Source organism: Curtobacterium sp. Csp1 (genome assembly GCF_013347185.1).
Genome location: NZ_CP054594.1, coordinates 2571304 through 2686646, shown reverse-complemented (window position 1 = coordinate 2686646; position 115343 = coordinate 2571304). Strand labels below are relative to the sequence as shown.

Sequence of the window (115343 nt, the reverse complement as noted above, 5' to 3'; positions counted from 1 at the left end):
TCGGTGTCGATGCCCTCGACGCCGGAGCCGTGCGACTCGCGGCGCTCCCACGGCAGGTCGTTGTGGCCGTCGATGACGGGGAAGGCGAGGGCGTCGAGGGTCATGCCGTCGACGCTACCGCCCGGTCAGTAGGCTCGCGGTGTGCAGCCCGTGACGCTCCGCACCGACCGCCTGGTGCTCTCCGTGCCGACGACCGCGGACGCCGAGGACGTGGTCGCGTACGCGAACGACCCGGACGTCATCGCCTCCACCCCGGTGCCCGTGCCGTACGGCCACGCCGAGGCCCGGCACTTCCTCGACGAGGTCGTCGCCGCCGGGTGGCGGGACGACGTCCGGTACGAGTTCGGCATCCGTCGTGCCGAGGACCTCCGCCTGCTCGGCACGGTCGGGCTGTTCGGCCTCGCCGACGGTGCGGCCGAGATCGGCTACGCGGTGCACCCCGACGGTCGCGGCCACGGCTTCGTCACCGAGGCCGCCGACCGCGTGCTCCGCTGGGCGTTCGCGGATGCGCCGGCGGGTCTCGGGCTCGTCCGGGTGCAGTGGCGCGCGCTCGCCGGGAACGCCGCCTCGGCCGCGGTCGCGCAGCGGCTCGGCCTGACGTACGAGGGCCGCCGCCGGTCCGGCTCGCTGCACCGCGGGCAGCGGCACGACGAGCTCACCGCCGCGGTGCTGCGCTGGGACGACCGCGCAGCCGCCACCGGATGGCCGGACCGGTGACGGTCACGTTCCGCCTGGTCACCGACCTCGCGACGTCGCCGGAGCGCGCCTTCGCGCTGTCGCTCGACGTCGGTGCGCACGAACGGTCGATGGCCGCGTCCGGCGAGCGGGCGGTCGCCGGCACGACGTCCGGCACGATCGGGCTCGGCGAGACCGTCACGTGGCGGGCACGGCACTTCGGGATCGTCTGGCGGATGACGAGTCGGGTCACCGCCCTGGAGGCTCCTGGTCGGTTCGTCGACGAACAGGTGCGTGGGCCGTTCGCCCGCTTCCGGCACGAGCACCGGTTCACGGCGTCGGCCGGCGGAACGCGGATGGTCGACGAGGTCACCCTGACGGCGCCCTTCGGTCCGCTCGGGCGGCTGGCGGAACGGCTCGTGCTCGGCCGGTACCTGCGCCGGCTGATCGCGGACCGGAACGCGTCGCTCCGGTCCGAGCTCGAGCGCGGCGGTCAGGACCCGGCGAGCTCCCCCAGCGTGTCGTAGGCCGCGGCCACGGCGTCGACCCGGGCACGCCCGGCTGGCCCGGCCGCCTCGTACACGTCGTTCGCGATCGCCGCGACGACCGCGAACATCGCCGCCATGGAGTCGAACGCCGACGGGGAGTCCACCGGGCACAGCACCGCGGTCGACGCCGGCGCGGCGATCACGGCCGCGGTCGGGTCGCCGAGCACGACGACGTCCGCCCCGGTCGCGACGCAGTGCCGGACGAGCCCCTCGGCCCCCGCGGCGTGCCGGCGGACCGTGACGAGCACCACGAGGTCGCGGCGGTCGAGGTCGGCGACCTCCTCCCCGAGCCGCTGCCCGGGCGCCGGACCGAGCCGGACGTCCGGTCGGACCTGCGCGAGCTGCGACCGGAGCTGCATGGCGACGGGGTGCGCCGCCCGCTCCCCGAACACGAGCACGCGGTGCGCGCGGACGATCCGGCGGGCGAGCCGCACCCGGTCGGCCCGGGCGAGGGAGGCGAAGGCGGCGTCGAGGTTCCGCGCCTCGACCGCGCGCTGGTCGACGTGCGCAGCGTCCTCGGCGGCCCACGGCAGACCGTTGCCCCGGGCCGACATGAGCTCCTGCCGCACCTGCGCCGCGTCCTGGAACCCGAGCGACCGCACCAGGCGGGACACGGTGGCCTTCGAGGTGCCGGACTCGGCGGCGAGCTCGGCCGAGGTCCCGACGAGCAGCAGCTCCGGGTCGTGCCGGACCATCGCGGCGACGCGGCGCTCGGCGGGCGACAGGCGGTCCCAGACGGCGTCGACGCGAGCGCGGACGTCGGTCACGGTGGCGCTCACGACCGCGCCGCCAGGTCGTCGGCGACGCGTTCGACCGCGACGGCGAGGGCGTCGAGTCCGAGGGCGACGTCGTCCTCGGACACGAACTCGTCCGGGTGGTGGCTGATGCCGTCCGGGTTGCGGAGGAACAGCATCGCGACGTCGGTCACGAGCCCGAGCGACATCGCGTCGTGGCCGGCGCGGGAGAACAGCTCCGTGGGGTCGGTCTCCCCCGTGGCGACGATCCCAGCCCGCACGGCGGCCGTCAGCCGGGGCGCGCAGAACACCGCCGGCGCCCGGTGCACCTCGGTCGGCGTGACGGTGACCCCGCGTCGGGCGGCGATCTCGTCGAAGGCCGCGAGGATCGTCTCCCAGACCCGGTCCCGGCCCTCGTCGAACTCACCGCGCAGGTCGACGCTGAAGCGCGCGAGCCCGGGGACGACGTTGACGGCCCCGGGTTCGACCGTCATGGTGCCGACCGTCCCGACGTGCTGCTCGGCCCGGCAGATCCGCTCGACCGCGAGCGCGGCCTCGGCGGCGGCGAGCAGGGCGTCGTGCCGCCGCTCGTAGGGGGTGCCGCCGGCGTGCCGGGCCTCGCCCACGGCCTCGACGGCGAACCGCCGGGCGCTGGCGATGCTCGTCACGACGCCGAGCGCCTGGCCGGCCCGCTCGAGCCACGGCCCCTGCTCGATGTGCGCCTCGAGGTACCCGACGAGCCGCTCGGGGCGCACGGCGGCCTCACCGACCCGCTCGGGGTCGAGCCCGAAGGCGGTGAACGCGTCGCGGAGCGTCACGCCGTCGCCGTCCTCGAGGTCCCACCAGCCCTCGTCCCAGACCCCCGCGACCGCCGAGGACCCGAGCAGGGCCTTGCCGAACCGGGTGCCCTCCTCGTCGGAGAACGCGACGACCTCGAGTGCGACGGGCAGCGGACCGGCGGCCGTCACGCGCGCCACGGTCCGGATCGCCATGAGCACCCCGACGACCCCGTCGTACCGGCCGGCGTCCACCACGGTGTCGAGGTGCGATCCGAGCAGCAGCACCGGGGCGTCCGGGGTGGCACCGGCGACCCGCCCGTGCAGGTTCCCGGCGGCGTCCTGCCACGTCTCGAGCCCGGCGTCGCGCATCCACCCGTCGACGACGGCGTTCGCGCGGGCGTGCTCCGGCGACAGGTACACGCGGGTGATCCGACCGTCGTCCTGCGACACGGCGGCGAGCTCGTCGCACCAGCGCACGACGGTCGCGGCGTCGGCGAGCGCCCGCCCGCTCGCGGTCGGCACGGTCTGGGCCGCCGCGGTCACGCCGACACCTCGACGAGCGACGGCGTCCCGACGGTCGACGACGCTCCCGCGTACACGTCGAGCGCCGCGTCGACCCCGCCGCCCTGCGGCACCGCGTGCCCGGCCCGGCGCAGCGCGTGCTCGAGCGCGGCGAGCGTCGTGACGACGGCGTCCTTGCGGGCGTTGTAGCCCATCGTCCCGAGGCGCCAGACGCGACCGTGCAGCGGGCCGAACGAGGTCCCGATCTCGATGCCGTGGTCCTCGAGCATCGCCGCACGCACGGCGTCCCCGACGACGTCGTCCGGGATCTCCACGGCGACGACGTTGTGCATCTTGTGCGCGAGGTCGCCGAACAGCCGCAGCCCGAGTGCCTGCACGCCCTCGGTCATCGCGCGGCCGGCGGTGGCGTGCCGGGCGACCACGGCGTCGCGGCCCTCGTCGAGCAGGATCCGGGCGCACTCGTGTGCCGCGTAGAGCATCGACGCGGCCTCGGTGTGGTGGTTCAGCCGGCGGGGACCCCAGTAGTCGAGGATCATCGCGAGGTCGAGGTAGTTCGACCGGATCGGCTGCTCCGCCACGACGTCGTCGGCCTCGCGGATGCCGGCCTCGACGCTCCGGCGACCGTCGAGCACCTCGACCGCGCGCGGCGAGACCGTGAGGGGCGCGCTGCCGGACGGGCCGCCGAGGCACTTCTGCAGGCCGGCGGTCGCGGCGTCGATCCCCCACGCGTCGACCTCGAGCGGGTTGCCGCCGATCGTCGCGGTCGCGTCGGTGTAGAGCAACGCCCCGTACCGGTCGCACACCGCGCCGAGCTCGTCGAGGGGCTGGTTCATCGTGGTCGACGTGTCGCCCTGCACGACTGCGACGAGCTTCGGCCGCACGCGCCGCACGGCCTCCTCGACCACCGACACCGGGAACACCTGGCCCCACGCGGTCTCGACGGTGTGCACCTCGGCGCCGGCGCGGGTCGCGATCTCGACGAGCAGGTGCCCGAAGCGTCCGAACACCGGTACGAGCACGCGGTCGCCGGGTGCCAGGAGCGACACGAGGGCCGCCTCGATGCCGGCGCGGGAGGTCCCGTCGACGAGCACGGTCCCCGCGTTCCCGGTGCCGAACACCCGCCGGTACAGCTCCTGCGTCTCGGACATCGTCCGCGTCATCCACGGGTCGTACTGCCCGACGAGCGGGGTCGACAGCGCGCGGAGCACCCGCGGGTCGGCGTCGATGGGCCCCGGCCCCATGAGGAGTCGGGCGGGCGGGTTCACCGGGTGCGTCATGACAGGTCCGTTCGTGCGTCGGTCGTTCCGGTGAGCAGGATACCGGAACGTTCGTTTCGAGCGTGTTGCGGAGCAACGCGTGCCGGTCGGTCGAGCAGCCGGCCCTGGACGGCCGTCACCCCGCCGTCGGCGGTGGCGACCAGCTCGCCGCGCAACCAGGTCTCGGTGACCCGACCCCGAGCCTCCAGGCCGGCGAACGCGGAGACCCGGTTGCGGTGCGCGAGCCCGGCCACGTCGACCACCGACACCGCGTCCGGGTCGAACACGGCGAGGTGCGCGACCGCACCCGGCGCGATCCGCCCGCGGTCGTCGAGCCCGACCAGGTCGGCCGGTCCCGTCGTGAACCACGGCAGCACCGTCTCGAGCGCGATGCCCCGCCGGACCGCCTCGGTCCAGACCGCTCGGAACCCCACCTGCAGCCCGGCGATCCCGCCCCAGGCGAGCCCCCAGTCGTCGGTCTTCAGGTCCGCGGTGGACGGCGAGTGGTCCGACACGACGCAGTCGATGGTTCCGTCGAGGAGCCCCGCCCACAGCGCGTCGCGGTTCGCGTCGTCGCGGATCGGCGGGCAGCACTTGTACTCGGTGGCGCCGTACGGGATCGACCCCGCTTCGAACGACAGGTAGTGCGGGCACGTCTCGACGGTGATCCGCACGCCGTCGTCCTTCGCGGCCCGGATCATCGGCAGCGCCCCGGCGTCGGACAGGTGCAGCACGTGGACGCGGGCACCGGTCGCCCGCGCCCCGGCGACGACCTGTCCGATCGCGGACCGCTCGGCGACCGGCGGTCGGGTCGCCAGGAAGTCCTCGTACCGACCGCCGAGCGCGTCGTGCGCGACGAGGTGCGCGGGGTCCTCGGCGTGCACGATCAGGAGCGCGTCGATCGCGGCGACCTCGGCGATCGCGGCCTGCAGCTGCCCGGGGTCGAGGTGCGGGAACTCGTCGACACCCGAGGGCGCCGTGAAGCACTTGAACCCGAAGACCCCTGCGTCGTGCAGGTCCGCGAGCGCCCCGGCGTTCACCGGGACCGCACCGCCCCAGAACCCGACGTCGACCGCGACGCGGCCGTCCGCGCTCGCCCGCTTGACCGCGAGCGCCTCGGTGTCCACGGTCGCAGGGATCGAGTTGAGCGGCATGTCGACGATGGTCGTCACACCGCCGAGCGCGGCGGCGCGGGTGGCGGACGCGAAGCCCTCCCACTCGGTCCGGCCGGGCTCGTTCACGTGCACGTGCGTGTCGACGAGACCGGGCAGGAGCACCTGGCCCGCCGGGACCGTCCGGTCCACGGAGGCGGGCACGTCCGCGTCGACCGGCAGCACCTCGGTGACCAGGCCGTCGCGGACGACGACCGCGGCGGGACACCACGCCCCGTCGACCCACGTCCGGTGGGCGCGCAACACCAGGTCGGCCGGGAGGCGCGTCACGCCGCCGCCCCGATCGTCGCGTCCGCCGGCTGGTCACGTCGGAACCCGGCGAGGAGTCCCGTCACCGCCTTGGGAGGCGGCGGGGCGTACTCGCCGCGCTTGCCGGTACCGAGGCCGAGCCGGACGAGCGACTCGGCGAGGACCGTGGCCGCGGCGACGCCGTCGACCACGGGCACGCCGACGGCCCGCGAGACCTCGGCGCAGAGCTCGGCCATCCCGGCGCAGCCGAGCACGACCGCGTCCGCGCCGCCCGCGACGACCGCCCGGCACTCCTCGACGATCAGCTCCCGTGCGCCGGAGGCGGGGTCGTCGAGCGCGAGGACGGCTACCTCGCACGCCCGCACGTCGGTGACGAGGGACGCGAAGCCGTACCGCTCGGCGAGCTCGTGCGCCCGACCGGTCGTCCGCGCCAGGGTCGTCACGACGCCGAACCGCCGACCGAGCATCGCCGCGGCGTGGAACCCGGCCTCGGCGATGCCGATCACCGGACCCGTGGCGATCTCCCGCGCGGCGTCGAGTCCCGGGTCGCCGAAGCACGCCACGACGTACGCGTCGACGCCCTCCTGCTCGCCGAGCGCGACCTGCTCGAGGAGCCCGGGGACCGCCAGGGCCTCCTCGTAGTGGCTCTCGATCGACGCCGGGCCCATGGTGGGCGTGACGGCCTCGACGAGGGTCCCGGGGCCGGCGATCGCGGCGGCTGCGCGGCCGATCGTCTCGGTCATGGCGACGGTGGTGTTCGGGTTGACGACGCGGATGCGCATCGGGGTCCTTCCGGTGGTGCTGGGGCGGGTCGTGCTCGTCGTGCTCGTCGGGCTCGGGCCGGTGCGGTCAGTCGCGGCCGGGGGCGGCGCCGTGGTCGACCGTGGGGTCGTCGGCGGACAGCGCGGGCATCCGAGGCGACCGGTGCTCGAGGGCGGCGAAGAGCACGAGGCCGAGGCCGCAGCCGATGAACCAGCTGTAGTTCGACAGCCACGGCAGGACGCCGGTGGCGGGCGGCAGCACCGCGCTGGCGACCGACACGGCACCGGCGACGACGAGCGTCCAGATCGCGTTCGGGTTCCAGCCGTTCCGGTACCAGTACCGCGCGGTCGGCTCCTTCGAGTACATGTCGTCGACCGCGACGCGCTGCTTCGCGACGAGGTAGTACCCGGCGATGAGGATGCCGAACAGCGGGCCGATGAGCGCACCGAGGATGCCGAGCGTGTACAGGATCGCCTGGTCGTTGCCGTACCAGTTCCACGGGGTCAGCAGGACCGAGCCGACGGCGGCGATCATGCCGCCTGCGCGCCAGCTGATCTTCCGCGGGGCGACGTTCGAGAAGTCGAACGCGGGGCTGATGAAGTTCGCGACGATGTTGATGCCGACCGTCGCGGTGACGAAGGTCAGTCCGCCGAGCAGCACCGCGAACGGCGCGTCGATCGCCTGCACGGTCTCGATCGGGTCGGTGATGAGCTTGCCGAACACCGGGACCGTGGCGCTCGCGCACAGCACGGTGAGGATCGAGAAGAACAGGAAGTTGACCGGCAGGCCCCAGAGGTTCCCGCGCTTGACGGCCCGGAAGCTGCGGCCGTAGCGCGAGAAGTCACCGAAGTTGAGCATCGGGCCCGAGAAGTAGCTGACGACGATCGCGATCGCCGAGAGCATCACCGGGATCGACGCGCCGAAGGACATCGGTGCGCCGGTGTGCAGCGTCAGCGAGATGTTGCCGATGCCGGCCTTCGCGACGAGGTACACGGCGAGGGCGATCATCACGACGTACACCGCGGGGCCGGCCCAGTCGATGAAGCGCCGGATCGCCTCCATGCCCATCGAGAACAGCGCCGCCTGGGCGACCCAGAGGATCGCGTACGAGATCCAGCCGAGCGCGGACAGGCCGAGGAACGAGTGGTCCAGGAGCGCAGCCGACCCGGGGACGAACTTCAGGAACACGATGTTGAGGGACTGCGCGGCGAGGAACGTCTGCACGCCGTACCAGGCCATCGCGATGAGCCCGCGGATGATCGCCGGGACGTTCGCGCCGACGACGCCGAACACCGCGCGGTTGATCACCGGGTACGGGACCCCGGTCCGCTGCGACGGCTTCGCGACGAGGTTCGCGAACACCTGCACGATCAGGATGCCGACGACCAGGGCGACGAGGACCTGCCAGCTCGCGATGCCCAGGGCGAAGAGCGACCCGGCGGTGACGTAGCCGCCGACCGAGTGCACGTCGGACATCCAGAACGCGAAGATGTTGTAGCTCGTCCAGCGCTGCTCGCGGAGCGGGGCGAGGTCCTCGTTGGTGAGCGCCGGGTCGTACCCGGGCTTGACGACACCGGCTCCCGCGCGGGCGGTCGACGGCGGGGTGGGGGCGTGGGGCGCGGCGACCGGGGTCGCGATCTCTGTGACCAAGGCGTCCTCCGTGGGAGTGGGAACGGGGGTGGGTCCCCGTGTTCCCCGACGCTAGGGAGCCTCTTCGCGCCGCCCGTTTCCCTCGTGTAACGGTCGTGTGACGCGACGACCGTCCTGGAACGCCTGTTCCGAGCGCTGGCAGCGGCCGATGAGGCCGGTGCAGCCGGTGCGGCCGGTCCTGCTGCTAGAACGCGTGCGTGCCGAGGAGCGCACCGGCCGCGTAGGTCGCGGCGAGGGCGAGCGCGCCACCCACCACGACCCGGACCGTCGCACGCCCGCGGCGGGCACCGCCCAGGACCGCACCGGTCGTGCCGGTCGCCGCGAGGGCCACGAGCACAGCGACGACGGTGACGACGATGCGGGAGGACTCCGGCGCCAGCAGCATCGCCAGGAAGGGCAGCAGCGCACCCGTCGTGAAGGTCGCCGCGGAGACCCACGCCGCGCGCCAGGGGCTGACGACCTCGTCCTCGGCGTCCCGGAGCGCGGCCGCAGCCCGACGACGACGGACCTCGGGGCGGACGAGCTGCCGGGCGACGGCCTCGGCGACGTCGTCGTCCACGCCGAGCGAGCGGTAGTGCGCAGCGAGGGTCGGCGCGTCCTCGGCGTCGGCCTCGAGCTGGGCCTGCTGCGCCGCCTGCCCGGTGCGCTGCGCGTCGCGGGCACCGCTCACCGAGATGTACTCGCCGAGGGCCATCGAGATCGCCCCGCCGACCAGGGCTGCGGTGCCGGCGGCGACGACGGGACCGGTGCCGGCTCCCGCACCCGCCACCCCGACGAGCACGGCGGCGACGGACACGATGCCGTCGTTCGCGCCGAGCAGGCCCGCTCGGAGCCAGTTGAGCCGGGCGGCGCTGGTGGCGTCGTCGTGCTCGGAGACGGGCAGGGCGAGGTCCGATGCGGTCGACATGTCGGCCATCGAACCACGGTCGCGGCCGGTCCGCCAGCAAGGGAAGGCTGCCCTGACCGGGGCTTTCCTGGTGAGGTGAGCCTCACCTGACCTGGGCGGATACCGCGCTCCAGACCCGGGTCGGACGGCCGCTCAGAGCGTGCGGGAAGGCCTCCCCGAGCGGCGCGAACCCGGCACTGCGGTACAGCGCGAGGGCCGCGGTGTTGTCGTCGAGGGCGTGCAGCTCCGTGCGGTGGTGCCCGGCGTGGGCGGCCGCGGACACGGCGGCCGCGAGCAGGCGTCGGCCGAGCCCGTGCCCCTGCGCCGCGGGGTGCACGGCGAGCAGGCTGAGGTACGCGGCGTCGCTCGGGGTGCCGCCGCTACCGGGAGCGGTGACCAGGGCGAAGCCGACGGGGGTCCCGCCGTCGTCGGCCACCACCAGGGCGACCCGTTCCGCGGCGAACTTCTCGCGCGCACGTGCACGGACGGCGTCCGATGCCGGCACGCCGTCACGATCCGCCACGGCGGCGACCCAGAGCGCGACGCAGGCCGCCGCGGTCGACTCGTCCTCCGCGGTGCGCACGACGAAGGACGACCCGATCACCCGACCACTGTACGGCTGCCGCGCGGGACCGCCGGTCAGACGGCCGACCGGGCGCCGATCCGGTAGCCGGCGCCCCGGTGTTCCTCGGGCAGCCGGTCGCCGCGGCCGTGCAGCTTGTGGCGGAGCGACCCCTCGACGTAGGCCTCGGGGTAGGCACCGCGGGCGCGGAGCTCGGGGATGACGAACTCGATGACGTCCTCCCAGGTCCCCGGCGTGACGGCGTACGCCAGGTTGAACCCGTCGACGTCGGTCTCCCGCTGGATCTCGACGAGCCGGTCCGCGATGGTCGCTCCGCTGCCGACCTCGACCGGGCCGAGTCCGCCGATCGCGGTCTGGCGGGCGATGTCCCGGACGGTCCAGTTCGCGCCGTCCTCGCCCGTCGCCGCGGACAGGTTCGCGGCCGCCGACTGGATCGCGTTCGACTCGATGTTGCCGAGCGGCTCGTCGAGGTCGTACTGCGACAGGTCGACGCCCATCCACCCGGAGTTGAGCACGAGCGCGCCCTCCTCGGACGCGTAGGACAGGTAGTCGCGGTGCTTCGCCTGCGCGGCCTCGTCGGTCGCGTCGGTGATGACCGTCAGCAGCGTGTAGATCTTCGCGGCGTACCGGTCCCGCCCAGCGGCCTCGAGCGCGTCGCGGATCTTCCGGACGGTGGCGGCGAGCTGCGGGAGCGTTGGCGCACCGACGAACACGGCCTCGGCGTTCTCCGCCGCGAAGCGCACGCCCCGCGGGGACGCCCCGGCCTGGTACACGACGGGGCTCCGCTGCACCGAGGGCTCGGACAGGTGGATGCCCGGGACGTCGAAGTGCTGCCCGTGGTGCTCGATGGGGTGGACCTTCGCCGGGTCGGTGAACACCCCGGTCGTGCGGTCCTCGACGACGGCGTCGTCCTCCCACGAGCCCTCCCAGAGCTTGTAGAGGACCTCGAGGTACTCGTCGGCGACGTCGTAACGGTCGTCGTGCGACAGCTGGTCCGTCTGGCCCATGTTCCGCGCGGCGCTCGGCAGGTAGCCCGTCACGACGTTCCAGCCGATGCGGCCCTTCGTCAGGTGGTCGAGCGTCGAGATGCGGCGGGCGAACGGGTACGGGTGCTCGTACGCGGTACCGGCGGTGATGCCGAAGCCGAGGTGCTCGGTGACGGCGGCCATCGCGGACACGAGCAGGATCGGGTCGTTGACCGGGACCTGCGAGCCGGTGCGGAGCGCGGCCTCGTTCGAGTCGCCGTACACGTCGTAGGTGCCGAGCACGTCCGCGATGAAGATGCCGTCGAACGTCCCGCGCTCGAGCGTCTTCGCGAGCTCGGTCCAGTACGACAGGTCGTTGTAGTGCCGCGAGCGGTCGCGCGGGTGCCGCCACAGCCCGGAGGACTGGTGCGCGACGCAGTTCATGTCGAACGCGTTGAAGCGGATCTGCCGGGGCGCGGTGTCACGGGGCTCGGTGTCGTTCGTCGAGGTCACGTCGCGAAGCTACGTCGCACAGCGCCGTCCGTCACGGACGGTGACGTTGCGTGACGCTGCCGGCGGCTGCGGGCCCGACGCTCAGGCGGCGGACGCCTCGCGCACGGCGGCCTCGGCGGCGACCCACGCGAGCATGCCGCACTTCACACGCATCACGAACTTCGAGACGCCGTGGAACGCCACGAGGTCCTCGAGCACGTCCTCGTCGGGCTCCCCCGCCCCGCGCGAGCGCATCATCGTCCGGAACGCCTCGGTGAGCTCGAGCAGCTCGGGGACGGTCCGCCCGGGGGCCATGTCGGCGAGGACGGAGGCGGACGCCATCGAGATCGAGCACCCGTCGCCCTGCCACCCGATCGCCGCGATACGATCCGTGCCGGGCTCGAGGCGGACGCTGACGGTGATCTCGTCGCCGCAGGTCGGGTTCCGCTCGAAGTGCGACGCATCGGCGTCGTCGAGCACGAGGTCGCCGTGCCGGGCCTTGGCGTGGTCGAGGATGACCTGCTGGTAGAGCGAGTCGAGGCCGTTCACGAGGATGCTCCGAAGTAGTCGCGGACCTCCGCGACGGCCGCGAGGAACCGGTCGACGTCCTCGTCGGTCGTGTACACGTACGTGCTGGCGCGGCTCGTGGCGGTCAGGCCGAGCCGGCGGTGCAGCGGCTGGGCGCAGTGGTGGCCGGAGCGGACCGCGATCCCCTGCGCGTCGAGGTACTGGGAGACGTCGTGGGCGTGCACCCCGTCGACGTCGAACGCCACGAGCCCGGAGCGCGGGACCCCAATGGGCGGTCCGACGACGCGGATGCCCGGGACCGCGGCGAGGCCCTCGAGCATGCGCTGCGCGAGCGTCTCCTCGTGGTCGCGCACCCGGTCCGTGCCGATCCGCTCGAGGTACCGGACGGCCTCGGCGAGCGCGACGGCCTGGGACACCGGCTGCGTCCCCGCCTCGAACCGCTCGGGCGCGGGCATGAAGTCCGACGACTCCATCGTGACGGTGGTGATCATCGAACCGCCGGTGCGGAACGGCGGCAGGGCGTCGAGGAGCTCCTGGCGGCCCCAGAGCACGCCGATGCCGTTCGGTCCGAGCATCTTGTGCCCGGAGAACGCCGCGAAGTCGACGTCGAGCGCCCCGAGGTCGAGGGGCCGGTGCGGCGCGGACTGGCAGGCGTCCAGGACGACGAGGGCGCCGTGCTCGTGCGCGGCGGCCACGACCTCTGCCACCGGCGCGATCATGCCCGTGACGTTCGAGACGTGGGCGAACGCGACGACCCGGGTGCGCGGACCGATCAGCGCGACCATGTCCGCCGCGGTCCAGGTGCCGTCGTCGGCGACCGGGACCCAGCGGAGCGTGGCGCCGGTCAGGGCTGCGAGCTCCTGCCACGGCACGAGGTTCGCGTGGTGCTCGGCCTCGGTCACGAGGACCTCGTCGCCCGGGCCGATGCGGAAGCGGTCTGCGGCGGCTCCCCCGCGACCGCGGCTCGCGTTGGCGATGCCGTAGGCGACGAGGTTGAGCGCGTCGGTGGCGTTCGCCGTCCAGACGACCTCCGACGGCGACGCCGCGCCGACGAAGCGCGCGACGGTCGCACGGGCGTCCTCGTACGCATCGGTCGCGAGCGCCGCGAGCGTGTGCGCGCCGCGGTGCACCGCCGCGTTGTCGGTCTCGAGGAACCGGCGCTCGGCGTCGAGGACCTGCACGGGTCGCTCGGCCGTCGCCCCGGAGTCCAGGTAGGCGAGCGGGTGGCCGTTGACCTGTTGCTGGAGGATCGGGAAGTCCCGCTTGATCGCGGCGACCTCGGCGTCGGTCAGCGGCTGGTTCGGGGCGGGGACGGTCACCCCACAATCGTGGTCCGTCTCCGCCCCCGCGTCCAATCGCTACGAGCGGAAGTGCCGGTCCTACTGGTTGCCGATGTGCTTGTCGGCCTGGTCCCGCGCGCCGTCGATCTTGTCGTCGTACTTGCCGCCCGTTGCCTTCTTCACCGCGTCCGCGACGCCGTCGAGGATCTTGTCGCTGACGTCCTCGGCCTTCTCGCTCTTCAGTGCGTCCTGCACCTTGCCGTCCTGCAGGAACTGCTGTGCCTTCTTCGTGATGTCGTCGAACCCGGCCATGGCGGTCTCCTCGTGGTCGTGCGGGACCCCTCGCCCCGCGGTGCCGCCGATGCTAATCCGGGCAGCGGTCGGTGTCCGGGCCGGACGGAACAGGCGTCCGCAGCCCCGGTCGGGTCGTGCGGGTTCAGGCCATCTGGGCGCTGCGGCGGCGTGCGAGCAGGTACCCGACGGCGACGGAGCCGGTGATCGCGAGGAGCGACGGCACGAGGATGTCCGTGCCCTGCTGGGTGAACTCGACGACGAGCACGAGCGCGGTGAACGGCGCCCGCATCGTCGTGGCGAGGAAGGCCGCCGCACCGACGAAGGCGAAGGCCGCCAGGCTCGGGCCGTCGGCGGGCCAGAGCAGGATCCACGCCCCGCCGAGCGCGCCGCCCACCGCCGAGCCGATCGCGATCGAGGGCGTCAGGGTGCCGCCGACCGCGCCGGCGCCGATCGTCGCCGAGGTGGTGATGGTGCGCAGGACCCCGAGGAGCAGCAGGAACAGGATGGGCGACAGTCCCACGAAGTCCGGGGACGACGAGGTCGCGTTCATCGCCACGAGCCCGAGCGCCCGGCCGTTGCCGAGGATCTCGGGGAACGGCACCGCGATCAGGCCGACCATCGCGAACACGACCGGCAGCACGACGAGCAGGTGCCAGCCCTTCGGCGCGGTGGCCTGCAGCCGGTTCGTCAGCTTCACGAACCCGACGCCGGCGAACCCGAGGAGCGGACCCACCACGACCGCCCACACCAGGAGCGACGGCGTGAGGTGCATCGACGGCACGTGGTAGAGCACCTCGTCCGGGATCACGAGCCGTGCGGTGACCGCGGCGATGGCACTCGTCGCGAACGCCGGCAGCGCCGTCGCGAACGTGAGCTCCCCGAGCAGGACCTCGACCGCGAACAGCGCCCCGCCGAGCGGCACGTCGTAGACCGCGGCGAGACCGGCGGCCGCGCCGCAGGCGACGAGGATCTTCGTCTCGCGCGCGGTCAGGCCGGCCTTCGCGGTGACGAGCTGCGCGAGCCACGCCCCGATCTCGCGGGGCGCGACCTCCTTCCCGATGGACGCGCCGAGCCCGACCGCGAGGATCTGCACGCCGGCGTTCGCGACGGTCGACAGGGCGGGCATCCGCTTGCCGCCGACGGCCGCCGGCACCGACACGACGGGCTTCGCCCACCGTCGGAGCGCCCACCACGCGACGCCGGTCAGCACACCGGCCGCGGCGAGCGCGGCGAACCGGTTCCAGCCGGAGGGCGCGTCGGCCGCCTCGAGGTGCCCGCCGAAGGGGTACCCGAAGGCGACGAACTGGATGAGCTGGAGCGCGAGCCACACGCTGATGCCCGCGACGCCGCCGGCGACGCCGACGAGCGCGGTGATCACCGCGAGCTTGACGGCCCAGCGTGCACTCCCGGCGACCGGCGTGGACGTTCGTGTCGCGTTCCCGGTCTGCGGCATGTCCGGAAGCCTAGCGGCCGCCGGAGCGGTCCACTGCCGGCCTGGAGGCGCGTGGCGGGGCCCGCCACGATCCTCCAGGCCGTCCCGTGTCGGGCCGGCGCGTCCCGGGTCAGACGGCCGTCACGCGGAACGGGACCACGCAGTCCGCGGGGAGCAGCGGGACCTCGAGGCCGACGGTGCCGAGGACGCGGCCGGGGAACCGGCGCTCCCCCGCCCACCACGACGGCGGGTTCAGCAGGTGGTCGGGGCCGCGGAACACCGGGTCGACGCGGTAGGTGACGCCGGGGTCGAGGTCGCGGAAGCGCATCGGTCCGGTGCCCGACACCTCGGAGCGGCCCGTGCTGACGAGGAAGAACAGTGCGTCCCGACGGTCCGGCGCGACGACCCCGTGCACGAGGCGCGTGGGGTCGACCTCGTCGTTCCGGACGAGGTCCCCGCCGTGCAGCAGGCCGCGCCACTCCTGGTGGAGCGCGATCCAGTCGGCGAGCGTCGACTCCTCCGTCGGGGTGGCCTGGGTGAGGTCCCACTCGATCCCGAAGTGCCCGATCAGGGCCGTGCCCGCGCGGAACGACACGTCGTGGTGCCGTCCGGTGCTGTGGCTCGTGCCGCTCGCGACGTGCGCGCCGAGGAGCTCCGGCGGCAGCAGCTGCTGCGTCCACCGGTGCATCTGCTGGCGCTCGAGCGGGTCGATGTCGTCGGACACCCAGACGCGGTCGGTGTGCTCGAGGACGCCGAGGTCGACGCGTGCCCCGCCGGAGGCGCAGGCCTCGATCTCGAGCGCGGGGAAGCGCTCCTTGAGCGTCGCCATGAGCCGGTAGGCGGCCAGGGTCTGCTCGTGCACGGCGGCCCCGCCCCCGCGGTGCCCGGCCTCGACCAGGTCACGGTTGTGGTCCCACTTGACGTAGTCGATGCCGTACTCGCCGATGATCGCGGTCATCCGGTCGAGGACGTGTGCGAAGGCCTCGGGGATCGCGAGGTTGAGGACCTGCTGGTCGCGGGAGCGCACCGGCAGCCGCCCGTCCGCCTGCATGATCCACTCCGGGTGCGCCCGGGCGAGGTCGCTGTCCTCGTTCACCATCTCGGGCTCGAACCACAGGCCGAACTGCATGCCGAGGGCACGGACGCGGTCGACGATCGGGCCGAGGCCGTCCGGCCAGACGCCCTCGTCGACGTACCAGTCGCCGAGTCCGGCGTGGTCGTCGCGGCGGTGACGGAACCAGCCGTCGTCGAGCACGTACCGCTCGACGCCAAGGCGCGCGGCCCGCTCGGCGAGCTCGGTCAGCTTGGCGAGGTCGTGGTCGAAGTAGACCGCCTCCCACACGTTGATCGTGACCGGGCGCGGCGACGTCGGGTGCTGCGGTCGGCTGCGGAGCCAGCGGTGGAAGCGGCGCGCCTGGTCGTCGAGGCCGTCTCCGTACGCGGCGTAGACCCACGGCCCCTCGTACGTCTCCCCGGTGCCGAGACGGACCTCGCCCGGCAGCAGGAGCTCCGAGCCACCGGCCACCTGGCGTCCGGTCGACAGGCGCTCGGCGTAGTGCCGGTGGTTGCCGCTCCAGGCCGTGTGCACACCCCAGACCTCACCGGACGCGAACCCGAACCCGGGGACGCCGACGCTCAGCACGGTCGCGGCGTCCGGACCGGTGCGCCCCTTGCGACTGTCGCGCTCGTGCGTGCCGACGACGAGCTCCCGGCGCTGCGGGGTGCGCTCCTTGCCCCAACGGCCGGCGAGGTCGAGGACCTCGCGGGCGCGGGACGGGACGGGGAAGGCGACGGTCAGGTCGTCGACGGTGTAGGTCCCCGCGGCGGTGTTCGTGACGGCGGCCCGGGCGCGGACGAGTCCGGACGCGAGCAGCTCGACGGTGACGCGGACGGCGAGCCCGGCGGTGCGGTCCTCGGCGTCGGCCGTGACGGTGCCGCCCGTGCCCGTGTGCGTGCCCGCGCTCGTGCCCGTGCCCGCGTCGTCGCGTCCGTCGTCCCCGTGCAGCCGGACGTCCAGGGCGGTCACGGTGAACGCGGGCGACCAGTCCCGGCCGTCACGGTGTCCGGCGAGCCCGGGGCGTCCGCTCCACCCGCGGTGAGGTTCGGGCAGGACCGCGAGCCGGACCGGCACGTCGGGCTCGTTCTGCGCCACCGGCGGCACCGAGGCGGCGGCCAGGGCGACGAGGGCGTCCTCGTCGAGGGCGCCGAGCCCGGCCCCCCAGTGCACGATCGCCGGCAGCGCGGCATCGCGGCAGTCGAGCACGAGGGACACGCCCCCTGCGGTCAGGTGGACGATCCCCGGCGTCGGGGAGCTGGTGGTCGTGGTCGCTGCGGTCTGGGTCGGCATCGTTGCTCCGGTCGGCGTCGTCGGCAGGACGAGCCTCCCCGCCTGGGAGCGCTCCCGCAACTCGACGCGCGCGCTCGGGTCAGAACCAGCGCTTCACCTTGAACACGACGTACAGGACGGCCGCGAACAGCACCATCGCGACGAGCGACAGCGGGTAGCCCCACGTCCACGACAGCTCGGGCATGTGCGTGAAGTTCATGCCGTAGATCGCGGCGATGAGCGTCGGGGCGAACAGGATCGCCGCCCAGCCGGAGATGCGCTTCGTGTCGTCGTTCTGCTTCTGCGCCGCCAGGGTCGAGTCGACCGTCAGGGCGTTCTGCAGCAGGGAGCGGAACGTGTCCAGGCGCTCGACGGTCCGGATCGCGTGGTCGAGCACGTCCCGGAAGCGCCGCTGCATCTCGACCGGCAGGTGGTACTTGTCGGCGCCGCGGTGCAGGTTCTCGATCATGCCGATGAGCGGACGGGCGGCCCGCTGGAAGTCGACGACCTCGCCGAACAGTTCGTAGATGCGCTTCGAGACCCCGGGGACGCCGGAGAACAGCTGGTCCTCGATCTGGTTGATGTCCTCCTCGAGGCCGTCGATCACGGGCGCGTACCCGTCCACGATCGAGTCCATCAGCGCCCAGAGCTGCGCCTGCGGCCCCACCGTGACCAGACCGGGCTTGCCGCTCATCCGCTGCAGCGCGCGCGGGACGGCCTGGGGACCGCGGGGGTCGGCCGGCACGACCGCGAGGAAGAACGACTCCCCCACGAAGGCGTGCACCTCGCCGAACTCCACTTCCTCTCGGCCGTCGTGGTACACGGCGGGCTTCAGCACGGCGAAGAGCGTCGATCCGTACCGCTCGAGCTTCGGGCGCTGGTGCCCCTCGGCGGCGTCCTCCACCGCGAGCTCGTGCAGCCCCAGGGCCACCGCGACGTCCCCGAGCTCCTCGGCGTCCGGGCGGTGCAGCACGATGCACGCGCTCGCACCCTGGTCGCCGATCATCCGGAAGGTCGTCTCGAGCGAGGGGCACACGATCGGGGCGATCCGGTCGACGTAGACGGTGTTGAGCTCGACGGTCACGAGGCAACCGTACGCACCACGCACGGCCGACGTGCCGGACGCGGGGCGTGCCTCCCGGCCGTGGCCCGTCCCCCGCCCGCTGGACGCGCGCTGCGCGCGGGGGGCGACCACGCGCCTACCGTGCAGGTCATCAGCATGCTGACGAAGGGAGTGGTCATGGGCAAGGCCTGGAGGATCGTGGTCGCGGTGAGCGCGGTCGTCGCGGTGGTCGGCGCGTTCGTCGGGTCCGGAGCGGTGGTGGGCACCCCGATCCAGGACGCGGCCGGCGGGGCGCTGTCGGCGTCCTCGACCGCCATCGCGCCGGACGGACCGGCGTTCTCGATCTGGAGCGTCATCTACGTCGGGCTGCTCGCGTACGCGGTGCGGCAGTGCTTCCGGACCGCCGACGACGCGCGGCACGCACGGCTCGCGCTGCCCGCGACGCTGTCCCTGCTGCTGAACGCCGCGTGGATCCTGTCCGTGCAGTTCGGGGCGCTGTGGCTGAGCGAGCCGGTCATCGTCGCGCTGCTCGTGGTGCTCGTGTGGACGTTCGCGGTGCTGCGGCGGACCGCGGCGTCGGGCGTCGTCGAGCAGGTGCTGACCGACGGGACGTTCGGGCTGTACCTCGGGTGGGTCTGCGTCGCGACGGCGGCCAACACCGCGGCGGTGCTCGCGGCGGCCGGGTTCGAGGGCTTCGGTCTCGGCCAGGACGTCTGGGGCGTGGTCGTGGCGCTCGTCGCCGGGCTCGTCGGGGTGCTCCTGGCGGTGTGGGGCGGCGGACGACTGGCCCCGACGGTGTCGCTCGCGTGGGGCCTGGCCTGGGTCGCGGTCGGGCGGCTCGACGGGCCGCTCGTGTCCGTGCCGACGGCCGTGGCCGCGGTGGTGTCGATCGCGGCGGTCGTGCTCGTCACCCTCGTGGTGCGCACCCGCGTCGGGTGGGTCGGGGCGCGCCGCGGCGCGGGCGCCGCGCGGGTGGCGTAGGCCGCGCCGGGGCGGCGTAGGCCGCGCCCCGCCGGACACCTTTCGCGCTCAGCGACAGTTCACGGGCTCGTGAGCCCGTGAACTGTCGCTGAGCGCGTGAACCGGCACCGGCCACCGCGCGCGGCGCGACCGCGCCGCGCGCGCAGCGCGGCGCGGCGCGCTACCGCGCGGCCGCCAGCCCGTGCGCGGCGGCCACCGCCTCGTTCACGACGCGGCCCGCGTGCACGTTCAGCCCCTTCGCGAGCGCCGGGTCCGCCTCGGTCGCCCGCTCCCAGCCCTGGTCGGCGACGGCGAGGGCGTACGGCAGCGTCGCGTTCGTCAGCGAGATCGTGCTCGTGCGCGGCACCGCCCCGGGCATGTTCGCCACGCAGTAGTACACGGCGTCGTGCACCCGGAAGGTCGGGTCGTCGTGGGTGGTCGGCCGCGAACCCTCGAAGCACCCGCCCTGGTCGATGGCGATGTCGACGAGCACCGAACCCTCGCGCATGCCGGCGACCATCGCGTCGGTCACGAGCTTCGGCGCCGAGGCCCCGGGGATGAGCACCGACCCGATCACCAGGTCCGCGTCCCGCAGCGCCTCGGCGATCGCGTGCGACGAGGACCGCAGCGTCGTGATGCGGCCGTCGAACCGGGCGTCGAGCGCACGGAGCCGCGGCAGGCTGATGTCGAACACGGTGACCTCGGCGCCCAGGCCGAGCGCCATCGTCGCCGCGTGCTCTCCCGCGACGCCACCGCCGATCACGACGACCCGGCCCTTCGGCGTCCCGGGGACTCCGCCGAGCAGCAGGCCGCGGCCGCCCGCGGTGCGCATGAGCTGCGCCGCGCCGACCTGCACCGACAGTCGTCCGGCGATCTCGGACATCGGCGAGAGCAGCGGCAGCGACCGGTCCGGCAGCTGCACGGTCTCGTAGGCGATCGCGGTCGCGCCGGACTCGACGAGCGCCGAGGTGAGGGGGCGGTCGGCGGCCAGGTGCAGGTACGTGAAGAGCACCTGTCCAGGGCGGATCGATGCGTACTCCGACGCCACGGGCTCCTTCACCTTGAGCACGAGCTCGGCCCGGGCCCAGACCTCGGCCGCGGTGTGGACGACCGTGGCCCCGGCGTCGCGGTACTCGTCGTCGCCGAAGGACGACCCGGTGCCGGCGCCGGACTGCACGAGGACCTCGTGGCCGTGCAGCGTCAGCTCACCGACCCCCGCCGGCGTCGCCGCGACGCGGTACTCGTTGTTCTTGACCTCTGTGGGGACGCCGATCAGCATCACGGACTCCTTCGTGGGCGGTGCAGGTACGACCACGATGCGCTCTGGTTCGTTTCAAACTCGTTTCCGCCGAACATCTGCGCGATGAGCGGTCGTTCGGTACGACGAGATTCGACGAACCGGTCAGATCGCCTTGCCCGGATTGAGGATCCCGAGCGGATCGAACACCGCCTTCACGCCCCGCTGCAGATCGAGGACGTCGTCACCGAGCTCGTCACCGAGCCACCGCCGCTTGAGCACCCCGACACCGTGCTCGCCCGTCAGCGTGCCCCCGAGGTCGATCGCGGCGCGGAACAACTCGTCGGCCGCGGCCCAGACGTGCGCGGGCACCTCGTCCCCCGCGAAGACGAAGTTCGGGTGCAGGTTGCCGTCTCCCGCGTGCGCCACCGTCGGGATCGCCACGCCGTGCCGGCGCCCGATCGCCTCGACCCGCTCGAACATCTCCGCGAGCCGGCTCCGCGGCACCGCGACGTCCTCGATCAGCACCCGGCCGCCCGCCTCCATGGCCGGGTGGAAGGACCGTCGGACGGTCAGCAGGCGCTCGCGTTCCACGGCGGACGTCGCGTGGTGCACGGTGCCGCCCTCGGCCTGGAGGCGCGGTGCGGCTCCCAGCGCGGCCTGCGCTGCGTCCGGCCCGTCGAACTCGACGAGCAGGAACGCCCCGTCCGCCGAGCTGCTCCCGAGCGTCTCGGTCAGCACCTGCGGTCCGAGGTGTGCGGCGATGCCCGCGAGGGCGGCCGCGTCGAGCAGCTCCACCGTCGACGGCCGGCTCGCGCCGGTGACGACGGCCGCGGCACCGCGGGCCGCGTCGGCGACGGTCGGGAACACCGCCCCGAGCGTCGCGGGCGCTCCGGCCGGCAGCGGCACGAGCCGGACGGTCGCTCCGACGACCACCCCGAGGGTGCCCTCCGAGCCGACGAACAGCGCCGTCAGGTCGAGGCCGGTGACGCCCTTCACCGTGCGGCGTCCGGTGGAGACGAGCCGGCCGTCCGCCAGGACCACGTCGAGTCCGAGCACAGCCTCGCGCGTCACGCCGTACTTGACGCAGCGCAGGCCGCCGGCGTTCGTCGCGATGTTGCCGCCGACGGTCGAGATCGCCGCGCTGGCCGGGTCCGGGGCGAAGCGCAGCCCGTGCTCGGCGACCGCGGCGTCGAGGGCGCCGTTCAGGACGCCCGGCTCGACGACGGCGTACTCGTCGGCGACCGAGACCTCGAGGATGCGGTCCATCCGGGCGACGCTGAGCACGACGGAGCCCTCGGTGCCGTTCGCCCCGCCGGCCAGCCCGGTGCCGGCGCCCCGCGGCACGACCGGCACCCGCGCCGCGGAGCAGGTCCGGAGCACGGCCTGGACGTCGGCGACCGACCGGGCCTCGACCACGGCGACCGGCCCGCCGGGTGCGCTCCAGCCGGACTTGTCGGTCCGTGCGGCGTCGAGCACTGCCGGGTCGGTGCGGACGACGGCGCCGTCCGGGTCCGCGAGGGCGGAGCGGAGGGCGGTGACGACGGTGTCCATGCGCGCCACGCTACCGAGCCGCACGCCGTCGACCGAGCACGTGCCCGGGATCAGCGGGTGCGGAGCGACTCGCTCGGGAGCTCGCCGAACCGGGCCCGGTAGGTCGCCGAGAACCGTCCGAGGTGCCCGAAGCCCCACGCGCGGGCGATCTCCGCCACGTTCGTGGCGTCCCGGTCCGCGCGGAGCAGGTCCACCCGGGCACCGTCGAGCCGGACGCTCCGGAGCAGGTCGCCCGGCGTCTGGTCCAGGTGGCGCCGGAGCGACTGCTGCAGGCCACGGGGGCTGAGCCCGGCGGCCTCGGCGATCTCGGTCGTCCCGATGGGTTCGCGGGCGTGGGCGTGCACGTACTCGAGCGCGCGTCGCAGCCGGTCGTGCTCGGGCCCCGAGCCGGTGACGGACGAGCGCCAGCGATCCCGTCGCGGGAACGCCTGCACGGCGGCGGCGACGAACGACTCGGCGATCGACCGCTGCACGATCGGCGTCAGGTCGTGCTCGACGTCGAGCCAGGTGCCGGAGTGCGCGCGGACGACGGACTGCCAGGCGCGCAGTCCCTCGGCCGTCGGACGACGCATCGGCTCGAACGCGAAGTCGTCCTCGCCGACCACCGACCGCACGAAGTCGCGGTCGAGGTGCACGAGGTTCAGCCCGATGTCCCGGTGGTGCAGCGCGTACGCCTCGGCGAAGGGCAGCACGACGGGGACGCCGGGCTCGAGCGCGTGCTCGCGTCCCTGGAACGTGATCGTGCTCGTGCCCGAGCGCATCCACGCGACGAGGAACTCGTCGTCGACCAGGCTCTCGGTCTGCAGGTCGACCAGCAGCCGCGAGGACCGGAGCGACATCCGCGCGTCACCGACGCCCGCGAAGTCCCAGTGCTGCTGCGTGTGCGTCCGGCGGACGCGAGGCGCCCGGAAGTCGTAGTCGCCCGTGAAGAAGGCGAGGGCTTCGTCGATGTCGGTCCCGGCGAGGCGGCGGAAGTAGCGGGCGCCACGGCGCCGACCGTCGTCCTGGCGGCTGGCATCGGTGGCGTCCGGCGACGTCGGGACACCCGGAACGGGCGCCGTCGGCGGCTGGGTCGCACGAGTGAACACCATGCACCGGAGCCTAGGGCGGACCACCGACATCGAGTCGGTCAGGAACTGACCTAGGGCTGCAGGATCGCCTGCCCGACGCTCTCGTCCAGGATCAGGTCGGTCACGAGTCCCGCGGCGAGGGCGCCCTTGAGCGACGCCGCCTTCCCCCGGCCCGCGACGACGCACACCCGGCGGGGCGCCCGCTTGATCGTGTCGAGGTCGGGTCCGCCGGCGCGCGCGTTCACGCCGATGTCCTTCCACGACCCGTCCGCCCGGTAGAAGACCGTCGAGACGTCGCCGACGACCTCGGCCTGCGCGAGCTCGTCGCGGTCGGCCGGGTCGAGGTACCCGCCGGAGTACACGTGCGAGGGCACCGGGGCCTGCGGCGCGCCGACACCGAACACGACGAGGTCCATCCGCTCGTGCAGGTCGAGCACGCGGCGGATGGAGCGCTCGCGGAAGAGCATCTCCTTCGTCGCCGGATCGTCGAAGAACGCCGGGACGGGGAACTGCTGCACGAACGCGCCGTACGCCTCGCCGAACCGCCGCAGGATCTCGGACGCGTAGACGATGCCGGTCGTCCGGGTGTTCGCCGCACCGTTGATCTGCACGACGGTCGAGCCGTGGGTCGTCTTCGGCACGAGGTACCGGCTCACCGCACTCACGGTCGAGCCCCACGAGATGCCGACCACCATGTTCGACTCGACGTACTGCGTCAGGATGCGCGCGGCGGACAGGGCGACACGCTCGAGCCGGTCGACGTCGCTCGTGTGGTCCGGCACCGGCACGACGTGGGCGTGCACGCCGAACCGCGCCCGGATGTTCCGGCTGAGCGCTGCCGCCTGGTCGAGCGGCGAGCGGATCTGGATGTCCACGAGCCCGGTGTCCCTGGCGTACTTCAGCAACCGCGAGACCGACGACCGCGAGGTGCCGAGCTCGTCCGCGATGGCGTCCATCGTCAGGTCCTGCAGGTAGTACAGGTGTGCGGCGCGCAGCGCCTGCTGGGTCCGCATCGGCTGCGCAGCATCGCTCATGGGAACCGAGCATGCACGGACGTGCACGGCCTCTGCAACCCCTGTCGCGCCTCCCGTCCGCTCCCCGGCCCCGTGCCGGGCCGCAGCGACAGGTGTGCTGCACGTTCGTGCACGTAGGTTGCCCGACCTCCCACCGAGGCGCACGATCGGAGTCGACCCCACGGAACCGACCCAAGGAAGCGACGCACCATGTCGAAGAAGACGCAGCCCCGGAACACGGTGACCGCGCTCACCGAGCGCCCCAACGCCCAGGTCCTCATCGTCGGTGGCGGCATCAACGGCATCGCCACCTTCCGCGACCTCGCCCTGCAGGGCGTCGACGTCGTGCTCGTCGAGCGCGGCGACTACGCCGGCGGCGCCTCGGCCGCGTCCAGCCACATGATCCACGGCGGCATCCGCTACCTGGAGAACGGCGAGTTCCGCCTGGTGCGCGAGAGCGTGCAGGAGCGCAACGGCCTGATCCGCATCGCGCCGCACTACGTGAAGCCGCTGCAGACGACGATGCCGATCTTCTCGACGTTCTCCGGCATCATGAACGCCCCGCTGCGCATGCTCACGCACAAGCAGCGCTCGACCAAGGAGCGCGGCGCCGCGCTCATCAAGATCGGCATGACGATCTACGACTCCTTCTCGCGCGACGGCGGCTCGGTGCCGAAGCACCGCTTCCTCACGAAGAAGGCCGCGCTGGCCGACATGCCCGCGCTCAACAAGGACCTGAAGTACACGGGCACCTACTACGACGCGTCCGTGCACGAGCCGGAGCGCCTGGCGCTCGACGTGCTCAAGGACGGCCTCGCCGCGGCGAAGGGCTCCGGCAGCGCCGCGACCGCCCGCTCCGTCAACTACGTCGAGGCAGCCGGCACCCGCGACGGCGGTGTCGTGCTCCGCGACCGCGAGACCGGCGAGGAGTTCGTCTTCTCGGCCGAGGTCGTCGTGAACGCCTCCGGCCCCTGGACCGACCTGACGAACCAGGCGTTCGGCGGCGAGACGAAGTTCATGGGCGGCACGAAGGGCTCGCACATCGTCGTCGACAACCCCGAGCTCCTCGAGGCGACGAAGGGCCGCGAGCTGTTCTTCGAGAACAACGACGGCCGCATCGTCCTCATCTACCCGCTGAAGGGCCGGGTGCTCATCGGCACGACGGACATCGACGCCGACCCGTCGCAGCCGGCGGTGTGCACCGAGGAGGAGGTCGACTACTTCTTCGGGCTCGTCAAGCACGTCTTCCCGCAGATCGCGCTCGACCGCGACCACATCGTGTACCGCTACTCCGGCATCCGCCCGCTCCCCCGCCACGAGGACACCGCACCCGGCTTCGTGTCCCGCGACTACCGGATCGTCGACACCCCGATCGCCGGCCTGCCCGGCACGACCGTGCTCTCGCTCGTCGGCGGCAAGTGGACCACGTTCCGCGCCCTCGCCGCGCACCTGTCCTCGGACGTCACGACGAAGCTCGGTGTGGACCGGAAGGTCGACACGACGGGCATGCCGATCGGCGGCGGCAAGGACTTCCCGACGACCGACGCCCAGCGCGCGCTGTGGATCAAGTCGCACCGGGACGGTCTCGACGAGCAGCTCGTCGACGGCCTGCTCGAGCGCTACGGCACCCGTGCGGCCGAGGTCGTGGACGTCCTGACCGACGGCCCGGTCGAGCCGCTCGAGTCCGACCCGTCGCTCACCCGCGCCGAGGTCGCGTACTTCGCCGAGCACGAGCAGGCGGTCCACCTGGTCGACGTGGTGCTCCGCCGCACGAACCTGGCGTTCGTCGGCGGCGTCACGATCGACCTGCTCGACGAGCTGGCCGACGTCCTCGCCGGGGTGCTCGACTGGACGACCGAGGAGCGCGCGGACGAGGTCCAGCGCACGCTCGACGTCCTGCGCGAGTCGCACGGCGTGATCGTGCCGCTGCACACCTCGGCGGCGCAGCCCGCGTAGTCGGTCGCGACCACCTCACGGACGGGAGGCACGGTGCCAGCTGGCACCGTGCCTCCCGTCCGTCGTGTGGTCACGTCTGCTGCAGCGCGACGCCGCGCCCGGCGCCGAGACGCCGCCTCGCCCGCGAGACGCCGCCGGATCCGGCGGCGTCTCGCAGCGACGAATGCGTCTCGCCGAGCTAGAACCGCTCGCCGGTCGGGTCCTGCGCCGTGCGGTCGACGAGCTCGTCGCCACCGACCGGCTCACCCTCCCAGTCGACGAGGCGCCACCCGTCGGCGGTCGAGCCCTCGAGCTCGACGATGCCGGTGTTCTCGAGGTTGCGCTTCGTCCCGAACTCGTCCGGGGTGTTCTGCGCGACGGCGCTCGCCCACGTCCGGATCGCCGCGCCGTGGCTGACGACCGCGGCGACCGCGACGCCGGTGGCCTCGACCTGCCGGATCGCGCCCTCGTAGCGGGCGAAGAACTCCTCGCCGCTCTCGCCGCCCGGCATCCGGCTGGCCCGGTCCCCCGCCGACCAGCCGTGCACGGTCGAGATGTACAGCTGCACCGAGACCCGGTCGCGCTTGCCCTGGGTGTCGCCGGCCTCGATCTCGCGCAGCCCGGGGAGCACGACGGGTTCGGTCCCGAGCGCGGCGGCGAGGGGCGCAGCCGTCTGCTGGGTGCGGACCAGGGTCGAGACGAAGAGCCGCTCGATCCCGCGGTCGGCGAGGGCGTCCGGCAGCGCCGCGGCCTGCTGCTGCCCGAGGTCCGTCAGCCCCGGACCGGGGACCGCGGCGTCGAGCACGCCGTCCACGTTCGCAGGGGTCTGGCCGTGCCGGATGAGCAGGAGTCGCATGCGCCCCACCCTACGGACGGCCGGTGACCTATCCCTGGCGGGCCTTCCACCGCGGGTCCCGCTTGTTGATGACGTACACGCGGCCGCGGCGTCGCACGATCTGCGAGCCGGGGATCTTCTTGAGCGCCTTGAGCGAGTTGCGGACCTTCACGGGTCTCCTTCCTGCACCGACTCCTTGTTGAGAACGGTTGTCATGTAGGCTACCCGACATGCGCCCTGCAGCAACCACCCTCGTCACCGCCCTGCACGATGCCGACGCAGTCCGCGTCGCGCGCCGGATCGGCAGCGGCCACCGGATGCACGTCCAGGGCGATGCCCTCGCGGCGGCCAGGGGCATCGCCGCGCGACGCGACCAGCTCGACCGCGTGTGCGGACCGGACGCCGACCACGACCTCGTCGTCACGCTCGCGCCGGAGGTGGACGTCCGCGCGGTCGGGATGCTCCTCGCGAACGCCGCCCGTTCGGAGACCGGCGACGACCGGGTCCTGCGCCACGTGGTCGCCGTGCTCCGGGCGGACGACGTCGCCCACCTGCTCTGGTCGGACGTGGACGACGCCTTCGCGGCCGCTGAGCGCGTGGTGGCCCTCGTCGAGTACGCGACCGTGGTCGCGCTCGACCGACTCGAGCCACTCTCCGGCCGTCGTCGTCGGGCGCTCGTGGCGTTGCTCCACCGCATGGCTCCGCAGGCGGCGATCGTCGCGGCACCCGCCGTCAGGGGGCCGCTCGACCTGCCGGCGTCGAACGGCGGCGCCGCCCGCCTGCTGGCCTCCGGCGCCGGCTGGATGCGCGCACTGTCGAGCGACGCCGGCCGGACCGACACCGGGCGAGGGCCGCAGGACGACCTGGTGACGATGCGGTACCGCGAGCCGCTGCCGTTCCACCCCGGGCGACTCGCCGACGTCATCGCGAACGACCTCGCCGCGGGCGCGAACGGGCGGGTCCTGCGCTCGAAGGGGTTCTTCCGACTGGCCTCACGGCCGGACCACGTCGGCTCGTGGTCGAGCTTCGGTGCGATGCTCGCGCTGGACCCGACCGCGAACCCGTCGTGGGACGAGGACGCGCCGGTCGGTCAGGCGATCTGGTTCGTCGGCGAGCGCCTCGACGTGCACGTTGTCGAACGCGCGCTGGACGGCGCACTCCTCACGTCGGAGGAGCTGCTCGCCGGGCCGGACGTCTGGCGTCGGTGGCCGGACCCGTTCCCGGTGTGGCCGGCGCTCGACCCCTCACACGGACACCGGCACGACTGACCGGTGTGCGACGTCGCACGCGTCGATCGACGCGTGCGTCGTCGCAGACCGCGCGCCGTGCTCCGGACGACCGGCGCCCCGGGACGACCGGCGCTGCACGCCCTCAGCGCCGGGCGGTCTCCGCGATCCCGTCGTGCGCCGCGAAGGGCAGGTCGCCCAGGTCGAGGTTCGGGTTCGTGTCCTGCGTGAGCACGAGCTCGCGCGCCTCGGCCTCGGACTCCACCGCGGGCATCGACCCCGGGAGCGGCCGCTGCGAGGACTCGCGCATGCAGAACACACCGATCGCCCCGACGATGCTCATCGCCACGAGGAAGTACGCCGGCGCGAGCTGGTCCCCCGTCGCGGTCAGGAGCGCCTGCACGATGAGCGGCGTCGTTCCACCGAACACCGCGATGGCGATGTTGTAGGCGAAGCCCATGCCCCCGTACCGGGTCGACGTCGGGAAGAGCGCCGGCAACGAGGCCGCCTGGTTCGACACCCACAGCGCGGTCATCAGCGCCAGCAGCCCGAGTCCGGCGAGGGTCGACCACTGCGCTCCGTGCCCGATGAGCAGGAAGGCCGGGACGGCGAGCACGACCGTGGTGCCGGCACCGATCCACATCACCGTGCGACGACCGATCCGGTCGGAGACGCGACCGGCGACCGGCAGCATCACCGCGAGCAGCACGAGCACGGGGATGGTGAGGAGCGTCCCGTCGATCGCCGAGTACCCCAGCGAGTCGGTCAGGTACGTCGGCATGTACGAGGTCAGCGCGTAGCCGACCGTGTTCGAGGCGCCGACGAGCATGATCGCGATGACGATCGGGCGCCAGTGGTCCCGCACCATGACGAGCACGTTGGCGGGCCGACCGCCCTCGGCGGCCTCGCGGTCCGAGGCGGCGGCCTCCTGCGCCGCCTGGGTCGCCTGGAAGACCGGCGACTCCTCGATGCGCAGGCGGAACCAGATCGCGACGACGCCGATCACGCCGGCGAGCAGGAACGGGAGGCGCCAGCCCCACGCGGTCATCGTCTCGTCGCCGAGCGACACCTGCAGCACGGTCACCACGGTGGCGCCGAGCGCGAAGCCCATGTAGCTGCCGAAGTCGAGGATGCTCGCGAAGAAGCCGCGCCGACGGTCGGGGGCGTACTCGGTCACGAACGTGGTCGCGCCGGCGTACTCGCCACCGGTCGAGAAGCCCTGCGCGAGCTTCAGCACGACGAGCACGACCGGAGCGACCGCGCCGATGGTCGACCATGCCGGCAGCACTCCGATCAGGAACGTCGACGACGCCATCAGGATCAGCGTCGTGGCGAGCACCTTCTGCCGTCCCAGCCGGTCCCCCAGCCGACCGAACACGATGCCGCCCAGGGGTCGCGCGACGTAGGTCGCCGCGAACACCCCGAGGCTGAACAGGATCTGCACCGACGGCTCGGCCGTGGGCAGGAACACCTTGCCCATCGTGACCGCCAGGTAGCCGTACACCCCGACGTCGTACCACTCCATCGTGTTGCCGACGACCATCCCGCTGACGGCCCGGCGCATCATGCTCTTGTCGACCACCGTGACGTCGCTGACCCGCAGACGTCGGGGCGGTCGGGTGGTGGTACTGCTGGGGTCGGAACCCATACGCGATCTCCTCGTGGTGGGGACGGGCCGATCGGTACCGGCCCGGAACAGCCAGCAACGGTACCGAGCGACCGACATGTCACTGGCCGGGGATTCACAGGTACCGGCGTGTCACCCGGACGGGGGTCACGCCCGATCCGTACGACGGTGCCGATCGGCCCGAAGGTCACGACGCGGTAACGTCTGCCCCGTGGCGATCGAACCGGACACGAAGAACTGGACCTGGGTGATCGGGACCGCGTGCCCCGACTGCGGCTTCGACGGGGCGACCCTGGCGTTCCGCGACGTCCCGTCGGTCATCGCCGAGAACGCTGCCGCGTGGCCGGAGCAGCTGGCCCGTCCGGACGTCCGGCAGCGCCCCGACGACCGCAGGTGGTCGCCACTGGAGTACGGCGCGCACGTCCGCGACGTCCACCGGAAGATGACGGAACGGCTCCGGCTCGTGCTCGCCGAGGACGACCCGACCTTCCCGAACTGGGACCAGGACGCCACCGCCGCCCAGGACCGCTACGGCGAGCAGGATCCGGCGGTCGTCGCCCGGGAGCTCACCGATGCGGCCCGTGACGCGGCGGCCGCGTTCGCCGCCGTCCCCGACGGCGCCGTCGGACGGACGGGGCGGCGCTCGGACGGCAGCGCCTTCACGGTCACGACCCTCGCGACCTACTACGCGCACGACCCGGTGCACCACCTGTGGGACGTGCGTCGGACCGCCCACCGCACGGGGTGACGGACGGGAGGCGCGGTGCCGGCCCGCACAGCGCCTCCCGTCCGCCCCTGGTCGCCTCGCGACTCAGGCGAGTGCGTCGAGCAGGGCGCGCGCGGTCACGGCGTCGGTCACCAGCTCGTTGATCATGCCGGCACGGACGGCGCCGATGATGCTCGGCACCTTCGCCGACCCGACGGCGACGCCGACCGCGTGCGGGACGCCCGCGAGCACCTCGCGCGACGTCCGGACCATGCGCTCGCTGCCGGGGAACTCGATCGGCGACCCGTCGGCGGCGAAGAAGTTGAGACAGACGTCACCGGCGGCCTGGTCGAACACGGCGTCCTCGACCGGGATCCCCCGCGCCAGCGCATCGCGTGTGGGGGTCGGTGCGCCGACGCCCAGGATCGCACCCTTCGCCCGCCCCCACAGGCCGACGACGTGCTGGAAGGCGGGGTCCTCGTCGAGCGATGCCCGCATGGCGGCCGACGGCAGGGCCTGCGCGAACAGGAACGCCGGGATCGCGCCGGAGTGCTCGGCGGCCGTCCGGGTGATCTCGTTCGTCTGGAACCACGGCATCGGGTCCGCCTGCCCGCCGACGGTGGGGACGAGCTGCACGCCCGCGAGCTGCGGCATCCCGGTCTGCGCGACGTCGTAGACCGTCCGACCGGACGACACCAGGACCGCGTCGCCCGGGGTGAGCCCCATCCCCTCGACAGCGGTCGCGATCGGGGCGGCCAGGTCGGCGCCGAGCGTCGCCTGGTGCGTCACGGCCGCCAGGTGCACGGCGCGCAGCCCGAGCACGACCTGCAGCCGTTCGGCGAGCGCGACGGTCTCGTCCTGGAAGGGGTCCACGACGTCGATCCGGACGAGGCCGGCGCGGCGCGCCTCGGCGACCAGTCGGCTGACCGTGGGGCGCGAGACCCCGAGGCGCGAGGCGATCTCGACCTGGGTGGCGTCCTCGAGGTAGTACATCCGGGCCGCCTGGTAGACGGTGTCCAGCGGGAAACGGGCCCGCGACCCCTCGGCGCCGGTGGTGCTCTCGGAGGACATGCTGCGGCACCCTTCGGATCGGTCGGACACTCGGATCGTAGTCCGACCGAGGGTCACCGGATCGTGAACCCGCCGTCCACGCGGAGGTCGGCGCCGTTCACCATCGCGGCACCGTCGCTCGCCAGGAACAGCACCGCGGCGGCGATCTCGGCGGGGGTCGCGAAGCGGCCGGTCGGGATCTCGTCCTGGTGCCGGATGCCCGCCGCCTTCGCCCAGGCCGCACGACCCAGGTCGGTGAGCACGACCGTCGGCGAGACCGTGTTGACCGTGACCCCGCGCCCGCCCCACTCGAGCGCGAGCACCCGGGTCAGACCGAGGACGCCGGCCTTCGACGCGCAGTACGCGGCGTGCCGGTCGAGGCCGACGTGGGCCGCCTGCGACGCGATGTTCACGATGCGCCCGGTGCCGGCGGCGAGCATGTGCCGCCCGACTGCCTGCGCGAGCCGGAAGGTGCCCGTCAGGTTGACGTCGAGGGTGCGCGCCCACGCCCCGGCGTCGAGGTCCTCGGCGGCGTCGAGCGCGACGATGCCCGCGCAGTTCACGAGCACGTCCATCGAGCCCGCGGCGTCGACGACCTGCTGGACCGCGGCCGCGACGGAGCCGTCGTCGGTGACGTCGCACGCGAGGCCGAGGTGCTCCCCGGCCGTGACGGCGGGCAGCTCGGCGGCGGCCGCCGCCGAGGGGTCCGCACGGACGTCGACGATGGCGACGCGGGCACCGCGGGAGGCGAAGGCGTGCGCGATGGCGTTCCCGATGCCGGACGCGCCGCCCGTCACGACCGCGGTCCGGCCGGTCAGGTCGTTCGTCAGGTCGACGGTCCCGGGACCGGGTCGCAGTGCCGCGGCGAAGTCGGTGGCGGTGGCGGTGTCGGTGCCGGTGGCGCTGTCGACGGCGTCGGTCATGGTCGCTCCCTTGCGATGGATCGGTGTGGTGTGGGAACCATAGCAGAAATTGTGTTCTGGACATCTGTTCCGACGCGTGTACAGTCGTCGCCGAATCATCGGAACGGGCGCCCCGCCCGGCTGACCAACGGAGGACCAGCACATGTCGACGACGACGACGACCGAGACCCCGGCGCAGTGTGAGGCGCACCTCGAGATCCCGACCACGATGCGCGCCGTCGTGGTGCACGGGCCCGGTGACTACCGACTCGAGGAACGTCCGGTGCCGCAGCCCGGCCCGGGCGAACTGCTGCTCCGCACCGACGCCGTCGGCATCTGCGCGAGCGACCTGAAGTGCTACCACGGCGCCGCGAAGTTCTGGGGCGACGAGAACCGGCCGGCGTGGGCGGAGGCCGACCGGATCCCCGGCCACGAGTTCGTCGGGACGATCGTCGCCGGTGACGACGCCGCACTCGCGAAGCGCGGTGTGACGCTCGGCGACCGGATCGCGTGCGAGCAGATCGTCCCGTGCTGGGAGTGCCGGTACTGCCTCGAGGGTGCCTACTGGATGTGCGCCGTCCACGACATGTTCGGGTTCAAGGGCTTCGACGGTGCGATGGCCGAGTACGTGCTCGTCCCGGCGAAGGCCCTGACCCATCCGGTCGACCGCGCGCTGCCGGGCCAGGTCGCCGCCTTCGCCGAGCCGCTCTCCTGCGCCTTCCACGCCGTCGAGCGCGGCGAGATCAGGTTCGGCGACACCGTGGTGATCGCCGGCGCCGGCCCGATCGGCCTGTCCGCCATCGCCGGTGCCCGCCAGAAGAACCCGCTGCGGATCATCGCGCTCGACGTCGTCGACGACAAGCTCGCGCTCGCCCGCAAGGTCGGTGCCGACCTGACGATCAACATCGCGCAGGAGGACGCCGTCGCCCGGGTCAAGGAACTCACCGACGGCTACGGCGCCGACGTCTACATCGAGGCGACCGGTCACCCCTCCGCGGTGCCCCAGGGCCTGAACCTGCTCCGCAAGCTCGGCACGTTCGTCGAGTACTCGGTCTTCAAGGACGCCGTCTCGGTCGACTGGTCGATCATCTCCGACGACAAGGAGCTCGACGTCCGGGGCGCCCACCTCGGCCCGCACACCTGGCCGGCGGCGATCAAGCTGCTCGAGTCGGGCACGCTGCCGATGGACGAGATCTGCACGCACCAGTTCCCGCTCGAGGACTTCCAGCAGGCCCTCGACCTGGTGGGCGACTCCGCCGGCGCGTCGGTGAAGGTGTCGATCATCCCGTCGCTCTCGGCGCCCACCACGTCCGCCCCGACCGTGTCCGCCGCGCGGGCCTGAGCGCCGAGGAGTCCCGCGATGTCGACGACGACCGCGCGCACCACCACCGCGCCCACGACCGCCGCCGCCCGCCCCGAGGGTCGACTCGACCGGATGGGCATCCCCCGTCCGCTCGCCCTCGGCTTCGTCGCCGTGCTCGTCTTCATGACGGGCAACGGCGTCGAGTCGAACTTCATCACGCCGCACATGGTCGCGGTCCTCGGTAGCCCCGAGGCCACCGTCGCCACGATCGTGACGTTCTACAGCCTCGCCGCCCTCATCGGCAGCTACGTCTCCGGCGCCCTCTCCGACCTGATCGGGCCGCGCCGGGTGATGATCCTCGGGTTCGCCGTCTGGGTGGTCTTCGAGGTGCTGTTCCTGCTGGCGCTGAACGTCGAGAGCGTGCCCTTCGCCGCCGTCGCCTACGCCCTGCGCGGCTTCGGCTACCCGCTCTTCGCGTTCGCCTTCCTGGTCTGGGTGAACATCACCACGCCGGTCGAGCGCAACGGCGCAGCGGTGGGGTGGTTCTACGTCGCCTTCACCGGTGGCCTGCCGACGCTCGGCTCCCTGTTCGCCATCGGGGCCATCCAGGTGTTCGGTGGCGGGACGATCGGTGAGACGGGCGCGATGATCGCCTCGATCGGCCTCGTGGTCGCCGGGTTCCTCATCATGCTGTTCGGCGTCCGCCTGCCGAACGGCTTCTCGCGGATCGCGCCGGCCGCGGAGAGCGCCTGGCGGGTCCTGACGAGCGGCATCCGCCTCACCGCGACGCGACCGAAGATCCTGATGGGCTTCCTCGTCCGCCTCATCAACACCGCACCCGAGTTCGGCATGTTCGTCGTGCTGCCCGCCGTGATCGCGAACGACCGCGGCTGGGGCCAGAGCCGCTGGCTGCTCATGACCGTCTGCGTCTACGCGACGAACATCCTGGTGAACGCCCTGTTCGGCTGGGTCGGCGACCGCATCGGCTGGCAGCGCACCGTCAAGTGGTTCGGCATCGTCGGCTCCGCGACCGGGCTCGTGGCCTGGTGGTACGTGCCGCAGCTGGTGCCCGCCGGGTCGGACTGGGGCTACGTGCTCTCGGTCGTGGCCGGCTGCGTGTTCGGGTGCCTGCTCGCGGGCTTCGTCCCGATGGGCGCGATCATGCCGGCGCTCGCTCCGGAGCACAAGGGTGCCGCGATGGCGATGTACACCACGGCCGCCGGCGGCGCGGCGTTCCTCGGCACCGGCGTCGTCGCAGCGGTCTTCGCGCTCGGCGGCGGCGGCCAGGCGGTCACCTGGACGTTCGTCGGCCTCTACGCCTGCGCGTTCGTGATGATCCACTTCCTCGACGTGCCGCAGGGGCGCCCGCACCGCGGCACCCGCTGAGGCACGCCGACCCGACCCCGGGCGGCGGTGGCCGTCCCACCGCCGCCCGGTCCCCCCGATGCGCACACCCCCTCACCGGCACGCGCGACCCCTCCGACCCGACCGACGCACCCGGTCGTCCGACCCGATCCTGACCCCATCCACCGGACCCCGGTCCACCGCACGACAGGAACGACCCCCATGACCACCATCCACGACGACCCCGAGGACTTCGCCGAGGACCAGCTCGCCGGCTGGCTCGCCCTGTACGCCGACCGCGTCCGCGGCGTGCACGGCGGCGTCGTCGCACTCCCGACGGAGGGCGCCGAGCGCCAGGTCGCCGTCGTCGTCGGCGGCGGCTCCGGGCACTACCCTGCGTTCTGCGGCGTCGTCGGTCCGGGCTTCGCCACCGGTGCCGTCGTCGGCAACGTCTTCACCTCGCCCTCGGCGGCGCAGGTCTACTCGGTCGCCAAGGCCGCCGACCAGGGCCGCGGCGTCGTGCTGTCCTTCGGCAACTACGCCGGTGACACCATGAACTTCGGGCTCGCCGCCGAGCGGCTCCGCGCCGAGGGCATCGACACCCGGATCGTCGTCGTGACCGACGACGTGGCGAGCGCGGACGAGGTCACGAAGCGTCGCGGCATCGCCGGCGACTTCTCGGTGTTCAAGGCGATGGGTGCCGCCGCGGCCGCCGGCGCGGAGCTGGACGAGGTCGAGCGCGTCGGCACCGCCGCGAACGCCGCCACCCGCACGATCGGCGTCGCATTCTCCGGCTGCACCATGCCCGGCGCCACCGAGCCGCTCTTCTCGGTCCCCGACCGCCACCTCGGGCTCGGGCTCGGCATCCACGGCGAACCCGGCATCCAGGACGTCCCGGTGCTGCCGGCGCGGGACCTCGCCGCGCTGCTCGTCGAGCGTCTGCTGGCCGAACGACCCGAGGGCGCCGGACCGCGGGTGGCGCCGATCCTCAACGGCCTGGGCGACACGAAGTACGAGGAGCTCTTCCTGCTGTGGGGCCGGGTGCTGCCCCTCCTCGAGGACGCGGGGCTCGAGGTCGTCGAGCCCGAGGTCGGCGAACTGGTCACGAGCCTCGACATGGGCGGCTGCTCGCTGACGCTGCAGTTCCTCGACGACGAGCTCGAACGGTACTGGCGCGCCGATGCCTACACGCCGGCGTACCGCAAGGTCGCCGCCCCGGTCGCCGCGCTCGTGCCGGCCGCGGCCGTCACCGAGGCCGCTGCCGAGGCGACGGTCGTGCCGGAGGCGACCGGTGCCTCCCGGCGGGCCGCCGAGACCGCACGCGTCGCCGTCGAGGCGATGGACGTCCTGCTCCGCGAGCAGGAGGAGACGCTGGGCCGCATCGACGCGGTCGCCGGTGACGGCGACCACGGTCGCGGCATGGTCAAGGGCATCGGTGCGGCCCGTCGCGCCGTCGAGCAGACCGACCGGGAGGCCGGGGTCGCCTTCGTCCTCGGCCGTGCCGGTGAGGCGTGGGCCGCGTCGGCCGGCGGCACGTCCGGTGTGCTGTGGGGTGCGGCACTCGAGGCGTTCGGCCGCGCGCTCGGCGACGACGCCGAGCACGTGGACGCGGCCGACGTCGTCGCGGCCGCCCAGGCCTTCGCGGACTCGATCGTCCACCTCGGTGGCGCGTCCCGCGGTGACAAGACCCTGCTCGACGCCCTGATGCCGTTCGTCGACGAGCTGCGGTCCCGGGTCGACGAGGGTGCCGACACGGCGGAGGCGTGGCAGGCGGCGGCCGGGGTCGCGGTCGAGCAGGCGGCGGCCACGGCGGACCTGCGGCCGAGGGTCGGGCGTGCCCGGCCGCTGGCCGAGAAGAGCGTGGGGACGCCCGACGCGGGCGCCACCTCGATGGGGATGGTCCTCACGCGGATCGGCGAGGTGCTCGCGGTCCGCGCACGACGCGAAGGAGTGGACGCATGACGTACCGGTTGGTGGTGGGCTCCGACGACGCGGGCTTCGACTACAAGGAGGTCATCAAGCGTGACCTCGAGGCGGACGACCGCGTGGCGAGCGTCGTCGACGTCGGGGTCGACGCCGACGGCCACACGGCGTACCCGCACGTGGCGGTGGACGCGGCGCGGATGGTGGCGGACGGTCAGGCCGACCGCGCGATCCTGGTCTGCGGCACCGGGCTCGGGGTGGCGATCAGCGCGAACAAGGTCCCCGGCATCCGAGCCGTCACCGCTCACGACTCGTTCAGCGTCGAGCGCTCCGTGCTGTCGAACGACGCGCAGGTGCTCTGCATGGGGCAGCGCGTGATCGGGCTCGAGCTCGCACGGCGACTGGCGAAGGAGTGGCTCGGGTACGAGTTCGACTCGACGAGCGCGAGCGCCGAGAAGGTCGCGGCGATCTGCGGCTACGACGGCTCGGTGCCGGTCGGTACCGACGTCGGGAGGGCATGAGGGCGCTGGGTCCGCGGATCCCCAGCGCGCTGTCGGGTGCGCGACGTACGGTGCTCGCGCACCCGACGCTCCACGGCGACGCCGCTCGTGCACCCACCGCACCACCGAAGGGGACCCGATGAAGAAGTCAGCCTGGCTGCCCGCCGCGATCGCCCCGGTCGTCGTGGCCGGAGCGATCGCCGCGCCCGTCATCGCGAACGCCGCCGCCGACCCGGTCGCCGGCACGGACCCGAGCGCGGCGGACGTGCTCGCGAGCATCGCGGCGTCCCGGGACGCGCAGTACTCGGGCACGCTCTCGCAGACGAGCGACCTCGGCCTGCCGGAACTCCCCTCGGGCAGCGGTGGGTCCTCGCTCGAGGGTGGTGCGTCCGACGTCCTCGGGCTGCTCACCGCATCACACACCGCGCGCCTGTACGTCGGTGGCGAGGACGAACAGCGCTTCCAGCTGACGCAGCAGCTCGCCGAGCAGGACGTCGTCCGGAACGGGTCCGACGTGTGGACGTGGGACTCGGAGGAGCGCAAGGCCGTGCACCTCACGCTCCCCGCCGGTTCCGAGGGCCCCACGGCCGGCGCGACCACGCCGGCGCAGGCCGCCGAGCGTGCGGTCGCGGCGATCACACCGAGCACCCGGGTCTCCGAGCCGACGACGGTCCGCGTCGCCGGTCACGACGCGTGGCAGGTCATCCTGACGCCGAGGTCCGACGACACGCTGGTCGGCAGCGTCCGGCTGGCGGTGGACCAGCAGACCGGGCTCCCGCTCCGCGTCACGGTGACGGCGGCCGGGCAGGACGACCCGGCGTTCCAGGTCGGCTTCACGAGTCTCGACTACGGCGCACCCGACGCCCGACTGTTCGACTTCACGCCGCCGGCCGGCGCGGACGTCACGACGAAGGACCTCTCCGACGCGGGTCAGCACCGACCGAGCCAGCACGGGCAGTCACAGGGTGCCGGTGTCCGGCCGACGGTGACCGGGTCCGGCTGGGACAGCATCGTCGAGCTGCCGACCGGGGACTCCGCCCGGACGACCCGGGACCCTGACGCATCGGCACTCCTCGACCAGCTGACGAAGCCGGTCGACGGCGGCCGGGCGCTGCAGACATCGCTCGTCTCGGTGTACCTGACGGACGACGGCCGGGTGCTCGCCGGCGCCGTGCCGGTGTCCGCGCTGGTCGCCGCCGCGAAGTGACGGCAGCACCGCAGCCGGGCGAGACAGCGCGGCAGCCGGGCGAGACAGCGCGGCAGCCGGACGACGCGTCGTCCGAGCTCGCAGTCCGCACCGAGGGGCTCGTCAAGGTTTTCCGGAAGCAGCGGGCCGTCGACGGCATCGACCTGGCCGTACCGCGCGGGTCGGTCTTCGGGTTCCTCGGCCCGAACGGCTCGGGCAAGACCACCACGATCCGCATGCTCCTCGGACTGTCCTCGGCGACGAGCGGCACGATCGAGGTGCTCGGCCGACCGGTCCCGGGCGCTCTGCAGGAGGTCCTGCCCCGTGTCGGCGCGCTCGTCGAGGGCCCGGCCGCGTACCCGTACCTGTCCGGACGCGCGAACCTGCAGCGTTTCGACGTCGCCGACCCGAGCTCCGACCCGCGCACCCGTCGGGACCGCGTCGCGGTCGCCCTCGAACGCGTGGGGCTCACCCACGCCGCGGACAAGAAGGCACACGCCTACTCGCTCGGCATGAAGCAGCGCCTGGGGCTGGCGAACGCCCTGCTCGCGCCGCGCGACCTGCTCGTGCTCGACGAGCCGACGAACGGTCTCGACCCCCAGGGCACGCGCGAGGTCCGGAACCTCATCCGCTCGCTCGCCGACGACGGCACCACGGTGTTCGTGTCGAGCCACCTGCTCGCCGAGATCGAGCAGGTCTGCACGCACGCCGCCGTGATGCGGAGCGGACGCCTCGTGGCGCAGGGGTCCCTCGACGACCTGCGCGCCACCGGTGGCCGGACCGTCACCGTACGGACCCCGGACGTCGGCGAGGCCTCCGCGGTCCTCGTCCGGATCGGGCTCTCCCCCCGGCGCGACGCCGGTTCGGACGCCCTCGTCGCGGACCTGCCCGCCGACCTCGAGCCGGAGACCATCACGGCGGCGCTCGTCCGTGCCGACGTCCGCGTCCGTGGCATCGCGCTCGGCGGTGGCACCCTCGAGGACCTGTTCGTCGCGCTCACCGGGGAGGGCTTCGATGTCGCAGCTTGACACCGCGCACCGGCCCAGGCGACCGTTCGCCCTGCTCGGCTCCGAACTCGCCCTGGTGTTCCGCCGTCGACGGACCTGGGCGATGCTCGGCGCGCTCGCACTCGTGCCGGTGCTCATCGCGATCGCCGTCCGGCTGACCACGGACCCGAGCGACCGCGGCCCCGCGTTCCTCGGCGACATCACGAACAACGGGCTCTTCGTCGCCTTCACGGCGCTGACGGTGTCGATCCCGCTGTTCCTGCCGCTCACCGTCGGGGTGGTGTCCGGGGACACCGTCGCCGGCGAGGCGAACCACGGCACGATCCGCTACCTGCTCGTCGCACCGACCGGCCGGCTGCGGTTCATCGTCGTGAAGTACGTCGGGGCGGTCGCGTTCAGCCTGGCGGCGACGCTCCTCGTGGTGCTCGTCGGCGCGGCGATCGGCGCACTGCTGTTCCCGATCGGCCCGATCACGCTGCTGTCCGGGACCCAGGTCGACGGCTGGTCGTACGCCGGCCGGGCCGTGCTCCTCGCGCTCTACGTGACCCTGTCGATGCTCGGCCTGTCCGCGATCGGCCTGTTCGCGTCGACGCTCACGACCGTCCCGGTCGGGGCGATGGCGGCGACGGTCGTGCTCGCCGGGGTGTCGCAGGTGCTCGACCAGCTCCCCCAGCTCGACTGGTTGCACCCGTTCCTGTTCTCGCACCTGTGGCTCGGGTTCGGAGACCTGCTCCGCGACCCGATCGCGTTCGACTCGTTCGGGCAGAACGCTCTGCTGCAGCTCGGGTACGTCGCGGTGTTCGGCGCGCTGGCGTACGGCCGGTTCGCGACGAAGGACGTCCTGAGCTAGCGACGGTCGAACGACGAGACGGTCCGACCCCGCAGGGCCGGACCGTCTCGTCGTCGTGGACGGACCTCGCTCAGGACGCGGGTGACGCGCTCCCGCCCGCCATCGTCTCGGTGTCGGCACCGCGCTGCTCGCCGTAGCGGTCGCGCAGGTCCCGGGCCTTCTCGGACCGGTACCAGTCGAGGCGCGCACCGGTCTCGACGGTCTGCATGCCGATCACGACCTTGCCGCGGGAGCGCATCTCGGCCAGGTCCTCGTACGCGTCCACGATGAACTCGAACGGGTAGAAGCCGGAGATGAGCACCTGCACGCGCCGGTCCTGCACGGCCTTGGCGAGCATGACGAGCAGGTCGCGCGCCTCCTCGTCGTCCGCGGGGGCGCGGAGGAAGCGGAGTTCGACGTCGCGACGGTGCTCGGAGGTCACGAGCCGCTCCGACGGCACGCCGAGGCGCTTCGCGAGGTCCGCCGCACCGCCCCCGCCGTGGTTGTCGATGAACGCGGTGATCGCTCGGCCGGCCGCCATCTGGCGGATGCGGTCCTCCTCGCCCTCGCCGTAGGCCACGGGCAGCGTCCCGATCTGGCGCAGGTAGTCGTGGTTCCGCGGGCTGCCGAGCGCGATCACGGTCGCGCCGGCGTCGTGGGCGAGCTGGCACTCGATGTGCCCGACCCCACCCGCGGCGGCGCTGATCACGACGGTGTCCTCGGGGCCGAGGCGCAGGCCGCGGACGATCGTCGCGGCGGTCGCTCCGGCGAGGTACAGCCCACCGGCGACCTCCCAACCGACGTGTTCGGGCTTCTTGATGACCGCGCCGCGCGGCACGCGCACCCACGTGGCGTGCGCGCCGCCGTCCGGGGCGTGTCCCATGACCTCGTCGCCGACCTTGAGGTCCTTGACCTCGGCGCCGCGTGCGCGGACGATGCCGGCGAAGTCGACGCCCTGGTGGGCCGGGAACGCGAGGTCGATGTGGTCGCGGAGCTTCCCCTCGCGGAGGAACCGCTCGACGTGGTTCAGGCCGGCGGCGACGACCTCGACGACGACCTCGCCGGGTCCGGGTTCGGGACGTTCCTGCGGGACGAGGTCGACGACGTCGAACCCGCCGTACCGGTCGTACTGCACGGCACTACCGATGCGCATGAGGGACTCCTTCCGTCTGCATGACCCCCGGTGTACTCGCGCCGCCGGGACGGTGTCCGGGAGCGCGGGGTACTCGACGGGTCCCCTCCCGTGGGCGCGGTCGCCCCACGCGAGCACGGGACGGACGGGAGGCACGGCGCCGGTCCGGCACCGTGCCTCCCGTCCGGTCCGTCCCCGGCCGGGTGCCGGGCCGGTCCGCGTGGCCCGGACTGCGCGACTCGGCCTGCGCGACCCGGCCCGCGCAGCCCGGCCCGCGCGACCGAGCCTGCGTCAGCCCTGCGCGGACCGGCCCGTGCCGCGCGCTCAGCGCGGGCCGGCCTGCTCCGCGATCCGCGCGACCGTCTCGGCGTCCAGCGCGAACGCGAGCGGATCCGCGTCCGGCTGGGGAACGCGCACCGGGGTGGACCACACCGAGCCGTCCGGCGCGACGTCCACGATGAGTGCACCGGCGGCGACGTGGGCGGACTCCTCGTCGTACGGACCGACGACGTCGGTGTCGTTCGCCACCCCGGGGGCGACGAGCACGGGGATCCCGCCGAGCGACCCGACGGCGTGGTGGTGCTGGTGTCCGCCGAGGACGACCCGGACGTCCGAGCCGTCGAGCACCTCCGCGAGGTCCTCCGGGTTCTGCAGGCGGAGCGCCTCGTGCAGGAGCGTCGGCGACGGCACCGGCGGGTGGTGCAGCACGACGACCGTGCCGTGCGCCGTGGGCTCGCCGGTCAGCGCGGTCCGGAGCCGCTCGAGCGCCGTTTCGTCGAGGTGTCCGTAGCCGGCGCCGGGGACGCTCGTGTCGACGGTGACGATGCGGAAGCCGTGCACGGTGGACTGTCCGGAGACCGGGACCTCCGGCGGGGTGTGCTCCATCGTGTGCGCGAGCGGCCGGCCGCCCTCGCCGAGGACGTGCCCGTTCGCCAGGACCTGACGGAAGCCCTCGCGCAGGTCGTGGTTGCCCGGGACCGCGACGAACGCCGCGCCGTGCCGCTCCGCCCAGGCGCCGACGCGCTCCCGAACGGTCCGGTAGGACTCCGGGCTGCCGTCCTCCGACACGTCGCCGGACACGACGACGAGCCCGACGCCCGGGACACCGTCCACGTGGGCGAGCACGGCGTCGAGCGCCGCGGTGGTGTCGACGGACCCCTGGTGGAGTGCACCGTCGCCGGTCAGGTGCGTGTCGGAGAGGTGGAGGATGCGGAGCGACCCCGCGGCTGGCTGCTGCATGGCGCCACGCTAGCGGCGTCGCGCATCGACGATCTGAACGGCGCGTTAGCGTTGCCTGGTGACCGACGACCCGATCGACCTGCGCTCCGACACCGTCACCCGACCGACCCCGGCGATGCGCTCCGCGATGGCCGGCGCCGAGGTCGGCGACGACGTCTTCGGCGAGGACCCGGAGACGAACGCCCTCGAGCGCGAGGTCGCCGACCTGCTCGGGCACGAGGCGGGACTCTTCACCCCGACCGGCTCCCTGGCGAACCAGCTCGGGCTGCGGTTGCACGTCGCCCCGGGCGAGGAGCTGCTCGCCGACGTCCGCGCCCACGTCGTGCGGGCCGAGCTCGGCGCCGCCGCGGTGTTCTCCGGCATCACGACGCGCACGTGGGCCTCGGAGCGCGGACGACTCGTGGCCGCGGCGGTCGAGACGATCGCGGAGCCGGACGCCGGCGCCTACTCGGTGTCGACGACGGCCATCGCGGTCGAGAACACCCACAACTTCGGTGGCGGCACCGTGCAGCCCCTCGACCAGGTCCGGGCCGTGCAGGCGTACGCGCGGGAGCACGGCATCGCGGTGCACCTCGACGGCGCCCGGCTGTGGAACGCGCACGTGGCGTCGGGCACCCCGCTCCGCGAGCTCGCGGCCGGCTTCGACACGGTGTCGGTCTGCCTGTCGAAGGGCCTCGGTGCCCCGGTCGGCTCGGTGCTCGTCGGCTCCCGGGAGCACGTCGCAGCCGCGCGGGTCTGGCGGAAGCGGTACGGCGCGGGGATGCGGCAGACCGGGTTCCTCGCCGCCGCGGGTCGGTACGCCGTCCGGCACCACGTCGACCGGCTCACCGAGGACCACGCGAACGCCCGGGTGCTCGCCGCGGCGCTCGACGTCGACCCGGCGACCGTCGACACGAACATCGTGTTCGCGGAGGTCGCCGACCCGGGGGCGTTCGTCGCCGGGGCCGCGGAGCGGGGCGTCCGGGTGATGCAGCTCGGACCGCGGGCCGTCCGGCTCGTGACGCACCTGGACGTCAGCGCCGAGGACGCCGCCCGCGCCGCCGAGGTCCTGGCCGCGCTCCCCCGCTGACCGGCGCTGGCGCTCGCGGGCTCCGGCGATCGCGAAACGCAACGTCGGCGGGTTCTCGCAGCGGTACTTCGCTGCGAGAACCCGCCGACGTTGCGTCTTGCGGGAGGGAGCTTGATCGGACGTCTCGCGACATCCCCGGCTCCGTCGACGCGTTGGCGCAGCGCGCTCCTTGCCCGAGAGCGCACCCCTGCCCCATCACCCTCGCCAACGATCTCATACAGACATAGGATGTCTGTATGACCTCGACCGACGATCAGCACCGCGTCGACCCGGCGACCGGGGCTCCGGCACCGACGCCGGGAACCCCGTCGACGAACCGGGTCCGGGTCCGGCGGCAGCTGCCGAGCGTCCGCGACCTGGCGCCGCTGATGCAGTTCAAGAAGCCCGCGCTCCCGGGGCGACAGCAGCGGCTCGAGTCCGCGCTGACGATCTGGGACCTCCGCCGGATCGCCGCGCGCCGCACCCCGAAGGCCGCGTTCGACTACACCGAGGGCGCGGCGGAGGCGGAGATCTCCCTCGCCCGCGCCCGGCAGGCGTTCGAGGACATCGAGTTCACCCCGGCGATCCTGCGCGACGTCTCGAAGGTCGACACCTCCCGCGAGGTGCTCGGCGCGCCGACCGCCCTGCCGCTCGGGATCGCGCCGACGGGCTTCACGCGGATGATGCAGACCGAGGGTGAACGCGCCGGCGCCCGGGCAGCCGGGCGGGCGGGGATCCCGTTCTCGCTGTCGACGATGGGCACCACCGCGATCGAGGACGTCCGTGACGCGAACCCGCACGGCCGCAACTGGTTCCAGCTCTACATGTGGAAGGACCGCGACAAGAGCATGGCGCTCGTCGACCGGGCCGCGAAGGCCGGCTTCGACACGCTGCTCGTCACGGTCGACGTCCCGGTCGCGGGCGCACGGCTGCGAGACAAACGCAACGGGTTCTCGATCCCGCCACAGCTCGGCGTGAAGACCATCGTCAACGCGATCCCCCGGCCGTGGTGGTGGTTCGACTTCCTCACCACCGAGCCGCTCGCGTTCGCCTCGCTCGACCGGTGGTCGGGCACGGTCGGCGAGCTGCTGGACCACATGTTCGACCCGACGGTCACCTACGAGGACCTCGCGTGGATCCGGGACCAGTGGCCGGGCAAGGTCGTCGTGAAGGGCGTGCAGTCCCTCGCAGACGCGAAGCGCCTGGCGTCGATGGGCGTCGACGGCATAACGCTGTCGAACCACGGCGGTCGGCAGCTCGACCGCGCCCCCGTCCCGTTCCACCTGCTGCCGTCCGTCGTGCGCGAGGTGGGCGGGGACACCGAGGTGCACCTCGACACGGGCATCATGTCCGGCGCCGACATCGTCGCCGCCGTCGCGCTCGGTGCACGCTTCACCATGGTGGGTCGTGCCTACCTGTACGGGCTGATGGCGGGCGGCGAGGCCGGTGTCGACCGGATGATCCAGATCCTCTCCGAGCAGATCGAGCGGACCATGCGCCTGCTCGGCGTCACCACGCTCGACGAGCTCGAGCCCGGTCACGTCACCCAGCTGCAGCGACTGGCCCCGGTCCGGCGCTGATCCGTCGCGGACGCGACCACCCCATGGACGGGAGGCACGGTGACAGCTGGCACCGTGCCTCCCGTCCGGTCCGTGGTCGCGTCAGCGCGTTCCGAAGGGCGCGCGCTTCCCCTCGCCCCAGGCCCACTGCAGCAGGGCGAGCCCGGACTCGTTCGTCACCGCGAGCTTCACGTGCGACCCGGTGCCCTGCAGTTCCTCGAGGCTGTAGGTGTCACCGGTGCGCAGCCCCGGCCAGAACACGGCGCCGAGGTGCCGCTCGCGGACGATCGTCGTGACCGTCTGCAGGAAGGCCACCGAGTTGTCCGCGTCGGCGTTGCCGGTCGTCGCGGAACCGCGGTAGTCGATCCCGGTGGTCATCGGGACCCCGAACTCGTCGAGGACGGTGCGGGCGCTGCACGCCTGGTCGCCGAGTCGGCTCTCGAAGTCGGCGGCCCAGCCCGCGTCGTCGTGCGTGCCCCAGAACCCGTAGAAGTGCTGCGACACGTAGGTCCCGGCGAGTGCCGGCGCGGCGCAGACCGCGTCGACGTGGTCGTTGTAGCCGGTGCCGCTGACGAACACGCGGTCGCGCGGGATCCCACGGGCCGTGTAGCGGTCGACCCAGTCGGTGGCCACCTGGATCCAGTCGGCGGGTGCGTAGCCGAACGGCTCGTTCATCGGCTCGAAGTACACGCCGGCGTCACCGCGGTAGGTGCTCGTCAGCGTGTCCCACATGGCGGTCCAGGCGGCGGGGTCGTCGACCTTGCCGTCCTTGCTGGCGTCACTGCTCTCCCAGTAGCCGAGGACGACCTTGACGCCCTGGTGCCGGGCGGCGTCGATCGCCCCCTTGTAGGACGTCCACCACGCCGTGCCGACGGAGTACGGGTTGACGGGCAGGCGGACGGTGTCGGCGCCGAGGTCCTTCCGGAACTCGCGGACGATCCGCTCCGAGGTCTTGTACACGGTGCGGTAGTCGTCCGACGTCGAGAGCCCCGAGGGGACGACGGGCCCGTTCACGTAGTTGTCCCGCGGGTCGGCCCAGTTGACGCCGTGGAACTGCGTCGGGTCGAGCGCGGGGGTCGGGCCCGGGCGGTGGTGGGTCGGCGCCGCGGCGGTCGGGACCGGGGCGGCGGTCGCGGTGCCGGGGACGGCGAGGGCGAGGGCGGTGGCGCCGGCGACGACGGCGAGCGTGCCGACGAGGCGGCGTCGGCGTGGGGTGGTCGAGGTGTGCATGGGTCCTCCCTGACTGCATCGTTGCAGCGGCACGACGACGTCGTCGTGCCGGTCGTCGGCGCTCCCGCGTGCCCCCTGGCACGCTCATGGCAACGTCAACACGCAAGCAGCGTGGCACTGCGCGGGCGCGGTGTCAACGGGTGCTTGGGCGGCGCGGCGGTCAGGCTGCGGGGACCGGCTGGGCGGCCGGCAGCGGGAACGCCATCGGGTCGGCGCGGACGGTGTCGAGCGCCAGCGCCAGCGCCCCGAGCACGACGACGTCGCCACCCAGCCGGGAGGCCACGACCTCCGGCGTCGGGTCGTACTCCCACGCCGCGAGGTGCGCCCGTGCCCGGTCGATCACCGGCTCGACGGCGTCCGCGATCGCCCCGGCCACGACCACCCGGTCGATGTCGAGCAGGCTCGCGAGCAGCACGCAGACCCGCGCCAGACGATCCCCCAGCGAGTCGACGATCCCGACCGCGACCGCGTCGCCGAGCGCGGCGGCGGTCAGGACGGCCGCGGCATCGGGCTCCTCGTCGCCGCCGAGGAGCGAGGACGCGCCGACACGGCCCGCCGCCCGCGCCTGCCGAACAAGCGTGCGTGCGGTGCGACCGATGCCGTCGGAGGACGCCACACCGTCGACCAGGTCGAGCACCCGGAGCTCGCCGGCACCACCGCGCGCCCCGCGCAGCAGGACCCCGTCGACGACGAGCCCGGCGCCGAAGCGCTCACCGGACAGCAGCGCCGCGAACGAGGCGTCGCCGGAGGACGGCCGTTCGGCGAGGGCCGCCGCGTTCGCGTCGTTCTCGACGACCACGACACCGTGCGGCACGACGTCGGCGAAGCCCGGGTTCATCCGGTTCCAGAACCCGCCGTCGTCCGGCGAGGCACCCGAGGCGTCGACGGGCGCGGGGATGCCGATCACGGTCACGAGCACGCGCGTCGGGTCGACCCCGGCGTCGGCGAGCGCCCGGGACACGGTGTCGGCCGTGACGCCGAGGCGGACCGGGACCTCGAGGCCGGCATCGCCGAGTGCGCCCTCGGCCCGTGCGAGCACCGTCCCGCGCAGGTCCGCGACGAGCGCCGTGACGCGGTGCTGCCCGGCGTCGACCCCGACGACCACCCCGGCTCCCGCGTCGAGTTCGTAGCGGCGGGCGGGTCGGCCCTTCCGGTACTCCTCCCCCGCGGCCCGGGCGTCGTCGAGGTCTCGGAGCCACCCGAGCCGGACGAGCTCGGCGCACGCGGCGAGGACGGTCGAGCGGGTCAGGCCGGTGGCGTCGATGGCCTCGGTCGCGGTGAACGCGGCGGCGTCGAACGCGGACGCCAGGACCGTCTCGGCGCTGGTCGCACGAGCGGGCTCACGGCGTCGGGACATGCGCTGACCCTACCGCGGGGAACATTGCTTGCGCGATTAGATTTTCTGAGTAGATTAAGTGTCGCGAGCCGGCACCGACGCCGGTCCGCTGACCGGGACGGCAGGGACGCCGGGTCCGGACGGACGGAGACGACGTGCGACCACACGCCACCACCAGGGACACCGCCGCACTCAGCCGCCGCGGGTTCCTCCTCGGGGCCGGCGGCATCGGCGCGGGCCTGACACTCGCCGCGTGCGCCCCGCTCGGCGGTTCGAGCAGCCGACCCGAGACGATCACCTTCTACGTGTCGAAGCCCGAGGTCATCGGCTACTTCGACGACGTCATCGCGAAGTTCCACGACAGCCAGTCGAAGATCCGCGTGGTCCGCGACTCGACGTCGAACATGTCCGCGAACTTCGTCCGGAACCGGCCGCCGGACCTCGGGTGCCTGAACTACAACTACGCGATGGTCTCGTTCGTCGAGCACGGCGCCCTGACGGACCTGTCGGACCTGCCCGAGAAGGACACGATCAACCCGGACCTGTGGCCGCTCATGCAGCAGACGGCCGACTACCCGGGCCGCACCAGCGTGCTGCCCTACTCGGTGACGGCGGCGTCCGTGATCTACAACAAGCGGATCTTCGCCGACCAGGGGCTCGAGGTGCCGACCACGTGGTCGGCGTTCCGCGACGTGTGCGAGCGGCTCGTCCGCGCCGGCATCACCCCGATGTACGGCACGTACAAGGACAACTGGACGAACGCCCAGGGCATGTTCGACTACTCGGTCGGCGGCATGCTCGACCTGCAGCAGACCTTCGCCGCGCTCGACCGCGAGGGAATCCGGGTCGGCAAGGGCTCCCGTGTCTCGTTCGAGAAGGACTTCGCGGCGCCCGTGGACCGCATGGTGGACCTGCTCCAGTGGCACCAGAAGGGCGCCGCGAGCCGCGGGTACGGTGACGGGAACCTGGCGTTCGCGCAGGGGAAGGCCGCGATGTACCTGCAGGGACCGTGGGCGCTCGGCGAGATCGCGAAGTCGAACAAGGACGTCGAGCTCGGCACCTTCCCGTTCCCCGCGACCGACGACGCCGCGGACAACAAGGTGCGCGTGAACGTCGACCTGGGGCTCTGGATCCCGGAGGCGTCGCGCAAGCAGGAGGCCGCGCGCGAGTTCCTGTCGTTCCTGATGAGCCCGGCGGTCAGCGACCGGTACAACGCCGACAACAACGGCTTCGGCGTCCGCAAGGACTCCCCACCGGTGTCGAACCCCGCTCTCCGTGGCATGCAGGACTCGTACGACCGCGCCGCCTTCTCCCTCGGCGCCTCGCAGCTCATCCCCGCCGAGATCCCGGTGGCGAACTACCTGCAGTCCATCGCCTTCGGCGGTGCCCCCGCTCCGCAACTCCGCACCCTCGACGGCGACTGGGCGCGGCTCGCGCTCCGCACGGCCGCGTAAGGAGACGACCTTGGCCACCACGACCACCGAAGCGATCACGACGGCGGACCGCCGCCGACGGGGCGGAGCCGCACCGCGCCTCCAGGCCGGCAGCCGCGGACGCCGGAAGCGCATCGAGCCGCTGTTCCTCGTCTTCCTCGTCCCCACCCTGGTGCTCTTCACGCTCGCCATCACGCTGCCGGCGGTGATGGGCATCGTGCTGAGCTTCACGGACTCCGTCGGGTTCGGCGAGTTCCGGTTCACCGGACTCACCAACTACGTCGCCGTGTTCTCCGACCCGGCGATCCTGCAGGCGTACCTGTTCACGATCGGGTTCTCGCTCGTCACCGTCCTCGTCGTCAACGCGATCGCGTTCCTGCTCGCCATCGCGCTGACGTCGAAGGTGCGCGGGAAGATCGCGCTCCGGGCGGTGTTCGTCCTGCCGATGGTGATCTCGGGCATCGTCATCGCCTACGTGTTCTCGTTCCTGTTCGCGAACTCGCTGCCAGCGCTCGCCACCGCACTGGGCTTCGCGCCGCTCGAGCAGAGCATCCTCGCGAACCCGGACCTGGCGTGGGTCGCGATCGTGGTCGTCACCGCGTGGCAGGCGATCCCGTCGACGCTCCTCATCTACATCGCCGGGGTGCTGTCGATCCCCGGCGAGGTGTACGAGGCCGCCGCCCTGGACGGGGCGAGCTCCTGGCGGCAGCTCGTGTCGATCACGGCCCCGCTGACGGCGGGCTACATCCTGATCAACCTCGTGATCGGGTTCAAGAACTTCCTCAACTCCTACGACATCATCGTCGGCCTGACCGACGGCGGCCCCGGTACCGCGACGACCAGCGTCGCGATGTCGATCTTCAAGGGCTTCAGCAGTGGCGACTACGCCTACCAGATGGCGAACGCGACGATCTTCTTCGTCATCGCGGTCGTGATCGCCGTGATCCAGCTGCGGGCGACCCGCGGGAAGGCAGCGCTCTGATGACCATGCAGGCACCCCTCCGACCGGGCACCACCGCGACCGGGTCGATCCGCTCCGTGGACGCCGACCGCACCGCCGGACGACGCGGCGGCGGCCGTGGCGACCGCGCCAACTGGCCGGTGACGATCGTCCTCGTGCTGTGCGCACTGTCCGTCCTCGTCCCGCTGTACGTCACGGTGACGATGGCGTTCAAGACCACGAGCCAGGCCGTCGACGGCAACGCGTTCTCGCTGCCGGCGCCGTTCAGCGTCGACGGGTTCGTCCAGGCGTGGGAGCTCACCGACTTCCCGCGGGCGTTCGGCGTCTCGGTGCTCATCGCCGCGATCACCGTCGCCGGGACGATCCTGCTCGCGTCCTTCACCGCGTACGCCATCGCCCGGAACTGGGAGCGCCGGCTGTTCCGCTGGTCGTTCTTCTACCTGCTCGCCGCGATGTTCCTGCCGTTCCCGGTCCTCGCACTGTCGCAGGTGAAGCTCACCGGGCTGGCGCACCTGGACAACCCGCTCGGCGTCGCGATCCTGCACGTCATGTTCCAGCTGTCCTTCAGCGTGCTGCTGTTCACCGCGTTCCTGCGGTCGATCCCGGCCGAACTGGAGGAGAGTGCACGCATCGACGGCGCGACCACGGGACAGGTGTTCTGGCGACTGGTGTTCCCGCTCCTCGCACCGATGAGCGCCACCGTCGGCATCTTCGCGTTCCTCGCGTCCTGGAACGACTTCGTGATGCCGTCGCTGATCACCTCCGACCCGGCGCTGCAGACCCTGCCGGTGCTGCAGCAGATGTTCCAGACCCAGTTCAGCAACAACTACAACGTGTCGTTCGCCTCGTACCTGATGGCGATGGCGCCGGCGATCATCGTCTACCTCGTCACCCAGCGGTGGGTGATGGCCGGGGTGACGCAGGGCGCCATCAAGTGACCGAGCCGAGCACCGCCACGACCACGACCCCCACTCCCACTCCCACTCCCACGAACGACGGAAGGCCCGACGTGACCGACACCCTCGCCCAGCCCGCTGCGACCACCACCGACGAGACGTGGTGGCGTCAGGCGAGCGTCTACCAGGTCTACCCGCGTTCGTTCGCCGACGCGGACGGCGACGGCATCGGCGACCTGCCCGGTGCGACGAGCCGCGTGCCGTACCTGGCCTCGCTCGGCATCGAGGCGGTCTGGCTCAGCCCGTTCTACCCGTCCGCCCTCGCCGACGGCGGCTACGACGTCGACGACTACCGCGACGTCGACCCGCGGCTCGGCACGCTCGCGGACTTCGACGACATGGTCGCGGCGCTGCACGGCGCCGGCATCCGCGTGATCGTGGACATCGTGCCGAACCACACGAGCGACCGGCACGCCTGGTTCCGCGAGGCCCTCGCGGCACCGAAGGGCAGCCCGGAGCGGGACCGCTACGTCTTCCGCGACGGCACCGGCCCGGACGGGCAGGAGCCGCCGGCCGACTGGGTGTCGATCTTCGGCGGCCCCGCGTGGACCGCGGTCGGCGACGGTCAGTGGTACCTGCACAACTTCGCGAAGGAGCAGCCTGACCTGAACTGGGCGAACCGCGAAGTCCGCGACGACTTCCTGCACACCCTGCGCTTCTGGTCCGACCGCGGGGTCGACGGCTTCCGCATCGACGTCGCCCACGGTCTCGCGAAGGACCTGCCGGCCGGCGAACTGCCCACGTGGGCCGAGGTGCTCGCGAGCCCGAAGGACGGCGCGCACATCCTCTGGGACCGCGACGACGTGCACGAGATCTACGCCGAGTGGCGCCGGGTCTTCGACGAGTACACCCCCGCCCGCACCGCGGTCGCCGAGGCCTGGGTCGCCGCCGACCGCCGCGCCCGGTACGCCTCCGCCGAGGGACTCGGGCAGGCCTTCAACTTCGACCTGCTCGAGGCCGACTTCGACGCGCAGCAGTTCCGGACGATCATCGAGTTCAACCTCGGGCTCGCCGAGCAGTCCGGCTCGTCGACGACGTGGGTGTTCTCGAACCACGACGTCGTCCGGCACGCCACCCGGTACGCGCTCCCGGCCCGCAACGGCGCCGAGGAGAAGCAGGGCGCCGCGTGGCTGCTCGCCGGCGGCCGGCAGGAGGACCTCGACCGCGCCCTCGGGCTCCGGCGCGCGCAGGCGGCGACGCTCCTGGAGCTCGCGCTGCCCGGCTCGGCGTACCTGTACCAGGGCGAGGAGCTCGGCCTGCACGAGGTCGGCGACATCCCCGACGCCGAACGACAGGACCCGGCGTTCTTCCGGAACCCGGGCGTCGACGTCGGCCGCGACGGCTGCCGCGTGCCGATCCCGTGGACCCGCTCGGGGCCGTCCTTCGGCTTCGGCACGGGCGGTTCGCACCTGCCGCAGCCGGCCTGGTTCGCCGACTCGTCGGTCGAGGCCGAGGACGCCGACCCGGACTCGACGCTCAACCTGTACCGGAAGGCCCTCGGCCTGCGCGGCCAGCTCCAGTCCGAGGAGCACCTCGAGTGGATCGAGACCGGCCGCGACGACGTGCTCGCGTTCCGTCGCCCGAACGGGTGGACGAGCGTGACGGTGTTCGGTGACGAGCCGTTCGCACTCCCCACCGGCGAGCTCCTGCTCGCCTCCGCGCCGGTGGCAGACGGCGCCCTGTCGGGTGTGGGGACCGCCTGGTTGCGTTCCTGACGGGACCAGCAGGCGGACGGGAGGCACGGTGCAGGCAGGCACCGTGCCTCCCGTCCGTCCCGGGGTCGCGTCCCGCACCCGGCGTGCCGTGCCGATCCGCGCGTGGGGTGCCGATCCGCGCGTGGGGTGTCGATCCGCGCGCGGGATGGCGATCCGCGCATGGGAGGTCGCCCCTTCCGACCCGCCATGCGCGGATCCGCCTCCCACGTCACCCGTGATGGGACAGATCGCTCAGGACGAGCTCACCGGCCCCGCGATCTCCCGGAGCGCGGCGAGGTGCGCCTGCCACGCGAGACGACCCGCCCGCGTCAGGGTCAGCGACGTCCGCGGGGTCCTGCCGACGTGCGCCTTGCCCACCGTGACGTACCCGGCCGCCTCGAGCGCGCTGGCCTGCTTGCTCAGCGCGGAGTCGGTGACCTCGAGCGCGTCCCGGACCTCGCGGAACGAGAGCGTCCCGGCCCGGTCGAGCGCTGCGACGACCGAGAACCGCACCGGGTTCTGCAGCAGGTCGTCGAGTCGGTGTCGCGGGTGCGAGCTGCTCATCCGCGGGACTCCCACGCGGCGCAGGCGAGCGACACGACGAGGACGAGACCGGACGTGACCGCCGACCACAGCACCGAGCCGTGCGCCCAGCCCACGACGGCGATCGCGGCGCAGTAGGTCAGCCCCCACGCGGCGACGTAGGTGATCCACCGCCGGCCGCGGGCGAAGGCGGCACGACCACGGATCGCGGCGCTGAACCACAGGACGAGCGCGAGCACGACGACGATCGTGCCGACGTACGCCGCCGCGAAGGCACGGCCCGCTGACATCCCCATCGCGAAGGTCCCGAGGGACGTCGTCGCGCCGAGGGCGACGATGAAGGCGACGTACGGCCACCGGACGGCGTCGTGCGTGCGACGGGCGAGACGGTCGGCGTGCGCGAGGAGCGCGCGGGCCTCGGACGGTTGCGGATCGGACATGGTTCCCCCTCTGGTCCCTCCCCACCCCGGGAAGTGTTCCCATCATGGCAACTACTTTCCAATGTGGCAAGTACCGGTACCCGGCGACCCCCGCCCCACCGTCGGTAGGGTCGGCACCATGAGCGGGGCGGACATCAGCGTGCAGGACTTCGTGATGCGCTTCGGCGACCGCGACGTGGTCGACGGCCTGTCCTTCGACGTGGCACCCGGCGAGACGTTCGGCCTGCTCGGCAGCAACGGCTCGGGCAAGACCACCACGATCCGGGCCCTGCTCGGCATCACGACCCCGACCGCCGGCACCCTGACGGTCGACGGCGTCCCGTACCGACCGGCGACCGGCGGCATCGGCTACCTGCCCGAGGAGCGCGGGCTCTACCGCAAGGAGTCCGTCATCGACGTGATGACGTACTTCGGCATGCTCCGGGGCCTGCGCCGTCCCGAGGCGACCGCGTGGAGCACCGCCTACCTGGAGCGCGTCGGGCTCGCGGACCGTGCGAAGCTCCGCGTGGACAAGCTCAGCGGTGGGCAACAGCAGAAGGTGCAGCTCGGCATCACGATCATGGACCGCCCGCGCCTGCTCATCCTCGACGAGCCGACGAAGGGTCTCGACCCGGTCAACCGCCGGCTGCTCCTCGACCTGGTCGCCGAGCGGAAGGCCGACGGCGCCACGGTCGTGCTCGTGACGCACCACATGGACGAGGTCGAGCGGCTGTGCGACCGGATCCTCCTGCTCAAGGACGGACGTGCCGCCGCGTACGGCAGCATCCCCGAGGTGCAGGACGCCTTCGGTGGTGCGGTGGCACACGTGACGCTCGACGGCAGCGTGCCGAAGTCGCCGCTGTACCGGGTGGTCCGGCACGAGGGGCACGTGGCGTACCTCGCCCTGACCGACGCCGCCGCGCCGGACGGATCGGACGTCCTCGCCGCGCTCGTGTCCGCCGGGGTGCACGTGACCGGGTTCACGATGCGGCGGATCCCCCTCGACGAGATCTTCGTGCAGGTCTACGGCCACGACGCCGGGCACGACGACCTGCCCGCCACGAGCGAGCACGAGGAGACCAGCACCAGCACCGGCACCGGCACCGGCGCGAGCGGGGCAGCCGCGTGAGCCGCCTGGGGACGGTCGTCCGGTTCGAGTTCGTCCGCGCCGTCAAGAAGCCCGCGTTCTGGATCGGCACGCTCGCCCTCCCCCTGGTCGTGGTCGTCGTGTCGCTGCTCGTCGGGGTCGGCCAGGCCGCGGGTGCGGACTCGGTCAGCTCGAGCTCCTCGGCCGCGAAGACCCCGTTCCACTACGTCGACCGCTCGGGGCTCGTCGACCGCTCGGTCGCGGCGAGGTGGGGCGGCTCACCGTCCACCGACCCCGAGGCCGACCGGGCGGCTGTCCGTGCGGGGCGGCTCGACCTGTTCGTCGTCTACCCCAGGACCCCGTCGAGCACCCCGATCCACATCGAGGCCGCCGACCGCGGGCTCTTCGAGAACGGCGGGTACTCGACCCTGGCCGAGCGGGTCCTCGAGCAGAGCGTCGCCGCGTCGGTGGACGACCCGGAGTCGGTGTCGATCCTGCGCTCACCGCCGGACACCGACCTCCGCACCTGGTCGGACGGACACGTCGCGCCCGGCTGGCTGTCGATCGTGCCGCCCTTCCTGTACGTCGCGGCGTTCTTCGGCATCGTCGTGCTGCTCGCCACCCGCATGGTCACGGTGGTGGTCGAGGAGAAGGAGAACCGCATCTCCGAGATGATCCTGACGACGGTCACGGCGGGTGAGCTGATCCGCGGCAAGGTCGTCGCGATGCTGCTCGTCGGCTTCGTGCAGGTCGGGGTGTTCGTCGTGCCGGGCCTCGCCGTCGCGCTCGTCGGCCTGCCGCTCGTGGCCGCGCGACTCGGTGGCCTGACGGTGGACCCGTGGCGGATGGTCGTCGGCGCGCTGCTGCTCGTCGGCGGGGTCCTGCTCGCGTCCGGGTTGTTCGTGGCGGTCGGCGCCGCGGTCCCGTCGATCAAGGATGCCTCGACGCTGCAGTCCGCGGCGATCTTCGCGCTGATCATCCCGCTGTACGCCGCGTTCTTCGTGATGACCACCCCGGGGTCCCCGATCGCGGCGTTCTTCACCTACTTCCCGACCTTCACCCCGATCACCGCGATGGTCCGGAACGCCGTCGGGACGCTCACCCTCACCGAGTCCGTGGCGTGCATCGTCGAGGTGTTCGCCACCGCGGCGCTCCTGCTCTGGTTCGCCGAGTACCTGTTCCGCCACTCCATCGCCCAGTACGGCTCGAAGGTCACGCTGCGGCAGATCGCCGCCTGGCGGCGTCGCCGCACCCCGCGCACCGGTCGCTGACCGTCCCGTGGCCGGGTCGACGACGGCCTGGAGGCGCGGGGCGGGCCCGCCACGCGCCTCCAGGCCGTCGCCGGGCGCGCTCGTCTACCGGACCGCGACCTCGTCGAGGTCCCAGGCCGCGGTCTCCTGCTCCCGCCACCCGAGCCGCAGGGTGCGCACCGACCGGTCGTACTCGACCAGCACGTCCAGGTAGGGCCGCACGAGCATCTGGATCTGCAGTCCCTCGTAGACTGCCAGGAGCTGGGTCGCCGCTCGGTGCGCGGGGATCCCGAGTCGCTCGGTGCCCGCGCGCACGTCGGCCTCGAGGCCGCGCGTGAGCTCCTCGACGAACTCCTCGAAGCGCTTGCGGAACAGCTCCGCGAAGTCGCCGTCCGCGGCCGCGATCGTCAGGACGCCTGCCATCAGCCGGACGAGGCCGGGGTCGGCGACGTCCTCGGCCAGGGTCGTCCGGACGTGGTCGACCGTCGTCGCCGGGGTCGAGCGCCCGGTCCCCCGGAGCTGGATCCACCGGTCGTAGGTCACGAGCAGCAGGCCGTCCCACGACGGGAACAGGCGGTCGACGTCCTCGGGCGTCACCCCGCAGGTGTCCGCGACGACGACCGCGTCGACCATCTCGAAGGCGTACAGCCGGAAGGCGCGGATCGCACCGCGCACGATGCGTTCAGCGAGTGCCTCCTCGTCGACGAGGTGCACGTCGGGGACCGTCATCCGGACATTCCACAGGAGACCGCTCGTTCCTGTCACATCCTCGTTCGGGGGGTACCGCGGTGCACGGTCATCCCGGCCGCCTGGCCGTCCTGCCGGCGGCCCGGTGGTGCCTCAGCCGACAGTGATCGGCGCTGCCGACGGCCGGACGCGCTGGCGCATCCACACGAAGAAGCCGGTCAGCGTGAAGACGCCGTAGAAGACGTACATCAGGCCGGAAGCGTAGTACCCGGCGGAGAACAGCAGGGGCACACCGACCAGGTCCACGGCGACCCAGATCAACCAGAACTCGACCCAGCCCTTCGCCATGCCGTACGTCGCCAGGAGCGAGCCGACGAAGATCCACGCGTCGCTCCACACCGGCTCGTACGAGCCGAGGGCACGGAACACCGGGGTCAGGACCGCGGTGCCGCCGACCATCGCGAGGACGAGCAGCGCGCGGGTCCGCCACGAGGCCCAGCGGGGCTCGACCACGGTGACGGTGTCGTCCGCGCGGTGGGTCCAGCGGTACCAGCCGTAGACGCTCACGGCGATGAACATCACCTGGCGGCCGGCCTGACCGAGCAGGTTGACCGGGTTCGGGGTGTCGAACAGGGCGCCCATGAACACGGTGAAGAGCAGGGCGTTCCCGACGATGCCGACCGGCCACGCCCAGACCCTGCGGCGCATCCCGCCGAGGGCGCTGAGGAGTCCGAACACGTTGCCGATCACCTCGCGCCAGAGCACGGTCTGGTCGCCGATGACGAGCTGCGCGTCGAACAGCCACCGCACGATGCTCATGGGGCCCTCCTCGTTTCCGGACGGTGCAACGGTAGGGGCCCGACGCGCATTCCGGCGGTCGTGCGGCGCCGCGTGACGGGCTCGCGGGGTGCACGGCCCCGAGACTCGGCTCCGGGCTACGCTCTGGGGTCGTGGCGGACGACGGCAGGACGGGCAGCGCGGCGGCAGCCGTCCAGCGCACGCGCGACCTGCTCGACGCCGCGGCCGACCGGCTCCGGGACGCCGGGGTGCGGGACGAGGCCCTCGCCGAGTACGTCGAGCCGCGCGCCGTGCTCGGGATCCGCCGCGACCCGACGATGCGACCGCTCGGCCGGGTGTGGCGCGTCGGTGCCCTGCTGCTCGGTTCGTCCGCGGAGACCACGGGCCGGGTCTGGGCCACCGCGCGCATCACCCGTGTGACCGATCCGGGCCGGACGCAGTTCGTGTCGGTGTCCGCCGAGGTGCGCCGCGCCTACCGGGCCGCCGCCGCGAAGGGGCACTTCCGCGAGAACGACACCGTGAACCACGGCGCGGTGCCGATCCCCCTCGACGACACCCTGGTCGACGCCGACGGTGTGCTCGCGGTCGTCGACGGCGAGCCGGTCGTCCGGTGGTCCCCCACCGCCGGCACGGTGCCGCTCGACGGGTACCTGCGCGACCGGGTGGCGCTGCTGGTCGATCCACCGCGGGGTGCGACGGACTGACCGCCCCGGGTCAGCCGCCGTACTGAGCCGTCGCCACGACGTTCGAGCCGGACTCGCGGCACGCGGTGGTGAGGAGCTTCTGCTGGAGCTCCCACTCCGGGCCGTCCTCGATCGCGAGGCCCTCGGTCGGGGCCGGATGCGCGTCGAGGTACCGCTGGACCGAGTCGATGGCCCGGGTCATCCGAGGGTCCGAGGACTGCAGGTGCTCGTAGCCGAACCGGGCCGACCGGACGAGGGCCAGCCGGTCGGACTCGCTGACCGCACCGACCTGCTGCCCTGCCGACGCGTTCAGGAGGACCGTGCTCAGCGCACTCACGGTTCCGCAGACCGACGCAGCGGACAGGTCCTGCTGCATCGGATCACTCGGTTCCTGCGTCTGCGCCGCACTCGGGGCCGCGGGCGTCTGGGCCGCGGGCGTCTGGGCCACGGGCGTCTGGGCCACGGGCGCAGCGCTGTCGCCGGAGCCGGCAGCGCAGCCGGACAGCAGTCCCCCGGCGAGCAGGACGACCACAGCGGCGAACGGGCGGACGGTGCTCGGGATTCCCATGCGTCGATCCTGGCGGACCGGCACGCCGGAGTCGGCCGCGGTGACCGGATCGAGATCGCTCGATGCTGGATCGTGACCCGGCTCGACGGTGAGCCCGTCGGCGGTCAGTCGGCCAGGCGGTCGACCACGGCGGCTCGCGTCATCGCGTCGAGGCCGTCGTCGAGTGCCCCACGGCTTGACGGACCACAGGGCCGACTCGACCAGCCGTGCCGTGCACCAGGCGGCGATCCGGTCGGCGGGCTCGCCGGTCGTGTCCGCGAGGACGACGACCCGATGCCGCACGGCGTGCAGGGGATCCTCCGCGCGGAACGGGTCGTCGACCTGCACGAGCAGCGGGCACAGATCGTAGGCGGGGTCGCCGACCATCGGCTTCGGGTCGATGACGAGCCACGGCTCCCGCCCCGCCGCGAGCACGTTGCCGGGGTTCGCGTCGCCGTGCACGACCACCGACCGCACGGCACCGCTCGGCAGCGTGCGGAGCAGGTCTGCGCCGCGGCGCACGAGTCCCGGGTCGAAGGGCGGCGTGAGCTCGCGCATCCGGTCCTCGGCGAGCGACGCCCACCCGGTGGTGACGTCGGCGACGGACACGAAGGTGTCCTCGTCGGGGACCCCGGCGGCCCAGAGCCGGGTGAGCAGACCGCCGGCGGAGCGCAGGCGGTGTTCGGCCGACAGGTCGTCACGCTCCCCGAGCCGGGTGCCGGGATCGCAGTGCTCGAGCAGCAGCACGAAGGGATCGTCCGGGTCGACGTCGAGCAGGCGGACCGCTCCGGCTCCGTCCCACCAGGCGAGTGCCGCGGCCTCGTGCTCGGCCTCGTGGTGCGGCAGGGACAGCTTGAGGACGGCATCGCCACCGTCGGGCAACCGCACGGGCACGACGTGCGAGACGCTCCCGCCGGCGTACGGCTCGCCGGGACGCAGGTCCCAGCGCTCGACCGCTCGTGCGAGCCTGCGCGGGACGGACGCACGCCAGTCCCGCTCGGTCGGCCACATGCGCGCATGGTACCCACCGCCGGACCGTGAGCGACCGGGCGGGCGCACCCCCGCGCCTCCTGTCCGACCCCCGAACGGGGTACGTCCTTGTCCGCCGCAGCACCGACTGCCGCGGCGTCCGGGCGGGTCTACCGTCTGTTGCGGGCGGCAACGGGGCCGCTCGACGACGAATCGAGCATCATGCAACGACGGATGAGCACGCTCCTCGCGACGATCACGGCGGTCGGCCTGGTCGGCGCCCTGGCGCCGGCCCTGCAGGCGCAGGCCGCTGTCCCGACCAGCGACGTCCCGGACTTCGGGGGCAACGTCAAGGTCTACGACCAGTCCACTCCCGCGTCGACGATCCAGGCCGACGTCGACGCGGCCTTCAACGCGCAACTCCGCAGCAGCACGGCACAGTTCGGCTCGCAGCGGTACGCCTTCCTGTTCAAGCCCGGCAGCTACGGGCGGGTCTGGGCGAACCTGGGCTTCTACACCTCGGTGGCCGGTCTCGGGAAGAACCCCGACGAAGTGACGATCTCCGGCGCGCTCAACGTCGACTCCGGTTGGAACGCCGGCGACGAGAAGAACGCCACACAGAACTTCTGGCGGTCGGCGGAGAACCTCTCCGTGGCGCCCGAGGGCGGGACCGACCGGTGGGCGGTGTCGCAGGCCGCGCCGATGCGGCGAGTGCACATCAAGGGCAACCTGACCATGGGGCCGTCGAACCAGGACGGCGGGCAGGGGTACTCGTCGGGCGGCTACATCGCCGACTCGAAGGTCGACGGCACCGTCACGAGCGGGTCGCAGCAGCAGTGGTACACGCGGAACTCGACGCTCGGCAGCTGGCAGGGCGGCAACTGGAACATGGTGTTCTCGGGGGTGCAGGGCGCGCCGGCGAACGACTTCTCGAAGAGCTACACCACCCTGTCGAGCACCCCGGTCACGCGGGAGAAGCCGTACCTGTACGTCGACTCGTCGAACAAGTACCACGTGTTCGTCCCGTCGCTGCGGACGAACTCCGCCGGGGTGACGTGGCCGAACACGCCGGGGACGGACATCCCGATGCGCGACTTCTACGTCGCGCACCCCGGTGACAGCGCGGCGACGATCAACAGCGCGCTGGCGCAGGGGCTGAACCTGTTCTTCACCCCGGGCACGTACCAGTTGAACGCCGCGCTGAACGTCAGCCGTCCGGACACCGTCGTCACGGGCATCGGGTTCCCGACGCTCGTGCCGACCGCCGGCAACGCGGTGCTCACCACCGCTGACGTCTCCGGCGTGAACGTGTCGAACCTGGTCGTCGACGCAGGCACGCAGAACAGCGCGCAGCTCGTCCGACTCGGCACCAGCGGCTCGCACGTCGACCATGCCTCGGACCCGCAGAGCATCCAGGACGTGTTCTTCCGCGTCGGGTCGAGCATCCAGGGCAAGGCGTCGACGACGCTGCAGGTCAACGCCGACGACACGCTCGTCGACCACATCTGGGCGTGGCGGGCCGACCACGGCGGCGCCGCGACGGGCTGGAACGTCAACACCGGCGCGACGGGTGTCGAGGTGAACGGGGACGACGTGCTCGCCACCGGGCTGTTCGTCGAGCACTACCAGAAGTACGAGGTGCTCTGGAACGGCAACCGCGGTCGAACGATCTTCTTCCAGAACGAGATGCCGTACGACGTGCCGGACAACGCGTCGTGGCAGAGCCCGACCGGTGCCGGGTACGCGGCGTACAAGGTCGCGTCCGGGGTGACGAACCACGAGATCTGGGGCGGCGGCGTGTACTGCTTCTTCAACACGAACCCGTCCGTGCACGCCGACCGGGCGTTCGAGACCCCGACGGGCTCGGGCATCCGGGCGCACGGGCTCGTGACGGTGTCGCTCGGGGACACGGGCACGATCTCGAGCGTCATCAACGGCGTCGGCGGGGCGGTTCCGACGCCGGTGGGCAACACGGCGCCGAACCGGCTCGCGTCCTACAACTGAGCGGGCCATCCGACCGACCGGGGCCGTCGACGACACCGGTCGCCGGCAGCCCCGGTCGCCGGCAACGCCCGGCCGTCGGGGCACACGCGCCGTCAGGCGGTCGTCACGCACCGCCGGTAGCGTCCGGGCATGGCACCCGAGCGCCGCAGCACCGAAGCCGGCAGCACCGTCCGCACCAGGCTCGTCCTCCCCGGGCAGTACGGACCGCTGTTCGACGACGGCGGACCGATGCTCGTCGTCGAGGCCCGCGAGTTCTTCGACGCGCGGCCGATGCACCGCGCGAAGGCGCACCTGTGGCTGAGCGCCCTGCGCCACCGCGTCCGCGAGCTCGGCGGCCGCGCCGAGCACGTGCAGGTCGACCGGCTGAAGGACGCGCTCGTCGGTCGCGACGACCTCGAGGTGGTCGACCCGCCGTCCCGGACCCTCCGCGCGCAGGTCCGGCACTGGGGCAAGGGCACCGAGATCCTGCCGAGCCGCGGGTTCATCACCGATGAGGCCGAGTTCGCCGAGTGGGCGGCGCAGGGCACCGGCCGGTTCCGGATGGAGACCCACTACGAGCGGGTCCGCCGCCGCGAGGGCTGGCTCATGCGCTCGGACGAGCCGATCGGCGGGAAGTTCAGCCTGGACGACCAGAACCGCGAGCCGCCACCGAAGGGTGCGGCGACCCTCGGCCTCCCCGAACCGTGGTGGCCGACCGAGGACGAGATCGACGACGAGGTCCGGCGCGACCTGGATCGGTGGGAGCGCGACGGCACCGTGCGCTTCGTCGGCAGGGACGACACCCGGCGCTTCGCGGTGACGGCGGACGAGGCCCGACAGGCGCTCGACGACTTCGTCCAGGTGCGCCTGAGCGACTTCGGGCCGTTCGAGGACGCCACGCTGACGAACGACTGGACGATGGCGCACTCACTGCTCAGCGTGCCGATGAACCTCGGCGTACTCGACCCCTTCGAGGTCGTCGAGGCCGCACTCGCCGCCCACCGCGACCACGACGCTCCGCTCGCCAGCGTCGAGGGGTTCGTCCGCCAGGTCGCCGGGTGGCGGGACTACGTCTGGCACCTCTACTGGTGGTTCGGCGACGACTACGGCGCCGAGGAGAACGCCCTCGACGCGCATGAGCACCTCCCCCGCTGGTGGCGGGAGCTCGACGCGTCGGAGATCGACGCGGTCTGTCTGAGCACCGCGATCGAGGGCCTGCACGACCACGGATGGCTGCACCACATCCAGCGCCTGATGGTCCTCGGCAACTGGGCGCTGCAACGCGGCTACGACCCGGTGCACCTGACCGAGTGGTTCACGGACGTCTTCGTCGACGGCACCGACTGGGTCATGCCGGCGAACATCATCGGGATGTCGCAGCACGCCGACGGCGGCATGGTCGCGACGAAGCCCTACGCGTCAGGCGGGCGCTACATCGACCGGATGTCGGACCACTGCGGTGGCTGCCGGTACGACCCGACGAAACGGGTCGGCGAGGACGCCTGCCCCTTCACCGCGGGGTACTGGGCGTTCCTGTCGCGGACGGAACCCGCCCTCCGCAACAACAACCGGATGGCGCGTCCGCTCCAGCAGATGCGGAAGCTGGCGGACCTCGACCAGGTGGTGGCCCAGGAGGCGCGGCGCACCACCCCGTGAGGGTCGCCATCACGACGTGACCACACACCGGACGGGAGGCGCGTGACGGGCCCGCCGCGCGCCTCCCGTCCGGTCCGGACCCGGCCCCGTCCGGTCTGCCGCCAGCCCCGTCGATGGAGCAGACGACGTCGGGTCCGGTGCTGCCACCCGACGGTTCCTGCTCCACCGACAGGGGGAGGCGGCCGCGCGAGCGGCGCCGGTAGGGTCGGGAACGTGAGCAACGAGGCATTCGACGACCGCTACGAGCTGCGCGAGTTCGCGCCGGGCACGGACGAGCAGGGGGCGCCGGACGCCGCGACCGACGCGTGGATGCACGCCGTCGGCCTCGGCTTCCACGAACCGCACCCGAACGACGAGGTCGCCGCGCTGATGGCCGAGGCGTTCGTCGCCGACCGCGAGACCTGGCTCGGCGTGCACGTCCGTCGTCCGCTCCCGGGGTCCGTCGACGAGACCTGGCCGGCCGGTACCTTCGCGTGGTTCCCGAAGTCCCTGAGCTGGGGCGACGGCCAGGCCGTCGAGACCCAGGCGATCTCGGCGGTGACCGTCCGGCCGACCGAACGCCGACGGGGCATCCTGCGTCGGATGATGACGCACGCGCTCGAGCGTGGCGTCGCCGAGGGCTACGCGGTGGCGTCGCTGACCGCGTCCGAGGGCACCATCTACCGGCGCTTCGGGTTCGGCTGCGCGATCCGCGAGCGAGCCGTCCGCGTCCGTCGGGCCCGGGCGCTGCCGTTCCTCGCGCCGACGACCGGCACCGTCAGCGTCGTCACGCCGGAGTGGCTCGCGGACGGGAACGCCCGCGCCGTGTTCGACCGGTTCGACGCGCGCACGCCGGGCTCCATGAAGCGGAACACGAGTACCTGGCCGATCGTCACCGGGTTGCGGAACGGCGACGGTGAGTCGGCGAAGGACGTCCGCGCCGCCGTGCACCGCCCGGACGGCGCCACCGACGCGGACGCCGTCGACGGCTACGTGACCTGGCGCGTCAAGGAGGGCTCCGGCCGCGACCAGGACACCGTGCTCGAGGTCGTCGACCTGGTCTACGCGACCGACGAGGCGTACCTGTCGCTGTGGGAGTTCCTGCTCTCGATCGACCTGAACGACGTGGTGTCGTACAAGCGCTCGCGCCTCGACGACCCGATCGTCGCCGCGCTCGGGGACAACCGGGCGTACGACGTCGACCACGAGGAGGACCACGTCTGGCTACGGGTGCTCGACGTGCCCGCGGTGCTGGCCTCGCGGCCGTACGCGGTCGACGGGTCGATCGTGCTCGCCGTCTCCGACACGATGGGCTTCGCGGCGGGCACCTACCGGCTGGACGTCGTCGACGGCCGCGGCACCGTGACCCGCACGGCCGCGGACGACTCCGGCGAGGCCGACGTGCGGCTCGACGTGGCCGACCTCGGCGCGCTGCTGATCGGCTCGGTGTCGCCCGTGACGCTCGCGGCCGCGGGGCTCGTGCGGGCGTCGGACCCGGCGGTGCCGGTGCTCCTGCGCGCGATGCTCACGCCGGCGCGGGCGCCGCACGGCATCACGTACTTCTAGGGGCGCGGGGGGGGCGGCGCCCAGTCCGCGACGCCGACCGCGACGCCGTCCGCAAGACGCAACGTGGGCGGGTCCCCGCAGCGAAGTACCGCTGCGAGAACCCGCCCACGTTGCGTTTTGAGAGAGGAACCGGGGCGGCGGGACAGGACGGGGACGGACGCAGCCCTACGCCCGGCGTCGCACTCGGGGGTCGACGAACGCGTAGACGACGTCGACGACCAGGTTCGCCGTGACGATCAACAGCGCCGAGAACACCGTGAAGCCGACGACGACCTGCAGGTCGAGCGTGTGCACGGCGTCGATCAGGAGCGCGCCGAGCCCCTGCATCGAGAACACCTTCTCGGTGATGACCGCACCGCCGAGCAGCGACCCGAGGTCGAGCCCGAACAGGGTCACCACGGGCAGGATCGCCGTGCGCAGGCCGTGCCGGACGACGACCTGGCGCTCGCGCAGACCCTTCGCACGGGCGGTCCGGACGAAGTCCTGCGACATCGACTCGAGCATCTCGCCCCGGGTCAGCCTGGCGTAGATCGCCGCGCTGATGAACGCGAGCACGCACCACGGCAGCACGAGGTGCGTGACCCACCCGACCGGGTCCTCGGCGAAGGGCACGTACCCGCTCGTCGGCAACCAGCCGAGGGTGAAGCCGAAGAGCAGGATCGCGAGCAGCCCGATGAGGTACGCGGGCGAGGACACCCCGGCGACCGCGACGGTCATCACCGCTCGGTCGGCGATCGTCCCGCGGCGGAGCGCTGAGACGGTCCCGCCGGCGACCCCCGCGACGAGCCAGAGCACCGCGGCGCCGATCGCGATCGACGCGGTGACGGGCAGGCGCGACGTGATGAGGTTCGTCACCGAGTCGTGCAGCTGGAACGAGTACCCGAAGCACGGCGCCGCGCACGAGATCGTCGAGGCGCCGGAACCGAACGTGCGGCCCGTGAAGATGCCGCCGAGGTACGCCGCGAACTGCGCGAACCACGGCTTGTCGGTGCCGAGGAACGCCTGCACGTCGGCCAGGCGCTCGGGTGTGCACGGCTTGTCGCAGATCGCCCGCGCGGGGTTCGTCGGCAGCAGCATGAAGAGCGCGTACGTGATCGCCGCGACGACGAGCAGCACGACGACGGCTCCGAGGATGCGGACGGCGAGGAACCGGGCGGCGTTCACCGGGCACCCCCTCGCGGGTCGAGGGCGTCGCGCAGGGCGTCACCGAGCACGTTGAAGGCCAGGGTGATGAGGAACAGTGCGGCTCCGGGGAAGACGAGGTACATCGGGTCGGTCTGCACCCAGCCGATCGCGTCACCGATGCTCCGGCCCCACGAGGGTGTCGGCGGCGTGACCCCGACGGCGAGGAACGACAGCGCGGCCTCGGCGCCGATCATCGACGGGATCGAGATCGTGGCGTAGACGGTGATCGTGGCGGCGAGGTTCGGCAGCAGCTGCGTCCGGATGACGTGCCAGCGCCCGGCGCCCATCGCGGTCGACGCCACGACGTAGTTCCGGGTGACGAGCGAGAGCGTCTGCCCCCGGACCACGCGGGCGACGGCGGGCCAGCCGAAGAACCCGATCACGAGCACCACGAGGAGCGGCTTCGGGAACGACGTCGGCACCACCGCGGTCAGCGCGATCATGAACACGAGCGACGGGAACCCGAAGATGACGTCCACCACGCGGGACAGCACCCGGTCGTACCAACCGCCGAGGAACCCCGTGGTCACGCCGACGAGCACGCCGATCACGATCGACATCGCGGTCGCGGCGAGCCCGATGCCGAGCGACGTCCGCGCGCCGTAGGTGACGATCGCGAAGAGGTCACGGCCGGTCAGCGGCTCGACACCGAACCAGTGATCACCGCTCACCCCGCCGAGGGCACCGCGGGGTGCACCGAAGTCGTTCAGCGCGTCGACGTGGTACGCGTAGGGGTCCTGGCCGCTGACGAGCGCGATGAGCGGCGCCGCCAGGGCGACGACGACGAACACCACGATGACGACCGCGGCACCGACGGCCCACCGGTCGCGCCGGACGCGGCGGACGACGGCGCGGAACCCGGTCGAGCGTCCGGCGGCCGCGGAGACCGGGCTGTCGACGACGTTCGCGGTCACGGTGCTGCTCCTTCCCACGCACGCCAGGCCTGCCGGCGCTCGGCCTGCCGCACCGGGTCGGCGACCGGCGCCGCCGCGAGCAGCATGCGCGTGTAGTCCTGCTGCGGGTCGTCGAGGACCCGGTCGGTGGTGCCCCGCTCGACGATCCGGCCCTCGTGCAGCACGACGACGTCGTCCGCGAGCTGCCGGACGACCGCGAGGTCGTGGCTGACGAGCAGCATGCCGAACCCGAACTCCTGCTGCAGTCGCGCGAGCAGGTCGAGCACGGCCGCCTGCACGGTGACGTCGAGGGCGCTGGTCGGCTCGTCGGCGATCACGAGGGCCGGGCGCAGGGCGAGCGCGCGCGCGACGGCGACGCGCTGCCGCTGCCCGCCCGAGAGCTGGTGCGGGAACCGTTCGGCCCACGTCGGGTCGAGCTGCACGGCGGCCAGCAGTTCACCCACCCGCGCGGCACGGTCGGCGGCGGAGCCGGCCCCGTGCACGAGGAGGGGCTCCGCGATGCTCCACCCGATGGTCTGCCGCGGGTTGAGCGAGGACGCCGGGTCCTGGAACACGATGCCGACCCGGCTGCGGAGGTCGCGGAGCCGCCTCCCCCGCGCGGTGCGCAGGTCGGCGTCCTCGACCGCGACGCTGCCGTGCACGACGGGGACGAGACCCGCGAGCGCCCGGCCGATCGTCGACTTCCCGGAGCCGGACTCCCCCACCAGCCCGAGCGTCCGCCCGGCCTGGAGCTCCAGGTCGATCCCGGAGACGGTCGGGTCGCCGCGGCGCGCGTAGCGCACCGCCACGTCGCGCAGCTGCGCGACCACCCCCTCCGGACGGGAGGCACGGGTCGTCTCCGCCCCGCCCGCCGCAGCCGCCGGGGCGGACGCGCCACGGGCCTCCCTGCCGGGGTCCGACTCGAGGGCCGGGACCGCGTCGAGGAGCTGCCGCGTGTACGCGGCGGCGGGGTGGGCGAAGACCTCCGCGACCGTGCCCGTCTCGACGGGGTCGCCCCGGCGCATGACGAGCACCTCGTCCGCGACGTCCGCGACCACGCCCATGTCGTGGGTGATGAGCAGGACGGCGAGCGAGCGCTCCCGGCCGAGCGTGCGGAGCAGGTCGAGGATGCCCGCCTGCACCGTGACGTCGAGCGCGGTCGTCGGCTCGTCGGCGATGAGCGCGACCGGGTCGCCCGCGAGCGCCATCGCGATCATCGCGCGCTGCAGCTGCCCGCCCGAGAGCTCGTGCGGGTACGCCTTCCGGATCCGCCGCGGATCACGGAGCCCAGCTGACCGGAGCAGCTCGTCGACCCGGGCCGAGACGCCCGCGCGGTCGAGGTCGGTCGGGTGCGCCCGGACGGCCTCAGCGATCTGCGTGCCGATCGACAGCACCGGCGTGAACGAGTTCATCGGTTCCTGGAACACGACGCCGATGCCGGCACCGCGGACCGCCCGGAGCCGCTCCGCCGACGCACCGACGAGCTCGTCGCCGCGGAAGCGGACGCTGCCGGTCACCCGTGCCTCGGGCGGGAGCAGCCCGAGCACGCTCATCGCGCTCACGGACTTGCCCGACCCGGACTCGCCGACGAGCGCGAGGACCCGGCCGGGCGTCAGCGTGAAGGAGACGTCACGGACGACGGGCTCCGCGTCGCCGAACGCGACGCGGAGCCCCTCGACCTCGAGCAGCGGTGCACTCACTTGGCGAGCGAGACCTTGAGGTAGTTCGGGTACGCCGGGAAGTCCGCGATGCGGAAGTTCTCGACGTTCGAGCCGGCCAGGAAGGACTGCTTCGCGTAGATCAGCGGGACGACGGGGGCGTCCGCCATGATCTTCTGGTCGGCCTCTGCCCACAGCTTCTGGGCGTCGGACTGGTCGATCGTGCCGGTGGCCTTCGCGATGAGCGCGTCGACCTCGGGGTTCGAGTACTTCGAGACGTTGTAGCCGCCCCCGCCGATCTGCGACGAGTCGTACAGCGGCTGCAGGTTGGCGTTCGCGCTCGGGAAGTCCGGCTGCCAGCTCGACAGGGAGAGGTCGAAGTCGGTGCCGTTCGTGGTCGCCTGCGTGAAGGAGTCGTAGTCGAGCGGCTTCAGCGTCACCTGGATCCCGGCGCGCTTGAGCCCGGCCTGCAGTGCCTGCGCCTGGGCGAGGTACGTCGGGTCGTTCTGCGACACGAGGGTGAGCTTCAGGTCCTCGGCGCCGGCCTCCTTGAGGAGCTCCTTCGCCTTGTCGACGTCACCCGTGGCGCTCGTCTTGTACAGGTCGTAGTCCTTGCGGCCCGCGATGCCCGGCGTGATGAGCGTCGAGGCGTACTCGCCCGCGAGCGCGCCACCCGCGGCGATCCGGAACGACTTGCGGTCCACCGCGTACTGCAGCGCCTGGCGCACCTTGAGGTCCTGGAGCTTGCCGCGCTGCGTGTTGATCGCCATGTAGGTGATCGGGCCGGCCTTGCTCGTCGCGAGGCGGTCCTGGGCGGACGGGTTCGCGCGGACCTGGTTGAGCTCGGCGGCGCCGAGGTAGATCGCGCCGAACGAGTCCTTCGCGTCGCCGTTGTCGGCGATCAGGCTCTGCGTGGTGGTCGAGGCGTCCTGCGACTCCTTGAACACGATCTTCGACGGCCCCGCGGTGCGGATGCCGTCGGTCTTCGCGCTCCACTCCTTGTTGCGGACGAGCGTGACCTGCGAGCCCTGCGTGTTCGACTCGATCTGGTACGGGCCGGACGACACGGGCTTCGCGTCGTAGGCGCCGGTGTCCTTGCCGTCGCCCTCGGGGACCGGGGCGAACGCCGGCATCGACGCGAGCCACGGCCAGTCGCCGTACGCGCTGTCGAGCTTGAAGACGATGGTCTTGTCGTCCGGGGTCTCGATGCTGTCGAGGGTCTTGCCCTCGAACGGACCCTGGTACTGGCTGCCGCCGACCAGGAGCGACTTGTGGTAGCTCAGGCCACCGGTCAGGTTCGGCGCGAACGAGCGCTCGATCCCCCACTTGATGTCCTTGGTGGTGATCGGGGTGCCGTCCTGGAACTTCAGGCCGTTCTTGAGCGTGTACGTCCAGGTCTTGCCGCCGTCGCTCGACTCACCGGTCGTGGTGGCGAGGTCCGGGACGACCTTCGCGGTCTTGCCCGGCTCGACGTCCCACGTGGTGAGGCGGCGTGCGACGAGGCCCATCGACGTGATGCCGAGGCTCTGGCTCGTGGCCGGGTCGAAGTGCAGCGCGGTCTGCGGCGTGAGGATGTTCAGCGTGCCGCCCTTGGTGGTGCCGGACGATGCGTCGTCCGTTGCCCCGCCACCCGAGCAGCCGGTCAGCACGAGGGCTGCGGCGGCGGCGACGGCCGCGGTGATGGTCAAGCGCTTGGGGCGGTGCATGGCGTCCTGCTCCTCGTCGGGGGGGGGGTGGGGGTGTCGCTGCGCCCGGGCGGTGGGCCGGCGGGCGGTCCATCCTGGCACCGGGCCGGGGCGGGGTCCGAACCCTCGCGGGGTCCGGATGACACGCAACGCAACATTGCATGGCGCAACACGACAACGCGTGTGGCCCGAGCGTATTCCCGGGTGGTCCGGCGCGCGCGGCGGGTGGTCGCGCCGGCTCGGTTGCGTCCGTCGCGCCGGCACGGTCCGTCGCGTTGTGCGGTTGCGTCCGTCGCGTTGCGCTGCACGGCCTGGAGGCTCGGCGCGACGCCGTCAGGCCGGTGCGGTCGTGCGCGCCACCCTCCCGGCGATCGCGGCCACACCGAGCGCCGCCGCCAGGAACACCACCGCGAGGATCGCCCAGCCCGGCGTCCCGAGGTCGATCGCGGTCAGCGTCACCACGGCCGGTGCGACCATCGCAGCGACGGCGTAGCCGGTCCCGTACACGCCCTGGTACGCCCCGATGCGGTCGGCGGGTGCGAGCTCGAAGGACAGCGCCCACCCCGCTGCACTCGACGTGATCTCGGCGAGCGAGTGCGCGACCGCGGCCGCGACGAGCACGGCCGTGGCGGTCGCCGCCGGCACCCAGTCGTCCCCGCGGACCCACCCCGCGGCCGCCCAGAGCCCGCAGGCCAGCGCCATCACCCAGCCCGCGTGCCGCATCACCCGCGCGGCACCGGCCACGGTGTCGGTCCCCCGGCTCATCCGGACCTGGAGCAGGACCACGCACACGGTGTTCACGAGCAGGAGCGGCGAGACAAGGACGTCCGGCGCGACGGTGTGCTGCACGACCCACAGCGGCACGGCGACCTCGAACAGGCCGAACTGCATGCCGAAGACCCCGGTCAGCGCCGCGACCGCGAGGAACCGGACGTCCCGGTACGGACTGCGACCCGCCGGCTCCCGACGGACGATCGTGCCGGTGTCCGTCCGGTCGGCCGGGGTCGGGTCGACCCGCGCCGACGACAGCCCCGTGACGAGGAACGCCGAGGACACGAAGAGCAGCCCGGACACGACCATCGTCACGCGGTACGCCTCGCCCGTGCCGATCGCGAGCGGGATCGCGGCGAGCGCCGTCCCCACGCCGATCCCGACGTTCGTCACGGTGCGCATCGTCGCCCGGACCCGGACGCGCTCCGACCCCGGGAAGGCCCGACCGATCGCGGCGCTCCGGACCGAGCCGCCGCCCTGCTGCGCGAGCGTGACCATCGACGCGGTGACGATGAGCGTCGCGACGTCGTGGACGAGCACGTAGGCGACGAGGGCGCTCCCCTGGACGACGTGCAGCCAGATGAGCATCCGGCGGGCACTGAACCGGTCGGCGAGGTGTCCGAACGCCAGGGACGATGCCACCCCGACCGCGCCGGCGACCGTCAGTCCGAGGCCGACCGCCACGGCGGGGATGCCGACGATCGTGATCAGGTAGAGCGACGTCAGCGTGAAGAACGCGCCGCGGCCGAGGGTGTCGACGAGCGTGACCGTGAGCAGGCGTCGGAGCGTGGTGTCCCGACGGACGAGGGTGCGGATCGGGACCTGCTGCTCGGTGGCGCTCACCCCTCAGTTCTGGCAGGGCCGACGTCCTGCACGAACGGATGTAGGTTCGGGCTTCATGATCCGGTACCGACTCGAGCCGTCGGACGTGTCCGCCGTGCGGTTCGGCATCTCGCCGCTGTCCGAGCTCGGCCTGGGGCTGCGCGCCTTCCGTGCACCCGAGCGCTATCCGCTGCAGCGGCCGTGGACCGACCGGATCGCCGGGGTGCTGCCGCTGCTCGACCGCGAGGTCCTGTCCGGACTCGTCGATGAGCGACGCTGGGTGGCCGACTTCGTGAACCCGCGACCGGACTCGCCGCTGACGTCGTTCGACGACGAGCTGCGCGCGCTCGGGCGGATCCGGCCGGAGCGGCTCCGGAGTGACCTCGAGCGGGTGCACGGCACGGTCCCCGCGGTGTTCGCCGGGCGGCACGACCGCGTGGTCGAGCGACTGCAGCAGGCGCTCGCGACGACGTGGGAGCTGTGCTTCGCGCCGTACTGGCCGCGGATGCGACGGGTGCTGCAGGCCGACGTCGCCCACCGGGGGCGGGTCGCGGCGCACGAGGGCGTCGGCGCGGTGCTCGCCGGACTGTCCGAGAGCGTGCGGTTCGACGGCCGGCACGTCGACGTCCGCCTGAGCAGCCCGATCGCACGGGACCGGCCGGTGCAGGGCGAGGGGCTCACCCTCGTGCCGTCGGTGTTCGTCGTCCGGGCGTCGACCCCGATCGACGACGACCTGCCGCCGACGGTGATGTACCCGGCACGGGGGCAGGGCGCGATGTGGTCGACCGCGTCGCACCCCGATGCCGGCGCCGTGCGGGACCTGCTCGGGCGGACGCGGGCGGCGCTCCTCGAGGCACTCGGTGAGCCGGCGTCGTCGACGGACCTGGCGATGCGGTTCGGGGTGTCGACGTCGGCGGTGAACCAGCACCTGCGCGTGATGGAGCGGGGCGGGTTGCTCAACCGCACCCGGTACGGACGGGCCGTCCTGTACTACCGGAGCACCGTCGGCGACGCGCTCGTCCGGAGGGAGTGAGCGCCGAGGATCACCCCTCGGGATCGAGCTCCGCGAGCCAGGAGCGCAGGACTCCTTCGAGCAGCCGTCGATCCCGCGCCGGCACCAGGTCGAGCAACCGACGCTCGTTCGCCATGTGCGCCGAGAACGCAGCGTCGATCAACCGGAGCCCGTCGGCTGTGAGCCGGACCGCACGACCGCGTCCGTCAGCGTCACTCACACGCCTCGACACGAGACGCGCACGTTCGAGACGGTCGAGCCGCTTCGTCATCCCGCCACTCGTCACCATCGTGGACGCAGCGAGGTCGCCGGCGCTGCGCTCGTACGGCACACCCGCGCGACGGAGCGCAGCGAGCACATCGAACTCACCCTCGCTCAGACCGTGGTCGGCGTACACCTCGGCGATCTCCTCGCTGAGGCGGGCCGCCAACCGGTGGAGGCGGCCGATGACGCCCTGCGGGCCCACGTCGACGTCCGGACGTTCGCGCCGCCACTCCTCCTGGATCCGCTCGACCCGGTCCTGACGCAGGTTCGTTCCCTCCACGACGGACACGATACCTTCCGGGCAAGCTACATTGTCTTCCGTGGAAGACAACAAGCGATGGCTCCTGGTGGCCGCGGTGGCACCGATCCTCTGGGGCAGCACGTACTTCGTCACGAAGACGTTCCTCCCACCGGGCGCCCTGTGGGGCGGGACACTGCGCGCGCTGCCGGCAGGGCTCCTGCTGCTCGTCCTCGTCCGGCGGATCCCGCGCGGTTCCTGGTGGTGGAAGGTCGTCGTGCTCGGGGTACTGAACGTCGGCGGGTTCTTCGCGCTCGTCTACCAGGCCGCTCAGTTGCTCCCCTCGAGCATCGCGTCCACGGTCATGGCGACCGCACCGATCGCCCTCGCTGTCCTCGCCTGGCTCCTGCTCGGGGAACGCCCGTCCGGTTGGCACCTCGCCGGGGCGTCGGTGGGCATCGGCGGCGTCGCGCTGCTCCTCCTCGGTGGATCAGGCCTTGTCGACGGCGCCGGTGTCGTCGTGTCGGTCGCGGCGATGGCGTCGTCGTCGCTGGGCTTCGTCCTCGGCAAGAAGTGGAATCCCGAGGTCGGGGTCCTGCCGTCGACCGCGTGGCAACTCGTCGTCGGCGGCGTCCTGTTGCTGACGGTCGCGTTCCTCGTCGAGGGGCCGCCGCCCCGGCTCGATCCAGTGGCGCTCACGGCGACCGTGTGGCTCACGGTCGTCGCGACCGCCCTCGCGTACGTCGCCTGGTTCGCGGCGCTTGACCACCTCCGCGGTGACGTGATCGGACTGGTGGGGTTGCTCAACCCGGTCGCCGGCGTGCTGCTCGGCGTCCTCGTGGGCGGGGAAACGATCGGGAGCCGTCAGCTGATCGGTCTCACGCTGGTCCTGATCGGCATCGCCGGACCGCTCCTGATCCACAGGCGCAGCACGACTGCGACAGGCCGAAGCGCCCGCCCGCACCCCTAGCGGTCGAACAACCCGCCGAGGAAGTCGCCACCGAGGTTCGACGCCTGCTCACCGAGCCCGCTGGCCTGCTCACCCAGACCGCTCGCCTGCTCGCCGAGCCCCGACACCTGCTCCCCGAGGCCACCGGCCTGCTCACCGAGCCCGCCGAGGAACTCCTCGCCACCCGCGGCGATGCCTTCGAAGTCCACCCCGTGGTCCGCGGCACCGGCGAGCACCGGCCCGGCCGCGGCGCTCAGCACCGCGCCACCGGCGACCGCGACCGCGAGGCCGCCGACCGCCATCGCGCCGGCACCGACCGCGGCGCCGCCCGCGAACGACCCACCACGGCCGCCGAGCGCCCGCTTGAGGAGGCCGGGTCGGGAGACCTCGGCCCGGGTCGCCGCGCGGGCCATCCCGCCGGCGGAGTCGTCGCGCAGGTGCTCGTGCGGCGGGAGCTCGGAGTTCAGTCGGTCCCGGACCTGCTGGCGCTGCTCGGGCGTGAGCCGCGCGAAGGCGTCGTGGTGGACCTGCTCGAGGCGCTCCGGCGGGGCCGTGCGGAGCAGGTAGTCGTACTTCGCCAGGGCGACCGCGTCCGGGTCGGCCTGCCCGCGCTGCTGCGGCTGGCCGCCCTGCTGCTGGTCGTGCTGCTGCCGGCCGTACTGCTGCTGGCTCTGGTACCCGTACTGCTGAGGCGCCGGCTGCTGCGGCTGCGGCTGCTGCGGTCGCTGCCGGTCGTCGCCCGTCAGCTTGTCCGCCGCGGTGCGGACGATGTCCCGCCAGTCGGTCCCGCCCGACGACTGCGGGTTCGCGGCGTCCGGGCTCCCCTGCCCGCGCTGCTTCTGCATCTGCTTGTCGATGACCTTCGAGGCCATGCCGAGGATCCGGTTGAGGTTCGCCATGACCCAACCTTTGTGATCACACATGTGAGCACTCAGCGATGCGCCCGTGCGGCACCCGACCAACGCCTGCGCATCTGCTGGGCCGCTCGCACGACGGCCTCGGGCTCCCGTCGTTCCGGCCCATCGCAGCCGACATGGGAGGCCGGATCGCGCATCGGCAGTCGGAACGGACGACGCACCATGCGCAGATCGACCTCCCACGCGCGGTTCGGCCTCCCACGCGCGGATCGGCTCCCCGCGCGCGTCAGGCCAGCAGCCGCGCCAAGTACGCGTTGCGGAACCGTCCGGTCGGGTCGAGGTCCCGCGCGAGCGCCGCGAAGTCGTCGAGCCGCGGGTACGCCTCGTGCAGTCGCTCGACACCTGCCGCGGACACCTTGCCCCAGTGCGGCCTGGGGTCGAATGGCGCGAGGACGTCCTCGATCCGCGCGACCGCCGCTGCCACGGCCTCGGCGTCCCGCCGGAACGTGAAGTGCAGGCCGACCGACTGGCGTCCGGACGACGGCGCGAGCCAGGCGGTGTCGGCGGCGATCGTCCGGACCTCGGCCGCGATGAGCAGCGGCGCGAACACGGGATCGAGCGGACGCAGGGCCTCGAGGGCGGCGACCGCGTGCGACGCGGGGATCAGGTACTCGGCCTGGATCTCGGCGCCGGTGGACGGCGTGAACGTCGACCGGAAGTGCGGCAGCCGCTCGGACCAGGGTCCCGGGACGCCGCCCTGCTCGGTGACGCCCGCGGTGTCGTTCTCGCCCGGGTGCACGGGGCCGTCGGCCGGCCGGGCGCCGAGCGCGACGAGGTCGACCGTCGGGGCCGGCTCGTCGGTCCGGCGCTTCGTCCAGACCTGGCGGGCACCGCGGTCGTCGAACGAGGTGAACAGCGACACCGAGTACGCGTCCGACACCACCGCGTCGAAGTGCTCGAGCACGGCGTCCCACGGCAGGTCGAGGTGCACCGTCGTGGCGACCTGGAACGTCGGCTCGATCGCGAGCTCGACCGCCGTCACGACCCCGAGCGCGCCGAGCGCCACCCGATGGGCGTCGAGGGCGTCGTCCGGCGTCGACGCGTCCACCCACGCGACGTCGCCGGAGGCGCGCACGACCTCCAGGCCGACCACCGCATGCGCGAGGGACGGGTTGCGCACGCCGGAACCGTGCGTGCCGGTGGCGACCGCCCCGGCCACGGAGATGTGCGGCAGGGAGGCGAGGTTCGCGAGGGCCCAGCCACGAGCCTCCAGGCCGGCCGCGACCGCGGCGTGCGTCATGCCTGCGGCGACCCGGACGACCCGGCGGTCGGCGTCGACGTCGAGCACGGGCGGCAGCCCGGCGACCGTCACCTGCACGCCGTCGGTGTCGGCGATCCGGTTGAAGGAGTGTGTCGAACCGAGCGCCGTCAGGCGCGGCGTGGCCGCGACGACGCGGCGGACCTCGTCGACGGAGGTCGGCGAGAGCAGGTCGGACGCACCGTAGGTGACGTTCCCGGCCCAGTTCGTGCGCGTCGTCGCAGCCACGGTCACGGTCCTAGAACCCCCGGTCGAGACGGTGCCACGCCTGCTGCAGCCGGAGCTCGTCGCGGAAGCCGCGGGCCGTGGTGTGCTCGTCGATGACCAGGAACTCGGTGCCGACCATCGTCGCGAGGTCCTCGACGACCTGCAGGCCGACGGCCGTCGTCATGACGGTGTGGTGCGCGGCGCCGGCGGTGAGCCAGGCCTCCGCGGCGACCGGGAACGACGGGCGCGGCTCCCACACGGCACGGCCCACGGGGAGCTTCGGCAGCGCCTCGGTCGGCGGCACCACGTCGACGACGTTCGCGGTGAGGCGGAAGCCGTCGCGGGTGTCGGAGAGCGCGACGACGACGGCCTCACCCGCGTCGGCGGTGAAGACCAGGCGGACCGGGTCGTCCTTGCCGCCGATGCCGAGCGGGTGGATCTCGAGTGTCGGCTTCGAGGTGGTGAGGGTCGGCGAGACCTCGAGCATGTGCGCGCCGAGGATCTTCTCCGCCCCCGGGGTGAGGTCGTACGTGTAGTCCTCCATCAGCGAGGCGCCACCGGGCAGCCCCGCACCGGCGACGTTCATCGCACGGACCAGGACGGCCGTCTTCCAGTCGCCCTCGGCGCCGAAGCCGTACCCGTCGGCCATCAGGCGCTGGACGGCCAGGCCGGGCAGCTGCTTGAGCGTCCCGAGGTCCTCGAAGTTCGTGGTGAACGCCGCGGAGCCGTTCTGCTCGAGCAGGGCACGGAGGCCGAGCTCGATCGCGGCACCGTCGCGGAGCGCGTCGTGGCGGTCGCCGCCGTTCCGCAGCTCCGGGACCACGTCGTAGTCACGCTCGTACGTCGCGACGAGTGCGTCGACCGCCGCGGTGTCGGCCTCCGCTTCCGCGACGGCCGCCGCGAGCTCGTTGACGGCCCAGGTGTTCACCTGCACGCCGAGCTCGATCTCGGCCTCGGTCTTGTCGCCCTCGGTCACGGCGACGTAGCGCATGTTGTCGCCGAAGCGGGTCAGCTTGAGCTCCCGCACCGCGGCGGCGCCGGCTGCCGCGCGCGTCCAGTTCGCGACCCGGTGCTGCACCCGTTCGTCGGACACGTGTCCGACCGCGGTCGCGTGCCGGACACCGAGGCGCGCCAGGGCGTACCCGAACTCGCGGTCGCCGTGCGCGGCCTGGTTGAGGTTCATGAAGTCGAAGTCGATGTCGCCCCACGGCAGGGCGACGTTCGCCTGCGTGTGCAGGTGCAGCAGCGGCTTCGTCAGTGCCTGCAGGCCGCCGATCCACATCTTCGCCGGGCTGAACGTGTGCATCCACGTCGTGACGCCGATGACCTTGTCGTCCGCGCTCGCCTCGATGAGGGCGCGGCGGATGCCGTCGGCGTCCTTGAGGACGGGCTTCCAGACGAGCTTGACCGGGAGCGCGCTCTCGAGCTGCGCGTGCACGGCGCGGCTCTGCTCCTCGACCTGGCGGAGGGTCTCCTCGCCGTACAGGCCCTGCGACCCGGTGAGGAACCAGACCTCGTAGCTGTCGAGGGTGGCCTGGGGGTTCACCTGCGTCATCGCATGGCTCCTTCGGGGTTCTGTCCGTAGACGTTCTGGTAGCGATCGAAGAGTCGATCGACGTTCTCCTGGGCGATGGGGACGAGCTCCCCGCCCTGCTTCGCGATGTGCACGGTGCGGGCGACGTCCTCGCACATCACCGCGGCCTTGACGGCGTCCTTCGCGTCCTTGCCGATCGTGAACACGCCGTGGTTCTGCATGAGCACCGCGCGGCTCCGGTGACCCGCGAGGGTGTCGACGATGCCGCGGCCGATCGAGTCGTCGCCGATGATCGCGAACGGGCCGACCGGGATCGGGCCGCCGAACTCGTCCGCCATCGCCGTGATGACGCACGGGATCTCCTCGGCGCGGGCCGCCCACGCCGTCGCGTAGGTCGAGTGGGTGTGCACGACCCCGCCGACCTCGGGCATGTTCCGGTAGACGAAGGCGTGCGCGGCGGTGTCGGAGGACGGGCCGTGGGCGTTGCCCCAGCCCTCGGCCGGGACGCCGTCGAGCGTGCAGACGACCTGGTTCTCGGGGGTCAGGTCGTCGCTCGACACCCCGCTCGGCTTGATCACGAACAGGTCCGTGCCGGGGACGCGCTCGGACACGTTGCCGCCGGTCCAGATGACGAGGCCGTAGCGGACGAGCTCGCCGTGCAGTGTCGCGACGCGCTTGCGCGCGCGGGCGACGGCCGCCTCGGTCTCGTCGGTGGTCAGGTCCGTCATGCGGTCGGCTCCTTCTCGGTGTGCTGGGTGGGCGCTGCGTCGGCCGTGCCGGCGTCGGCCGCGGCGGCGTCGATGTCGGCCACGTCGGCGTCGGCCGTCCCGTCGCCGGCGTCGGCCTGGAGGCGCGGATCGCCCCCGTCGGTCGGCTCGCCCTGGTCGGTGGTCGGGCTGGTGCGGGTCGCCGCTGCCGCCACGTCCTGCACCGGCAGCGCCGCGCGGTACCGGGCGAGGTAGTCCTGGAAGCCCTGGACGTCCCGCTCCTCGGGATCGGCGACGAGCACCGAGTCACCCCCGAAGACCGTCTCGGCCAGGAAGTCCGCGAGCGACCGGTCGGTGTGCTCCAGGTAGGCCGCGAGGACCGCGATGCCCCAGGCGCCGCCCTCCCCCGCGGTCTCCTCGAGCGCGACCGGCACGCGGAGCGCCGCGGCGAGCAGGCGTTGCGGCGCACCCGGCGTCCGGAAGAGCCCACCGTGCGCGGTCATCCGGTCGACGGCGACGTGCTCGCCGTGCAGGACGTCCATGCCGATCGCGAGCGTGGCGAAGGCACCGTGCACCTCGGAACGGACCAGGTTGCCGAGCGTGAAGCGGGCGCCCGGCGTGCGGAGGAGCAGCGGCCGGCCGTCCTCGACGCCCGTGACCGGCTCGCCGGCCAGGTAGTTGAAGGACAGCAGCCCGCCGGCGTCGGGGTCGGCGTCGACCGCCTCGGCGAGGAGCGTCGCGTACACGTCGTCGACGGGCAGCGGCGAACCCGAGGCCTCGGCGAACCGCCCGAACACCCGGGCCCACGCGGCGATCTCGCTCGCACCGTTGTTGCAGTGCACCATCGCGACGGCGTCGCCGGCCGGGGTCGTGACGACGTCGAGCTCCTCGTGCGGGGTGCCCAGCGGGCGCTCGAGCACGACCATCGCGAAGATGCTCGTGCCGACGCTGACGTTGCCGGTGCGAGGCGCGACGGCGTTCGTCGCGACCATGCCCGTGCCCGCGTCGCCCTCCGGCGGGCAGAACGCCACGCCCGGCTGCAGCGTGCCCGTCGGGTCGAGCCACGCGGCGCCCTCGGGGGTGAGCGCACCGGCGTCCTCGCCCGCGACGAGCACCTCGGGCAGGAGGGCGCGGAGGTCCGGCACCCGTCGGCCGAGCAGCTCCTGCGTCGTGGCGAGCATGGCGGCGTCGTAGTCGCGGCGGCCGGGCTCACCCGGTGCGCTGTCGACGGGGCCGGAGTCGATCGGGAACAGCCCGCTCGCGTCGCCGACGCCCAGGACGTCCCGGCCGGTGAGCACCCGATGGACGTACCCGGCGAGAGTCGTGATCCCTGCGACCTGCGCCACGTGCGGTTCGTCGTCGAGGACGGCCTGCGCGAGGTGTGCGATCGACCAGCGCTGCGGGACGTTGAAGTCCAGCGCAGCGCTGAGCTGTTCGGCGGCCAGCCCCGTCGAGGTGTTGCGCCACGTGCGGAACGGCACGAGCAGCTCGCCGTCCGCGTCGAACGGCAGGTAGCCGTGCATCATCGCGGAGACCCCGGCGGCGCGGAAGGTCGTCGGGCGGACCCCGACCTGCCGCTCGACGTCGGCTACCAGGTCGGCGTACGCGGCGCGGACCCCGGTCTCGACGGACTCGAGGGAGTACGTCCAGCGTCCGTCGACGTACTCGTTCTCCCACTCGTGGGAGCCGCTCGCGATCGGACGGAGGTCCTCGTCGACGAGCACCGCCTTGATGCGGGTCGAGCCCAGCTCGATGCCGAGTGTCGTCCGGCCCTGTTCGACCTGCTGTCGGCGGTCGTCGCGCATCTGTCCCTCCGAGACCTCGTCGTCCTGCGTGAGCGCTCACATCATGGCAGGTGAGCGCTCACACCCGCAACGCGACGGCGCGCCGGGCACGCTCGGTGCGGCACTCCACGCGCTGAGCGACACATCATGGGCGGCCACGCGCGTGAGGTGTCGCCCAGCCCGTGAGCTCCCGCGCGCACGGCCGCGCGGGTGGCAGGCCATGCCCGCGGGACCGGCCACGGGGGTGGGAGCGACCAGCCTGGAGGCGCGGCGCACGCCCGGCGGACCGGCACCGCGCCTCCAGGCCGGTCGCGACGCACGTTCCTGCCCATCGCACCCGACATGGGAAGTCGATCCGCGCGTACCTGGTCGGAACGAACGACCGACCATGCCCGAATCGACCAACCACGCGCGGAACGCCCCGCTCCCCGCGCCCCCAGCAGCCTCCGAGAGCAGCCCGTGCACGTTCTTTCCCATCGCGCCCGACATGGGAAGTCGATCCGCGCGTACCTGGTCGGAACGAACGACCGACCATGCCCGAATCGACCAACCACGCGCGGAACGCCCCGCTCCCCGCGCCCCCAGCAGCCTCCGAGAGCAGCCCGTGCACGTTCTTTCCCATCGCGCCCGACATGGGAAGTCGATCCGCGCGTGCCTGGTCGGAACGAACGACCAACCATGCGCGGAACGACCACCTCAGCGAGGAACGCCCCGCTCCCCGCGCCCCCAGCAGCCTCCGAGGGCAGCCCGTGCACGTTCTTTCCCATCGCGCCCGACATGGGAAGTCGATCCGCGCGTGCCTGGTCGGAACGAACGACCACCTATGCGCGGAACGACCAACCATGCGCGGAACGACCCACCACGCGCGCCCCGCCCCTACGCGCCGGCGGTGCTCTCGCGGACGACGAGCGTCGGCGTGACCGCGGTCGAGGCCGGCCGACCCCCGGCGACGAGCTCGAGCAGCGACCGCCCGGCGATCCTCCCGAGCTCGTCGAGGCGCATGTCCACCGTCGTCAGCGGCGGGCGGCTCGCGAGTGCCACCACGTCCCAGTCGTCGTACCCCGTCACCGCGGCGTCCGCGGGTACCGACCGCCCGGTCTCCCGCAGGCGGTCGCACACCCCCCGGGCGATCTGGTCGTTCCCGCACACGACCGCGTCCACCCTGCCGTGCGTGCGGTCGAGCTGGTCGACGGCCCGGCGCCCCCAGCGCTCCGACCAGTCGCCGAACAGCGGCTCGCCGGTCATCCGGTCGCCGAGCACCGAGCGCGCCCCGGCGGCCCGGAGCTCGGCGGAGCGCGCGGTGACCGGCCCGGTGACGACTGCGACCCGTCGGCGCCCGAGCCCGAGGACGTGTGTCGCGGCGGCAGCGGCGCCCGCGGCGTCGTCGAGGGTGACCGACACGTCGGCGTCCGACGTGGACGGCGTCAGGGCGTAGACGACGGGCACCGGGACCGGGACCTCGATCGGCGGCCGGGCGTCGGCGGAACGGCCGGTGACGATGATGCCGTCGACACCGCGGGAGACGAGCGAGCGCAGGTAGTGGGCCTCGCGCACGTGGTCGTCGCGGGTGTCGGCGACCAGGACCATGACCTCGCCGGCGGACAGGGCGTCCTCGGCGCCGAGCAGCACCGGCATCGTGAAGCGGCCGAACGAGTCGGTCGTCACCATCCCGACCGTGTACGAGCGACCGGACGACAGCGACCGGGCCCGGGCGTCGCCGACGAACCCGAGCTGCTCGGCGGCGGCCTTGACCCGCTCCCGGGTCTCGGCACGGAGCTGCCCGGTGTCGTTCAACGCCTTCGAGGCGGTCCCGATCGACACCCCGGCGAGCGCCGCGACGTCCGCGATGCGAGCGGGACGCCCGGGGTGCCCGGAGTGCCCGGGGCGCCCGAGGTGGGCAGGGTGGCCAGAGGGGTCGTGCGACACGGCAACGTCCTTTCCGGGACGATCGTCCCCCGTCGGAGCCTACGAGAAAAGGCTCTTGCGCCCGGGACCGACCTGCCGTACGGTCATCACGGAAAGCGCTTTCCGTCCGTCGGACGCGTCGGTCCCCGTCCCGGTCCCGACGCGGGAGCGCCCGAGCGCGAGGAGGCGCCGTGACGACCACGCTCCCCACCGACAGCCGAGCACGGACCGCGACCCCGGCCCTCCCGACCGCCGGTGCAAACCTCGCGCTGCAGCCGCTCCCGACCGGCGACGCCCGGATCACCGGCGGCTTCTGGGCCCTGCGGCAGGACCGCAACGGCCGCGACGCGATCCGCAGCGGGTACGACCGGCTCGACGCGGCCGGGAACTTCCGGAACCTGCGCATCGCCGCGGGCGACGAACAGGGCGAGGCGGTCGGTCCGGTGTTCATGGACTCGGACGTCACCAAGTGGCTCGAGGCGGTGGCGTGGGAGTACGGCCGCGCCCCCGCCGAGGACCTCCTCGCCCTGCAGCGCGAGGTCACCGCCCTGTACGCGAGGGCGCAGGCCGCGGACGGCTACGTCGACTCCGTGCAGCAGGTCCGCGGCAAGGGCGAGCGGTACGTCGACCTGCAGTGGAGCCACGAGCTCTACTGCGCCGGGCACCTGTACCAGGCGGCGGTCGCGCAGCACCGGGCGACGGGCGACACCGGGCTCCTCGACGTCGCGATCAAGAACGCCGACCACCTCGTCGCCACCTTCGGCGACGGGCCGGGGCAGACCGTGGACGTCGACGGCCACCCGGTGGTCGAGACGGGCCTCGTCGAGCTGTACCGCGAAACCGGCACCCGCGCCTACCTCGACCTGGCGCACTGGTTCGTCGACGCCCGCGGGCACGGCATCATCGAGCGCGCCGGCGGTGAGCCGACGTACTTCTCGGACCGGGTCCCGGTGCGGCAGGCGACCACGGTCGAGGGCCACGCCGTGCGCGCCGTGTACCTCGCCGCCGGTGCCGTCGACGTCGCGGTCGAGACCGGCGACGCCGAGCTGCTGGCCGCGAGCGAGCAGCAGTTCGCCGACATGCAGGCCACGAAGGCGTTCATCACCGGCGGCCTCGGCGCGCGCTGGGACCGGGAGGCGTTCGGCGACCCGTACGAGCTCCCCACCGACCGCGGCTACGCCGAGACCTGCGCGGCCATCGGTGGGATCCAGTGGGCGTGGCGCCTGCTCCTGGCGACCGGCGAGTCCGTCTACGCCGATGCGATCGAACGCCTGCTGTACAACGCGTTCCTGGCCGGCGTGAGCCTGGCGGGCACCGAGTACTTCTACGTCAACCCGCTGCAGCACCGCGACGGGGCCCACCCGGACGAGAACCGCTCCCCCGCCCACGGCCGCCGCGGCTGGTTCGACTGCGCCTGCTGCCCGCCGAACATCATGCGCACGTTCGCGAGCCTGGACGGCTACCTGGCCACCGCGACCGACGGTGGTGTGCAGGTGCACCAGTACGCCACCGCCGACCTCGGCCCGGTCCGCGTCGAGACCGGGTACCCGCACGACGGCCGCGTGGTCGTCACGGTCACGCAGGACGGGCCGCTCGCCCTCGGGCTGCGCATCCCCGCCTGGTCGGACACCACGACGGTCATCGGTCCGGACGGCACGGCGCACCCCGTCCCGGGCACGCGACACGTCCTGGACCGCACGTGGTCGGCGGGCGACACCGTCGAGCTCGTCCTCGACACGACACCGCACCGGTACGTCGCCGACCCCCGCATCGACGCCGCCCGCGGGCAGGTCGCGATCGAGCGCGGGCCGCTCGTCTACGCCGTCGAGCAGGCGGACCAGCACGGCTTCACGGTCGACGACCTGACGGTCGACGCGTCGGCGCCGATCACCGAGGAGCGTCGCGACGACCTCCTCGACGGCGTCGTCACGCTGCGCGTGCCCGGATCCGCACCGTCCCGGCACGAGCAGGCAGCGTGGCCGTACCAGCGGCTCGACACGGACCGGACGGGAGGCACGGACCACCCCGCGGACGCGACCAGCGTCGACGACGTGGCCGGGTCCGGCGACCGCGCCACGATCCTCCAGTCCGTCACGGCGACCGCCGTGCCCTACTACGCCTGGGCGAACCGAGGTCCCGAGCCGATGCGCGTCTGGATCCCGCTCGCGCGGTGACGCCGGTGGGCGCGCGACGCACGTTCCTGCCCATCGGACCTGACATCGGAAGCCGATCCGCGCGTACTCGGTCGGAACGGACGACCGACCATGCGCGGATCGGCAACCCGTGCGCGGAACGGCCTCCCACGCGCGGATCGGCCTCCCACGCGCGGGACCGCTACGTGCTCCGCCGCACCACCAGCTCGGGCGCCAGGAGCGTCTCGTCGCGGGGCTCCCCCTCGTCGAGCGCCCGCACCGTCTCGAGCACCCGCTGCCCCATCGCCACGAAGTCCTGCCGCACGGTGGTGAGCGGCGGCGTGAAGTGCGCGGCCTCGGGGACGTCGTCGAACCCGACCACGGCGATGTCGTCCGGCACGCGGAGCCCCTCGTCCGCGAAGGCGTGCAGCACCCCGAGCGCCATCTGGTCGTTCCCCGCGAAGACCGCGTCGACCACGGTCGCGTCGATGTGCCGGGCGGCGGCGAACCCGCTCGCCGGGGTCCAGTCGCCGTCGAGCACGACCGGTTCGAGCCCGGCCTCGCGCATGACCCGCTCGTAGGTGGCGCGGCGCACCTCGGACTCCTGCGACACCGACGGTCCGGCGATGTGCACGATCCGCCGGTACCCGTGCCCGAACAGGTGCTCCATGACCAGGGTCGTCCCGGCGGCCTGGTCGATGGCGACCGCGGCCACGCTCGGCGCCGCGGGGGTCCTGGCGTCGCGCTGCACGGCGTTCGCGACGACGACCGGCACCGAGACCGGGATCGTCAGCGACGCGAGCGCGTCGAGCACCCGGTTGTCCGCCGCCACCAGGACGATCGCGGCGACGTCCTGGGCGAGCAGGGTCGTGAGCGCGCCGGAGAGGTCGACGGGCCGCGGTTCGTCCGGAAGCGTGGACAGGAGCACGTGGTACCCGGCGGCCCGCGCGGCGCGCTCGAAGCCGATCGCCGTGCTCGACGGCCCGTACAGGGCGTCGCCGGCGGTGATGATGCCGAGCGCACGGCTGCGGCCACCGGCCAGGGCCCTGGCGGCCGCGCGCGGTCGGTACCCGAGCGCCGTGACGGCCTCGGTCACCTGCGAGCGGTAGGCCTCACGGACGGTGGGGTCGCCGTTGATGACGCGGGAGACGGTCTGGTGGGAGACGCCCGCGCGCTCGGCGACGTCGAAGATCGTCGGAGCCTTGCGGCGTCTGCCGCCGGCACCACCGAGCGCGGTCGTGGTCGTCACGGGGCTGAGCGTACCGCGCAGTCCGCCCGACGAGGCAAGGTCCCGAAACGGTCACGACGAGTTGACACCCCGTGACGGAACCCTCAGTATGTGAGCGCTCACCCGAGCAATCCCACGGGGCACAGCAGCCCCAGCACCTGAGCGCGTCGAGGACGACGCGAGAGGAACAGAGGTACTTCGATGATGAAGCGCAGGATCATCGCGGGCGTCGCAGCAGTCGGCATCGCGTTCTCCCTGGCGGCGTGCTCGGCCGGTGGCCGGGCGTCGACCGAGGGCGGCACCAGCAGCGGCGACAACAAGGGCGCGCTCGTGGGCGTCGCCATGCCCACCAAGGTCTCCGAGCGGTGGATCAAGGACGGCGACGCCGTCAAGAGCGACCTCGAGAAGGCCGGCTACAAGGTCGACCTCGAGTACGGCGACAACAAGGTCCAGCAGCAGGCCCAGCAGGTCAGCAACATGATCACCAAGGGCGCGAAGGTCCTGATCATCGCGTCGATCGACGGTGGGGCGCTCTCCGACCAGCTCGACGCCGCCGCCAAGGCCGGCATCAAGGTCATCTCCTACGACCGCCTGCTCACCGGCAACAAGAACGTCGACTACTACGTCTCGTTCGACAACTACAAGGTCGGCGTCGACCAGGCCACGTCGCTGCTGACGGGCCTCGGCCTCGTCGACGCGGACGGCAAGAAGACGGACAAGAAGGGTCCGTTCAACATCGAGGTCTTCGCCGGATCGCTCGACGACAACAACGCCGGCTTCTTCTTCAACGGCGCGATGGACACCCTCAAGCCGTACCTCGCGGACGGCACGCTGAAGATCCAGTCCGGCCAGGACCAGCTCTCCCAGGCCGCGACGCAGCAGTGGGACCCGGCGACCGCCAAGGCCCGCATGCAGAACCTGATCGCCAAGTCGTACTCCGGCGGCACCACGCTGAACGGCGTGCTCTCGCCCTACGACGGCATGTCGATCGGCATCATCTCGGCTCTCCAGGGTGCCGGCTACGGCACCTCGGACCGTCCGCTCCCGATCGTCACCGGCCAGGACGCCGAGGCCGCCTCGGTCAAGTCGATCATCGCCGGCCAGCAGTACTCGACGATCTACAAGGACACCCGCAAGCTCGCCAAGCAGTCGGTCACCATGGCCGAGGACCTGCTGACGGGCAAGAAGCCCGAGGTGAACGACACCAAGAGCTACGACAACAAGGTCAAGGTCGTCCCGACCTACCTGTTCCAGCCCACCGTCGTCACGAAGGACAACTACAAGTCCGTCCTGATCGACAGCGGCTACTACACCGAGGCCGACCTCAAGTAGGTCCCGACCATCTGCCGGACCGGAGGCGCGGTGCACATCCGCACCGCGCCTCCCGTCCGTCTCCACCCGCGCGCGGAAGCGCGCACGACGGAAAGGCGGTCCCACATGGCGGACACCATCCTCGAGATGCGGGACATCACCAAGACCTTCCCCGGTGTGAAGGCCCTGCAGGGCGTCTCCATCGAGGTCGAGCGCGGCCAGGTCCACGCGATCTGCGGCGAGAACGGCGCGGGCAAGTCCACCCTGATGAAGGTGCTGTCGGGCGTCTACCCGCACGGCTCGTTCGACGGCGAGATCCTGCTCGACGGCCAGCCGGTGAAGTTCGGCTCCATCAACGACTCCGAGGCCGCGGGCGTGGTCATCATCCACCAGGAGCTCGCCCTCAGCCCCTTCCTGTCGATCGCCGAGAACATCTTCCTCGGCAACGAGCGCGTCAAGGGCGGGCTCATCGACTGGAACCAGACGAACCTCGAGGCCGCGTCGCTGCTGCAGCGCGTCGGGCTCAAGGACAACCCCGTCACGAAGATCGTCGACATCGGCGTCGGGAAGCAGCAGCTCGTCGAGATCGCGAAGGCGCTCTCGAAGGACGTCAAGCTGCTCATCCTCGACGAGCCCACCGCGGCGCTGAACGACGACGACTCGGCCCACCTGCTCGAGCTCATCCGCTCGCTGCAGGCCGAGGGCATGACGGCGATCATCATCAGCCACAAGCTCAACGAGATCAAGGCGATCGCGGACAAGGTCACGATCATCCGCGACGGCAAGACGATCGAGACGCTCGACATGCACGCCGACGACGTCTCCGAGGACCGGATCATCCGCGGGATGGTCGGCCGTGACCTGTCGAGCCGCTACCCCGAGCGCGAGAACCCCGTCATCGGCGAGGAGCTCCTGCGCATCGAGGACTGGACCGTCCACCACCCGCTCGACGGCTCGCGCGAGATCATCCACCAGGCGAACCTCAACGTCCGGGCCGGCGAGGTCGTCGGCATCGCGGGCCTGATGGGCGCCGGGCGCACCGAGCTCGCGATGAGCGTGTTCGGGCACTCGTACGGCACCGGCATCAGCGGCACGGTCTACAAGCGCGGCGTCCCGATCAAGACGAACACGGTCACGCGCGCGATCGACAACGGCATCGCGTACGCGACCGAGGACCGGAAGCGCTACGGCCTGAACCTGATCGACGACATCAAGCGGAACATCTCCGGCTCGGCGCTCGGGAAGCTCGCCAACTGGGGCTTCGTGAACGGCTCACAGGAGACCACCGTCGCGGGCTCCTTCCTGAAGAGCATGAACATCAAGGCCCCGTCGGTGAACGCCGTCACGGGCAAGCTCTCCGGCGGCAACCAGCAGAAGGTCGTCCTGTCGAAGTGGATGTACGCCGACCCCGACGTGCTCATCCTCGACGAGCCGACCCGAGGCATCGACGTCGGCGCCAAGTACGAGATCTACACGCTCATCAACAGCCTGGCGGACCAGGGCAAGGGGGTCATCGTGATCTCCTCGGAGCTCCCGGAGCTCCTCGGCATCTGCGACCGCATCTACACGCTCTCCGAGGGCACGATCACCGCGGACGTGCCCCGCTCCGAGGCCACACCCGAGGTCCTCATGCAGTACATGACCCAGGAACGGGAGACCCCTGTCAATGAACGCGCTTAAGTCCGCCGCCGGCTACCTCACCGGGCAGCTCCGACAGATCGGCCTGTTCATCGCGCTGATCGTCATCGTCATCTTCTTCCAGGTGACGACGAGCGGCATCACGCTGGCCCCGATCAACGTCTCGAACCTGATCGTCCAGAACAGCTACATCCTCATCCTCGCCATCGGCATGGTGATGGTCATCATCGCCGGCCACATCGACCTGTCGGTCGGGTCGGTGGTCGCCTTCACGGGCGCCATGGCCGGTGTGATGATCACGCAGTGGGGCATCCCGTGGCCGATCGCGGTCGTCCTCTGCCTGGTGCTCGGCGGCCTGGTCGGCGCCTGGCAGGGCTTCTGGATCGCCTACTTCGGGATCCCGGCGTTCATCGTGACCCTGGCGGGCATGCTCGCCTTCCGCGGTGCCGCGCAGATCGTCCTGCAGAACCAGCAGATCTCGCCCTTCCCGGACGGCTTCCGCTCGCTCGGCTCGGGCTTCCTGCCCTCGTTCGGCACCTCGGGCTACGAGCCGCTGACGATGGTCCTCGGCTTCGCCGCCGCGGCGATCATGATCGTCGTCTCGCTCCGCGGTCGTGCCACCCGGCGCAAGTACCAGCTCGAGAGCGAGCCGCTCGTCTGGTTCCTCGTCAAGCTCGCCTTCGGCGTCGCGCTCGTCATCTACGTCGCGCTGCTGCTCGCCAGCTACAACGGCACGCCGATCGTCCTCGTCGTCCTCGGGCTGCTCGTGGTCGTCTACTCGGTGGTCATGCGGAGCGCGGTGTTCGGCCGCCACGTCTACGCGATCGGCGGCAACGCCCTCGCCGCGCAGCTGTCCGGTGTGAAGACGAAGCGTGTCACGTTCCTGCTGTTCGTGAACATGGGCGTCATCGCGGCGCTGGCGGGCGTGGTCTTCACCGGCCAGCTCAACCTGGCCGCCCCGGGTGCCGGCAACGGCTTCGAGCTCGACGCCATCGCGGCCGTGTTCATCGGTGGCGCAGCGGTCACCGGCGGCATCGGCACCGTCCCGGGCGCGATCATCGGTGGTCTCATCATCGGCATCCTGAACAACGGCATGTCGATCCTCGGCGTCGGCACCGAGTACCAGTCGCTCATCAAGGGCCTGGTGCTGCTCGCGGCCGTCGCGTTCGACGTGTTCAACAAGCGTCGGGCTGCGTCCGCGCGCAAGTAGGGCGGGTCCCACCCCGTTCCCCTTCCCCTGGTGGAGGGCCCCTCCCTGGTGGAGCAGAAGACGTCGGGTCGCCGTGTGGCGCCCGACGTCTTCTGCTCCACCGCTTCGTTCTGCGGACCGGGTCAGGCGGTCAGGACGGCCCACCCACCGGCCGGGAGGCGCAGGGTCCCGTCCCGCAGGTCGCCACCGCCCGCCTCGACCCGCGTCGCGTCGGCTGCGGGCACCTCGGCTGGGTCGTCGGCAAGGTTCAGGGCGGTCACCACGGCCGCGTCCGCGGTCGCCGTCCGCAGCACCAGTGCCGTGTTCGTCAGGTGCACGACGTCGGTGTGGGCGCGGTGCAGCCACGGCATCCGCCGGCGGAGGGCGACGAGGGCCTGGTAGGTGCGGGTCAGGTCGGTCGGGCTCGGCGGCGTCGCGGGCAGCTCCGGACGCACGGCGTCGTCCCCGCCCAGGCGCTCCTCCTTGACGGCCGTCCAGCCGTACTCGTCGCCGGCGTAGACCACGGGGGTCCCGGCGACCGTGAACAGGACGGCGGCCGCGTGCCCGGCGAAGCGCTCTCCCACCGCGCTGGCGATGCGGGTGACGTCGTGGTTGCCGACGAACGTCGTGGGGACGAACGTGCCGAGCAGGGCGTCGTGGCGCTCGACCGCGTGCGCCAGCTCGAAGCAGTTCCGGTCGGCGATCCCGTGCCACGTGCCCTGCCAGAGCTCGTACTGCGTGGTCGAGTCCATCGTCGACGCCGTCACGATCGCGGTCGCGTCGCCGTGGATCACCTCGCCGCTGCACCATGCGTCCGGGAACCGCTCCCGCACGCGGGGCAGCACCGCCGCCCAGAACGCCGGCGGCACCGCGTACGCCGCGTCGAGCCGCCAGCCGTCGATCCCCCGTGCGAGCCAGTGCGTCATCACCTCGACCACCAGGTCCTGCACCGCCGGGGAGTCGTGGTCGAGCGCCACGAGGATGTCGTGCCCCTCGAAGTCCCCCACCGGCACCGGGTCGCCCGGCTGCCAGCCCGTCCAGTCCACCGCGAACAGGTCGGCGGTCGGGGCGTCGGGTCCGTGCTCTTCGAGCGCGCGGAACGCGGGGTGGTCCCGTCCGACGTGGTTGAAGACCCCGTCGAACAGCACCCGCACGCCGCGGTCGTGCGCCGCCGCGAGCAGGGCGTCGAGGTCGGCGTCGTCGCCGAGGCGCGGGTCGACGCGGAAGTGGTCGACGACGTCGTAGCCGTGGGTGCTGCTCGCGGACACCGGACCGAGGAGCAGCCCGTTCAGCCCGAGGTCGACCACGTGGTCGAGCCACGGCACGAGCCGGGACAACCGGTGCTCGACCGGCCGCTCGTCGACCGGCGTCGTCGGACGGATCTCGGCCCCGACGGCTCCGAGCGGGTAGACGTGCCACCACATCGCGTGCTCGACCCACGCGGGATCCTCCGGGCGGGCGGGGGCTGCTTCGTCGGCGGCGTTCACCGACCCGATGCTGCCAGCCCGAGCCTGGGCTGTGTGCGGGACCGGACAGCGGGACCAGGATGGACGGCATGGGACGAGCGATCAGGACCGCTGCGGACGCGTCGGCGTCGGCAGAGGCGCAGGCCGAGCGGACGTGCGCCTCGTGCGGCCGCCGGATGCCGTCGTCCGCCGCCCCGGACGCGAAGTGGTGCTCCGCCGCGTGCCGGAAGCACGGTGTCGACGCCACCGACCGGGCGCTCGAGCAGCGGATCGACGAGCTGCTCGCCGCCCGCCCCCGCACGGCGAGCATCTGCCCGTCCGAGGCCGCCCGCTCGCTCGAGCCGGACGACTGGCGCCCGCTCATGGAGCCGGCGCGCCGGGCTGCCCGCCGGATGGTGGCGCGGGGCGAGGTCGAGATCACCCAGCACGGCACCGTCGTCGACCCGTCCACCGCCAAGGGACCGATCCGGATCCGACGTCCCCGGTAGGGAACACCTGACGCCCGACCGCGTTGCACCCGGGGATGACGACCTCCACCGAAGCGACCCCCGTCCGTCCCGAAGCCCTCGTCGTGGGCGCCAGCGGCATCACCGGCTCCGCCCTCGTCGACCACCTCCTCTCCCTGGGCTGGCGCGTCACCGCGCTGTCCCGCCGACCGCTCGCCCGCGACGGCGTCCGGACCGTCGCCGCCGACCTCCGCGACCCGGCGTCCCTCGACGCGGCACTCGACGGCGAACGCCCGACCCACGTGTTCTTCACCGCGTGGCAGCGCCAGGAGACCGAGGCGGAGAACATCCGCGTGAACGGCGGCATGGTCCGCGACCTGCTCGCCGCCCTGTCGAACGCGCCGCTCGAGCACGTCGCGCTCGTCACCGGCCTGAAGCACTACCTCGGACCGTTCGAGGCGTACGCCGCCGGGGTCGTGCCGGACACGCCCTTCCACGAGGAGGAGCCGCGGCTGGACGTCCCGAACTTCTACTACGCGCAGGAGGACGAGCTCTTCGCCGCCGCCGAGCGCCAGGGATTCACGTGGTCGGTGCACCGCTCGCACACCGTGATCGGCCACGCCGTCGGCAACGCGATGAACATGGGCCTGACGCTCGCCGTGCAGGCCACGCTCGCGAAGGAGCTCGACCTGGACTTCGTGTTCCCGGGGAGCGCCGCGCAGTGGGACGGGCTCACGGACATGACCGACGCCGGGCTCCTCGCCGAGCACATGGTGTGGGCGGCGACGAGCCCCGAGGGTGCCGACGAGGCGTTCAACGTCGTGGACGGCGACGTCTTCCGCTGGCGGTGGATGTGGCCGCGACTCGCCGCGCACCTGGGCGTCGACCCGGCGCGCGTCGTCGGGTACGCCGACGGTCCGCGCCCGCTCGAGGAGCAGATGGCGCCGCACGAGCACGCCTGGGCCGGCATCGCCGAACGGCACGGCCTGGTCGAACCCGACGTCACGCGGCTCGCCTCGTGGTGGCACACCGACGCCGACCTCGGCCGCGAGATGGAGGTCGTCACCGACATGGGGAAGAGCCGCGAGGCCGGGTTCACCGGGTACCGGCGCACCGACCGCGCGTTCGCCGATCTGTTCGACCGCTACCGGGCGGACCGCCCGGTCCCGTAGTCGTACCCCGTAGGCGAGATCGGGGTACGTGAACCTCCGGCTGCGCCGCGAAGGGACGGGAGGCTCGTGGTTCAGTCGGGTGCACAGGCGCCGGGGACCCTCGGCGGGATCCCCGGAGGAAGGACGACACCATGTCGCTCGGAGACAAGGCGAAGGACGCCACCCAGAAGATCGTCGGCAAGGTCGAGGAGGCCGTCGGCAAGCACACGGACGACGCCGAACTGACGCACCAGGGCCAGAAGGACCAGGTCATGGGCGAGGCGCGCCTCGACAAGGAGAAGGCGAAGGACCACCTCGAGGGCAAGTGAGCCTCGAGCACCGCTGACGCCCGCACCGCCACCAGGCGGTGCGGGCGTCCGCCGTTCCGGGGCCCTGCCGCTCTGCCGCTCAGCCGCTCAGCCGCTCAGCCGCTCAGCCGCTCAGCCGCTAGAACGCGTAGCGGATGCGGCAGCTCGGCACGTGCTCCGCCACGAGCTCCCGGAAGCGCTCGACGAGCTGCCCCTTCGTCGCCGCCCGGTAGCGGACGTTGACGGCGCCGTTCTGCGACACCTTCTGCTCCTGCAGGTCCGGGCGCCAGAGCAGGTCCTCGGCCTTCGGGTGCCAGCCGAGGTTGACCTCGTGCAGGCCCTGGTTGTGGGTGAGGAAGATGACCTCGGCCGCGAGCTGTGCCTTGGCCGCCGGGGAGAGGACGTCGTCCACCTGTCGCAGGAGGTCGGCCCAGTCAGACTCCCACGTCGGCGTCAGGATCACCGGCGAGAAGTTCAGGTGGACCTCGTAGCCGGCGTCGACGAAGTCGTTCACCGCGGCGATCCGCTCGGCCACGGGCGAGGTCCGGATGTCCGTGACCTTCGCGGTCTCCTGCGGCATGAGCGAGAACCGGATGCGCGTGCGGCCCATCGGGTCCCAGTCGAGCAGGTCCCGGTTGACGTACTTCGTCGCGAAGGACGCCTTGGCGGTGGGGCTCATCCGGAACAGATCGCAGAGGTCGCGGACGTTCTCGCTGAGCTGCGCGTCGACCGAGCAGTCGCTGTTCTCGCCGATGTCGTAGACCCACGCGTCGGGGTCGCACTGGTTCGGTTCGGTCTTCGGCCCCTGCTTCGCGATGTTCCGCGCGACGTGCTTCGTGATCTGCTCGATGTTCGCGAAGATGGTCACGGGGTTCGAGTAGCCCTTGCGTCGCGGCACGTAGCAGTACGCGCACGCCATCGCGCAGCCGTTCGCGGTCGAGGGGGCGATGAAGTCGGCGGAGCGGCCGTTCGGCCGGGTGACGAGCGACTTCTTCACGCCGAGGACGAGCGCCTCGGTCTTGATCCGCACCCAGCGGCGGACGTTGCGTTCGTCGCCGTGGACCTCGGGGATGTTCCAGTGCGAGGCCACGGGGACGATCTCGGCGTCCGGCCACCGCACCACCACGTCCTGTCCGCGCGGCAGGTCGAGCGCGGCGGCTTCGGCGTAGATGCGCCGGACGTCGAGGAGCGGTCGTTCGGGACGAGTGTTCACCGGCACGTTCCTACCAGCACCCACCGACGTGTCCGTGGCCAGAGCAGCGCACGAGCAATACATCGCATTCTCTATTCCTCCAGTCGGGTCGGCTTGCATGGACCGTCCGCATCCCACACCCAGCAGAGGACTCCCGTGCAGAACCCATCCCCCACCCGACCGTCCCGGTCCCACCGCAGGAACCGACTCGGCGCCCTCGTCGGCCTCGGCTGCCTCGGCCTCGCATCCGTCGTGGTCGCCGGCGTCCCTGCGTCGGCGTGGCCGTCCGCCGCCGCTGCATCGGCCGAGATCCGCGACGTCGTCGTGACGAACACGAGCTTCGCCCCCGGCGTGCAGAACCGGTTCAGCGGGACCGCGACCCCGGGCGCCACCCTGCGGGTCGGGTTCCTGACCGGGTGGCAGCAGTCCCCGGAGGACATCACCGTGCGTGCTGACGGCACGTGGTCCTTCGACCACACCCCACCCGCAGGCCTCAGCAGCCTGCTGATGCGCTTCACGCAGCAGGTCGGCGGCACCGAGCGGGTCTCGCAGATCTTCACCCTGGCGCCGGGTGCAGGGACGCCCACCCCCGAGGACCCGACCGGCCCGCGCGACGTCACGCTGCAGAACACGACGTTCATCCCCGGCATGGCGAACCGGTTCAGCGGGACGGCCACCCCCGGCGCGACGCTGCGCGTCGGGTTCCTGACCGGATGGCAGTCCCACCCCCACGACATCCCCGTCGGCGCGGACGGCACCTGGTCGTTCGACCACACGCCCCCGGCCGGCTCGGAAAGCCTGCTCATGCGCTTCTCGCAGCGGGTCGACGGCGTCGAACGGGTCTCGCCGGTCTTCACCTTGACCGCCGGCGCCGGGACGCCCGCGCCCGAGGTCCCCGCCGAACTGGCCGATCCCGCCGTCGTGACCGAGCTCGTGCAGGCCGGCGGGAAGCGCCGCATCGACGGGACCGCGACGCCCGGGGCGTACCTCACGGTCCTCGACCCCGACGGACGGACGATCGTCCCGGGTGAGACCCGAGTGGGCGATGACGGTTCCTGGTCTTTCGAGGTCGACGTCCCCAGCACCGACGACACGTTCGCGTTCCGGCTCGCGCAGGAGCTCGGCGACCGGCGCGCCGTGTCCGGGGTCCTCACCGTGCACGTGGACGGCGCCACCCCGCCTGTGGGGCGACCCGAGTTCGTCGCCCCCACGGTGGACGACACGAGCTTCGTCCCCGGTGTGGCCAACCGCTTCACCGGCACGGCCACGCCGGGCGCGACACTCCGGGTCGGCTTCACCACCGGCTGGCAGAGCCACCCGTTCGACATCCCGGTGGCGGCCGACGGCACCTGGTCCTTCGACCACACGCCACCGGCTGGTGAGACCACGCTGCAGTTCCGCTTCTCCCAGACGCTCGGCGACGAGACCCGCGTCTCGGAGCTCTTCACGCTCGCCGCAGGCCCTGGGACGCCCGCGCCGAACGACCCGCAGGAACTCACCGCCCCCACCGTCGTGTCCGGGCCGGTGCGCGCAGGCACGACGGCCCGCATCGCGGGGACGGCGACGCCGGGTGCCCACGTCCGCATCCTCGACGTCGACGGTCGCCAGGTCGTCCCGGGCGACCTGCGCGTCGGCGACGACGGTACCTGGAGCGCCGAGGTAGCCGTCCCGACGACCGCCAGCACGTTCGTGTTCCGCGTCGAGCAGTTCCTCGGCGCGCTGCACGGCGTCTCCGACCCGCTGTCCGTCGACGTCGAGGGCGCGACCCCCGCTGACGGCGAGGCCGGCGTCGTCGCCCCGACACTGGAGAACTCGACGTTCCGTCCCGGCGTCGAGAACCACTTCGCCGGCACCGCGACCCCCGGGGCAACGTTGCACGTCGAGTTCCTCAACGGCTGGCAGAGCCACGACCAGGTCATCCCGGTCGCCGCGGACGGCACGTGGCGCTTCGACCACACGGTCCCCGCGGACCTGTACTCGTTGCACCTGCGGTTCGTGCAGACCGTCGACGGCCAGGACACGACCTCGAAGGTCTTCTCACTGACCCGCAGCTGACCCGGCGTCGCCGTCGGCTCGGACGGACGGGGACGCGTCAGCGCTCCCCGTCCGTCACGGGTGCAGACTCGCAGGATGAGCGAACCCGACGAGCACTTCTTCGTCGTCGACGGTCGACGGTGGCGCCGGACGGACCCGGCGATCCCCGAGGACGTCGCGGCCGCGCTCCGGTCGCACCTGGGTCACGGGAGGAATGCCGTCCGCCGGACGAGGCGCGACGGCGACGACGAGGCCCTGGCGGCGCGGCGCGGCGACGGAACGGCCTGGCCAAGCACGGGCTCGGCGAACGCGGACCCGAGTGGTGGACCCGTCCAGAGGCCGACCGGGTCGCGGACGCCGAGCGCGCGCTCGCCGTGCTCGACGGCGCGCAGTCCGACGAACCGGTACGCTGAAATCTTGGACATCACTGTCAGGAGGACCACCATGCCCACGACTCGCCCGCTCGCCCTCACCGCCGCCGTCGCGATCGCAACAGTCTCCTCGATCGGTCTGCACGGCTGCGCCGACACCGGATCACCGACCCAGCGACCGTCCTCCTCGTCGTCCCGCACTGCCACCGACCTCGGGGCGACGGACCTCGCCCGCCGTTTCGTCACGACCTTCAACGACGGTGATGCAAGGGCACTCGCCGACCTGTTCACCGACGACGCCGAGTTCGTCAACATCTACGGCATCCGGATGTCCGGTCGGACCGGCATCGAACGTGGTCACGATGCGGCCTTCGCGAGCCGCCTGGACGGGGCGACCCTCAGCGCCCACGACGTCGAGCAGCACGCCGCGGCGGACGGTGTCGCGGTGGTGCAGGTCGGATGGCGCCTCGAACGAGCGGCAGACGCCGACCCCGCGCTCGCGGTCCCGGACAGCGCCGGAGTGCTCACGTTCACGGCGCTGCGCACCGACGGCGCCTGGCTCTTCGTCGCCGGGGCGAACGTGGTGACGTCGCCTCCGCCGAGCTGATCCGGTCGCGCCGGACCGTCCGTGTGCGCAGGCCTCGACCGGCCGTGTCGGCCCGACCGTACAGCCGGAACTCGACCGGCCGCTCAGGCCTCGGTGTGGCCCAGGTCCGGCTCGGCGAGCAGGCACACCCGACGGGACGCGGCGGCGTGCACCTCGAACACGACGACCTCGTTCCGGCCGGCTCGGAGCACCGGACCCGGCACGGCCAGGGTCCGCTGCGGCCCCCGCGACCAGTACCGCCCCAGGCAGAAGCCGTTCACCCAGGCGACGCCCTTCCGGAAGCCGTCGAGCGACAGGTACCGGTCCCCCGCCTCAGCGAGCTCGAACGACCCCGCGGCGAAGGCCGGACCGGCGAGCACGTCGCCGTCCGACGGCGCGGTGCCGGCGAGCTGCGTCAGCGCTGCGGGCGTGATCGGGTCGAGGGCGAGGGGCGTCGCGCTCCAGCGCTCCAGCGGGGTGTCGTCGACCGCGACCGGGCCGATCAGCCCCTTCGGCTCGCCGATCCGCGGGCCGTAGTCCACCCGGCCCTGGTCCTCGACGAGCAGCTCGAGGGTTCCGGTGACGGGCGGGAGCACGATCGCACGGTCGTGGTGCTCGCGTTCGAGCACGCCGACGACGACACCGTCCACGGTGACGACCGCGCGGTCGCGGACCTCGTCCCCCACGGTCAGGACGCCGCCGGTCGGCAGGTCGACCTCGGTCCGGTAGAGCACGAAACCGCTGGCCGCCCCGAGCGCGTCGAAGGTCGGCGGCTCGTCGTGGGCCGTCCACTCGGTCAGCGTGGGCAGCAGGGAGCGGAGCGACGCGACCCGGTCGAGCCGGACGGCGACGTCCCTGGCGGGGGCGGGGCGTGCCTCCAGGCCGGACCCGTCCTCGGCCAGCCGACCGGACCCGCCGGGCTGCATCGACGCGGGTAGCGGCGGGACGGGCGCGTAGCGCTCGATCACCGCGCGGAAGGCGTGGAACTTGTCGGTCGGGCGACCGGCCTCGTCGAGCGGGGCGTCGTAGTCGTACGACGTCGCGATCGGCCGGTACACGCCCTTGTCGTTCGCGCCGTTCGTGAAGCCGAAGTTCGTACCGCCGTGGAACATGTAGACGTTGACCGAGCCGCCGGCGGCGAGCAGGACGTCCAGGTCCGCCGCCGAGTCGGCCGCCGGGGTGGTGTGGTGGTGCTCGCCCCAGCTGTCGAACCAGCCGTCCCAGAACTCCGAGCACATCAGCGGACCGGTGGGCTGCGCCTGGCGGAGTCGCTCGAGCCGCGCGGCCGAGCGGGACCCGAACGAGCCGGTCTTGTGCAGCGACGGCAGTGAGCCGTCCTCGAGCATGGTGCCCATCGGTTGGTCGACGCTCGTGAACGGCACCGTCAGCCCGATGTCCCGGTGCATCTGCTCGAGCTTCGTCAGGTAGACCGGGTCGGAGCCGTACGCGCCGTACTCGTTCTCGACCTGCACGAGCACGATCGGCCCGCCGTGGTCGATCTGCCGCGGGACGAGCACGGGCGCGAGCTGCTCGAGGTAGTCCTGCACGGCGGCGAGGAAGCCCGGCTCGTCGCGGCGGACGCCGACGGTGCCGTCGGTGAACAGCCAGTACGGCAGGCCGCCGTTCGTCCACTCGGCGCAGATGTACGGCCCGGGGCGGACGATGGCGTGCATGCCCTCGGCGGCGACCAGGTCGAGGAAGCGGCCGAGGTCGAGCCCGCCGGTCAGGTCGAACTCGCCCGGACGGGGTGCGTGCGCGTTCCAGGCGACGTAGGTCTCGACGGTGTTGAGACCCATGAGCTTGGCCTTGCGGATCCGGTCCTGCCACAGGTCCGGGTGGACGCGGAAGTAGTGGATCGCGCCGGACAGGACCCGGTGCGGCTCGCCGTCGAGCAGGAAGTCGGTGTCGCCGATGGCGAAGCGCATGGTGTGACCCTCTCAGGGAACGGGGCCGTGCGGAAGGATCCGCACGGCCCCGAGGTGGTGGTGGAACGGTGTTACTTCGAGGTGACCTTGAAGCCCTGCTCGTTGCCGTACTTCACGATCGCCTTCTGCCAGGCCTCGAGCCCGGCGTTCAGGTCGGACTTGTCCTGGTACGCCTGGCCGACGGTGTCCGCGTAGACGCTGTTCGCGTAGACCTGGAAGGGCAGGTACTGCCAGCCCTCGGCGACGCTGGAGGACGCCTTCGACAGGGTCTCGTTGATCGCCTCGCCACCGAAGTACTCCGGCTTCTCGGCGGTGAAGGTCGACGAGGTGAGCTGCGCCTTGGTCGACGGGAAGCCGCCCGACTTCAGGAACACGTCGATCGAGTCCTGCGAGGAGTTCAGCCACTTCAGGAAGCCGGCTGCGAGCGCCGGGTTCTTCGACTGCTTCATGACGACCTCGGCGGAGCCGCCGTTGTTCGCGGTGACGTCGGAGGAGCCGTCGTAGGTCGGGATCGGGGCAACGCGCCAGTTGCCGCTGCCGTCCTTCACGCTCGACTCGAGCACGCCGGGCATCCAGGCGCCGGTGACCATCGTGGCGATCTCACCGTTGCCGAGCTGCTTGTACCAGTCGTCGGTCCAGCCGGGCGTCTGCGAGAGCAGGCCCTTCTCGACGAGCTGGTTCCAGGTCGAGGTCCACTTCTTGGTGCCCGCGTCCTGCAGGTTCACCGTGACGTCGGTGCCCTTGACCTCGAACGGACGGCCGCCGGCCTGCCAGATCATCGAGGTCGTGAAGCCCGCGTCACCGCTGTCCGCGGCGATGTAGGCGTTCGGGTTGGACGCGTGGATCTTCTCGGCGTCCGCGACGTACTCGTCCCACGTCTTCGGCGGCGTGGTGATGCCGGCGTCGTCGAACGTCTTCTTGTTGTAGAACATCGCCATGGGGCCGGAGTCCTGCGGCAGGCCGTAGACCTTGCCGTCGAGGTCGACCGACTGCCAGGTGCCCGCACCGTACTTGTCCGCCAGCTTGTCGAAGCCGTACGACTTCAGGTCGACGAGCGAGTCGCTCAGGGCGAACTGCGGCAGCGCGAAGTACTCGATCTGCGCGACGTCGGGGGCGCCGGAGCCGGCCTTGATCGTGTTCTGCAGCTTGGTGTACTGGTCGTTGCCGGTGCCGGCGTTGACGAGCTTGACCTTGACCTTCGGGTACGCCTTCTCGAAGGCGGCGACCTGGGCCTGGGCGGAGGGGGTCCACGACCAGTAGGTCAGCGACCCACCCTTCTCGAGGGCCTTCGTGATGTCGTCGGCCGATCCACCGGAGGAGGACGAGCCGCCGGCGGCGCAGGCCGTCATGGCGACGGCTGCGGTGACGCCGATCGCGAGGGCGCTGAGCCCGCGACGGAGACGCTTGTGCATGAGGGTGCCTTTCACTTCATCGTGAAGCAGGTGCTTCGGGTGGTGCTGCTGGGTGGTGCGGGAGGTCAGGCCTTGACGGACCCGGCCGCGAGGCCGGACTGCCAGGAGCGCTGGAGGAAGAGGAACGCGACGACGATCGGGATGATCGTGAGGAGCGATCCGGTGACGACGAGGTTGTAGATCGGGTGCGCGGAGACGCCCTGCGCCTGCGCGCTCCACTGGTTGAGGCCGACCGTGAGCGGGTAGAGGTTCGGATCGCTCAGCATGATCAGGGGCAGGAAGTAGTTGTTCCAGGTCGCGACGACGGCGAACAGCAGGACCGTCACGACGCCGGGGGCGAGCAGGCGGAGGGCGATCGTGAAGAAGATCCGGAACTCGCCCGCGCCGTCCATCCGCGCCGCCTCGATGACCTCGGTCGGGACCGCGTCGATCGCGTAGGTCCAGATGAGGTACATGCCGAACGGGCTGATGAGCGACGGCAGGATGATCGCCCACGGGGTGTTCGTCAGGCCGACCGACGAGAACAGCAGGAACGTCGGGACGGCGAGCGCGGTGCCGGGGATCGCGATCGCGCCGAGCACGACGGCGAACACCGCACGGCGGCCCGGGAACCGGAACTTCGCCATGCCGTAGCCGGCGATCGTCGCGAGGAGCGTCGCCCCGCCGGCGCCGACCACCACGTAGAGCACGGTGTTCGCGAGCCAGCGCAGGTAGATGCCGCCGTTGTAGGTCAGCGTCTCGCCGATGTTCTGGAACAGCGAGAAGCCGTTGCCGAACCAGAGCCCGAAGGTGCTGAGCAGGTCGTCCTGCGACTTCGTCGCGTTGACGACGAGGTAGAAGAGCGGCAGCAGCGAGTAGACGGTGATGACGATCATCACCACGAGCAGGAGCGTCGACTTGCGGGCGCGGGGGCCACGGCCCTTCGGGCCGCTCGGACGGGAGGCACGGGTGCGGCCCGCCCCGCTGCGTCCGCGGGTGGTCACCGCCTCGGTCACGGTGGGCGGCGTCGTGCGGGTGTCCAGGGTGCTCATCGGTTCTCCGCTCGGGTCCCGCGCACCTGCACGACGTAGGCGATCACGGCGGTGATGACGCCCATGACGATCGCGACGGTGGCGGAGTAGTTGAACTGCTGGCCGCTGAAGGACAGCGAGTAGGCGTACATGTTCGGCGTGTACGAGGTGCCGATGACGTTCGGGGCGAGCGTCTTGAGCAGGTTCGGCTCGTTGAAGAGCTGGAAGCTGCCGATGATCGAGAAGATCGTGGCGATGACGATCGAGCCGCGGAGCGCCGGGATCTTGATCGACCAGATCGTGCGGATCGGGCCGGCACCGTCGATCTCGGCGGCCTCGTAGAGCTCACCGGGCACGACGCGCAGGGCCGCGTAGAAGATCAGCATGTTGTAGCCGACGAACTCCCACGTGACGATGTTGCCGATCGACGCGAGCATCCAGTCCGGGCTGAACGGCTGCAGCAGGTCGATGCCGAGCGCCGAGTTGATCGTGCCGGTGAGACCGAACTGGTTGCCGTAGATGAAGCCCCAGATGAGCGCCGCGACCACGCCGGGCACCGCGTAGGGCAGGAAGATCGCGATCCGGAAGAAGGACGCCGCCCACAGGCGGGCGCTGTCGAGCGCGAGCGCCGCGATCAGCGCGACGACGAGCATGATCGGCACCTGGACGACGAGGAACAGCACGACGCGGCCGAACCCGGTCCAGAACTTGGCGTCCTGGAACAGCTGCACGTAGTTGGCGAACCAGACGAACTGGTTGCCGCCGATCAGCTGATCGCGGAACAGGCTGAGCCAGAGCGCGTAGCCGATCGGGACGACGAGCATGGCCACGAGGACCACGACGAACGGACCGACGAACATCCAGCCGGTCCAGCGGCCGCGCTGCCGGTTCCGGCGCCGCGGCGGCGTCGCCGGAGCTGCGGCTCCTGGCGCACGCGCTTCGAGCGTGGTCATGTGACTCCCTTGTCGTGCTGTGTTCGGGTGCGTCGATGTTGACGTCAACATCGAACTCGGGAACCGTAGCATGGCAACGTCAACATGCGCTACCGTTCGGAGACGGCACCACCGCGGGAGCCGCCCGAGGGGGAAGGAGCGCTCGTGTCGACCGAGATCGCCGCCGCGCGCCGCGCGCCCTCGCTGGCCGCCGTGGCCGAGGCCGCCGGGGTCTCGATGCAGACCGTCTCCCGCGTGTCCCGCGGGTTCGACAACGTCAGCCCCGACACCCGCGAACGCGTCCAGCGCGCGATGGACGCCCTCGGCTACCGCCCGAACCGTGCCGCCCGGGCACTGCGCTCCGGCCGCTTCCGCACGATCGGCGTGATCATGTTCACGCTCGCGTCCTTCGGCAACATGCGCACGCTCGAGGCGATCGCCGACGCGGCCGGCGCCGCGGACTTCACGATCACGCTGCTGCCGATGGCCTCCAGGACCGAGGAGGGCGTGCGGTCGGCGTTCTCCCGGCTGCACGAGCAGGCCGTCGACGGGGTCGTCATCATCATCGAGTCGCACATCATCGACACGGCCGAGGTCGCCCTGCCGGACGGTGTACCGATGGTCGTCGTCGACTCGACCGGCACGACCGAGCACCCCGCGATCGACACCGACCAGGCCGACGGTGCCCGCCAGGCGACGCAGCACCTGCTCGACCTCGGGCACGAGACCGTCTGGCACGTCGCCGGCCCGGAGTCGTCGTACTCCGCCGCACGCCGGCTGGCCGCGTGGCAGGACACCCTCGAGCGCGCCGGACGGACCGTCCCGCCGGTGTTCCACGGCGGGTGGACGACCGAGCACGGATACTCCGCCGGGCTCGAGATCGCCGGGCGACCGGAGATCACGGCCGTGTTCGCCGCGAACGACCAGACCGCGCTCGGGGTCCTGCGCGCGGCGCACGAGTCCGGCCGGAGCGTCCCGGACTCGCTCAGCGTCGTGGGCTTCGACGACTCCCCCGAGTCCGACTCCTTCTGGCCGCCGTTGACCACCGTGCACCAGTCCTTCGACGAGGTCGGCCGCCGTGCGGTCGCGAACCTGCTCGCGCAGATCGAGGGCGACCCGGTCCACACCGCGACGGACCTGGTCCCCGTGCGGCTCGTGGAGCGGGCGAGCACGGCGGCACCACCGGCCTGACCACGCCGGACAGCGCTGCGCGCGCGCCCGGCCGCCCGGCCAGCCCCTAGGCTCGGCGTGATGGAACTCGTCCCGCCGTCCCACGCCTTCTTCCCCTCGTTCGTCCGCGCCCTCGACGAGTGGGGCGACGCCCACCAGGACGGCGCCGGTGTCCGGGACGCCGCGGCACTGCGCGACCCGGAGGGCTTCGGCCGCTGGGTCGACCAGCTGCTCGCCGAGGAGACCACGGCCGCGGTCGAGCTCGGCCACGTGACCTGCACCTACCGGTGGATCGTCGAGGGCGACGAGTACCTCGGCAGTATCGCCCTGCGGCACGAGCTGAACGACTGGCTCCGCGAGTACGGCGGCCACGTCGGGTACGGCATCCGCCCGTCCGCGCGCGGGCGCGGCCTGGCGTCGGCGGCCCTCGCGGCCACGCTCGACACGGCCGCCGAGCGCGGGATGCCCGAGGTGCTCCTGACGTGCGACGCCACGAACCCCGCGTCCCGTCGGGTCATCGAACGGAACGGCGGCCGGTACGAGCGGAGCGTCGTCACCCCGGACGGCCAGACCCTGCTGCGCTTCTGGATCCGCACCGGCGCCCACCGCGCGCCGGATGTCGACACGACCGAGATCGTCGGCGGTCCCGAAGCACTGACCGTCGGGCTGCACGAGCACGACCCGGCCTGGGCGGAGCGTTTCGCGACGCACCGGGACCGCATCACGACCGCGCTCGCCGGGCAGCACGTCGCGGTCGAGCACATCGGGTCGACGGCGGTGCCCGGGCTCGCCGCCAAGCCGATCGTCGACGTCGCGGTCGCCGTGCCGGACGTCACCGACGAGGCCGCGTACCTGGAGCCGCTCCTGGCCGCCGGCTACGAGCTGCGCGTCCGCGAGCCCGGGCACCGGCTCGTCCGGACCCCGGAGCGCGACGTGCACGTCCACGTGTACGAGCACGGCGCGCCCGCGCTCGACGCGTACCTGCTGCTCCGGGACCACCTCCGCCGGGACGCCGCGGACCGGCAGCGCTACGAGGACGTCAAGCGGGCGCTGATGACCCGCAGCTGGGACGACATGAACGCGTACGCCGACGCCAAGACCGAGGTCATCGAGGCGATCAAGGACCGGGCGGCACGGACCCGGTGATCGTCAGCGGCGGGTGTCCGCCGACACCTCGGCCGGTTCGCGGGCGAGTACCTCCGCGCCGTCGGCGAGTACCCGCGACAGACGCTGCGGCGGTGACGGCGGTGACCGCGACCCGGTCGGTCGCGGTCACCGGGGCGACCTGACCCGAACAGGCACCGACCCCGCGTCACGGGGACCTGATCCACCACCGCAACGCTGCCGTGCTCCGAGGATGACCGGACCGACGGCAGACGTCAACCGCCGGTCACCGGATCTTTCGTCCTGCGGACGAACCGGGCTCGGGACCGGCGTCCCCCGACGGTGTCCAGGCTGCCATCGACGCGACGAAGTCGTCCTGGAACGGCCCGAGCTGTCCCGCTCCGTCCGGCTCCTCCGTCCCCGTCATGCCCCGCACTGCAGGCACGTCCGCCGTGTGCGCGGGGCCCGGTGCGGGGACCGGACAACGCCACGGGAGGATCGTGGCGGCCCCGCCACGATCCTCCCGTCCGTCCCGTGCCGGATCGCGAGCGGTCCGACGGACAGCGGGAGGGCGCCGACCCGCTCACGCGGACCGACGCCCTCCCGTGCTCACTCGACGCTCACCGTGGCGCTCGCCGAGGCGCTCGACCGCCGGCCGGAGCCGGCGGAGCTCAACCGATCGACACCGCGGTCCAGGAGACCGGCGGCAGCGCGATGGTGATGGTGTCGCCGTCGCGGCGGACCGTGTCGTTCGTCCGCAGGCCGACGCGCTCGCGGTTCCCGAGGTCGTTGACGGCGTGCACGTCGTCGTCCCAGACGCCCTCGGCACGGACGTCACCGTCGACCTGCAGGCCGGCCAGGTCGATCGTGACCGTGGTGGTCTCGGTCTGGTGGCGGTTCACGAGGAACACCGCCGCCTTGCCGTCCTCGACCGTGGCGGCCGAGTCGACGACCGGGACCTCGCCGTGCTTGCCGCCGTCGACGGTGTCACCGGAGGCCTTCACCTGCAGCGACGGGCCGTTCGCCAGGCGCGACGTGAGCGAGAACGGGAAGAACGTGGTCTGGCGCCAGGCCGGCCCGCCGGGCTCGGTCATGATCGGGCCGATCACGTTGACGAGCTGCGCGAGGCTCGCCGACGCAACGCGGTCGGCGTGGCGGAGCAGCGTGATGAGGAGGCCGCCGACGACGACCGCGTCCGCGACGGTGTAGACGTCCTCGAGGAGGCGCGGCGCGACCGGCCAGTCCTGCAGCTCGAACGTCTTCTGCTGCTCGTTCCACTTGCTGAGCGACCAGACGTTCCATTCGTCGAACGAGATGTCGATCCGCTTGTCGGACTTCTTGTGCGCCTTGACGTGGTCGGCCGCGGTCGTCACGGTGTCGATGAAGTGGTCCATGTTCACGCCGGAGGCCAGGAACGAGGACAGGTCGCCCTCTTCCTCGTAGTAGGCGTGGGCGGAGATGTAGTCGACATCGTCGTAGGCGTGTTCGAGGACCGTGCGCTCCCACTCGCCGAAGGTGGGCATCGAGGCACCGGACGATCCGCAGGCCACGAGCTCGAGGTCGGGCTGGATCTGGCGCATCGCCTTGGCGGTCATCGCGGCGAGCTTGCCGTAGTCCTCGGCGTTCTTGTGACCGAGCTGCCACGGGCCGTCCATCTCGTTGCCGAGGCACCACATCTTGATGGCGAAGGGCTCCTGGCGGCCGTTCGAGCGGCGGTACTCGCTGAGGGCGGTACCGGCGTCGATGTTCGCGTACTCGAGGAGCTCGATGGCCTCCTGCGTGCCGCGGGTGCCGAGGTTCACGGCGAGCATGAGCTCGGAGCCGACGGCGTCGAGCCAGTGCTGGAACTCGTGCAGGCCGACCTCGTTCGTCTCGGTCGAGTGCCACGCGAGGTCGAGGCGGCGGGGGCGCTGCTCGACCGGGCCGACACCGTCCTCCCACTTGTAGCCCGAGACGAAGTTGCCGCCCGGGTAGCGGATGGCGGAGACGCCGAGCTCCTTGACGAGCTCGACGACGTCCTTCCGGAAGCCGTGCTCGTCGGCGGTCTCGTGCGCCGGCTCGTGGATGCCGTCGTAGACGTGGCGTCCGAGGTGCTCGACGAACCCGCCGAACAGGCGACGGCGCACCGGCCCCACGGTGAACGCGCTGTCGAGGACGAGGTGTGTGCGGGGCATGGATCTCCTTCGATCTGCTGGCGGCGGCGGTGCCGTGTGCGGTTCGTGCGTCGTGCTGCAGGTGGACGTGCGCAGCCCGACACGAAAGTGAGCGCTCACGTCCATCGGCAACGCTAGCGGGTTCCGGCGCCGTGCGGAAGCGGGGAGGCGCCCTCGTCGTGACGTTCACGGAAGGGGTGGCGGGGCTCCCCGAGCACCACTAGTGTGAGCGCTCACGGAGCACCGACCCTGCTCCGACTCGGCCTGTCCCGATGGAGTGATGCCATGCCGATCCGATCCGTTGTCCCCACCCCGCAGTCCCGCGGCGGTGCCTTCACCCGGCGGAGCCTGCTCGCCGGAGCAGCCGCCGGAGCCGCGGTCCTGCCCCTCGCAGCGTGTTCCAGCCCGCTCGCCGCCGGTGTCGCCGGCGCTCCCCTCAACCCCGAGACGCTCGTCTTCTGGAACCTGTTCGGCGGCGGCGACGGCCTCCGCATGCAGGCGATGGAGGCGGGCTACGCCAAGCAGCACGGCGGCTCGTCGTCCCTGCAGGCGACCACGTTCGCCTGGGGCAACCCGTACTACTCGAAGGTCACACTGGCGACCGTCGGGAACAAGCCACCGGACGTCGCCATCGCGCACCTGACCCGGGCGAAGCCGCTCTGGGACGGGGACCTGCTCGACCCGATCTCCGCGGACGACCTGGCCAGCGTCGGCCTGAGCGCGAGCGACTTCAACCAGAAGGCGTGGACGGCGCAGAAGACCGACGGCAAGAACATCTGCATCCCGCTCGACACGCACCCCTTCGTCCTTTTCTACAACGTTGACGTGTGCCAGAAGGCGGGCCTGATCGACTCGGACGGCAAGCTCAAGGACCTGAACGGGCTCGAGAACTTCGAGGCCGCGCTCGCCGCGGTCGCGAAGGTCACCGGCGGCACCGCGCTGAACGTCGCGAACGTCAGCGAGGTCGCGACCCCGTGGCGCTTCTTCTGGACGATGTACAACCAGATCAACGGGGCGACGCCGTTCATCAGCGACGGCGGCGCGAAGCTCACCGTCAACGAGGACGCCTACATGAAGGTCACCGACATGACCCAGAAGTGGGTGAAGAACGGCTGGCTGAACAAGGGCCTCGACTACGCCACCGCCCAGACACTGATGTTCACGGGCAAGGCGGGCTTCTTCATGCAGGGCGAGTGGGAGATCAGCACCGCCCAGTCGATCAAGGGCCTGAAGTTCGGCATGGTGCCCGTACCGCAGCTGTACGACGAGCCGGCCACCCAGGCGGACTCGCACACGTTCATCCTGCCACGCAAGGACCGCACGCCCGAGCAGCGCAAGGCCCACATGCTGTTCATCAAGCAGATGCTCGAGCAGAGCCTGACGTGGGCGCAGGGCGGGCACGTGCCGGCCTACATGCCGACGTTCGACAGCACGGCGTTCAAGGAGCTCACACCGCAGTCGAACTACGCGTCGGCCGCCGAGACCGCCGTCTTCGACGACCCCGCCTGGTACGGCGGCTCCGGGTCCACCTTCGAGAACACCGTCGGGGCGCAGCTCGCCCTGGTGCAGCAGGGCAGCAGTTCACCGGCCCAGGCGCTCTCGGCGATCAAGGACCAGCTGTCCACGTACCTCAACACCCCGAGCCCGCTGTGATCCGGCGCGCGACCCCTTCGATCCACGTGGACCCCGCACGAGAGGCACGATGACGTGACCGCTGCACCAGTTCTCACCCGACCCACGGACGCCAGGGCCGTCACCGGCCGCTCGCGTCCCCGCGTCAACGCCATGAGCCGTGGTCAGGGACGCTCCGGCTGGCTCTTCCTCGCCCCCTTCGGCCTGTTCTACCTGGCCTTCCTGCTCGGCCCGACGGTGTGGATGCTCGTCACGAGCTTCTTCAACACCTCGACCGTCCGCACCGGACTCGGCAGCTTCGCCGGGTTCGCGAACTACGCCGAGATGCTCGGACGCGCCGACTTCTGGTCGTCGCTCTGGCACACCCTGCAGTTCACGCTCTACACGACCCCGCCGCTCGTCATCCTGGCGTTCGTGTTCGCCGTGCTGACCAACCGGATGAACCGCGGGCAGTGGTTCTTCCGCCTGGCGTTCTTCCTGCCGTTCATCCTGCCGTCGGCGACGATCTCGCTGATCTGGGTGTTCATCTTCACCCCGGCCACCGGCCTGTTCGCCTCGGTCCAGCAGGCGATCGGCCTGACCCCCGGCGCGGGCGTCCTGGCGAGCCCGAACACCGCCATGATCGGCGTCGCGATCGCCACGGTCTGGTGGACGCTCGGGTTCAACTTCGTGCTGTACCTGGCCGGGCTGCAGGAGATCCCCCGCGAGCTCTACGAGGCCGCAGCCGTCGACGGGGCGTCGAGCTGGCAGCAGATCAAGTCGATCACGCTGCCGCTGCTCGCCCGCACCACGACGCTCGTCATCCTGCTGCAGATCATCGCGAGCCTGAAGATCTTCGACCAGGTGTACCTGATGACGAACGGCGGGCCGGGCATCTCGACCCAGGTCTCGCTGCAGCTCATCACCGGCGTCGGCTTCACGGACAACCGCCTCGGTGCGGCGTCCGCGGCCTCGGTGCTCCTGTTCATCGTGATCGTCGCGATCGCGGTCATCCGGCAGCTCGTCGAGCGCGCTGCCGCCAAGCGAGAGATCGGTGCCTGACATGACCGCCACCGAGAGCATCACCACCGGCCGCCGGCGCGTCCGCACGGGCGTCTCGGCCGCAGCTCCCGCGAACGCCGCGAAGATCGGCGTCTCCGGCAAGGGCTTCAACATCACGGCCGCGATCATCCTGACCGTGTTCGCGATCATCTGGCTCATCCCGAGCCTGTTCGCCCTTAAGACGTCGCTGTCCGACAACGGCGTCGCAGCCCTGGGCGCGAACGCGATCCTGTCGAACTGGAACCCGACGCTGCACTCCTACGCGTCGCTGTTCCAGGCCGGCGACATCTGGAACTGGTACCTGGCGAGCGGCATCACGAGCCTGCTCACTACGGCCCTCACGGTGCTGTTCGCCTCGATGGCGGCGTTCGCACTGTCCCGGCTGGCCTTCCGCGGGCGGAACGTCGCGTTCCTGCTCATCATCCTGGGCATCATGATCCCGACGCAGGTCCTGATCATCCCGATCTTCCAGGAGCTCAACGCCGTCAACCTGCTGAACACCTACTGGTCGGTGATCTTCCCGCAGGTGCCCGCCGTGATCGCGGTGTTCATCTTCAAGCAGTTCTTCGACGGCATCCCGAAGGAGCTCGAGGAGGCCGCGCGCATCGACGGCGCCGGCATGTGGAAGATCTACTGGTCGGTCATCCTGCCCCTGTCGCGTCCGGTCATCGCCGCGGTGGCGATCCTGACGTTCGTCGGGGTGTGGAACAACCTGCTGCTGCCCCTGTTCGTGCTGTCGAACCCGGACCTCATGACGATCCCGGTCGGACTCGCCACGGTCCAGGGCAGCTTCGGCCAGCGGTACGCCGACATCCAGGCCGGGGCGATCCTGGCGGCCCTGCCGCTGATCATCCTGTACCTGGTCTTCCAGCGGCAGATCGTCGAGGGTGTGACCGGCTCCGGTCTCAAGGGCTGACGCCACCCCACGACGGACGGGAGGCGCGGTGCCGGCTGGCACCGCGCCTCCCGTCCGTCCCGGCGCGACCCCGCGCCCACGCTCGCCGGTCGCCGATCCGCGCGTCGGAAGCCGATCCGCGCGTGGGAGGCAGATCCGCGCAAAGGAGACCCGGAGGAACGGCGTTCCGTGCGCGGAACGTCCTCCTACCGCGAGTGCGATGGGAAGGAACGTCCGCGTCGGAGACGACTCAGAGCGGATCGAGGCGGGTCCGGAGGAGACAGAACTCGTTGCCCTCGGGGTCCTGGAGCACGTGCCACGACTCCTCCCCGGTCTGCCCGACGTCGGCCGGGCGCGCGCCGAGGGCCAGCAGCCGCTCGAGTTCGGCGTCCTGGTCCTGGTCGACCGGTGAGACGTCGAGGTGCAGGCGGAGCGGCTGGTGCTTCGGCTGCGGGTTCCTCGACAGGATGATCGTGGGGGTCGCCCCGCCGAAGCCGGACGCCGGGCCGATCTCGATGCCGTCCTCGTCCTTGCCGAGTTCGACGTAGTCCAGGACGGCGCACCAGAAGCGCGACAGCACCTCGGGGTCGTCGCAGTTCAGCACGAGTTCGCTCAGTCGGACGCTCATGCCCGCACGCTACCCGGCCGGGGCAGGCGGGGACGGCCGGGCTCACGCGGGGACGGCCTGCCGGGCGTCGTGCTTCCAGAACCCGGAGAACGTGATCCGGGACTTCGGGACCCCCGCGCGGTGCAGGTGCCGGCGCCCCTCGGTTGCGAGCCGGGACTCCCCCACGACGAAGGCGTACACCCGGTCGTCGCACGGCACATGCCGCTGGAGCTCGGCGAGCGCGGCACGTCCGGGGACCCCGTGCGGGTCGAGGTGCTCACGGACGATCCAGGTGATGTCGACGCCGGCCGGGGCGCCGAGCACGCGGACGTCGGCGGCCGTCGGGACCTCCTGCACGATGCGGCCGACGGTGTCCCGTGGCAGGGACGCGGCGATGCCGACGACCGCAGGCAGCCCGGTCTCCTCGGCGGCGACCAGGACCTGGCTGACGTCGTCCGGGCAGTCGAAGATGCGCCCCTGGTCGAGCATCGCGAGCTCGTCGCCGGGTCGGGCCGCGCACGCCCAGATCGCGGCACGACCCTCGAGCGCGCCGTCGGCGTCGGCGTGCACGACGAAGTCGACGTCGAGCTCGGCGGTGCCGTCCGGCAGCCGTCGGAAGCCCGCGACGGTGTAGTTCGCCAGGTGTGGTCGGGTGTCCTGCGGGATGGCGAGGTACTGCGGGTACCAGCGGTTGCCGTCGATCTCGGGCAGCGTGAGGTGCTGCTGGTGCGGGAGCGGCAGGAACAGGCGGAACCAGTGGTCGTACCCGGCGAAGGGGAACTCGTGCAGGTCGTCCCCGGTGACCGTGACCCGGTGCATCGACGGCGTGACCCGGGCTGAACGGAGCACGCGGGCACGGAAGAGCCGGGGATTCTCGGGCATGAGCCGCGGGATCTTCGCCATGAGGCAAGGCTAACCTAAGATGGTCCGCGTGCCATCCCCCGATCTCGTCGTGACCTCCGCGCGACCGCCCGCTCCGCCGAGCGCCACGGGCGTCCACCGCACCGCGGTCCGCCGTCGGACGACCGTCGTGCTCGGCCTGGTCGCGGTCCTCGCACTCGCCGCCGTCGCCAGCATGCTGTTCGGCAGCAACCGCCTGGGCGTGGACCAGGTGCTCGCGGGCCTGACGCGCTCGGGGTCCGGGACGACCGAGGCCGTGGTGTGGGGCTCACGCATCCCCCGAACGCTCATCGGCGCCGCGGTCGGCGCAGCCCTCGGCATCGCGGGCCTGCTCATGCAGGGGCACACGCGGAACCCCCTCGCCGACCCGGGCCTGTTCGGCGTCTCGTCGGGAGCCGGACTCGCGGTCGTCCTCGGCGTCTACGTGTTCGGCGTCACGAGCACCGGCGCGACGGTGTGGTTCGCCCTGGCCGGCGCGGTGGTCGCGAGCGTCGTGGTGTTCTCGGTGACGATCGCCGGCAGCGGGACGGCCAGCCCGGTGCCCCTCGCCCTGGCCGGCGCCGCGGTCTCGGCGTTGCTCGGCGCGGTCACGTCCTTCATCGTCCTGACGGACCAGCAGTCCCTCGACGCGTACCGGCTCTGGGTGGTCGGCTCCCTGGCGGCACGGCAGCTCGACGTGCTGACGGCCGCGGCACCGTTCCTGCTCGTCGGGCTGGCGCTCGCGATCTGGAACGTCCGGTCGCTCGACGCGCTCGGCCTCGGCGCGGAGTTCGCGCGCGGCCTGGGTGAGAACGTCCTCGTCGCCCGGCTCGTGGGCCTCGGCGGCATCACCCTGCTCGCCGCCGGCGCGACCGCGGCCGCCGGTCCGATCGGGTTCGTCGGACTCACGGTGCCGCACGTCGCCCGTGCCCTCGTCGGGACCGGGCACCGGTGGACCCTGCCCGTCTCGGCCCTCGTCGGCGCGTCGCTCGTGCTCGTCGCGGACGTCGTCGGGCGGCTCGTCGGCGGGTTCTCCGAGGTCGAGGTCGGCATCGTCCTCGCGGTCATCGGCGGCCCGGTCTTCGTCGCCGTCGCCCGCCGCCGATCGCTGGTGTCCCTGTGAGCGCCGCCGCACCGCGCAGCGCCGCAGCACCCCGCAGCACCGCCGCCCCGGTCCGCCGCGGCGTCCGTGTCGGCCCCGTCGGCCTGGCCTGGCGCCCGCTGGTGCTCGGGTACACGGTCGCCGCGCTCGCCCTCGCCGTCGTGCTCGTCGTCCTCGGCGTCGCGGTCGGCAGCACCTGGATCGCACCGGGCACCGTCGTCCGCGCCCTGTTCGGCGTCGAGGACGGCCCGGAGGGCTTCATCGTCACGACGCTCCGACTCCCCCGGGTGCTGGTCGGCGCGCTCGTCGGGCTCGTCCTCGGCGTCGCGGGCGCCTTGACCCAGACCGTCACGCGCAACCCGCTCGGCACGCCGGACATCATCGGCGTCACCTCCGGCGCGAGCGTCGGTGCGGTGGCGGCCATCGTCCTCGGCGGCGGCTCGTACTCGGTGTCGAGCGTCGTCACCAGCGGCGGCATCCCGGTCGCCGCGACGATCGGCGCCCTCGTCGCGGCCGCCGCCGTGTACGGCTTCGGGTGGCGCGGCGGTGTGCAGAGCTACCGGCTCGTGCTCGTCGGCATCGGCGTCAGCGCGACCCTCGACGCGATGACGAGCTACCTGCTCGTCCGCGCGAAGATCACCGTGGCGACCGCCGCCTCGCAGTGGCTCGTGGGCAGCCTGTCGAGCACGTCCTGGTCGTCCGTGTGGCCCCTGCTCGTGGTGGCCGCCGTCGCCGTCCCCCTGGCCCTCGCGACGAGTGCGGCGCTCGGCATCGGGCAGCTCGGTGACGAGGTCGCGACGGGCGTCGGCCTCGGGGTGCAGCGGCACCGGCTGCTCGTCATCGCGCTGGCCGTGGTCCTGACAGCCGCCGCCGTCGCCGCCGCGGGACCCGTCGGGTTCGTCGCGTTCGTCGTGCCGCAGGTCGCGCTGCGGCTCGCCGGGACGAACCGGCCGCCGCTGCTGCTCGCCGGCGCCCTCGGGGCCGTGCTCGTGCTCGGTGCCGACCTGCTCGCCCGCTCCGCGTTCCCCTGGCAGGTCCCCGTCGGCATCGTCACGACCGTCGTCGGCGCCCCCTACCTGATCTGGCTCCTCGTCCGGCACCGCAAGGAGATGTCCCGATGACCGCACGCACCGCACCCGCGACCACCGCAGACACCACGGCAGCGACGGCCGCCACGTCCGCCACCACGGACGCAGCCGCGACCACCTCGACGACGCCGGCCGACGGACCGACCCGCACCGCGCCTCCAGTCGGAGTGCCCGTGCTGCAGGCCCGGGGCCTGTCCGTCGGCTACGACCGCGAACCGGTGCTCCGCGACCTGGACCTGCGCATCGAACGCGGCACCGTGACGACCTTCCTCGGAGCGAACGGCTGCGGGAAGTCGACCCTGCTGAAGGCCTTCGGCCGGGTGCTGCGGCCGCAGGCCGGCGAGGTCCTGCTCGACGGCGTCCCGATCCGGCGCGAGCCGAACCGTGCGGTCGC

The 115343-nt window shown here is 72.4% G+C and carries 101 protein-coding genes (2 of these 101 only partly in view); 44 read left to right on the top strand and 57 right to left on the bottom strand.

From position 1 onward, the window contains the following. Nucleotides 1-104: the start of a dipeptidase gene (locus HUN58_RS12825; RefSeq protein WP_174777865.1), read on the bottom strand. The gene continues 931 nt to the left of window position 1, outside the view; only the first 104 of its 1035 coding nucleotides appear in the window; the start codon lies at nucleotides 102-104; the stop codon falls past the left edge of the window. A 37-nt stretch (nucleotides 105-141) separates the two neighbouring features. Here HUN58_RS12825 and HUN58_RS12820 point away from each other — a divergent pair, with 37 nt between their 5' ends. Together HUN58_RS12820 and HUN58_RS12815 are read left to right on the top strand one after the other, a co-directional pair. After that, nucleotides 142-717 carry a GNAT family N-acetyltransferase gene (locus HUN58_RS12820; protein ID WP_180224870.1) on the top strand — a complete coding sequence of 192 codons (576 nt, stop codon included), beginning with the start codon at nucleotides 142-144 and terminating at the stop codon, nucleotides 715-717. Beyond that, on the top strand, nucleotides 714-1202 hold the full coding sequence (locus HUN58_RS12815; RefSeq protein WP_208738914.1) for an SRPBCC family protein: 489 nt from the start codon (nucleotides 714-716) through the stop codon (nucleotides 1200-1202). Before HUN58_RS12820 ends, HUN58_RS12815 begins: the two co-directional genes overlap by 4 nt. Here the strand turns inward: HUN58_RS12815 and HUN58_RS12810 are convergent. The 15 genes from HUN58_RS12810 to HUN58_RS12740 all read right to left on the bottom strand — a co-directional run bounded on the left by HUN58_RS12810 (nucleotide 1169) and on the right by HUN58_RS12740 (nucleotide 18217). Further along, entirely contained in the window at nucleotides 1169-2002 is an 834-nt protein-coding gene (locus HUN58_RS12810) for a MurR/RpiR family transcriptional regulator (protein WP_058742671.1), read from the bottom strand. The genes HUN58_RS12815 and HUN58_RS12810 overlap by 34 nt on opposite strands. Next, complete coding sequence (locus tag HUN58_RS12805) at nucleotides 1999-3279, bottom strand: allantoate amidohydrolase (RefSeq protein ID WP_254631493.1); 1281 nt, start codon at nucleotides 3277-3279, stop codon at nucleotides 1999-2001. The genes HUN58_RS12810 and HUN58_RS12805 overlap by 4 nt, the downstream gene beginning before the upstream one ends. Beyond that, nucleotides 3276-4535, bottom strand: coding sequence for an alanine--glyoxylate aminotransferase family protein (locus tag HUN58_RS12800; protein ID WP_254631491.1), 1260 nt, complete (start codon nucleotides 4533-4535; stop codon nucleotides 3276-3278). The genes HUN58_RS12805 and HUN58_RS12800 overlap by 4 nt, the downstream gene beginning before the upstream one ends. After that, nucleotides 4532-5956 (bottom strand): allantoinase AllB, encoded by a 1425-nt coding sequence (gene allB, locus HUN58_RS12795; RefSeq protein ID WP_180224869.1) that lies wholly within the window; start codon nucleotides 5954-5956, stop codon nucleotides 4532-4534. Before allB ends, HUN58_RS12800 begins: the two co-directional genes overlap by 4 nt. Further along, nucleotides 5953-6717 carry an aspartate/glutamate racemase family protein gene (locus HUN58_RS12790; protein WP_114849791.1) on the bottom strand — a complete coding sequence of 255 codons (765 nt, stop codon included), beginning with the start codon at nucleotides 6715-6717 and terminating at the stop codon, nucleotides 5953-5955. The genes allB and HUN58_RS12790 overlap by 4 nt, the downstream gene beginning before the upstream one ends. A gap of 67 nt (nucleotides 6718-6784) precedes the next feature. Then, the gene (locus HUN58_RS12785; RefSeq protein ID WP_180224868.1) at nucleotides 6785-8347 is read right to left on the bottom strand and encodes an NCS1 family nucleobase:cation symporter-1; all 1563 of its coding nucleotides are present in this window, start codon (nucleotides 8345-8347) and stop codon (nucleotides 6785-6787) included. A gap of 184 nt (nucleotides 8348-8531) precedes the next feature. Further along, a complete protein-coding gene (locus HUN58_RS12780) occupies nucleotides 8532-9254 on the bottom strand; it encodes a VIT1/CCC1 transporter family protein (RefSeq protein ID WP_058742685.1) in 723 nt (240 codons plus the stop codon). Nucleotides 9255-9336: 82 nt separating this feature from the next. Next, entirely contained in the window at nucleotides 9337-9837 is a 501-nt protein-coding gene (locus HUN58_RS12775; RefSeq protein ID WP_114849793.1) for a GNAT family N-acetyltransferase, read from the bottom strand. A gap of 35 nt (nucleotides 9838-9872) precedes the next feature. Continuing rightward, nucleotides 9873-11294 carry an LLM class flavin-dependent oxidoreductase gene (locus tag HUN58_RS12770; RefSeq protein WP_257222067.1) on the bottom strand — a complete coding sequence of 474 codons (1422 nt, stop codon included), beginning with the start codon at nucleotides 11292-11294 and terminating at the stop codon, nucleotides 9873-9875. 81 nt (nucleotides 11295-11375) lie between these two features. Next, the gene (gene sufU, locus HUN58_RS12765; protein WP_058742676.1) at nucleotides 11376-11822 is read right to left on the bottom strand and encodes a Fe-S cluster assembly sulfur transfer protein SufU; all 447 of its coding nucleotides are present in this window, start codon (nucleotides 11820-11822) and stop codon (nucleotides 11376-11378) included. Beyond that, nucleotides 11819-13120, bottom strand: coding sequence for a SufS family cysteine desulfurase (locus HUN58_RS12760; protein WP_180224867.1), 1302 nt, complete (start codon nucleotides 13118-13120; stop codon nucleotides 11819-11821). Before HUN58_RS12760 ends, sufU begins: the two co-directional genes overlap by 4 nt. Nucleotides 13121-13180: 60 nt before the next feature. Continuing rightward, nucleotides 13181-13393 carry an antitoxin gene (locus HUN58_RS12755; protein ID WP_058742677.1) on the bottom strand — a complete coding sequence of 71 codons (213 nt, stop codon included), beginning with the start codon at nucleotides 13391-13393 and terminating at the stop codon, nucleotides 13181-13183. A 124-nt stretch (nucleotides 13394-13517) separates the two neighbouring features. Beyond that, a complete protein-coding gene (locus HUN58_RS12750; RefSeq protein WP_058742678.1) occupies nucleotides 13518-14828 on the bottom strand; it encodes a chloride channel protein in 1311 nt (436 codons plus the stop codon). A gap of 109 nt (nucleotides 14829-14937) precedes the next feature. After that, nucleotides 14938-17154, bottom strand: a complete 2217-nt coding sequence (locus HUN58_RS12745) for an alpha-galactosidase (protein ID WP_180224866.1) — start codon at nucleotides 17152-17154, stop codon at nucleotides 14938-14940. 79 nt (nucleotides 17155-17233) lie between these two features. Further along, entirely contained in the window at nucleotides 17234-18217 is a 984-nt protein-coding gene (locus HUN58_RS12740) for a magnesium and cobalt transport protein CorA (protein ID WP_254631489.1), read from the bottom strand. Between the two features lie 135 nt (nucleotides 18218-18352). On the opposite strand from HUN58_RS12740, the gene HUN58_RS12735 reads away from it, so the two are divergent. Next, on the top strand, nucleotides 18353-19177 hold the full coding sequence (locus tag HUN58_RS12735; protein ID WP_254631487.1) for a tryptophan-rich sensory protein: 825 nt from the start codon (nucleotides 18353-18355) through the stop codon (nucleotides 19175-19177). Nucleotides 19178-19337: 160 nt separating this feature from the next. Here HUN58_RS12735 and ald read toward each other — a convergent pair whose 3' ends face one another. The 4 genes from ald to HUN58_RS12715 form a co-directional block, all read right to left on the bottom strand. Further along, nucleotides 19338-20435 carry an alanine dehydrogenase gene (ald, locus tag HUN58_RS12730; protein ID WP_114849797.1) on the bottom strand — a complete coding sequence of 366 codons (1098 nt, stop codon included), beginning with the start codon at nucleotides 20433-20435 and terminating at the stop codon, nucleotides 19338-19340. A gap of 123 nt (nucleotides 20436-20558) precedes the next feature. Next, on the bottom strand, nucleotides 20559-21947 hold the full coding sequence (locus HUN58_RS12725; protein ID WP_180224865.1) for an FAD-binding oxidoreductase: 1389 nt from the start codon (nucleotides 21945-21947) through the stop codon (nucleotides 20559-20561). A gap of 50 nt (nucleotides 21948-21997) precedes the next feature. Further along, entirely contained in the window at nucleotides 21998-23038 is a 1041-nt protein-coding gene (locus tag HUN58_RS12720) for an AraC family transcriptional regulator (RefSeq protein WP_180224864.1), read from the bottom strand. A gap of 50 nt (nucleotides 23039-23088) precedes the next feature. Then, on the bottom strand, nucleotides 23089-24051 hold the full coding sequence (locus tag HUN58_RS12715; protein ID WP_058743281.1) for a sugar-binding transcriptional regulator: 963 nt from the start codon (nucleotides 24049-24051) through the stop codon (nucleotides 23089-23091). 189 nt (nucleotides 24052-24240) lie between these two features. Here HUN58_RS12715 and HUN58_RS12710 point away from each other — a divergent pair, with 189 nt between their 5' ends. Then, nucleotides 24241-25986, top strand: coding sequence for a glycerol-3-phosphate dehydrogenase/oxidase (locus HUN58_RS12710; protein WP_180224863.1), 1746 nt, complete (start codon nucleotides 24241-24243; stop codon nucleotides 25984-25986). A gap of 178 nt (nucleotides 25987-26164) precedes the next feature. On the opposite strand, the gene HUN58_RS12705 is transcribed toward HUN58_RS12710, so the two are convergent. Then, nucleotides 26165-26821 carry a histidine phosphatase family protein gene (locus HUN58_RS12705; RefSeq protein WP_180224862.1) on the bottom strand — a complete coding sequence of 219 codons (657 nt, stop codon included), beginning with the start codon at nucleotides 26819-26821 and terminating at the stop codon, nucleotides 26165-26167. Nucleotides 26822-26849: 28 nt separating this feature from the next. Continuing rightward, nucleotides 26850-26972 (bottom strand): type B 50S ribosomal protein L36, encoded by a 123-nt coding sequence (gene ykgO / locus HUN58_RS12700; RefSeq protein WP_058743312.1) that lies wholly within the window; start codon nucleotides 26970-26972, stop codon nucleotides 26850-26852. A 58-nt stretch (nucleotides 26973-27030) separates the two neighbouring features. Between ykgO and HUN58_RS12695 the strand changes: the two genes are divergently transcribed. Further along, entirely contained in the window at nucleotides 27031-28068 is a 1038-nt protein-coding gene (locus HUN58_RS12695) for a GTP-binding protein (RefSeq protein ID WP_180224861.1), read from the top strand. Nucleotides 28069-28171: 103 nt separating this feature from the next. Here the strand turns inward: HUN58_RS12695 and HUN58_RS12690 are convergent, their stop codons facing one another. Continuing rightward, nucleotides 28172-29674 (bottom strand): MFS transporter, encoded by a 1503-nt coding sequence (locus HUN58_RS12690; protein WP_114849802.1) that lies wholly within the window; start codon nucleotides 29672-29674, stop codon nucleotides 28172-28174. A gap of 190 nt (nucleotides 29675-29864) precedes the next feature. Here HUN58_RS12690 and HUN58_RS12685 point away from each other — a divergent pair, with 190 nt between their 5' ends. After that, entirely contained in the window at nucleotides 29865-30401 is a 537-nt protein-coding gene (locus HUN58_RS12685) for a DinB family protein (protein ID WP_180224860.1), read from the top strand. A 63-nt stretch (nucleotides 30402-30464) separates the two neighbouring features. On the opposite strand, the gene HUN58_RS12680 is transcribed toward HUN58_RS12685, so the two are convergent. Together HUN58_RS12680 and HUN58_RS12675 are read right to left on the bottom strand one after the other, a co-directional pair. Continuing rightward, nucleotides 30465-31430 carry a sugar-binding transcriptional regulator gene (locus HUN58_RS12680; RefSeq protein WP_058743316.1) on the bottom strand — a complete coding sequence of 322 codons (966 nt, stop codon included), beginning with the start codon at nucleotides 31428-31430 and terminating at the stop codon, nucleotides 30465-30467. Between the two features lie 53 nt (nucleotides 31431-31483). Continuing rightward, complete coding sequence (locus HUN58_RS12675; protein WP_180224859.1) at nucleotides 31484-32332, bottom strand: GolD/DthD family dehydrogenase; 849 nt, start codon at nucleotides 32330-32332, stop codon at nucleotides 31484-31486. Between the two features lie 142 nt (nucleotides 32333-32474). Here HUN58_RS12675 and HUN58_RS12670 point away from each other — a divergent pair, with 142 nt between their 5' ends. From HUN58_RS12670 to HUN58_RS12640, 7 genes are all read left to right on the top strand, one after another. Continuing rightward, the gene (locus tag HUN58_RS12670) at nucleotides 32475-33653 is read left to right on the top strand and encodes a zinc-binding dehydrogenase (protein WP_180224858.1); all 1179 of its coding nucleotides are present in this window, start codon (nucleotides 32475-32477) and stop codon (nucleotides 33651-33653) included. 18 nt (nucleotides 33654-33671) lie between these two features. Further along, nucleotides 33672-35000 (top strand): MFS transporter, encoded by a 1329-nt coding sequence (locus tag HUN58_RS12665; RefSeq protein ID WP_217488528.1) that lies wholly within the window; start codon nucleotides 33672-33674, stop codon nucleotides 34998-35000. 180 nt (nucleotides 35001-35180) lie between these two features. Then, nucleotides 35181-36920, top strand: coding sequence for a dihydroxyacetone kinase family protein (locus HUN58_RS12660; protein WP_058743378.1), 1740 nt, complete (start codon nucleotides 35181-35183; stop codon nucleotides 36918-36920). Beyond that, nucleotides 36917-37402 carry a ribose-5-phosphate isomerase gene (locus HUN58_RS12655; RefSeq protein WP_058743379.1) on the top strand — a complete coding sequence of 162 codons (486 nt, stop codon included), beginning with the start codon at nucleotides 36917-36919 and terminating at the stop codon, nucleotides 37400-37402. The genes HUN58_RS12660 and HUN58_RS12655 overlap by 4 nt, the downstream gene beginning before the upstream one ends. A gap of 118 nt (nucleotides 37403-37520) precedes the next feature. Further along, on the top strand, nucleotides 37521-38588 hold the full coding sequence (locus tag HUN58_RS12650) for a sigma-E factor regulatory protein RseB domain-containing protein (RefSeq protein ID WP_180224857.1): 1068 nt from the start codon (nucleotides 37521-37523) through the stop codon (nucleotides 38586-38588). After that, entirely contained in the window at nucleotides 38585-39595 is a 1011-nt protein-coding gene (locus tag HUN58_RS12645) for an ABC transporter ATP-binding protein (protein WP_114849806.1), read from the top strand. Before HUN58_RS12650 ends, HUN58_RS12645 begins: the two co-directional genes overlap by 4 nt. Next, complete coding sequence (locus HUN58_RS12640; RefSeq protein ID WP_180224856.1) at nucleotides 39582-40424, top strand: ABC transporter permease; 843 nt, start codon at nucleotides 39582-39584, stop codon at nucleotides 40422-40424. Before HUN58_RS12645 ends, HUN58_RS12640 begins: the two co-directional genes overlap by 14 nt. A gap of 70 nt (nucleotides 40425-40494) precedes the next feature. Here the strand turns inward: HUN58_RS12640 and HUN58_RS12635 are convergent, their stop codons facing one another. Together HUN58_RS12635 and HUN58_RS12630 are read right to left on the bottom strand one after the other, a co-directional pair. Further along, a complete protein-coding gene (locus tag HUN58_RS12635) occupies nucleotides 40495-41556 on the bottom strand; it encodes an NADP-dependent oxidoreductase (protein WP_114849808.1) in 1062 nt (353 codons plus the stop codon). Between the two features lie 303 nt (nucleotides 41557-41859). Beyond that, entirely contained in the window at nucleotides 41860-42774 is a 915-nt protein-coding gene (locus HUN58_RS12630) for a metallophosphoesterase (RefSeq protein WP_180224855.1), read from the bottom strand. Nucleotides 42775-42832: 58 nt separating this feature from the next. Between HUN58_RS12630 and HUN58_RS12625 the strand changes: the two genes are divergently transcribed. Further along, nucleotides 42833-43843: a low specificity L-threonine aldolase gene (locus tag HUN58_RS12625; protein ID WP_180224854.1), complete on the top strand. Its 1011-nt coding sequence runs from the start codon at nucleotides 42833-42835 to the stop codon at nucleotides 43841-43843. A gap of 368 nt (nucleotides 43844-44211) precedes the next feature. Then, on the top strand, nucleotides 44212-45402 hold the full coding sequence (locus HUN58_RS12620) for an alpha-hydroxy acid oxidase (RefSeq protein WP_208745735.1): 1191 nt from the start codon (nucleotides 44212-44214) through the stop codon (nucleotides 45400-45402). A gap of 81 nt (nucleotides 45403-45483) precedes the next feature. On the opposite strand, the gene HUN58_RS12615 is transcribed toward HUN58_RS12620, so the two are convergent. Further along, nucleotides 45484-46611 carry a glycoside hydrolase family 5 protein gene (locus tag HUN58_RS12615; RefSeq protein ID WP_180224852.1) on the bottom strand — a complete coding sequence of 376 codons (1128 nt, stop codon included), beginning with the start codon at nucleotides 46609-46611 and terminating at the stop codon, nucleotides 45484-45486. A gap of 160 nt (nucleotides 46612-46771) precedes the next feature. Beyond that, nucleotides 46772-47968 (bottom strand): ROK family protein, encoded by a 1197-nt coding sequence (locus tag HUN58_RS12610; protein ID WP_180224851.1) that lies wholly within the window; start codon nucleotides 47966-47968, stop codon nucleotides 46772-46774. A gap of 134 nt (nucleotides 47969-48102) precedes the next feature. On the opposite strand from HUN58_RS12610, the gene HUN58_RS12605 reads away from it, so the two are divergent. The 4 genes from HUN58_RS12605 (at nucleotide 48103) to HUN58_RS12590 (ending at nucleotide 53012) form a co-directional block, all read left to right on the top strand. Continuing rightward, nucleotides 48103-49401: an ABC transporter substrate-binding protein gene (locus HUN58_RS12605; RefSeq protein ID WP_180224850.1), complete on the top strand. Its 1299-nt coding sequence runs from the start codon at nucleotides 48103-48105 to the stop codon at nucleotides 49399-49401. A 10-nt stretch (nucleotides 49402-49411) separates the two neighbouring features. Next, nucleotides 49412-50362, top strand: coding sequence for a carbohydrate ABC transporter permease (locus HUN58_RS12600; protein ID WP_229666660.1), 951 nt, complete (start codon nucleotides 49412-49414; stop codon nucleotides 50360-50362). Continuing rightward, nucleotides 50362-51279, top strand: coding sequence for a carbohydrate ABC transporter permease (locus HUN58_RS12595; RefSeq protein ID WP_180224849.1), 918 nt, complete (start codon nucleotides 50362-50364; stop codon nucleotides 51277-51279). Before HUN58_RS12600 ends, HUN58_RS12595 begins: the two co-directional genes overlap by 1 nt. Before the next feature lie 71 nt (nucleotides 51280-51350). Beyond that, on the top strand, nucleotides 51351-53012 hold the full coding sequence (locus HUN58_RS12590; RefSeq protein WP_254631486.1) for a glycoside hydrolase family 13 protein: 1662 nt from the start codon (nucleotides 51351-51353) through the stop codon (nucleotides 53010-53012). A 231-nt stretch (nucleotides 53013-53243) separates the two neighbouring features. Here the strand turns inward: HUN58_RS12590 and HUN58_RS12585 are convergent, their stop codons facing one another. Both HUN58_RS12585 and HUN58_RS12580 read right to left on the bottom strand, forming a co-directional pair. Beyond that, nucleotides 53244-53555, bottom strand: a complete 312-nt coding sequence (locus HUN58_RS12585) for a transcriptional regulator (protein WP_058742312.1) — start codon at nucleotides 53553-53555, stop codon at nucleotides 53244-53246. Next, a complete protein-coding gene (locus HUN58_RS12580; protein WP_058742313.1) occupies nucleotides 53552-53974 on the bottom strand; it encodes a hypothetical protein in 423 nt (140 codons plus the stop codon). The genes HUN58_RS12585 and HUN58_RS12580 overlap by 4 nt, the downstream gene beginning before the upstream one ends. Before the next feature lie 118 nt (nucleotides 53975-54092). On the opposite strand from HUN58_RS12580, the gene HUN58_RS12575 reads away from it, so the two are divergent. Then, nucleotides 54093-55082: an ABC transporter ATP-binding protein gene (locus tag HUN58_RS12575; protein ID WP_254631485.1), complete on the top strand. Its 990-nt coding sequence runs from the start codon at nucleotides 54093-54095 to the stop codon at nucleotides 55080-55082. Then, nucleotides 55079-56311: an ABC transporter permease gene (locus HUN58_RS12570; RefSeq protein WP_114849815.1), complete on the top strand. Its 1233-nt coding sequence runs from the start codon at nucleotides 55079-55081 to the stop codon at nucleotides 56309-56311. Before HUN58_RS12575 ends, HUN58_RS12570 begins: the two co-directional genes overlap by 4 nt. A gap of 84 nt (nucleotides 56312-56395) precedes the next feature. Here the strand turns inward: HUN58_RS12570 and HUN58_RS12565 are convergent, their stop codons facing one another. Both HUN58_RS12565 and pnuC read right to left on the bottom strand, forming a co-directional pair. After that, nucleotides 56396-57019 (bottom strand): TetR/AcrR family transcriptional regulator, encoded by a 624-nt coding sequence (locus HUN58_RS12565; RefSeq protein WP_180224847.1) that lies wholly within the window; start codon nucleotides 57017-57019, stop codon nucleotides 56396-56398. A 111-nt stretch (nucleotides 57020-57130) separates the two neighbouring features. Beyond that, nucleotides 57131-57796 carry a nicotinamide riboside transporter PnuC gene (pnuC, locus tag HUN58_RS12560; RefSeq protein ID WP_114849817.1) on the bottom strand — a complete coding sequence of 222 codons (666 nt, stop codon included), beginning with the start codon at nucleotides 57794-57796 and terminating at the stop codon, nucleotides 57131-57133. Between the two features lie 131 nt (nucleotides 57797-57927). Here pnuC and HUN58_RS12555 point away from each other — a divergent pair, with 131 nt between their 5' ends. Further along, nucleotides 57928-58479 carry a hypothetical protein gene (locus HUN58_RS12555; protein ID WP_141862429.1) on the top strand — a complete coding sequence of 184 codons (552 nt, stop codon included), beginning with the start codon at nucleotides 57928-57930 and terminating at the stop codon, nucleotides 58477-58479. Between the two features lie 10 nt (nucleotides 58480-58489). Here HUN58_RS12555 and HUN58_RS20280 read toward each other — a convergent pair whose 3' ends face one another. Continuing rightward, the gene (locus tag HUN58_RS20280; protein ID WP_217488527.1) at nucleotides 58490-60016 is read right to left on the bottom strand and encodes an aminoglycoside phosphotransferase family protein; all 1527 of its coding nucleotides are present in this window, start codon (nucleotides 60014-60016) and stop codon (nucleotides 58490-58492) included. 192 nt (nucleotides 60017-60208) lie between these two features. Here HUN58_RS20280 and HUN58_RS12540 point away from each other — a divergent pair, with 192 nt between their 5' ends. The 3 genes from HUN58_RS12540 to HUN58_RS12530 all read left to right on the top strand — a co-directional run bounded on the left by HUN58_RS12540 (nucleotide 60209) and on the right by HUN58_RS12530 (nucleotide 65158). Next, complete coding sequence (locus HUN58_RS12540; protein WP_180224845.1) at nucleotides 60209-61978, top strand: hypothetical protein; 1770 nt, start codon at nucleotides 60209-60211, stop codon at nucleotides 61976-61978. 129 nt (nucleotides 61979-62107) lie between these two features. Next, entirely contained in the window at nucleotides 62108-63613 is a 1506-nt protein-coding gene (locus tag HUN58_RS12535) for a cryptochrome/photolyase family protein (RefSeq protein WP_180224844.1), read from the top strand. A 213-nt stretch (nucleotides 63614-63826) separates the two neighbouring features. After that, nucleotides 63827-65158, top strand: coding sequence for a GNAT family N-acetyltransferase (locus HUN58_RS12530; RefSeq protein ID WP_180224843.1), 1332 nt, complete (start codon nucleotides 63827-63829; stop codon nucleotides 65156-65158). Nucleotides 65159-65323: 165 nt separating this feature from the next. Here the strand turns inward: HUN58_RS12530 and HUN58_RS12525 are convergent, their stop codons facing one another. The 5 genes from HUN58_RS12525 to HUN58_RS12505 form a co-directional block, all read right to left on the bottom strand. Next, nucleotides 65324-66322, bottom strand: a complete 999-nt coding sequence (locus tag HUN58_RS12525) for an ABC transporter permease (protein WP_058742326.1) — start codon at nucleotides 66320-66322, stop codon at nucleotides 65324-65326. Continuing rightward, nucleotides 66319-67257 (bottom strand): ABC transporter permease, encoded by a 939-nt coding sequence (locus HUN58_RS12520; protein ID WP_114849825.1) that lies wholly within the window; start codon nucleotides 67255-67257, stop codon nucleotides 66319-66321. The genes HUN58_RS12525 and HUN58_RS12520 overlap by 4 nt, the downstream gene beginning before the upstream one ends. After that, nucleotides 67254-68936, bottom strand: a complete 1683-nt coding sequence (locus HUN58_RS12515; RefSeq protein WP_180224842.1) for an ABC transporter ATP-binding protein — start codon at nucleotides 68934-68936, stop codon at nucleotides 67254-67256. The genes HUN58_RS12520 and HUN58_RS12515 overlap by 4 nt, the downstream gene beginning before the upstream one ends. Then, a complete protein-coding gene (locus HUN58_RS12510; RefSeq protein ID WP_180224841.1) occupies nucleotides 68933-70600 on the bottom strand; it encodes an ABC transporter substrate-binding protein in 1668 nt (555 codons plus the stop codon). The genes HUN58_RS12515 and HUN58_RS12510 overlap by 4 nt, the downstream gene beginning before the upstream one ends. 312 nt (nucleotides 70601-70912) lie before the next feature. Then, nucleotides 70913-72193, bottom strand: a complete 1281-nt coding sequence (locus tag HUN58_RS12505; protein ID WP_180224840.1) for an MFS transporter — start codon at nucleotides 72191-72193, stop codon at nucleotides 70913-70915. Between the two features lie 55 nt (nucleotides 72194-72248). Here HUN58_RS12505 and HUN58_RS12500 point away from each other — a divergent pair, with 55 nt between their 5' ends. Beyond that, nucleotides 72249-73205 carry a DUF5937 family protein gene (locus tag HUN58_RS12500; RefSeq protein ID WP_058743319.1) on the top strand — a complete coding sequence of 319 codons (957 nt, stop codon included), beginning with the start codon at nucleotides 72249-72251 and terminating at the stop codon, nucleotides 73203-73205. A gap of 10 nt (nucleotides 73206-73215) precedes the next feature. Here the strand turns inward: HUN58_RS12500 and HUN58_RS12495 are convergent, their stop codons facing one another. Further along, nucleotides 73216-73728, bottom strand: coding sequence for a MarR family winged helix-turn-helix transcriptional regulator (locus tag HUN58_RS12495; RefSeq protein ID WP_180224839.1), 513 nt, complete (start codon nucleotides 73726-73728; stop codon nucleotides 73216-73218). Nucleotides 73729-73768: 40 nt separating this feature from the next. Between HUN58_RS12495 and HUN58_RS12490 the strand changes: the two genes are divergently transcribed. Then, entirely contained in the window at nucleotides 73769-74656 is an 888-nt protein-coding gene (locus HUN58_RS12490) for a DMT family transporter (RefSeq protein ID WP_180224838.1), read from the top strand. Here the strand turns inward: HUN58_RS12490 and HUN58_RS12485 are convergent. From HUN58_RS12485 to HUN58_RS12460, 6 genes are all read right to left on the bottom strand, one after another. Beyond that, a complete protein-coding gene (locus HUN58_RS12485; RefSeq protein ID WP_180224837.1) occupies nucleotides 74653-75534 on the bottom strand; it encodes a cation-transporting ATPase in 882 nt (293 codons plus the stop codon). The two genes, HUN58_RS12490 and HUN58_RS12485, sit on opposite strands and share 4 nt — an antisense overlap. Before the next feature lie 244 nt (nucleotides 75535-75778). Next, nucleotides 75779-77038 carry a D-arabinono-1,4-lactone oxidase gene (locus tag HUN58_RS12480; RefSeq protein WP_180224836.1) on the bottom strand — a complete coding sequence of 420 codons (1260 nt, stop codon included), beginning with the start codon at nucleotides 77036-77038 and terminating at the stop codon, nucleotides 75779-75781. Nucleotides 77039-77048: 10 nt separating this feature from the next. Next, nucleotides 77049-78572, bottom strand: coding sequence for an L-arabinose isomerase (gene araA / locus HUN58_RS12475; RefSeq protein WP_114849831.1), 1524 nt, complete (start codon nucleotides 78570-78572; stop codon nucleotides 77049-77051). Beyond that, a complete protein-coding gene (locus HUN58_RS12470) occupies nucleotides 78569-79279 on the bottom strand; it encodes an L-ribulose-5-phosphate 4-epimerase (protein WP_058743322.1) in 711 nt (236 codons plus the stop codon). Before HUN58_RS12470 ends, araA begins: the two co-directional genes overlap by 4 nt. Further along, nucleotides 79276-81063 (bottom strand): xylulokinase, encoded by a 1788-nt coding sequence (locus HUN58_RS12465; protein WP_180224835.1) that lies wholly within the window; start codon nucleotides 81061-81063, stop codon nucleotides 79276-79278. The genes HUN58_RS12470 and HUN58_RS12465 overlap by 4 nt, the downstream gene beginning before the upstream one ends. Nucleotides 81064-81918: 855 nt before the next feature. Beyond that, nucleotides 81919-82968 carry a LacI family DNA-binding transcriptional regulator gene (locus tag HUN58_RS12460; protein WP_180224834.1) on the bottom strand — a complete coding sequence of 350 codons (1050 nt, stop codon included), beginning with the start codon at nucleotides 82966-82968 and terminating at the stop codon, nucleotides 81919-81921. 170 nt (nucleotides 82969-83138) lie between these two features. On the opposite strand from HUN58_RS12460, the gene HUN58_RS12455 reads away from it, so the two are divergent. Beyond that, the gene (locus tag HUN58_RS12455; RefSeq protein ID WP_180224833.1) at nucleotides 83139-85121 is read left to right on the top strand and encodes a glycoside hydrolase family 127 protein; all 1983 of its coding nucleotides are present in this window, start codon (nucleotides 83139-83141) and stop codon (nucleotides 85119-85121) included. A 160-nt stretch (nucleotides 85122-85281) separates the two neighbouring features. Here HUN58_RS12455 and HUN58_RS12450 read toward each other — a convergent pair whose 3' ends face one another. After that, nucleotides 85282-86328, bottom strand: coding sequence for a substrate-binding domain-containing protein (locus tag HUN58_RS12450; RefSeq protein ID WP_180224832.1), 1047 nt, complete (start codon nucleotides 86326-86328; stop codon nucleotides 85282-85284). A 180-nt stretch (nucleotides 86329-86508) separates the two neighbouring features. On the opposite strand from HUN58_RS12450, the gene chvE reads away from it, so the two are divergent. The 3 genes from chvE (at nucleotide 86509) to mmsB (ending at nucleotide 90466) form a co-directional block, all read left to right on the top strand. Further along, nucleotides 86509-87639, top strand: a complete 1131-nt coding sequence (gene chvE / locus HUN58_RS12445; RefSeq protein WP_114849835.1) for a multiple monosaccharide ABC transporter substrate-binding protein — start codon at nucleotides 86509-86511, stop codon at nucleotides 87637-87639. A 105-nt stretch (nucleotides 87640-87744) separates the two neighbouring features. Next, entirely contained in the window at nucleotides 87745-89298 is a 1554-nt protein-coding gene (mmsA, locus tag HUN58_RS12440; protein ID WP_058740519.1) for a multiple monosaccharide ABC transporter ATP-binding protein, read from the top strand. Beyond that, complete coding sequence (gene mmsB, locus HUN58_RS12435) at nucleotides 89285-90466, top strand: multiple monosaccharide ABC transporter permease (RefSeq protein ID WP_058740518.1); 1182 nt, start codon at nucleotides 89285-89287, stop codon at nucleotides 90464-90466. The genes mmsA and mmsB overlap by 14 nt, the downstream gene beginning before the upstream one ends. A 122-nt stretch (nucleotides 90467-90588) precedes the next feature. Here the strand turns inward: mmsB and HUN58_RS12430 are convergent, their stop codons facing one another. Then, entirely contained in the window at nucleotides 90589-91869 is a 1281-nt protein-coding gene (locus tag HUN58_RS12430; RefSeq protein WP_180226140.1) for an alpha-amylase family glycosyl hydrolase, read from the bottom strand. A gap of 131 nt (nucleotides 91870-92000) precedes the next feature. Between HUN58_RS12430 and HUN58_RS12425 the strand changes: the two genes are divergently transcribed. From HUN58_RS12425 to HUN58_RS12415, 3 genes are all read left to right on the top strand, one after another. Continuing rightward, the gene (locus HUN58_RS12425; RefSeq protein ID WP_141862459.1) at nucleotides 92001-92399 is read left to right on the top strand and encodes a DUF3253 domain-containing protein; all 399 of its coding nucleotides are present in this window, start codon (nucleotides 92001-92003) and stop codon (nucleotides 92397-92399) included. A 35-nt stretch (nucleotides 92400-92434) separates the two neighbouring features. Further along, nucleotides 92435-93529, top strand: a complete 1095-nt coding sequence (locus tag HUN58_RS12420; protein ID WP_180224831.1) for an SDR family oxidoreductase — start codon at nucleotides 92435-92437, stop codon at nucleotides 93527-93529. 131 nt (nucleotides 93530-93660) lie between these two features. After that, nucleotides 93661-93837 carry a CsbD family protein gene (locus HUN58_RS12415; protein WP_114849839.1) on the top strand — a complete coding sequence of 59 codons (177 nt, stop codon included), beginning with the start codon at nucleotides 93661-93663 and terminating at the stop codon, nucleotides 93835-93837. 118 nt (nucleotides 93838-93955) lie between these two features. Here HUN58_RS12415 and HUN58_RS12410 read toward each other — a convergent pair whose 3' ends face one another. Further along, nucleotides 93956-95029 carry a spore photoproduct lyase family protein gene (locus tag HUN58_RS12410; RefSeq protein WP_254631483.1) on the bottom strand — a complete coding sequence of 358 codons (1074 nt, stop codon included), beginning with the start codon at nucleotides 95027-95029 and terminating at the stop codon, nucleotides 93956-93958. A gap of 135 nt (nucleotides 95030-95164) precedes the next feature. Between HUN58_RS12410 and HUN58_RS12405 the strand changes: the two genes are divergently transcribed. Together HUN58_RS12405 and HUN58_RS21075 are read left to right on the top strand one after the other, a co-directional pair. Continuing rightward, a complete protein-coding gene (locus HUN58_RS12405) occupies nucleotides 95165-97063 on the top strand; it encodes a hypothetical protein (RefSeq protein WP_180224829.1) in 1899 nt (632 codons plus the stop codon). A 75-nt stretch (nucleotides 97064-97138) separates the two neighbouring features. Further along, nucleotides 97139-98020, top strand: a complete 882-nt coding sequence (locus tag HUN58_RS21075; RefSeq protein WP_368075746.1) for an SgcJ/EcaC family oxidoreductase — start codon at nucleotides 97139-97141, stop codon at nucleotides 98018-98020. A gap of 83 nt (nucleotides 98021-98103) precedes the next feature. Here HUN58_RS21075 and HUN58_RS12390 read toward each other — a convergent pair whose 3' ends face one another. The 4 genes from HUN58_RS12390 to HUN58_RS12375 all read right to left on the bottom strand — a co-directional run bounded on the left by HUN58_RS12390 (nucleotide 98104) and on the right by HUN58_RS12375 (nucleotide 103299). Beyond that, nucleotides 98104-99924: a beta-galactosidase family protein gene (locus tag HUN58_RS12390; RefSeq protein WP_180224826.1), complete on the bottom strand. Its 1821-nt coding sequence runs from the start codon at nucleotides 99922-99924 to the stop codon at nucleotides 98104-98106. Nucleotides 99925-99995: 71 nt separating this feature from the next. Beyond that, nucleotides 99996-101336, bottom strand: coding sequence for a sugar ABC transporter substrate-binding protein (locus HUN58_RS12385; protein ID WP_174777809.1), 1341 nt, complete (start codon nucleotides 101334-101336; stop codon nucleotides 99996-99998). A 65-nt stretch (nucleotides 101337-101401) separates the two neighbouring features. Continuing rightward, on the bottom strand, nucleotides 101402-102211 hold the full coding sequence (locus HUN58_RS12380; protein WP_229666677.1) for a carbohydrate ABC transporter permease: 810 nt from the start codon (nucleotides 102209-102211) through the stop codon (nucleotides 101402-101404). Between the two features lie 152 nt (nucleotides 102212-102363). Then, nucleotides 102364-103299 carry a carbohydrate ABC transporter permease gene (locus HUN58_RS12375; RefSeq protein ID WP_114849845.1) on the bottom strand — a complete coding sequence of 312 codons (936 nt, stop codon included), beginning with the start codon at nucleotides 103297-103299 and terminating at the stop codon, nucleotides 102364-102366. A gap of 144 nt (nucleotides 103300-103443) precedes the next feature. On the opposite strand from HUN58_RS12375, the gene HUN58_RS12370 reads away from it, so the two are divergent. Together HUN58_RS12370 and HUN58_RS20590 are read left to right on the top strand one after the other, a co-directional pair. Next, a complete protein-coding gene (locus tag HUN58_RS12370) occupies nucleotides 103444-104469 on the top strand; it encodes a LacI family DNA-binding transcriptional regulator (RefSeq protein ID WP_180224825.1) in 1026 nt (341 codons plus the stop codon). Between the two features lie 60 nt (nucleotides 104470-104529). Next, on the top strand, nucleotides 104530-105594 hold the full coding sequence (locus HUN58_RS20590; RefSeq protein ID WP_254631481.1) for a GNAT family N-acetyltransferase: 1065 nt from the start codon (nucleotides 104530-104532) through the stop codon (nucleotides 105592-105594). A gap of 244 nt (nucleotides 105595-105838) precedes the next feature. Here HUN58_RS20590 and HUN58_RS12355 read toward each other — a convergent pair whose 3' ends face one another. Continuing rightward, a complete protein-coding gene (locus HUN58_RS12355) occupies nucleotides 105839-105979 on the bottom strand; it encodes a hypothetical protein (protein WP_208745538.1) in 141 nt (46 codons plus the stop codon). Between the two features lie 244 nt (nucleotides 105980-106223). Beyond that, nucleotides 106224-107726 carry an alpha-N-arabinofuranosidase gene (locus tag HUN58_RS12350; RefSeq protein WP_208745537.1) on the bottom strand — a complete coding sequence of 501 codons (1503 nt, stop codon included), beginning with the start codon at nucleotides 107724-107726 and terminating at the stop codon, nucleotides 106224-106226. A gap of 264 nt (nucleotides 107727-107990) precedes the next feature. Here HUN58_RS12350 and HUN58_RS12345 point away from each other — a divergent pair, with 264 nt between their 5' ends. Genes HUN58_RS12345 through HUN58_RS12335 form a run of 3 tightly spaced genes read left to right on the top strand, consistent with a single transcriptional unit; the run spans nucleotide 107991 to nucleotide 111294 of the window. Further along, nucleotides 107991-109358, top strand: coding sequence for an extracellular solute-binding protein (locus tag HUN58_RS12345; RefSeq protein WP_114849848.1), 1368 nt, complete (start codon nucleotides 107991-107993; stop codon nucleotides 109356-109358). A gap of 54 nt (nucleotides 109359-109412) precedes the next feature. Continuing rightward, on the top strand, nucleotides 109413-110378 hold the full coding sequence (locus HUN58_RS12340; protein ID WP_114849849.1) for a carbohydrate ABC transporter permease: 966 nt from the start codon (nucleotides 109413-109415) through the stop codon (nucleotides 110376-110378). 1 nt (nucleotide 110379) lies between these two features. Beyond that, a complete protein-coding gene (locus tag HUN58_RS12335) occupies nucleotides 110380-111294 on the top strand; it encodes a carbohydrate ABC transporter permease (protein ID WP_114849850.1) in 915 nt (304 codons plus the stop codon). Between the two features lie 229 nt (nucleotides 111295-111523). Here the strand turns inward: HUN58_RS12335 and HUN58_RS12330 are convergent, their stop codons facing one another. Both HUN58_RS12330 and HUN58_RS12325 read right to left on the bottom strand, forming a co-directional pair. Then, nucleotides 111524-111901: a VOC family protein gene (locus tag HUN58_RS12330; RefSeq protein ID WP_058740502.1), complete on the bottom strand. Its 378-nt coding sequence runs from the start codon at nucleotides 111899-111901 to the stop codon at nucleotides 111524-111526. Nucleotides 111902-111943: 42 nt separating this feature from the next. Then, complete coding sequence (locus HUN58_RS12325) at nucleotides 111944-112783, bottom strand: siderophore-interacting protein (protein WP_180224821.1); 840 nt, start codon at nucleotides 112781-112783, stop codon at nucleotides 111944-111946. Nucleotides 112784-112811: 28 nt separating this feature from the next. Between HUN58_RS12325 and HUN58_RS12320 the strand changes: the two genes are divergently transcribed. The 3 genes in view from HUN58_RS12320 to HUN58_RS12310 are tightly spaced (each overlapping or abutting the next) and all read left to right on the top strand, a layout consistent with a single transcriptional unit that may run on beyond the window. After that, a complete protein-coding gene (locus HUN58_RS12320; RefSeq protein WP_254631480.1) occupies nucleotides 112812-113882 on the top strand; it encodes an iron ABC transporter permease in 1071 nt (356 codons plus the stop codon). Next, nucleotides 113879-114982 carry an iron chelate uptake ABC transporter family permease subunit gene (locus HUN58_RS12315; protein WP_254631479.1) on the top strand — a complete coding sequence of 368 codons (1104 nt, stop codon included), beginning with the start codon at nucleotides 113879-113881 and terminating at the stop codon, nucleotides 114980-114982. The genes HUN58_RS12320 and HUN58_RS12315 overlap by 4 nt, the downstream gene beginning before the upstream one ends. After that, nucleotides 114979-115343 carry the start of an ABC transporter ATP-binding protein gene (locus tag HUN58_RS12310; protein WP_254631478.1) on the top strand. The gene runs 562 nt beyond the window's last position, so only the first 365 of its 927 coding nucleotides appear in the window; the start codon lies at nucleotides 114979-114981; its stop codon lies beyond the right edge, outside the window. The genes HUN58_RS12315 and HUN58_RS12310 overlap by 4 nt, the downstream gene beginning before the upstream one ends.

Bases quoted from the DNA above. Each gene is read 5' to 3' on its own strand.
- HUN58_RS12790 (WP_114849791.1), bottom strand. From the start codon at position 6,717: ATGCGCATCCGCGTCGTCAACCCGAACACCACCGTCGCCATGACCGAG.
- HUN58_RS12750 (WP_058742678.1), bottom strand. From the start codon at position 14,828: ATGCCGCAGACCGGGAACGCGACACGAACGTCCACGCCGGTCGCCGGG.
- HUN58_RS12755 (WP_058742677.1), bottom strand. From the start codon at position 13,393: ATGGCCGGGTTCGACGACATCACGAAGAAGGCACAGCAGTTCCTGCAG.
- HUN58_RS12630 (WP_180224855.1), bottom strand. From the start codon at position 42,774: ATGCAGCAGCCAGCCGCGGGGTCGCTCCGCATCCTCCACCTCTCCGAC.
- chvE (WP_114849835.1), top strand. From the start codon at position 86,509: ATGATGAAGCGCAGGATCATCGCGGGCGTCGCAGCAGTCGGCATCGCG.
- HUN58_RS12585 (WP_058742312.1), bottom strand. From the start codon at position 53,555: ATGAGCAGCTCGCACCCGCGACACCGACTCGACGACCTGCTGCAGAAC.
- HUN58_RS12470 (WP_058743322.1), bottom strand. From the start codon at position 79,279: ATGACGGACCTGACCACCGACGAGACCGAGGCGGCCGTCGCCCGCGCG.
- HUN58_RS12615 (WP_180224852.1), bottom strand. From the start codon at position 46,611: ATGCACACCTCGACCACCCCACGCCGACGCCGCCTCGTCGGCACGCTC.
- HUN58_RS12390 (WP_180224826.1), bottom strand. From the start codon at position 99,924: ATGCGCTTCGCCATCGGCGACACCGACTTCCTGCTCGACGGCGAGCCG.
- HUN58_RS12425 (WP_141862459.1), top strand. From the start codon at position 92,001: ATGGGACGAGCGATCAGGACCGCTGCGGACGCGTCGGCGTCGGCAGAG.
- HUN58_RS12655 (WP_058743379.1), top strand. From the start codon at position 36,917: ATGACGTACCGGTTGGTGGTGGGCTCCGACGACGCGGGCTTCGACTAC.
- araA (WP_114849831.1), bottom strand. From the start codon at position 78,572: ATGACGCAGGTGAACCCCCAGGCCACCCTCGACAGCTACGAGGTCTGG.
- HUN58_RS12660 (WP_058743378.1), top strand. From the start codon at position 35,181: ATGACCACCATCCACGACGACCCCGAGGACTTCGCCGAGGACCAGCTC.
- HUN58_RS12540 (WP_180224845.1), top strand. From the start codon at position 60,209: ATGAGCACGCTCCTCGCGACGATCACGGCGGTCGGCCTGGTCGGCGCC.
- HUN58_RS12720 (WP_180224864.1), bottom strand. From the start codon at position 23,038: ATGGTGTTCACTCGTGCGACCCAGCCGCCGACGGCGCCCGTTCCGGGT.
- HUN58_RS12500 (WP_058743319.1), top strand. From the start codon at position 72,249: ATGATCCGGTACCGACTCGAGCCGTCGGACGTGTCCGCCGTGCGGTTC.
- HUN58_RS12420 (WP_180224831.1), top strand. From the start codon at position 92,435: ATGACGACCTCCACCGAAGCGACCCCCGTCCGTCCCGAAGCCCTCGTC.
- HUN58_RS12635 (WP_114849808.1), bottom strand. From the start codon at position 41,556: ATGCGCATCGGTAGTGCCGTGCAGTACGACCGGTACGGCGGGTTCGAC.
- HUN58_RS12415 (WP_114849839.1), top strand. From the start codon at position 93,661: ATGTCGCTCGGAGACAAGGCGAAGGACGCCACCCAGAAGATCGTCGGC.
- HUN58_RS12335 (WP_114849850.1), top strand. From the start codon at position 110,380: ATGACCGCCACCGAGAGCATCACCACCGGCCGCCGGCGCGTCCGCACG.
- HUN58_RS12380 (WP_229666677.1), bottom strand. From the start codon at position 102,211: ATGATCGTCATCACCGTCTACTCGCTGCTGCCGCTCTTCTACCTCGTC.
- HUN58_RS12780 (WP_058742685.1), bottom strand. From the start codon at position 9,254: ATGTCGACCGCATCGGACCTCGCCCTGCCCGTCTCCGAGCACGACGAC.
- HUN58_RS12465 (WP_180224835.1), bottom strand. From the start codon at position 81,063: ATGCGCGACGACCGCCGACAGCAGGTCGAACAGGGCCGGACGACACTC.
- HUN58_RS12345 (WP_114849848.1), top strand. From the start codon at position 107,991: ATGCCGATCCGATCCGTTGTCCCCACCCCGCAGTCCCGCGGCGGTGCC.
- HUN58_RS12485 (WP_180224837.1), bottom strand. From the start codon at position 75,534: ATGGCGAACCTCAACCGGATCCTCGGCATGGCCTCGAAGGTCATCGAC.
- HUN58_RS12375 (WP_114849845.1), bottom strand. From the start codon at position 103,299: ATGACCACGCTCGAAGCGCGTGCGCCAGGAGCCGCAGCTCCGGCGACG.
- HUN58_RS12575 (WP_254631485.1), top strand. From the start codon at position 54,093: ATGAGCGGGGCGGACATCAGCGTGCAGGACTTCGTGATGCGCTTCGGC.
- HUN58_RS12385 (WP_174777809.1), bottom strand. From the start codon at position 101,336: ATGCACAAGCGTCTCCGTCGCGGGCTCAGCGCCCTCGCGATCGGCGTC.
- HUN58_RS12745 (WP_180224866.1), bottom strand. From the start codon at position 17,154: ATGCCGACCCAGACCGCAGCGACCACGACCACCAGCTCCCCGACGCCG.
- HUN58_RS12355 (WP_208745538.1), bottom strand. From the start codon at position 105,979: ATGACGGGGACGGAGGAGCCGGACGGAGCGGGACAGCTCGGGCCGTTC.
- HUN58_RS12670 (WP_180224858.1), top strand. From the start codon at position 32,475: ATGTCGACGACGACGACGACCGAGACCCCGGCGCAGTGTGAGGCGCAC.
- HUN58_RS12710 (WP_180224863.1), top strand. From the start codon at position 24,241: ATGTCGAAGAAGACGCAGCCCCGGAACACGGTGACCGCGCTCACCGAG.
- HUN58_RS12580 (WP_058742313.1), bottom strand. From the start codon at position 53,974: ATGTCCGATCCGCAACCGTCCGAGGCCCGCGCGCTCCTCGCGCACGCC.
- HUN58_RS12735 (WP_254631487.1), top strand. From the start codon at position 18,353: ATGCTGACGAAGGGAGTGGTCATGGGCAAGGCCTGGAGGATCGTGGTC.
- HUN58_RS12330 (WP_058740502.1), bottom strand. From the start codon at position 111,901: ATGAGCGTCCGACTGAGCGAACTCGTGCTGAACTGCGACGACCCCGAG.
- HUN58_RS12620 (WP_208745735.1), top strand. From the start codon at position 44,212: ATGCAGTTCAAGAAGCCCGCGCTCCCGGGGCGACAGCAGCGGCTCGAG.
- HUN58_RS12705 (WP_180224862.1), bottom strand. From the start codon at position 26,821: ATGCGACTCCTGCTCATCCGGCACGGCCAGACCCCTGCGAACGTGGAC.
- mmsA (WP_058740519.1), top strand. From the start codon at position 87,745: ATGGCGGACACCATCCTCGAGATGCGGGACATCACCAAGACCTTCCCC.
- HUN58_RS12650 (WP_180224857.1), top strand. From the start codon at position 37,521: ATGAAGAAGTCAGCCTGGCTGCCCGCCGCGATCGCCCCGGTCGTCGTG.
- HUN58_RS12430 (WP_180226140.1), bottom strand. From the start codon at position 91,869: ATGTGGTGGCACGTCTACCCGCTCGGAGCCGTCGGGGCCGAGATCCGT.
- HUN58_RS12680 (WP_058743316.1), bottom strand. From the start codon at position 31,430: ATGTCCTCCGAGAGCACCACCGGCGCCGAGGGGTCGCGGGCCCGTTTC.
- HUN58_RS12610 (WP_180224851.1), bottom strand. From the start codon at position 47,968: ATGTCCCGACGCCGTGAGCCCGCTCGTGCGACCAGCGCCGAGACGGTC.
- HUN58_RS12595 (WP_180224849.1), top strand. From the start codon at position 50,362: ATGACCATGCAGGCACCCCTCCGACCGGGCACCACCGCGACCGGGTCG.
- HUN58_RS12510 (WP_180224841.1), bottom strand. From the start codon at position 70,600: ATGCACCGCCCCAAGCGCTTGACCATCACCGCGGCCGTCGCCGCCGCC.
- pnuC (WP_114849817.1), bottom strand. From the start codon at position 57,796: ATGAGCATCGTGCGGTGGCTGTTCGACGCGCAGCTCGTCATCGGCGAC.
- ald (WP_114849797.1), bottom strand. From the start codon at position 20,435: ATGCTGATCGGCGTCCCCACAGAGGTCAAGAACAACGAGTACCGCGTC.
- HUN58_RS12715 (WP_058743281.1), bottom strand. From the start codon at position 24,051: ATGAGCGATGCTGCGCAGCCGATGCGGACCCAGCAGGCGCTGCGCGCC.
- HUN58_RS12690 (WP_114849802.1), bottom strand. From the start codon at position 29,674: ATGGGTTCCGACCCCAGCAGTACCACCACCCGACCGCCCCGACGTCTG.
- HUN58_RS12665 (WP_217488528.1), top strand. From the start codon at position 33,672: ATGTCGACGACGACCGCGCGCACCACCACCGCGCCCACGACCGCCGCC.
- HUN58_RS12640 (WP_180224856.1), top strand. From the start codon at position 39,582: ATGTCGCAGCTTGACACCGCGCACCGGCCCAGGCGACCGTTCGCCCTG.
- HUN58_RS12350 (WP_208745537.1), bottom strand. From the start codon at position 107,726: ATGCCCCGCACACACCTCGTCCTCGACAGCGCGTTCACCGTGGGGCCG.
- HUN58_RS12800 (WP_254631491.1), bottom strand. From the start codon at position 4,535: ATGACGCACCCGGTGAACCCGCCCGCCCGACTCCTCATGGGGCCGGGG.
- HUN58_RS12325 (WP_180224821.1), bottom strand. From the start codon at position 112,783: ATGGCGAAGATCCCGCGGCTCATGCCCGAGAATCCCCGGCTCTTCCGT.
- HUN58_RS21075 (WP_368075746.1), top strand. From the start codon at position 97,139: ATGAGCGAACCCGACGAGCACTTCTTCGTCGTCGACGGTCGACGGTGG.
- HUN58_RS12675 (WP_180224859.1), bottom strand. From the start codon at position 32,332: ATGACCGACGCCGTCGACAGCGCCACCGGCACCGACACCGCCACCGCC.
- HUN58_RS12725 (WP_180224865.1), bottom strand. From the start codon at position 21,947: ATGGACACCGTCGTCACCGCCCTCCGCTCCGCCCTCGCGGACCCGGAC.
- mmsB (WP_058740518.1), top strand. From the start codon at position 89,285: ATGAACGCGCTTAAGTCCGCCGCCGGCTACCTCACCGGGCAGCTCCGA.
- HUN58_RS12565 (WP_180224847.1), bottom strand. From the start codon at position 57,019: ATGACGGTCCCCGACGTGCACCTCGTCGACGAGGAGGCACTCGCTGAA.
- HUN58_RS12535 (WP_180224844.1), top strand. From the start codon at position 62,108: ATGGCACCCGAGCGCCGCAGCACCGAAGCCGGCAGCACCGTCCGCACC.
- HUN58_RS20590 (WP_254631481.1), top strand. From the start codon at position 104,530: ATGGAACTCGTCCCGCCGTCCCACGCCTTCTTCCCCTCGTTCGTCCGC.
- HUN58_RS20280 (WP_217488527.1), bottom strand. From the start codon at position 60,016: ATGTGGCCGACCGAGCGGGACTGGCGTGCGTCCGTCCCGCGCAGGCTC.
- HUN58_RS12695 (WP_180224861.1), top strand. From the start codon at position 27,031: ATGCGCCCTGCAGCAACCACCCTCGTCACCGCCCTGCACGATGCCGAC.